Genomic DNA, 115343 nt, shown 5'->3' on the forward strand with positions numbered 1-115343 from the left:
CAGCTCGGGACTGCTCAGAGTCGGATGCTCATGATCACCCCACCGGTGCAGGCACAGCAGCACGGTCCCGTCCGCGTCCCGCAGCTGCCCGAAATGGTCGTGCGCGGGCGCCGACTGCGGTTGGCCGAACAGCGACTGGTACCAGTGGAAGCTCCGCTCCACCTCGGCGACGCCAATGATCGTCCAGGTACGTTTCATCGGTTCCTCCTGCTTTCCGGCGACCGCGCTCCGTCCATTCTTCCGCAGACTGGAGCGGCAGTGTCGAATCCGCGTGGCCGCGATCGTCGATCAGGTACCGGCCACGATCGGCCGCGGTCCCGACAGGAGGACATCATGCTCCAGAACCATCCCATCTATGCGTATCTGCCGGCGCGCGATGTCGCGCGTGCACGGCGCTTCTATGAACAGGTCCTCGGCTTCGAGCCCGGCGGAGAACTGGCGGACGGCATCACCTACCGCTTCGCGAACGGCACCGCCGCGTTCCTGTACCCCACGCAGAACGCCGGAACGTCGAAGGCAAGCCAGGCATTCTGGCAGGTGGATGACATCGAAAAGGAGGTCGCCGAACTCAGGCAACGCGGCGTGGCGTTCGAGCACTACGACATGCCCGACGACGAAGTGGACGGCGACATCTACACCGGCGGCGGTGCCCGGGCCGCATGGTTCAAGGACACCGAGGGCAACATCCTCGCCATCATCCAGGCGGTGTGAGGCCGAACGTTCCGATCAGGACCACGATGGAAGGTGTCCGTGTTTGGTTGCCATACGTAGCCCGGGCAAGGCCAAGGGCCGCACCCGGATGCATTGCCTGTCACCTCAACGCCCGGGTGCGCGGCGCTTACCCGGGCTGCGCTGGCTGGCTTGAGATTTTGATTTCGACCTTCGCGACTTAAAGCCCGCCGAGCACCGGAAAGGGCGGCGGCCGAAGAGGTGCCCATGTCTGAGTGCCGCGAAGCGGCGCGAGTTTGGGCACCGTGCCGCCGGCCTTGAGGAGCGCAGGGAACCGGGACGGCGCAGCCGTCCCGGCGGGCGTCAGGAGCCAGCGGTTTTGGTTACTTTTGCCAAGACAAAAGTAACCCGCCGAAAGGCGGAAGCCTTTGATCCTGTTCCAAAAACAAGGGACACACTCACTCACCCACACGGGAAAATGAACCTGACCCTATTTTTTTCGGCTGATCGTTGTCCAGCAAGGCAACAGCGAACACCGTTGCCGTTGATCTTGACGTTGACCTTCGCGACTTAAAGCCCGCCGAGCACCGGAAAGGGCGGTGGCCGAAGAGGTGCCCATGTTTGAGTGCCGCGAAGCGGCGCGAGTTTGGGCACCGTGCCGCCGGCCTTGAGGAGCGCAGGGAACCGGGACGGCGCAGCCGTCCCGGCGGGCGTCAGGAGCCAGCGGTTTTGGTTACTTTTGCCAAGACAAAAGTAACCCGCCGAAAGGCGGAAGCCTTTGATCCTGTTCCAAAGAACAAGGGACACGCTCACTCACCCACACGGGAAAATGAACCTGACCCCTTATGTCCGCTGTGAATCTACCCTGGACCGGCGAAGAAGCCCGCATCTCGAACTGCCGCGGGGTAGCCAGCAATAGCTGGCACTCTCTTGGATCCTCGAACCAAGTCCTGATAGACATGCTCTGCGAGCGCAGATGGGTAGTCATACCCGTCTGAAAAGGCTTCCTGCCGAAGCGATTCTGAACTCGCATGACACATATCAATGTACTTACCTATGACGACAGAAAGCACGACCTCTCTGTTTTCGACACGACGACGAAGCCCCTCATCAGCAACCACTATCTGCTGATAGCGGATTCTGGGATCACTCTTCAATGTCTCAGCAATAAATCCTCTTACGTCTCGATTACGAATCTCACCACTTACCAAAACACCAAGCGACTCACGATCAGAAACATATAATGCACAAAGATAAAACAACCAGAGAAGATGCAGAGGATCACGTTCAGAGAGGCCAGCTTGAACTTCATTCGCTAACCGAAGCGCTTGCTTCTGTGTCCTCACATCCCCTGGGATGACAGCGCTCGACACAAGCGTCCAAACATAAAGACCATCATGTTCTTGACCATCAGGAAGCCCAGTGACAACCGGCCCTTCCCTATGAGCTTCAAATATTTCGGAAGCAATGACTTGATACATATCCCCCTTCGGCTCAGGCAGTAGGTATTCATGATCGAACATCCGCCTGAGATACCGGCGACCATCAAAATCGCCGCCGTACACTCCTCGAATAGAGTTCTGGAATTGCATCAAGTTGGTCGAGACAACGAAGGCGACCCCCCGAATCCCAAAAATGTGCTTTACCTCTTCGAGCAACTTAATTGCATACGATGGCCTACATCTATCCAACTCATCCACAAAAACGAAAAGAGGAAGAACAGCACCGGCCTGACTGCAAACCAGCTCCAAAAGGCTCGCCAGATTACTCCTGAAATCAGCAAGCGATCGCTGCCTTTTCTCGTGACTAGCCAAAGCGCTTTCAAAGAATTTGTCTAACGCTTCGTTGAGCTCTTTAGAGTCGTTATCAGCGTCATCAGTCTGATCTACTGAGTCAAAGGAGTCCATCAGTTGATCGATCGCAACACCCGTAAACTTCTTCACCATTCCACGAGCAATTACACCTGTTGCAGGGAGAACAGCGCTTCTGAGATCCCTAATTGAGCGCTTCGTGAGGTCCGCAGCCGTCTCCGCCAACCTCTTCTTGGCAGGGATTCTTGACTCCCACTCCTTCAATCCCTGCAAGATCGCGGACATCAGAGCAATTGCAGGCTGATCTCCGTCATCATTCTCCCAAGCGTCGAAATAAATCACAGGGTGCCCAGCTTCTTTCAGGTCTTCTGCCCAGTTCTTGACAAAGAATGTTTTTCCAGCCCCCCAGTCCGCATCGATTGCGACAGTTGCTCCGCCGCCCTCACCTTGCTGCATGCGCTGAGACCTGGCAGTAATGACCTTCGTCAGGTAGTCCGCAAATGGCTTGCGATCAAACGCGTCGCCACTCCAAGGCTCCTTGCGCTGAGTTTGCTCACCGTCATCAGGCATGCTTTAGTCCGCTTGAGCTGGTTCTAAATGAAATGTGCTTATTCGAAACCACTCACCCACACTTGGAATAACCACAATTCAAACAAGTAGCACACCCGTCCATGATGACGAGCGCCTTGGTATTGCACTTGTGGCACATGGTCGCCGACGGCGGGAACGACACGCCGCCGTCGCCGGTGACTTCGACGTCTTCCTCGCGACGCTCGGGGCGCACGCGGGGTTCGGGGAACAGTTCGCCGCTGCGGTCGTCGGTGACGACCGGGGCCTCGACGACCGGCGGCGCGCCGGCCGGGCTTATTTCAGAGTTTTTTTTTGAGTCGAGCGCGGCGTAGGCGGCGCGTTTCTCGGCGATCAGCTTGCGCTGGGCTTCGCTCATCTCCGGATCCTTGATCATGCCGATCGACTTGAGGTGGTCCTCGACGATGCTGCCCAGCTCGGCGACCAGCGACGGCATGTAGACGCCGCCGGCCTTGAAGTAGCCGCCGCGCGGGTCGAACACGGCCTTCATCTCCTCGACCAGGAAGGTCACGTCGCCGCCCTTGCGGAACACCGCGGACATGATCCGGGTCAGCGCGACGATCCACTGGAAGTGGTCCATGTTCTTGGAGTTGATGAAGATCTCGAACGGCCGGCGCTGTTCGAATTCGCTGCCGGCATTGAGCACGATGTCGTTGATCGTCACGTACAGGGCGTGCTCGAACAGCGGCGTCTTGAGCTTGTAGGTGGAGCCGATCAGGGTCTCGGGACGCTCGATGCGCTCGTGCATCTGGATGACGTTGCTGGCCTGGGCCTCGGCGGCTTCGGCAGCCTCGCGCTTCACCGCTTCGGCCTTGGCGACCTCGGCCTGCCTGGCCTTGTCTTCCGGGGTGACGACGCTGTAGCCCTTGATTTTCTTGTCGATCTTGACGGCCATCGGCCCTTAGCTCCTGATGCGTTGTTGCGGTGATGCGCGCCGGGACGCGTGCTGCGGATGCGTCTTCGGCGGGTCTGCCGGATCCCTCCCCCGCGCACGGGGGAGGGGGTTACGGCTCGGGGCTTGCCTACTTCTTTTTCGCCGCCTTCTTGGGAGCGGCCTTCTTCACGGCTTTCTTCGCTGCCGGTTTCCTCACGGCCTTCCTGGCCGCCTTCTTCGGTGCGGCTTTCTTCACCGCCTTCTTCGGAGCCGCCTTCTTCGCGGCTTTCTTCGGTGCGGCCTTCTTCACTGCCTTCTTCGCAGCCGCCTTCTTCGGTGCGGCCTTCCTGGTCGCTTTCTTCGCAGCCACCTTCCTGGCGGCGGGCTTCTTCGCAGCCTTCTTCGCGGCCTTCTTCGCCTTCAGGGCGGCGGCTTCCTTCTTGGCGCCGGCGCTGGCCGCGGCCAGTTTCTTCTTCGCGGTGCTGACCGCCTTCTTGGCGGCCTTCTTCGCCTTGGCGACGGTCTTGCCGGCGTCCTTGGCGGTCTTCTCGGCGTTCTTGCGGGCCTTGGCGGCCGCCTTGCGCACCGACTTGACGACGTCCTCGGCCTTGTGGGCGATGCCGCCGCCGATGCTGGACGCGGTCTCCATCACGTTGTCGGCGGCCTGCGACAGCGTCGCCGTTACTCCATTGCCGTTGCTCATGTGCCCTCCTCGCGGGCGTATCCGTTTCGATCTTGTGGTTGAGTCAACAACTGTCTGGAACCTCATGGAGCGCCGGGCGATACCGCGTGCCGATGCCGGACCTGGTCGGGCGGTGCTCCAATGGCGATGCTATACCTGCCGTGCACGCAATCAAGATGGTCGCGGGCGCGGCGGGCAGGGCCTCTGGAGCCGGGTGGCGGCCGCCGTTTCCGCCACCCCGGGACGGTCCGGCCGTCCCCGCCGCGGACCCGGTGCGGACACCGGGCCGGAACCTCGACGACCGCGCCCTCGGGCGCGGTCAGAGTCAGAACTTGCCGTAGTAGCCCTCCTTGAGGGCGTCGAACAGGTTGGCGGCGGTATGCATCTCGCCGTCGTACTCGATCTGCTCGTTGCCCTTGACCTCGACCACCTGGCCGTCCTCGAGCTCGAAGCGGTAGGTGGTGTTCTCCAGGTCGGTCTCCTTGACCAGCACGCCCTGGAACGCGGCGGGGTTGAAGCGGAACGTGGTGCAGCCCTTCAGGCCCTGCTTGTGGGCGTAGGTGTAGATGTCCTTGAAGTCCTCGTACGGGTAGTCGGTCGGGACGTTCGCGGTCTTGGAGATCGAGCTGTCGACCCACTTCTGGGCGGCGGCCTGGACGTCGACGTGCGCCTTCGGGGTGATGTCGTCGGCGGCGATGAAGTAGTCCGGCAGCTTCGCGGCCGCGTCGTCGCTGAACGGCATCGCCTTCGGGTTGACCAGTTCGCGGTAGGCGAGCAGCTCGAACGAGAACACGTCGACCTTTTCCTTCGACTTCTTGCCCTCGCGGATCACGTTGCGGCTGTAGTGGTGCGCGAACGAGGGCTCGATGCCGTTGGAGGCGTTGTTGGCCAGCGACAGCGAGATGGTGCCGGTCGGGGCGATCGAGCTGTGGTGGGTGAAGCGGCAGCCGACCTCGGCCAGCTCGTCGACCAGCTGCGGGGCGGCCTCGGCGACGCGCTGCATGTAGCGGCTGTAGCGCGCGTGCAGGACCTTGCCGGGGATCTCCTGGCCGACCTTCCAGCCGTCCTTCTTCATCTCCGGGCGCTTGCGCAGCATCTCGGCGGTGACCTCGAAGCGCTCCTCCATGATCGGCGCCGGGCCCTTCTCGCGGGCCAGCTCCAGGCCCATCTCCCAGCCGGCGATGGCCATTTCCTTCGCGATGCGCTCGGTGAACTCGCAGGAGTCGGCCTCGCCGTACTTCATCCGCAGCATGGTCAGGGTGCTGCCCAGGCCCAGGAAGCCCATGCCGTGGCGGCGCTTGCGCATGATCTCGTCGCGCTGCTGCTGCAACGGCAGGCCGTTGATCTCGACCACGTTGTCGAGCATGCGGGTGAAGACGCGGACGACCTCCTTGTACTCCTCCCAGTCGAACTCGGCCTTGTCGGTGAACGGGTGGCGGACGAACTTGGTCAGGTTGACCGAGCCGAGCAGGCAGGCGCCGTACGGCGGCAGCGGCTGCTCGCCGCAGGGGTTGGTCGCGCGGATGTTCTCGCACCACCAGTTGTTGTTCATCTCGTTGACGCGGTCGATCAGGATGAAGCCCGGCTCGGCGTAGTCGTACGTCGAGACCATGATCATGTCCCACAGGTGCCGCGCGCGGATGTGGCCGTAGATCTTGCAGGCGACCAGGCCGTCGTCGCGGACGATGTAGTTGCGGTGGGTCGGCCACTCGCGCCAGACCACCTGTTCGGGGTTGGCCAGGTCGAGGTCGGTCTTCTCCTTGGTGTTCAGCGGGAACACCAGCGGCCAGTCGGCGTCGTCCTCCACCGCCTGCATGAAGCCGTCGGTGATCAGCAGCGACAGGTTGAACTGGCGCAGGCGGCCATCCTCGCGCTTGGCGCGGATGAAGTCCTTCACGTCCGGGTGGGACACGTCGAAGGTGCCCATCTGGGCGCCGCGGCGGCCGCCGGCCGAGGACACGGTGAAGCACATCTTGTCGTAGATGTCCATGAACGACATCGGGCCGGAGGTGTAGGCGCCGGCGCCAGCGACGAAGGCGCCGCGCGGGCGCAGGGTGCTGAACTCGTAACCGATGCCGCAGCCGGCCTTCAGGGTCAGGCCGGCCTCGTGGACCTTCTCCAGGATGCCGTCCATCGAGTCCTCGATGGTGCCCGACACGGTGCAGTTGATCGTGCTGGTCGCCGGCTTGTGCTCGAGCGCGCCCGCGTTGGAGGTGATGCGGCCGGCGGGGATCGCCCCTCGGCGCAGCGCCCAGACGAAGCGGTCGTACCAGTACTGCTGCTTCTCGCTGCCGGGCTCGGCGTCGGCCAGCGCCCTGGCGACGCGCTTGTAGGTCGCGTCGATGTCCTCGTCCACCGCCTCGCCGGTCTTGGTCTTCAACCGGTATTTCTTGTCCCAGATGTCCAGGGATGCCGGCTGCAGTTGGATATCCCGTGCCGCCGGTTTCACTGCCTCGAGGCGCACCGTACTCATGCTGTTCCTGTCTCCTCGTTCGGGTCCGGTGGTGATCCGGGCCTCTTCATTCGTTCTGATTGTGTTGACCGCGCACACCGTCCCTGGCGCCGTCCATGGCGCGCCCCGCGCGGGAGGCGCCCTGCGCGTCGGCGGTTGCCGACGCGCATGCCCGCGGCAGCGCTCGACGCGCCGCGGTGTATCCGTGTTGTCCTGGACCAAACTGCCGTGACTGCGCCACTGCACGTCCCCTGCGAGATTGCCTGGGCACCGGGCCGACCCAAGCCGAACACCGTGCCGTGTCACAACCCTTGGGTTCACATCGCGATCACAACCACTAGATGTTGTGTCGCTCGCAGGGGTTCCAAGCTACGCGCGGCCCCGGAGGCTGTCAACGGTTTTTTGATGTCGGTCACGCAGTTTGCGGCCGGCGCCCTGCATCGCCCGTGATCGTGGTCGCGTCGCCGCGACGATGTCCTGCCGCCCGTCCGATTCCCGTCAATGTTCCCGTCCGACCCGTCCTCCGACTCCCGCTCGCGTGGCGGTCGTGAGACCCGGACCTTGCGTCTTGCGGGCCGGTCGAACCGGTACCTCCGCATGGCACCAGGATTCGTTTCATCGACGATTTAGCGCGGATGCAGGAGACTGAACCTGAACGAGTCCACCGATGAGCGCCCACCCATCATGCAGACCGCCACCAAGACGCCGAAGCGACTGCTCGTCGCCCTGACCCTGGCTGCCGCGTTCGGCGGCTTCGCCGCGACCGCGATCCGCGACGCGATGCAGACCCCGGCGCAGGCCGCAGCGCCGGTCGCCAGCGAACCCGCCACCTCGACTGCCGCGGCGCCGGCGACCGTCGGCGCGCTGCCGGCGGTGGTCGACGGCCAGCCGCTGCCGTCGCTGGCGCCGATGCTGGCGCGGGTCACCCCGGCGGTGGTCAGCGTGCACACCAAGCAGCGGGTGCGGGTCAGCCCGTTCGGCGGCGACCCGATCTTCCGGCGGATGTTCCCGGAGCTGACCCAGGAGCGGATCAACGAATCGCTCGGCTCGGGCGTGATCGTCGACGCGCAGCGCGGCTACATCCTGACCAACCACCACGTGATCGAGGGCGCCGACGAGGTGTCGGTGACGCTGGCCGACGGTCGCACCCTGGCGGCGAACTTCGTCGGCTCCGATCCGGACACCGACGTCGCGGTGATGCAGGTGACCGCCGAGGATCTCGATGCGTTGCCGCTGGCGGCGACCGACACCCTGCGCGTAGGCGACTTCGTGGTGGCGGTCGGCAACCCGTTCGGGATCGGCCAGACGGTGACCTCGGGGATCGTGTCCGCGGTCGGCCGCTCCGGCCTGCGCGGGCTCGGCTTCCAGAACTTCATCCAGACCGACGCCTCGATCAACCCGGGCAATTCCGGCGGCGCGCTGGTCAACCTCAAGGGCGAACTGGTCGGCATCAACACCGCCAGCTTCAATCCACGCGGCAGCATGGCCGGCAACATCGGCCTGAGCTTCGCGATCCCGACCGGACTGGCGCGCAGCATCATGGACCAGCTGATCGCCAACGACGGCGTGGTGATCCGCGGCGCGTTCGGGGTCGAGACCCAGCCGGTCACCCGCCAGATCGCGCAGGGCCTGGGCCTGGACGATGCGCGCGGCGCGCTGGTCAACCGGGTTTATTCCGGTTCCGCCGCAGCGGCCGCCGGGATCCAGGTCGGCGACGTGATCGTCGCCGCCGACGGCCAGCGCATCGACGGCCCCGACGCGCTGCGCAATTTCGAGGGCCTGCAGCCGGTCGGTTCGCGGGTCGCGCTCGACATCCGCCGCGACGGCGAGCCGCTGCGGTTGCAGGTGGCGCTGCGCGAACAGCCGCGCACCCTGGCCGGCGCCGATCTGGACGCACGCCTGCAGGGCGCGGTGTTCGCCGAGCTGCCCGAGCGCCTGCGCCAGGCCGGGGCGGATGGCGTGCTGGTCGAATCGGTCGCCGCGGGCAGCCGCGCGGCGGTGAACGGGCTGCGCGCGGGCGACGTGGTGGTTGCGGCCAACAGCGGACGCTTCGACGACCTGCCGGGCTTCCGCGCCAGCTTCACGCGCGCTCCGGCACAGTTGGTACTCCGCGTCGTACGCGGCGGCCGCCCGTACAACGCCCTGATGCGCTGAGCGGCGATGCGCCGCGTGGCGCGCGATCACCCCACCGAGACCCAAGGAACCGTCATGAGCCCCACCTCGACCGATTCGATGAAGAGCCACCTCGGCGAAGCCGGCAGCCACGTCAAGCAGGCCGCGCAGGATACCCACGAGGCGGTCCGCAACGCCGCCGGTGCCGCCGGCGAGGAACTCAGGCTCGGCCGCGCCAACGTCAAGGCGGACCTGGCCGACGGCGCGCTGGCCGGCCTGGCTGCGGCCGAGGAAGCCGGCAGCGCCGCGCGCGAGCAGATGGACGCGCTGATGGACAAGAGCCGCGACCTGATCGACAGCGCCGCCGAGCTGGTCCGCGAACGCCCGCTGGCCTCGTTCGGCGTCGCCTTCGCCGCCGGCTTCATCCTTGCCAAGCTCGCCAGCGGCAACAGCAACAACAAGTAAGCCGCGGGTGAGCGACGAGAACACCCGCTCCGGCGGCGGCGACGCCGGCGGGCCCGACCCTGGTGGCAGCCAGGATCGCGACGACGGACAGGCCGCGGGCAGGGCCGGCGTGGAACAGGCGCTGCGCGACATCGGCGGTGCCGGCCGCGACAGCGTCGGCGCGGCCGCCGACGCCGGGCGCGCATTGCGTGGCCTGCTGCTGGCCGATCTCGCCCTGGCCCGCAGCGCGCTCGGCCACGCACTGATCTGGATGGGGGTCGCGGTGGCGTTCGGCGGCGCCGCCTGCCTGTTGACGATGGGCGCGCTGATCGCGCTGCTGCAGGCGCTCGGGCTGTCCTGGCTGGCCGCGCTGTCGATCACTGCCGTCGCCTGCATCGCGGTCACCGCGCTGGGCGGCTGGCTGGCGGTGCGCTACCTGCGCCATACCGGCCTGGAGGCGACCCGCCGCCAGCTGCGCCGGCTCGGCATCGGCGACGACGACGATGGCGACGAGGCGCCGCACCCATGAGCTTCCGCACGCTGCAACGCCGGGTCGAACGTCGCGAGCGCCTGCTCGACGCGCGCATCGAACGCGTCCACGGTGCCGCCGATTCGCTGAAACGGAGCTGGCGTTCGGCATGGACGCCCGGACGCATCCTGATCGCCGGCCTGGTCAGCGGATTCGTCGCCGGCCGAGCCGAGCCGATGCGCTACGCGGCGCAGAGCGGCGATCTGGTGCGGCTGGTGTCGTTGATCTCGAACGTGTTCGCCTCCTTCGCGGCCGGCAACGCCGCCGAGGCCGCCGGCGAGGCGCGTTCCGAGGCCAGGGCAGGCGCCGAGGCGGGGGCGATGAAGGCCGCATCCGCGGCCGCGGCAGCATCGCCCGACGCAGCGGCATCCACGACGGCGCCTCCGGCTCCCGAGCGGATGCGGCGGGAATGAACGCGACCGGCTCCGGGGAAGACGATCCGCCCGGATCGAGCCGGAGCGACGCGTCCCCACCGCTTCATCCGCCCCGCCCACGCTCGTCGCCGGCGATGCTGGTGCTGGCGACGCTGGGCATCGCCTTCACGCTGTGGGCGACGCGGTCGCTGATCCTGCCGATCCTGCTGGCGATGTTCTTCGCCCTGATCGGCAATCCGGTCATCCGCGGGCTGCGGAGGATCTGGATTCCGCGCTTCCTGGCCGCATTGCTGGTGCTGCTCGGCGGAATCGCCGCCACCGGCCTGCTCGCCGGGCTGCTGATGGATCCGGCGGCGGAGTGGATGCGGCAGGTGCCGCGCGAGATGCAGCAGCTGGCACCGAAGCTGCGCGAACTGTCCAAGCCGGTGCAGGACGCCGGCAAGGTCGCCGAGAACATCGCGCGGGCCGCGGGCGGCGAGGACGGCCGGCGGCGCGAGGTGGTCCGCACCGAGGTCAACGACCCCTACCGCTCGCTGACGGCCACGCCGAGGATGCTGGCCTCGGTGCTCGCGGTCGTGCTGTTGACGCTGTTCTTCATGGTCTACGGCGACAAGCTGGTGCGCAACGCGCTCGCGCTGCTGCCCGGCCATCACCAGAAGAAGGTGACGATCGAGATCCTGCAGTCGATCGAAGGCGAGGTCTCGCGCTACGTCTTCACCATCAGCGTGATCAATACGCTGATGGGCCTGGTGCTGGCCGGTTCGCTGTACCTGATCGGCGTGCCGCTGGCCGAAGCGCTGCTGTGGGGCACGATGGCGGCGATCCTGAACTTCGCGCCCTACGTCGGCCCGCTGGTCGGAATGCTGGTGATGCTGCTGATGGGCTTCGTCGCCTTCGACGACCTGTGGCAGTCGCTGCTTCCGGCCGGCCTGTACCTGCTGATCCACACCCTCGAGGGCCAGCTGATCACCCCGATCGTGCTCGGCCGGCGCATGCGGGTGTCGCCGCTGGTACTGATCCTCGCATTGATGCTGATGGGCTGGCTGTGGGGCGTCATCGGCCTGCTGCTGGCGGTCCCGCTGCTGGTATGCGTCAAGCTGGTGCTGGAACGCGTCGGCATGGACGGCTGGGCGCGGCTGCTGGAGTGACCGCACGACCCGGGGTCGGCGACAGCGGCAGTTCGGATGCCTGCCGGTAGAATGGAGGCCATGTCGGCCTGCATGTCCTTCCCCGTCAGCGCGATCACCCTCGACCTCGACGACACGCTGTGGCCATTCGCGCCAATCGGCGCCCGCATCGAGCGCGTGCTCGACGACTGGCTGCGCCGGCATTGTCCACGCACCGCCGAGCGCTTCCCGATCCCGGCGATGCGCGCGCTGCGCGAGCAGGTGTTCGCCGAGCGCACCGACCTCGCCCACGATTTCAGCCAGCTGCGCCGGCTGAGCCTGGCGCGGGCGATGGAGCTCAGCGGCGACGACCCGCTCCATGCCGACACCGCGTTCGAGGTGTTCTATGCCGAGCGCAACCGGGTCGAGTTCTACGACGACGCCGAGGCGGCGCTGGCGCGGTTGGCCGCGCGGGTGCCGGTCGCCGCCGTCAGCAACGGCAACGCCGACCTGGCGGTGATCGGCATCGGCCACCATTTCGCGTTCTCGCTCGGCGCGCGCGAGCACGGCGCGGCCAAGCCCGAGCCGAGCATCTTCCACGCCGCCTGCGAACGCCTGGGCCATGCACCCGGCCAGGTGTTGCACGTCGGCGACCATGCCGACCTCGACGTGGTCGGCGCCCACCGTGCCGGCCTGCGCAGCTGCTGGCTCAATCGACCCGGAGGCGACGGCGGGATCGCGCGCTGGCCGCACGCGGATCTGCGTCCGGATCTGGAATTCCCCACCCTCACGGCGCTGGCCGACTGGCTGGACGCGACCCAGCCGGCCCTCGCCCGCCCCGCGCCCCTTGCCGCCACGCCACCCCCGGAGTCCTGCCCCGCATGAACCTGCCCGACGGTTTCACCCTCGACGCCCACGACGCCCTGCCGCTGCAGGTGGCCACCCGCGCCGGCTTCGCCGAGTGGCAGCAGGCGCAGCCGGCAGCGGCACGCGCGTGGGCCGGTGCGCAGGGCTTCGACGGCTCGCCGGGCACGGCACTGGTGCTGCCGGACGCGGACGGCGGCATCGCCGGTGCGGTGCTCGGGGTCGAGGACATGCACGATCCGTGCGCCTACGGGCATGCCCCGTTCGCGCTGCCGGCACGCGACTGGACGCTGGCGACGCCGCTCGACGAAAGCCGCCGCGCGGCGCTTGAACTGGGTTGGGGCCTGGGCAGCTACCGCTTCACCCGCTACAAGGCGCCGCTGCGGGCGCCGGCGCGGCTGCAGGTCGCGGGCGCCGTGGGCGAAACCTTCGACGTGCTCGCCGCCTGCACCCGCGTGCGCGACCTGGTCAACACGCCGACCGAGGACATGGGCCCGGACCAGTTGGAAGCGGTCGCGCGCGAGATCGGCGAGCGCCACGGCGCGCAGGTCGAGGTGATCGCCGGCGACGCGCTGCTGGAGCAGAACTACCCGGCGATCCACGCGGTCGGCCGCGCCAGCCATCGCGCACCGCGACTGATCGCGCTGCACTGGGGCGACGAGGCCCATCCGCAGCTGGCCCTGGTCGGCAAGGGCGTGTGCTTCGACAGCGGCGGTCTCGACATCAAGCCGGCCGACGGCATGCGCAACATGAAGAAGGACATGGGCGGCGCCGCGCACGCGATCGCCCTGGCCGAGCTGGTGATGGCGCAGCGACTGCCGGTGCGGCTGAGCCTGCTGGTGCCGGCGGTCGAGAACAGTATCGGTCCGAACGCGTTCCGTCCCGGCGAGGTGATCGCGACCCGCGCCGGCATCAGCGTCGAGATCGACAACACCGACGCCGAGGGGCGGATCGTGCTGTGCGATGCGCTGGTGCGTGCCGGCGAGCTGTCGCCGGACCTGATCGTCGACTTCGCGACCCTGACCGGCGCCGCCCGCATCGCGCTGGGCCCGGACCTGCCGGCGCTGTTCGCCAACGACGACGGCGTCGCCCAGGGCTGGCTCGACGCCGGCAGCGAGCTGCGCGACCCGGTCTGGCGGATGCCGCTGTGGCGTCCGTACCTGCGCTACCTGACCAGCGGCATCGCCGACCTGGCCAACGCCGGCTCGAAGATGGCCGGCGCGGTCACCGCCGCACTGTACCTGGAGCGCTTCGTGCCGGCCGACCGGCCGTGGGCGCACCTGGACGTCTACGCATGGAACGACAACGCGCGGCCGGGTCGCCCGGCCGGCGGCGAAGCGCTGGGCCTTCGCAGCGCCTACGCGATGCTGAAGGCGCGTTACGGCGGCTGATTCCACCCACCGCCACGGCCGGGACCGCCCGTTCCGCACGGGCAGGGCGCGGATCGCGGCGGGCCTCCCCCGCCACGGCCCGGGCGACGGCAATCGCAGGTCACGCCGATGGCGGCACCTCCCGGCGCGGCCCTGGCCCGCTCAGCCCGGCGGCCGCGCCGGCAGCTCCAGCGGCGGCAAACCGAGGATCCAGTCGCGCAGGGTTGCCAGCCAGCAGTCCTCCAGCCGCGTCTGCGGATACACCAGGTGGAACGGCGCAGCCTCCAGCTCCGGTCCGAACGGGCTGCGCAGCGAACCGGCGCGCAGCTCATCGGCGACCAGCGCCAGGCTCATCAGGGCGACCCCCTGGCCGGCGAGCGCCGCGGAGATGGTGTGGGTCTCGTCGGAGAACACCGGGCCGGCCTCGGCGTCCAGGCCCGACACCCGTGCCCGCGCCTGCCACACCCGCCAGTCCACCGGCGCACTGCGCGAGCCCGGCGGCGCGAAATGCAGCAGGGTGTGGCGCGGCAACTGGTGCGGATCGTCGAGGTCCAGCCGCGGGCTGCAGACCGGCGCGAATACGTTGTCGAACAGCTTGTACGCGACCAACCCCGGCCAACGCCCATGCCCGTAGCGGATCGCGGCGTCGGCCTCGACCCCATCGAGCGCGACCGGCTCATGCGAGACGTGGATGCGCAGGTCGAGATCGGCGCAGGCCTCGCGCAGTTGCGGCAGCCGCGGCACCAGCCAGCGCGAGGCCACCGCAGGGGTCGCGCTGAGGGTCAGGCTGCGGCGTTGCGGCGTGCGCACGCGTTCGACCGCCTCCGCGATGCTGCCGAAGGCGCCGCCCAGCACTCACTGCAGTTCCGCACCCGGCGGCGTGATCAGCAACTGCCGCGGCCGGCGCACGAACAGCGCCAGACCAAGTTCGTCCTCGAGCTGGCGGACCTGGTGGCTGATCGCCGCCGGGGTCACCGACAGCTCCTCGGCGGCACGCTTGGCGCTGCCCAGGCGGGCGGCGGCCTCGAATGCGCGCAGCGAGGACAGCGAGGGCAAGCGTCGACTCATGATTGAATTTTTCTCATCTATTCAAGAAGAAAATATCGTTTGTCGCCCAATACTGCTGGACCTATCGTGTGCGCCATGGCTAAACGCCGTCAATGATCCTAACTCAAGGAGGTGACCCGATGATCCGTCTGCTGCACCTCGATGCCAGCGCCCGCCCCGGCCGCCGTGGCGTCGATCCGCATGGCTCGTACAGCCGAGCACTGAGCCATCGCTTCGTCAGCCGCTGGCGCGCCACGCGCCCGGACGACCCGGTCCGCTATCGCGACCTGGGCGCCGCGCCGCCGCGCCTGGTCGACCACGACTGGATACGCGCCGAGTTCACTCCGCACGACAGGCGCGACGCGCAGATGCACGCCCGCCTGGCCGAGAGCAATGCCCTGGTCGACGAGCTGATCGACAGCGACCTGCTGGTGATCGGCGCGCCGCTGTACAACTTCGGCATGCCGGCGCCGCTGAAGGCCTGGGTCGACAGCATCGTGCGGATCGGCCGCACCGTCGTCTTCGACCCCTCGCGCGGCGATGATCCGTACGTGCCGCTGCTGATCGACCGGCCGCGGCGCGTGGTCGTCCTTTCCTCGCGCGGCGGTCATGGCATGGACGCGGGCGGTCCGCTGGCGCATATGAACCATCTGGAGCCGCACCTGCGCACCGCGCTGGGCTTCATCGGCATCCATGACGTCCGCTGCGTCGCGGTGGAGAACGAGGAGTTCGGCGGCGAACGTCTGGCCGCCTCGGTCGCGGCGGCGAACGCCGGGGTCGACGCGCTGGTCGACACCCTGCTGTCGGAAGCCGCCACATCGCCGGTACCGGTGGCAGCCTGAGCAGCGATTCCCGGGCTGCGCCCGGGAATCCCCAAAGTTCGTTTCGCGAACCATGGACCTCGCCGTTGCGCTTTCGCATCCCCATTCGCGCTGCGCGCGAATCGCCCCCTGACTCAGGGGGGAGCGATACCCGGCCGGGCCCGGATATCTCCCAAGGTTTGCTGCGCAAACCTTGGGCCCCACCGTTGCGCCTCCACACCCCCATTCGCGCTGCGCGCGAATCGCCCCCTGACTCAGGGGGCTAGCCTCCGTGATGAAGGACTGGTCGCGGCTGACGCCGCTCCTGCGGCCGCACCCGAGTTCCGCCGCACGTCCCGCCCATCCCTGCGGTCAACCCCCTGCGCCCCCCTACAACCAGCCCTTCTGGCGGGCCAGGCGGAAGGCCTCGATGCGATTGCCGACACCGAGCTTGCCGATCGCCTCGGACAGGTAGTTGCGCACGGTTCCCGGCGACAGGTTCAGGCGTTCGGCGATGCCGCCGGCCGACAGGCCCTCGCCCGCCAGGCGCAGCACCTGGCGCTCTCGGTCGTTGAGCGGATCATGCTCGCCCCAGGCCTCGAGCGCGAGCTCGGGGTCGATCGCGCGGCCGCCTGCATGGACCTTGCGCAGGGCCTCGGCCAGTTGCTCGGCCGGCGCGTCCTTGAGCAGGTAGCCGGTGACGCCGGCATCCAGCGCACGCCGCAGGTAGCCGGCGCGGGCGAAGGTGGTCACGATCACCACCCGCGTCTTCAGTTCATGCCGGTGCACGCGCTGGGCCAGTTCGAGTCCGGTCAGGCCGGGCATCTCGATGTCGGTGACCAGCACGTCGGGCGCATGCCGCTGCAACGCCCGCCACGCGGCCTCGCCGTCGGCGACGGCGGCCACCACCTCGATGTCGGCCTCCATGCCCAGCAGCGCCGCGAGCGCGCCGCGCAGCATCGCCTGGTCTTCAGCCAGCAGCACGCGAATCGTGGAGGCCGCGGTCGTCGTCACGCCTTCATCCAAACCGTCCCGGAACTGTCCCGACGATGACATCAGCGCGCCGTCGGCTCAATGCCCGGGAGCGGTGGTGGCATCGTCCAGTGCCGCGCCGTCGCTCTTCGCGGATTCCGGTGGCGCGGCATCGATCGTCCATTCCATCGTCGGCAACGGCAGGCTCGCTTCCACGCGGGTGCCATGGCCGCGCCGCGACTCGATCCGCAACCTGCCGCCCAGTCCTTCCACCCGCTCGCGCATTCCGCCCAGGCCGTTGCCGGGCACGATGTCGCCGCCACGGCCGTCGTCCTCGACCCGCAGCACGATGTCGCCGTCGACCTCGTGCAGTTCGACCCAGGCCTGTCGTGCCCGGGCATGCCGCTGCAGGTTGGTGACCGCCTCGCGCAGCGCCAGTGCAAGCGCGGTTTCGTGTTCCGGCGGCAGCGGCGGCAGGTCTGCGTCGTACTCAAAGGCGATGCCGTCGGACTCGAGCAGCAGCCGTGCCGAGGCCAGCTCGGCTGCGATGCCGGCGGCGCGGATGCCGGTGACTGCGCGCCGCACCTGCGACAGCGCGTCGCGCGCGACCCGGCTGACCTCGCCGATCTCGTGCCGTGCCGCACGCGGATCGTGTTCGAGCAGGCGACCGGCGAGGTCCGACTTCAGCGCCACCAGGGACAGCGTGTGGCCGAGCAGGTCGTGCAGGTCGCGGCCGATCCGCTCGCGCTCGGCAAGCGCAGCGAGCCGACGCACCTCGTCGTGCGACATGCGCAGCGCGGTGTTGCTGCGCTTGGAGATGGCCTCGAAGTGGGTCACCAGGCCGATCACGAAACTCACGACCGGCAACCACGCCACCGCCATCCACGGATAGCCGAGATGGAACGCCCAGCCGATGGCAAGCACGTTCAGCACCATCAGTCGCAGCAGATATCCCCACACCGACGCACCCAGGCCGATGCGAAGCATCACGCATCCAAACGCGAAGTAACTCAGTCCCGACGGATACCACAGGGGCAACAACGCCAGGCACAGGGCGACCATGCCGTAGGCGTAGCGTGCCACCCGTCGCGGCGCGACCAACAGGGTCTTCGCGTACAGCCACAGGAACAGCGGATACGAGACCAGTGTCAGCAGCAGCCAGCGCAGGTCGTAGCCGGCCGGAGTGAACGCCGGGGTTATGAACACCCACACCGTCCACAACAGGTGGACCGCATCGGCCCAGGGTGACTTGCCTTCGCGCAGTGCACCGTCCACCTCCGAACCAGGCTCGGGCTTCAACCATGCGAGGACGGAGCGGGAGGCCATCGGCAGGTATCCAGACGGAAGAATGGAACGGAAGGCGCTCACGCTGTCGTGGCCAGGCGCCGGCGCGCCAGCAACAGGCACACCACCGTTACCCCGGTCAGCACCAGCAGATGCAGCCACAGCGGCTGGCCCGCATCGCGGCCGACCACCTTCAACGCGACCTGCCCGAGATGATACGACGGCCACAATGGCGCGACTGCGCCCAGCCACGACGGGAACGCGGCCAGCGGCACCACCAGCCCGGACAGGAACGACATCGGCAGGTAGACGATGTTGACCACCGCAGGCGACGCATCGCCGCTGCTCACGGTGCCGATCCACAGCCCGAGCGCGCAGAACGGCAGCATGCCGAGCACATTGACAACAAACAGACCCAGCCATTGCATCGGCGCCAGCGACACCCCGGCGAGGGTAGCGGCGATCGCCGCCAGCAGCAGCGAGCAGACGGAAGCGAACAGCATCGCCGAGACGATCTTGGCGCCGAGCCAGGCGCCGGCCGGCATCGGCAACGCGCGCTTGAGCGCGAGCAGACCGCGCTGGCGATCAATGGCCACGTTGACGCCGAAGCCGAACAGGCCCACGCCCATCACGCCGAATACGCCGTAGGTCGCCAGCATGTATTCGGAGATCGCCGCCCCGCTCATCGGGCCGCCATCGCCACGCGGAGCCAGCAGTACGCCGAACAGGGTGTAGAACAAAGGCGCGAACAGCAGTGTGGGCACTGCGAACGCGGGCGTGCGCAACACCCGCAGGATCTCGCAGCGTGCCTCCAGCCACCACGCGCGCAGGGCGAAATGACGAAATGTCTCGACAGCGGTGTCCATCAGGCGGTCTCCCTGGCACGAGTGAGCTCAAGGAAGGCCTCGGCCAATCCGGCACGCCGCACCTCCAGTTCGACCAGCCCGGCGTCGGCCGCCAGAAGCTGGCGCACCACCTGTTCGGCGGTGTCGGCGATGATCTCGAGTTGCCGCCCGTCGGATCGCACCTCGCGCACCTGCGGCCACGCCGCGACCGCATCGGCGGACAGCGCGGTGACGCAGCGGATCCGGCGCTGGACGACGCGGGCGCGGATTTCCGCCACGCTGCCCTCGGCGATGATGCGGCCGCCGTCGATGACCGCGACGCGATCGGCGAGCGCTTCGGCCTCCTCCAGGTAGTGGGTGGTCAGCAGGACCGCGCAGCCGTCCGCGACCAGCCCGCGGATCGCGCGCCACAACGCCTGCCGCGCCTCGATGTCGAGGCCGGTGGTCGGCTCGTCGAGGAACAGCAGCCGCGGACGCCCGCAGATCGCCAGCGCGAACTGGACGCGTCGCTGCTGGCCGCCGGAGAGCTTGCCGTAACGTCGTTCCAGCAATCCGTCGAGGCCTGCCATCGCGGCGCAGTCGGCGATGCTGAGCGGCGCCGGGTAGTAACTGCGGGTGAGCTCGAGCAGCTCGCGGACCTTCAACGTGTCCTGGATGCCGGCAGTCTGCAGCATCACGCCGACCTGCTGGCGCGCCGCCAGTTCCCGCGGCGGACGGCCGAACAGCTCGGCCCGTCCGGCGTCGGCGGCCTGCAGCCCGAGCAGCAGGCCGATCGCGGTCGACTTGCCGGCGCCATTGGGACCGAGCAGCGCCAGCAGGCGACCCTGGCCGAGTTCGAGATCCACGCCCTGCAGCGCGCGCACCGGCCCGTAGGCCTTGTGCACGGCGCGCAGACGCGCAGGTGGAGAAGGGTTCGGAACGTGCGCCGTCATCGTCGGGCTCCCGCTGCACTGGTGGGAAGGCGGAGTCGATCCCGCCGGGTGCCGCCATCCTCGCCGTGGCTGGCTCGGCACCCCAGTGCGGGCTGCCATGCATCGCGCATGACAGCTGTCACTTGGAAGCACGCCCACATCGCGCGATGCTCTCGCCCCGGCATCGCATCCCCGGATGTTGACTTCCGGCAGGTTGGCCGGGGACCGGCCAGGCGTCACACTAGGGCGGGGTCGATGCATGCATGCCGGATCCGCGCGCATATCGGTCGTGCGCGGAGTGTCCGGATCGACCGATGGTTCACGGCCGCGGGCACCCGCCTTTCGCAGTCCCGCTCCCGCCTCCCGATCACGCTTCCGCGCCCAGGGTTCAGGATGAATAGCTCCAACGATCTGCTCAAGGAACTTCGCATCGATCGCAGCGCACCACCGCCGTCATCCCGGCGCGGGCTCTGGATCACCCTCGGCGCGATCGGCGCGATCGCGCTGCTGGCCGTCGCCGGCTGGTTCGCGTTCGGACGCGACGATGCGATCGAGGTGCGTACCGCGGAAGCGGTCGCGATCGGCGGCAGCGACGGCGGCAGTGCCTCGGTGCTCGATGCGACCGGCTATGTCGTCGCCCGCCGCATCGCCACCGTGTCGGCCAAGGTCACCGGCCGCGTCCGCGAAGTGCTGATCGAGGAAGGCCAGCGGGTCGAGGAAGGCGAGGTGCTGGCCACCCTGGATCCGGTCGATGCCGAGGCCCAGCAGTCGCTCGCCCGCGCGCAGCTCGATGCGGCGCGCAGCCAGGCCAACAGCATCCAGGCCCAGCTCACCGAGGCCGAATCCAACGCGCGCCGGCTCGGCACGCTGGTCGGCCAGCAGCTGGTGTCGAAGGCACAGTACGACCAGGCAATCGCCCAGCGCGACGCCTTGCGCGCGCAGCTGGTGACCGCGCGCCGCAATGCCGCAGTCGCCGCCGACCAGCTCGACATCGCCGGGATCGGCGTCGACAACACCATCGTGCGCGCGCCGTTCGCCGGCGTGGTGATCGCCAAGGCGGCACAGCCGGGCGAGATCATCTCGCCGCTGTCGGCCGGCGGCGGCTACACCCGCACCGGCATCGGCACGATCGTCGACATGGACTCGCTCGAGGTCGAGGTCGACGTCAACGAGGCCTACATCGGCCGCGTGCAGCCGAGGATGCCGGTCGAGGCGACCCTCAACGCCTATCCCGACTGGAAGATCCCGGCCGAGGTGATCGCGATCATCCCGGCCGCCGATCGCGGCAAGGCCACGGTCAGGGTGCGCATCGCGTTCAAGAGCAAGGACCCGCGGATCGTGCCGGACATGGGCGTGCGGGTGAGTTTCCTCGAGAAGACCGAACCCGCGCGGGCCGATGCGCCGCCGCCAGGCGTGCTGGTGCCGGGTGTGGCGGTGGTCGAGCGCGACGGTGCGCAGGTGGTCTTCGTCGTCAGCGATGGCCGGGTCACGCAGAGGGGCGTCCAGGTCGGCCGCACCCTCGGCGACGACCTGGAAATCACCGACGGGCTGGCCGGCGGCGATACCGTCGTCCTCGATCCGCCACCGGCGCTCGCCGATCGCAGCGAGGTCGAGATCGCCGGCGACGGCACGTCGAATCCCTGAACCGTCGTTCGTCGTATTGATCGTTCGCCCTGGGCATTCACCGCGACGGCGGATGACCCGACTACATGAAGGCGCCGGATACGCGCCGCCCCTTTCCGAAGCGAGGCAAGTCCCATGACCGCACTTGTATCGATCCGCAAACTCACCAAGACCTACCAGCGCGGGCCCGAGAAGCTCGAGGTGCTGCACGGTCTCGACTTCGAGATCCCCAGCGGCGATTTCGTCGCGCTGATGGGACCGTCGGGCTCGGGCAAGACCACCCTGCTGAACCTGATCGGCGGCCTCGACACGCCCACCGGCGGCGAGATCGAGATCGAGGGCCAGCGCATCGACAGCATGAGCGCCGGCCAACTGTCGCACTGGCGCAGCCAGAACGTCGGATTCGTGTTCCAGTTCTACAACCTGATGCCGACCCTGACCGCGCAGAAGAACGTCGAACTGCCGCTGCTGCTGACCCGGTTGAACGCCGCCGACCGCCGCCGCCGCGCCGAGATCGCACTGCAACTGGTCGGACTGTCCGAGCGCGGCAAGCACAAGCCCAACGAGCTGTCCGGCGGCCAGCAGCAGCGCGTGGCGATCGCCCGCGCGATCGTCTCCGATCCCAAGCTGCTGATCTGTGACGAGCCGACCGGCGACCTCGACCGCCAGTCGGCCGAGGAGATCCTGGAGCTGCTGCAGACGCTCAATCGCGAACACGGCAAGACGATCGTCATGGTCACCCACGACCCCAAGGCCGCCGAGTACGCGACCCATACCCTCCACCTGGACAAGGGCACGCTGGTCGAGCAGGTGCGCCGCGTCGCCTGACCCCACGGTCATGGCATCGCGCACCGCCTGCCCTGCCGCCGCGCGCGGCACCCGCACCCGCTGGAGTACGCAGACATGAAATACCTGCACCTGATCTGGGCCGCACTGTTCCGCAGCAAGACCCGTACCGTGCTGACGCTGCTGTCGGTGATCACCGCATTCCTGCTGTTCGGCCTGCTCGACTCGGTACGCGTGGCCTTCGCCGCTGGCGGCGAGGTCGCCGGCTACGACCGCATGGTGGTCGCCTCGCGGCTGTCGATCACCCAGATGCTGCCGATGCGGCTTGAATCGCAGATCAAGGCCGTGCCGGGCGTGAACAAGGCCGTGCACGCCGCCTGGTTCGGCGGCATCTACCAGGACCAGCGCAACTTCTTCCCCAACATGTCGGTAGGGCCGGGCTTCTTCGAGATCTATCCCGAGTACGAGATCAGCCCGGCGCACCTGAAGGCCTTCGAGACCACCCGCAACGGCGCGGTGGTCGGCGAGTCGCTGGCCCAGCGGTACGGCTGGAAGGTCGGCGACATCGTCCCGCTGCAGGCGACGATCTTCCCGACCCAGGGCAGCAACAACTGGGAGTTCAAGCTGGTCGGCACCTTCAAGGTCATCGACTCCAAGCGCAAGGGCGAGGAGAACGCGCTGTATTTCCGCTGGGACTACTTCAACGAGGCCAACGACTTCGTCAAGGACCGGGTCGGCTGGTGGATGGTGCAACTGGACGATCCCAGCCAGTCCGACCGCATCGCCCAGGCGATCGACAAGCTCAGCGAGAACTCCGACCACGAGACCAAGACCCAGACCGAGCAGGCCTTCAACCAGGCCTTCCTCAAGCAGTTCGCCGATGTCGGCATGATCGTCAGCGGCATCATGGGCGCGGTGTTCTTCACCCTGCTGCTGCTGACCGGCAACACGATGGCGCAGGCGGTGCGCGAACGCATCCCGGAACTGGCGGTGCTGAAGACCATAGGCTTCACCGATCGCAGCGTGCTGATGCTGGTGCTGACCGAATCGGTGCTGCTGCTGGTGCTGGGCGGCGTGATCGGGCTGGCACTGGCGGCCATGATCATGCCGATCGTCAGCGCGGTCAGCGGCGGCGCGATCGCGCTGGGGACCATGCCCGAAATCACCTGGGCGTTCGGCATCGCGCTGATGATCGTGATCGGCCTGCTGGTCGGGGCACTGCCGGCGATGCGGGCGATGCGCCTGAACATCGTCGACGCACTGGCGGGGCGCTGACATGGCCCGCACGCATCTCCATCGAATCCACGCACGACGCCCACGGCGGAGGACGCTGCAATGAACCGCATCAAGAAATGGCTCGGCAACGCACTGGTCGTCCTCGCCCTGATCGTCGGGCTGGCGGTCTGGATCATGCTGCCCTGGCAGGGCGTGCTCGCGGTCGCGGTCGCGCTCGGCCTGTGGCTGGCGCTGACCCGCAGCGGCCACCTGGCACTGGAGGCGACCCGGATCGGCGTCACCAGCCTGCCGCAACGCTGGGGCGCATCGTCGGTGATCGTGATCGGCATCGCCGGCGTTGTCGCGGTACTGGTCGCGATGCTGGCGATGGGCTCGGGCTTCCAGAAGACCCTGCAGCAGACCGGCCGCGACGACACCGCGATCGTGCTGCGCGGCGGTTCGCAGGCGGAGACCAACTCGGTGATCGGCCGCGACCAGGTGCCGCTGATCTCGGGTCTGGACGGCATCGCCCGCGACCGCGACGGCCAGCCGCTGGTCTCGCCGGAGCTGTCGCAGGTGGTCAACATGGTCACCCGCGCCGACGGCACCGATGCCAACGCCCAGTTGCGCGGCGTTGGCGATGCCGGCTGGGCGATCCGCCCGCAGCTGAAGATCGTCGAGGGCCGCCGCTTCGAGCCCGGCAAGCGCGAACTGGTGATCGGCCAGGGCGCGAAGAACCAGTACGTGGGTCTGGAGGTCGGCAACACGATCGAGCTGGCCAACCAGGACTGGACCGTGGTCGGCGCCTTCGCCTCCGGCGACTCGCACGACTCGGAACTGTGGGCCGACGCCGAGACCCTGGCCTCGACCTACCAGCGCACCGCCTACCAGTCGGTGACCGTGCGCCTGACCGATGCCAAGACACTGACTGCGTTCAAGGCGGCGATGGCGGCCGATCCCCGGCTGAAGCTGGACGTGCTCAGCACCCGCGACTACTACAGCAAGCAATCCGAAGGCCTGACCAAGGTGATCAACGTGCTGGGCACGATCATCGGTGTGATCATGGCGATCGGCGCCGCGTTCGGCGCACTCAACACCATGTACGCCGCGGTCGCCGGCCGTGCCCGCGAAATCGCGACCATGCGTGCGATCGGCTTCCGCGGCCTGCCGGTGGTGTTCGGGGTGATGCTGGAGACGATGCTGCTGGCCCTGCTTGGCGGCCTGCTCGGCGGCTTGATCGCCTGGCTGGTGTTCAACAACTACAGCGTGTCCACGCTCAGCGGCAATTTCAGCCAAGTGATGTTCAAGTTCAACGTCTCGCCGGAGCTGTTGTGGAGCGGCCTGAAGTGGGCGCTCGGCATCGGTCTGGTCGGCGGGCTGTTCCCGTCGCTGCGGGCGGCGCGCTTGCCGGTGTCCGAGGCGCTGCGCGCGGGCTAGCCATTGACTCCCCGCAACGAAACAGGCCGCGACTTTCCGCGGCCTGCTTCGTTTGCGGAGAACGGCATGCGGCCCCTCAGCCGGCGGCGACCGCGGGCTGTCGCCGCGCCCGCAGCACACCGTCGCCCGCGAACAGCAGCAGGGCCGCCCAGATGAATGCGAAACCCAGTGCACGTTCGCCGTCGAACGGTTCGCGGAAGACCAGCACGCCGATCAGCAGCTGCAGGGTCGGCGCGATGTACTGCAGGAATCCGACCACCGACAGCGGCACCCGCCGCACCGCGTAGGCGAAACCGATCAGCGGCAGTGCGGTCAGCGCCCCGCCGGCGACCAGCAGCGCATCGATGCCCCATCCCCAGCCCGGCGTGGGGCCGAACGCGAAGAAGCCGCTCTGGCCCTGGAACTCCGCCCAGCCCAGCAGCGCCATCGCCGGCAACAGCAGGTACAGGCTCTCGACCCCGAGTCCGGCCACCGAATCGACCACCACCTGCTTGCGCAGCAGGCCGTAGACGCCGAACGACAACGCCAGCCCCAGCGCGATCCATGGCAGTTGGCCGAAACGCAGGGTCAGCCAGGCCACGCCGCAGGCGGCCAGCGCGACCGACACCCACTGCACGCGGTTCAACCGCTCGTGCAGCACCAGCACTCCGAGCACCACGTTCAGCAGCGGGTTGATGTAGTAGCCCAGGCTGGTCTCGACCACGTGGCCGGCATTGACCGCCCAGATGTACAGCCCCCAGTTGGATGCGATCAGCACGCCGCTCAACGCAAGCAGCGCCGCGGTGCGCGGCTGCGCAAGCACCGCCCGCAGCCAGCCGCGGCCGCGCTGCCACAGCAGGAATGCCGACACCAGCAATGCGCCCCACACGATCCGGTGCAGCACGATCTGCCACGACGGCACCGTCTCGAGCAGGCGCCAGAACAGCGGCATCAGGCCCCACAGCACGAACGCGCCTATTCCCGCCCACAGGCCCGCGACATGCTCGCGGTGTGCACCGGTCGCCGCACTCATGCCACGGGCTCCGCAACCGGCGCCCGCGGACGGCTGCGCGCGAGCGTGACCATCGCCACCCCGGCCAGGATGACCGCCATCGCGCCCAGCGCGTGCAACGAGAAGCGCTCGCCGGCGAGCAGTGCGCCGAACAGCACCGCGATCGGCGGATTGACGTAGGCATAGCTCGACGCCAGCGCCGGCCGCACGTGCCTCAACAGCCAGATGTAGGCGCTGAACGCGACGATCGAACCGAACACCACCAGGTAGGCGACCGCGAGCGTGCCCTTGAGCGAGGGCGCCGCAGGCATCCGCTCGCCCAGCAAGGCGCCGGCGACCAGCATCATCGCGCCACCGCACAGCATCTGCCCGGCCGCCGACATGAACGGCGACGGCAGGTCGCGGCCGCGGCTCCAGACCGATCCGAACGCCCAGGCGATCGGCGCGATCAGCAGCGCCAGCAGCCCCTGCGGCGTCGCCGTCAGCGCGCTGCCCGCGTTGAGCCAGAGCACGCCGACGAAGCCAATCGCCAGGCCGATCCATTCCTCGCGCCCCGGGCGCTCGCCGCGCAGGGTCGCGAACAGCCCCATCCACAACGGCATCGATGCGACCGCGATCGCCGCCAGCCCGGACGAGACCCATTGTTCGGCGACGGTCACCAGGCCGTTGCCCAGCCCCATCAGCAGCAGCCCCATCACCGCCAGTGAGGCCCATTGCGCCCGCGTCGGCGGACGTTCTCCGCGCAGGCGCAGCGCCGCGTACATCAGCGCACCGGCCACGACGAAACGCCCGCCGGCCATCAGCAGCGGTGGCCAGCCGCCTTCCAGTGCGAAGCGTATGCCGAGATAGGTAGAGCCCCAGACGATGTAGACCGAAGCCAGGGCCAAGGCGACGGCCACGCCACCCGGGACTATCCGGGTGGCGGTCGATGCGACGCTGCTCATGCGAGTGGATCCAGACGAGGGGGAGGAACGGGAACAGCTGGGGGAGGAGCGGTGAGTCCGGCAAGGCGACCGACAGGTGTCACCGGCCCCGGGCAGCCGCGCCCGGTACCGCCTGCGGGCGGACCGGAACGCCGCGCCGCCTGGTGCCCGGAAACGTTCGGATCACCGACAGCCTAGCCAAAACTCCCCGCACGCGGTTTGATTATTCGTGCGCGGTAACGCAAAAATCTTGCATGGCCCAGCCCCTGCTCCTCGACGACTTCGACCATCGCCTGCTCGACCTGCTGCAACGCGATGCCAGCGCGACACTCGGCGCGCTCGGAGACGCGGTCGGCCTGTCGGCAAGCGCCGTGCAGCGACGGCTGAGCCGTTATCGCAAGCACGGCCTGCTGCGCCAGGTCGCGGTGCTCGACCCATTGCAACTGCCGCATGTCGCCCTGGCCACTGTGCTGGTGACGATGGAACGCGAGACCGCCAAGCAGCACGCCGGTTTCCAGGCCCGGATGCGGGCCGCGCCCGAGGTGCAGCAGTGCTACACCCTTGCCGGCGAATGGGACTACCTGGTGATCCTGGCGACGACCGGGGTCGCCCATTGCCGCGAGGTCGCCGATCGACTGTTCCTCGACGAGGGCAACATCAAGCGCTACGAGACGCGGCTGGTATTCGACGTGGTGAAAACGGGGCTGCAGCTGCCGACCCGCACGACCTCCAGACGGCGCCGCTGAGCGCGACGGCGAGTGCCGTCCTGCGGACGCGCGCCGCCCGTCTCCTGCATGGGGCTGTCCGCACTGACCTCGCCAGCATCGGCACCGAAGGTCGGCCGGCCAGTACCGTCGTGGGCGCCGGACGATGTGACGCTCCATTCCGGGTCCGGCCTTGCATTGCTCGTATCGGGGCAGTCCTGCGCGCCCGATCCACGAGCGCAACGCCCGTGGCGCAGAGCACCTTTCGGATCGATAGGACGCACTTCATGTGTCGCGTGCGTCGTGGACGCGAGCGGGTCGACGACGGACGATCGATGAAACCGGGAGTGCCCGGAGCCGGCCCGGCGAGCCGCAGGGCTCCTCCGGACGGCGGCTCCGGAAGCGACGTCAGTCGGCCCAGTGCCCGGGCTTGTTCGCGGTCGGCAACACCTGGGCGGACAGCTGCTTGTCGCGGTCCAGCAGCCGCACCGCATCGGCGAGGATCGCGGCCGACTCGCGCAGCAGCGGATCCGGACGATCCTCGGCGAGCTTCTCGCGCTCGGCATCCTTGACGATGTCGCGTTCGCTGGCGGCCAGGCCGTCGTCGGTCACATCGGCAAGCGGATCCAGCGCCAGGCCGAGCGCCTTGCGCTCCTCCTGCCGGGCCTTGCGCTTGGCCTGCTCGCGGTCGCGCTCGGCGCGGCGCACACCTTCGTTCAGGCTGACCGAAGTCTTCTCGCTCTCGGCGCGGTACTGGGCGACATCCTCCGACCACCACTGGAATTCCCGGTCGTCGGCGATGCGCGCCTCGTGCAGCGCTTCCAGCTTCGGCAGCAGCGGCTGGAAGTTGCCGTAGCGGACATGCGGCACCGCCGAGATCTTGGTCCACGGCAACGCGTTGTCGTAGGTGCTCTCGCCGAACTCATTGGCATCCACCGACGCCGGGAACGCCAGATCGGGCACCACGCCCTTGTTCTGGGTCGAGCCGCCGCTGACGCGGAAGAACTGCGCGATCGTCAGCTTGACCTGGCCGAAGCGCGGCGACTCGTTGGCCGGCCAGCGGTCGAGATCGATCAGGTTCTGCACGGTACCCTTGCCGAACGTGGTCTCGCCGATCACCAGGCCGCGGCCGTAGTCCTGGATCGCGCCGGCGAAGATCTCCGACGCCGATGCCGAACCGCGATTGATCAGCACCGCCAGCGGGCCTTCCCACGCGATGCCGCTGTCCTCGTCGCCGTTGACGATGACGCGGCCGCCGGACTCGCGTACCTGCACGACCGGGCCACGGTCGATGAACAGGCCGGTCAGCTCGATCGCCTCGTTGAGCGAGCCGCCGCCGTTGTTGCGCAGGTCGAGCACGACGCCGTCGACGTTCTTGCCGCGCAGTTCGGTCAGCAGGCGGGCGACGTCGCGGGTCGCCGACGCATAGTCGTCGGCGTTGCGGCGGCGGCCCTCGAAATCCTGGTAGAAGCCGGGCAGCTCGATCACGCCGATCCGTTGCGCCGGGGCGCCATCGGTGGCGGGGATGGTGATGACCTTGGACTTCGCGGCCTGGTCTTCCAGCCGGACCCGGTCGCGGACCAGCACCACCCGGCTCGGCGGCGAATCCAGGCCCATCTCGACCGGGATCACGTCGAGACGGACCTTGCTGCCCTTCTTGCCGCGGATCTTGGCGACGACGTCGTCGATCCGCCAGCCGACCACGTCCTCCATCGGACCGCCGGTGCCCTGGCCGACCGCGACGATGCGGTCGCCCGGATTGAGCATGCCGGACTTGCCGGCCGGGCCGCCGGCGACGATCTCGCGGATCGCGACCACGTCGTCCTGCTTCTGCAGTACGGCGCCGATGCCTTCCAGCGACAGCGACATCGACAGGTTGAAGTTGTCGGCCGAGCGCGGGGTCAGGTAATCGGTGTGCGGGTCGATCGCGTTCGCGTAGCTGTTGAGGAAAGTCTGGAACACGTCCTCGCCCTTCAGTTCGGCGATGCCCTTGGCGAGGTTCTCGTAGCGCCGATCCAGGGTCTTGCGGATGTCCTCGGACTGCTTGCCGGCCATCTTCAGGCGCAGCCAGTCGTTACGCACCGACTGCCGCCACAGCTGGTCGAGTTCGGCGCGATCGGCCGCCCACGGCGCGTCCTCGCGGTCATATTCGTAGCGGTCGTCGCCGTTGAAGTCGAAGGCCCCATCGTCCTTGAGCAGCGCGCGGGCGAAGGCGACGCGCTCGTCGACACGCTGCCGGTAGGTCGCGAACATCGCATAGGCCGGATCGAGCTCGCCGCTCTTGAGCGCATCGTCAAGCTGCAGCTTCCAGCGGTCGAAACGGGCGATGTCGGCCGCGGTGAAGAACTGCTTGCCGCTGTCCAGCGACTCCAGGTAGCGCTCGTACATGTCGGCCGACAGGGCGTCGTCCAGCGGCTTGGGCCGGTACGCATAGCGGCTGTCGGAAAGCAGGCCGTAGACCAGTTTGGCGGCGTTGGCCTGGTCCTGGGTCGCCGAGAACGGGATCGCGGCCGGACCGGCCTTGGCCATCGCCTGCACGGCGTCGTCGGCCCATGCCGAGTGAGCCAGCGGGAGGGTCAGCAGCAGCGCGCACAGCAGTGAGGTCTTGGAGGTCATCGCGGATATCTGCGGCCGAAGCGGCCTGGTCTTGGTTCGTGTTGATGCCTGGCGATTGCGGCCTGCCGGGCATTGCCGATTCGAGCTTGCGCAGGACTCGGACATCCCCACAGTGCCGAAAGTTGCATGCCCTGTCACGTGCCGGCGTGCGGAAGGCGGCCCCGCGCCGATGTGCGGTTCAGGTTGGTGGGGCTGACGATCGCCCACCGCCGCCAGCGCAGCGCGGACCGCCGTCATCTTGCCTGCCTGCCGGTAGGAAAACGTGAAATCCCGGAGCGCACGCGCAGATGCGGCACTGCTGCCGGTCGACGGTGGCGTCGATCCGCACAGGCGCGGACAACGCCCCGGGCGCATGCATCAGGCGGCGACGCCGGCCTCCATCGCCGAGCGGTCGGCATGGTAGGAGGAGCGTACCAGTGGGCCGGAGGCGACGTGGCCGAAGCCCAGGCGATAGCCGTATTCCTCCAGCGCCTTGAACTCGTCCGGAGTCCAGTAGCGCATCACCGGATGATGATGGGCGCTGGGCTGCAGGTACTGGCCGATGGTGACCATGTCGACATCGTGCGCACGCAGATCGCGCAGGGTCGCCTGCACCTGCTCCATCGTCTCGCCCAGCCCGAGCATGATCCCGGACTTGGTGGTGACCTCCGGATGCTGTGCCTTGAACTTCCGCAGCAGCGTCAGCGACCACTGGTAGTCGGCGCCCGGCCGCACGTTGCGGTACAGGTCCGGGACGGTTTCGACGTTGTGGTTGAACACGTCCGGCGGATTCGTCGCCAGGATCTCCAGCGCGCGCTCCATGCGGCCGCGGCCGCGGAAGTCGGGCGTCAGGATCTCGACCTTGGTGGCCGGGGTCTTCCCGCGGATCGCGGCGATGCAGTCGACGAAGTGCTGGGCGCCGCCGTCGCGCAGGTCGTCGCGGTCCACGCTGGTGACCACGACGTAGCGCAGGCCCATGTCGGCGACGGTGTCGGCCAGGTGGCGCGGCTCCTGCGGATCCGGCGGCTTCGGACGGCCGTGGGCGACGTCGCAGAACGAGCATCGGCGCGTGCAGACCTCGCCGAGGATCATGAAGGTCGCGGTGCCGTGGCCGAAGCATTCGTGGATGTTCGGGCAGCTGGCTTCCTCGCAGACCGTCACCAGGCGGTTCTCGCGCAGTTTCTCCTTGAGCTTCTGCACGGCGTTGCCGGACGGGATCCGCACCCGGATCCATGACGGCTTGCGCAGCACCGGCACGTCGGCGAACTGCACCGGCGAACGCGCGATCTTGTCGCCGGCGACCTGCTTCTTGCCGACTTCGAGAGAGGCCGGAGCCGGGCTGTCGCCACTGACGACCGCGAGCGGAATGGTCTTGGATTCGGTCATGGGCTTTGGACCACGGATTACGCGGAGGAACACGGATGAGGCGTTTCGAACCCGAATGGCCTTATCCGTGCCGATCCATGTAGATCCGTGGCTCGAACTGACGTGTCACGGAAGTGAGGAAGGTACGGCCTGGATCCGCAGCCCGAACAGACGGGCCAGATGCCCGATGAGCACCGGCTTGACCGCGTCCGGGCTGGACGGGCCGCCCAAGTCTAGCATCGAGGTCACCTGCAACCCCGCGTAGCCGCAGGGATTGATGCGTCTGAACGGTTCCAGGTCCATCGCGATGTTGAAGGCCAGGCCATGGAAGGTGCAGCCATGGCGGACGCGGATGCCGAGCGCACCGATCTTGGCGTCGCCGACGTAGACGCCCGGGGCGCCGTCGCGGCGGACCGCTTCGATGTTCCAGTCTGCGAGCGTGTCGATCATCGCCTGCTCGACCCGGCAGACGTATTCCTTGACTCCGACACCGAGCCGCCGCAGGTCCAGCAGCGGATAGAGCACGATCTGGCCGGGGCCGTGATAGGTCACCTGGCCGCCGCGGTCGACGTGGATCACCGGGATGTCGCCCGGCATCAGCACGTGTTCGGGCTTGCCGGCCTGGCCGAGGGTGAACACCGGGTCGTGCTCGACCAGCCACAGCTCGTCCGGCGTGGCATCGGTGCGTGCATCGGTGAACGCCTGCATCGCCCGCCAGACCGGCTCGTAGGGGCGGCGGCCGAGATCGCGCAGCAGCGCCGGACTCGAAACGGGGGCCTCGAGGCCGGCAGTTGGCGCCCGTCCCTGAGCCCTTGCCTCTGCGGCGGTGTCGCTCACAGCGTCCACTTGACCTCGGGATGGTCGCGCAGGACCTGGTGGGCCCGCTCGTACTGCTCGCGGCTGTCGGCGCGGAAACGGATCCGCACCGACACGTACTTCCCGTTCGAGGAGTGCTTCCACTGGATCGACTCGCTCTCGACGTCGATCCCGGCCTCCATCAGCCGCTGAGGCAGCTCGCGCTCGAGCCCGGCGGTCGCCGGCCCCATCGCGCTGAGCTCGAAATGGCCCGGGAACTGGAAGCCGTGTTCGGGGTTGTCGGACTTGATTTCCATGCCCCGATTATGGGGTTGGCTCCACGGGAACCCAAGGCGGCCGGATCCGGCGGAACGGCACGGGTCGCGCGGCTGGATCCGGTCGCGGGACATCGAGGTCCAGACGCCCCCTTGCAACGCGACGGGGCCGGCGTCTGCCGGCCCCGCCGAAGGTGTTTCCGGTCCGTTCGCATCGCGGGCGGGTACCTGCAGATGCGCGGGACGGTGACCCGCGGGCGCCGTTACTCGGACTCCCACCACATCCAGAACTCGTCCCACAGGCGCTTGAAGAAACCGGCCTGTTCGACGCCTTCGATCGCAACCAGCGGGCGTTGGGCGATGACCTTGTCGTCGAGCATCACCTTCACCGTGCCGATCGCCTGGTCCTTCGCGATCGGCGCGACCAGGGTTCTGGGCACGTCCATCATCGGCTTGAGCTGTTCGTAGCGGCCGCGCGGCACGGTCACCAGCAGCGGTTCGGCGACGCCGAGCCTGACCTCGTCGGCCTGGCCCTTCCAGGTCTTCTGCGTCGCGATCGCCTGTCCGGGCGCGTACAGCTTGTGGGTCTCGTAGAAGCGGAAGCCCCAGTTCAGCAGCGCCTGGCTGTCGCTGGCGCGCTGGGCCTCCGAGCTCGAGCCCATCACCACCGAGATCAGGCGCTGGTCGCCACGCTTGGCCGAGGCCATCAGACAGTACCCTGCGGCGCTGGTGTGGCCGGTCTTGATGCCGTCGACGCTGTTGTCGCGCCACAGCAGCAGGTTGCGGTTGGACTGGGTGATCGAGCCGACGGTGTACTCCTTGATCGAGTTGTAGGAGTAGGCCTTCGGGTGATCGTCGATCAGCGCACGGCCGAGCAGGGCCAGATCGCGGGCCGTGGTGACATGGCCCTCGTCCGGCAGGCCGGTGGCGTTGGCGAAGTGGGTGTTCTTCATGCCGATGCGCTGCGCGTACTGGTTCATCAGGGTCGCGAACGCGGCCTCGGTACCGGCGACGTGCTCGGCCAGCGCGATCGCTGCGTCGTTGCCGGACTGCACCACCATGCCCTTCTCCATCTCCACCAGCGGCGCGGTCTTGTTGACCTCGAAGCCGGAGTAGCTGCCGTCGGTGGCGGCGCCGCCCTTGCGCCAGGCGTTCTCGGTCATCATCACCTGGTCGTCTTCCTTGATCTTGCCGCCCGCCATCTCGGCGGCGATCACGTAGCTGGTCATGACCTTGGTGATGCTGGCCGGCTCGACCGGCTGGTCGATGTTGTGGCCAGCCAGCACGTTGCCGCTTGCGGCATCCATCAGGATCCACGCGGTGCCCGTGACTTCCGGCGCCGACGGCACCGGCAGCGCATCGCTGGCCGGCGCCTGGGCGGCGGCCGGGGTCGGCTGGGTCGGACCGGGCTGCGGCGCTTCAGGCGCCTGGGCGAAGGCGAGACCGACCGCGACGGTGGTGATCGCGGCCAGGGCGGTCGCTTTGACTACGGCGGGGATTTTCATGGCGTGCAACTTCATCGGTTCAACAACTCCGGGGGCCGGCGACCGGCCGGATGCGGATGGTGGGGATTCGCTGAGGCATGTTCGTGACCGCGGCTCAATCGCGGACAGGCTGCGGCTGTCCGAAACCCAGGCTGACCAGCCGGGCCGCCAGCTCGGGCGCCGCCGACTCGGCCAGCGGCCCGACCCGCAGGCGCCAGACCGGACGACCGTTGGCATTCGCGTCGAACAGGCGGGCCTGCCCGATACCGGCGTCGCGCAGCATCGCCAGCGCGCGATCGGCGTTGGCGCGGGCGGCGAAGCTGGCGACCTGCAGGGTGATCCCGGCGTCGCCGGTGGCATCGCCGTCGACGGTGGCGGCAACGGCCGCGACCGTCCCTTGCGGCGACGCTGCCTGCATGGCCGGCGTCGAGCCCGGCGGAAGCGTCGGTGTGGCCGGACGGCCGGTGGCGATGCGGACCCGGCGCGACTTCATCCAGGCCTCGAACTCGTCGGCACTCATCGAACGGCCGTCCTGGCGCATGTCGAAGCGGTGCTCGCCCACCGGACCCACGGCGGTTCCGGTAGCGGCTGCCGCCGGGGCGACGGGCACGGCGTCGGCGGGAATGCTGGCGACCAGCCGGTCCATCGCGCTGGGTTCGACGGGCGCCGGCGCGGATGGCCGTTCGGCGAGCACCGGTGCTGCGTCCTCGTCCGGCATCAGCGCGCGCACCTCGACCCGGCCGGTGCCTTTCTGCACGATGTCCAGCTTGACCGCGGCGGCGTAGCTGAGGTCGATGACGCGCCCCTCGTGGAACGGTCCACGGTCGTTCACCCGCACCACCACCGACCTGCCGTTGTCGAGGTTGGTCACCCGCGCGAAGCTCGGCAGCGGAAGGGTCTTGTGGGCGGCGGTGAACGCGTACATGTCGTACACCTCCATGTTGGAGGTGCGGCGGCCGTGGAACTTCTGCCCGTAATAGGACGCCTTGCCCTCCTCGACGTAGCCGCGCGCGTCGTCCAGCACGCGGTAGCGCTTGCCGAGCACGGTGTAGGTCGGCCGGTTGCCGACCGCCGAGCGCGGTTCGGCGACGACTTCGGGTTCCGGAATCGCGTCGACGTCGGGAACGTGGTCGGGCGTGCTGTCGGGCACGCCCGGGCGGTACAGGCCGCCGGCGGTGTAGTGGCCGCGGGTGTTCGGATCTTCCTGGGCGGGCGCGTACGGCGAGACCTTGCGCCCTTGCGCGTTGGAGCGCGCGGGCGCCGCGGTGCTTTCCCCGGCGTGCCTGGCGGGCTTCTTCGGCGCACCGGCGCAGGCGGCCAGGCCGAGCACGAGCACGGCCGCGAGCGGAAGCGCCCGTGCGAGACCGGTGCGCGAGCGGCCGGCCGCCGCCGTGGATGCACCGCATCCAGGGGTCGACCCGCCCGGCATCGGCATGCACGCCTTCACGTTTCCCGGTCCCTTGCGCCGGCATCCCCGGCACGGATCGTCCGAAAGCCGTGGACGGGCTCAGTGCTCATGCGTCATCGCGGCTCGCAGGGGGCTGGCGCTCCGTCGCGGCCAATGGGTTCTCACGTCCGGCGATCGCCTCGGAGAGCTGGTACACCGCCATCGCGTAGTGCTTGGAGATGTTGTAACGGGTGATCGCGTAGAAGTTGCGGAAACCGAGCCAGTATTCCTTGCCGCCGACGCCGTCCAGGTTCAGCGGCACCGCGTGCTCGCCGGCAGCGACGGGAGTCGCCGGACGGTAGCCGCGCGCGGCCAGGTCGGCCTGGCTGTAGACCGGCTCCAGGCCCTCTGGTTCGAAGTCCGGCATGCCGGGATCGCGCACGGCGCGCACCGTCACCGGACCGCCGCGCACCCAACCACCCTTCTGTACGAAGTAGTTCGCGATCGAGGCGAACACGTCGTCGGTGCTGTTGAACAGATCGCGCCGGCCGTCGCCGTCGCCGTCGACCGCGTACTCGCGGTAGCTCGACGGCATGAACTGGCCCCAGCCCATCGCGCCGGCATAGCTGCCGGTGAGCGTGGTGATGTCCAGGCCGGTCTCCTTGCCGAGCGCGAACAACTGGGCGAGTTCGCCGCGGAAGAATGCCTCGCGCCGGTTCTCGCGGTCGGCCTTGGCCGGATCGCCGCTGCGTGGGTAGAAGAACGCCAGGGTGTACAGCGCATCGATGACCGGATAGCTGCCGGTGTTGCGGCCGTAGCTGGTTTCCACGCCGACGATCGAGACGATGATCTCGGCCGGGACGCCATAGCGGGCCTCGACCTTCGCCAGTTCGGCTCGATGCTCGGCGAGGAAGGCCTGGCCGCCGTCGATGCGGGCCTGGCTGATGAAGATCGGCCGGTACTCGCTCCATGGCTTGGCCTCGGCCGGACGCGACATCGCCCGGATGATGCTGTCGCGCTTCTCGGCGCGGGCCAGCACCGAGGCGATCGTCGCGGTGTCGACGCCGTACCTGTCGGCGGTGTCGCGGATGAACGCGGCACGCGCCTGCGCCAGCGGCATCGGCTTGACGGGTTCCGGCAGGGCGGGCGTACCCGGGGCAGGCGCGATCGGCGCCGGCGACAACGGTGCGGGCGAATCGGGCGCGCCGTCCACCGGGGACGGAGGACTTGCCGGGGCGGAGGCTGCGGCGGTCGCCGGTGTGTCGGCAGCGTCGGTGGCGGAGGCCGCCTGCGTCGCGCATGCGGCGAGGGAGAGGGCCAGCGCACCGGCCAGGAGGCTACGGGCTTGGCCGGCTTTCGGTATGCCGGCCCTGGGAAGGCCGGATTTCAGGAGGCGCGCAGTCATCGCGGCGAGGTTAGCACGTGCGCTTTTGGGCCTGAACCGCGGGCCCGGCCTCGCCGAGCACCCGGTCAGGTCGCGTTGTCGTTCGGGTCCGCGCGCCGGGCATGCGCGCGCCGGTACAGATCCGCTCCGCGAACCGCATTTCACCGCGCGTGCACCGGCCGGTACACCCGCACCGCCATCACCACGCCGAGCCCTGCCAGCAGCGACACCGCCGAGGTGCCACCGTAGCTGAGCAACGGCATCGGCACGCCCACCACCGGCAGCAGGCCGGCGATCATGCCGCCGTTGACGATCACGTAGACGCAGAATGCCAGCCCCAGCGCGCCTGCCAGCAGCCGCGAGTAGCCGTCGCGCGCGCCGGCGGCGATCCACAGGCAGCGGCCGATCACGAACAGGTAGAGCGCCAGCACCACCGCCACCCCGATCCAGCCGAACTCCTCGCTGAGCACGGCGAAGATGAAGTCGGTGGTGTGCTCGGGGATGTAGTTCAGATGCGACTGGCTGCCCTGCCCCCAGCCCTTGCCGGACAGCCCGCCGGCGCCGATCGCGATCTTCGACTGGATGATGTTCCAGCCGGCGCCCAGCGGGTCCGACTCCGGGTTCAGGAAGGTCAGGATGCGGTCCTTCTGGTACGGCTTGAGCAGCCAGAACCAGGCTGCCGGCGCGACCGCCGCGACACCGGCGAACGCCATCCCGAACCACCACCACGGCAGCCCGGACAGGTACAGCGCGAACGCGCCGCTGGTCGCGACCAGCATCGCGGTGCCGAAGTCCGGCTGCAGCAGGATCAGCCCGGTCGGCACGCCGATGATCGCGGCGGCGATCAGCACGGTACCCAGCCGCGGCGGCAGCGGCCGGCTGTTCAGATACCAGGCGACCATCATCGGAAGGCTCAGCTTGAGCAGCTCGGCCGGCTGGAAATAGAACACGCCGAGGTTGATCCAGTGCGAGCCGTGACGGCCGGTGCCGATGAACAGCACCGCCAGCAGCGGAATCAGCGACAACCCGAACACCAGCGGCGTCCAGTTGCGCAGTTGCGCCGGCGATACCCGCGACAGCGCCCACAGCGCACCGAGGCCGACCACGAAACGGCCGCCCTGGGCGACCACCAGCGACGTCGACTGCCCGCCGGCGCTGTACAGCACCGCCAGGCCGATGCCCATCAGCGCCAGCAGCGCACCCAGCAGCGGCCAATCGAGGGTGCGGGTGAAGCGCGCAGCCAGATCGAGCAGCCAGCGCAGGATCAGGCTCATTGCCGGACCTCCCCGGCCATGTCCTGGCCCGGCGCGGCTGTCGCATCAGCGTCGCCGGCCGCTCCAGGCGCGGCGGTTGCCGAGGCGCCGTCCTCCGCGGGCCGCCGCGGTGGGGCCGCCGCGGCCGGGGCGGCAGCCGGTTCGGGCGCCTCCGGCATCACCCCGAGCAGCCAGGCGTCGAAGATCTTGCGCGCGATCGGCGCCGCGGTGCTGCCGCCGTAGCCGCCGCCCTCCACAGCTACCGCCACCGCGATGGTCGGATCCTCGGTCGGGGCGAAACCGACGAACAGCGACCGGTGGCGCAGGTGCAGCGGCAGACTGCGTGGATTGACCGCGGCATTGTCGCGCCGGCTGGCGACCTGCGCGGTACCGGTCTTGCCCGCCATCGTGTATTCGGCGTCGCTGGCGATCCGCCAGCCGGTGCCTCCGGGCTGCATCGCCCCCATCATGCCCTCGCGGACCGCCTGCAGGTGGCTCGGGGCGGGACTGATCGGCAGGCCCGGCGGCTGCGGCAGCGGTCGCCATGGCGCATCGAAGCCGAGCCGCTCCTCCTTTGCCAGATGGGGCCGTCGCAACGAACCGTCGGCGATGCCGGCGATGCTGCGGACCAATTGCAGCGGGGTCACCTTCCAATCACCCTGGCCGATGCTGATGTTGACCGTGTCACCGGGGTACCAGCGCTCGCGCCGGGTGCTCATCTTGTATTCGGGCGAAGGCAGGATGCCGCCGATCTCGCCGACCAGATCCACCCCGGTCGGCTGGCCGAAGCCGTAGCGGCGCATGTACTCGTCGAATCGCTCGATGCCCATGTCCAGCGCCAACTGGTAGTAGTAGGTGTTGACCGACTGCGCGATGGACTTGCGCAGATCGGTCCAGCCATGGCCTCCCCGGTTGGCATCGCCCCAGCCCCGGCTCACGCCGGGCAGATAGAACATGCCGGTGGACAGCACCTTGTCCTCGGGCCGGCGCAGGCCGCTGTCCAGGCCGGCTAGCGCGATCAACGGCTTGAGCGTGGAACCCGGCGCCACGCCGCCCAGCACCAGACGGTTGAACAGTGGCCGCGACGGGTTCCCGGTCAGCGCCCGGTAGTCGGCATGGGAGATCCCGTTGACGAACAGGTTGGTGTCGTAGCCTGGCAGGCTGACCATCGCCAGCACCTCACCGGTGCGCGGGTCGACCGCAATCGCCGAGCCCTCGTATTCGCCGAACGCGTTCACCATCGCCTGCTGCAGGTCGAGATCGACGCTCAGGCGCAGATCGGCGCCGGGCACCGCCTGCACCCGCCCGACGACCCCCATCGAGCGGCCATCGACGTTGGTCTCGACCTTCTCGTAGCCGATCCGGCCGCGCAGCGCTTCCTCGTAGGCGCGCTCGATGCCGGTCTTGCCGATGTGGGTCAGCGCCGCGTTGGCCTCGCCGAGCGTCTTGAGATCGTCCTCGTCGACCCGGCCGACATAGCCGATCACGTGCGAGAACAGCTCGCCGTGCGGATAGCGGCGGTTGAGATAGGACACCAGCTCGACGCCGGGATAGCGCCAGCGATCGACCGCGAAGCGCGCGGCCTCCTCCTCGCTGACCCGAAGCTTGAGCGTGATCGGACGGAAACCGCGGGTGGCGCGGCGGGTCTTCTCGAAGTGGGCGATGTCCTCCTCGCTCAGAGAGAAGATCTCCGCCAGCCCCGGCATCCAGCGTTCCGGGTCGCCGGCCTCCTCCGGGGTCACGTCGACACGGAACGCGGGCACGTTGTCGGCGAGGATCCGGCCGTTGCGGTCGTAGATGATCCCGCGCGCCGGCACCACCGGCCGCAGCTTGATCCGGTTGGCTTCCGAGCGGGTGACGTATTCGTCGTACTGCAGCACCTGCAGGTTGAAGTACCACGCCGACAGCACCCCGAGCGCCGCGACCACACCCGCGAATGCAAGCAGCGCACGGCGGCGGAACTGCTCCGCCTCGGCATGGCTGTTCTTGATGATCCGGCGGCGCGGGCCCATGCGCTAGCGCCTCTGCCAGTTGCCCTGGCGCGCGGTACTGAGCAGTGCGAAGACCACCGGCCACAGCAGCATGCCCAGCAGCGGCGCCAGCCAGATCGCGGGCGGAGCCGGCGGCAGCTTGAGCGCGGCATGCAGCACCCAGACCAGCACCCGGTCGTTGAGCAGCAGCCCGCCTATCGCCAGCGCCTGCTGCGACATCGGGAAGAACCGCAGGCGGGCGCGGAAACGCTGCAGGATGTAGGCCATCACCACCAGCCGCAGCGCCTGTTCGCCGAGCAGACCGCCGAAACTGAGGTCGGCGAGCAGGCCGACGATGAAGGCGAAGCCCAGGCCGCGCCGCTCCGGATCCTCGATCACCCAGTAGGCCACCACCAGCGCGAGCCAGTACGGCCGCAGCGGCTGCACCGCCGGCGGCAACGGCAACAGGCCGAGCAGCAGCGCCAGCACGATGCTGAGCGGCATCACCCAGTGGCGACGGGGACGGCTCATGGCACGCGCTCCGGAACCCGGGACCCGGGACGATCGGCTCCCGGCGGCTGTGTGGCACGCGGCGCCTCGGACGACGCGGCTGGCGCTTGCGCGGATCCGGTCGCGGCAGAAGAGCCGGGCGCCCGGTCGACATCGTCACGGCCCACGGCCTCGCCTTCGGGCTCCGGGTCCCGGGTGCCGGGGCTCCGGCTTTCACGCAGCAGCAGCACGTTGCGGCCACGGTCGAGCCGGGCCGCCGGTCGCAGCTCGCCGAGCAGGAACGCGCGGCTGTCGTCGGGTTGCAGCGCGGTGACCGTGCCGACCAGGAAGCCGGCCGGGAAGCGCCCGCCCAGCCCCGAGCTCACCACGGTGTCGCCGACCTTGATGTCGCTGGACATCGGAATGTTCGGCAGCTCCAGGCGATCGCGCTGGCCGGTGCCGTATGCGACCAGGCGGATGCCATTGCGCGCGACGGTCACCGGGATCGCGTGCGATGCATCGGTCAACAACAGCACGGTGGCATGCATCGGTGTGGTCTCGGTGACCTGGCCCATCAGGCCGCCGGCATCGATCACGCTCTGGCCGACGGTGACGCCATCGCCGCTGCCGGCGTCGATGACCAGGCGCTGGCGGGAGGGATCGAGATCGATGTCGAGGATCGCGGCGAGCTGCACGTCGAGGCTGCCCTGCTCGGCCGCGCCCATCAGTTCGCGCAGGCGGGCGTTCTCGGCCGATACCGCCTGCAGCCGCGCCAACCGCGCGCTGTTGACCAGCGCCTCGTTGCGCAGGCGGGCGTTCTCGGCGGTCAGCTGGCTCAGGGTGCCGGCGTCGGCCTGGACCCTGTCGACGATCTGCCCCGGCCAGCCGGCGACCATCCATAACGGCTGCACCAGCACGGTCGCCCGTTCGCGTGCGCGGTCGAGCCAGCCCCCGCGGTGATCGAGCACGATCAGCACCATCGCCAGAGCGAGGTATGCCAGCAACCAGAGAGTCCCGGCGACTTCGCCGGGACGGTTGGGCGTGGTGGGGCCGGCGTAAGGAGGCACTTCAGCCTGGTCGAAAGTGGAGGACGGCGGGAAAGGAAGGAGTGTAACGGGCGCCGCGAAATGATTCCGGGGCCGGTCGAAAGCGCCCGGCCGTGACCAGAGCCAGGATCTGGTCGGAAGATGGGCCAACGCGGCAAACGGACCTTGCCATTTGCGGCGCCGGGCGGAAACCACGCTTTTCGCCCGGCGCCCAGGACGCAGCGCCGTGGATGGCCTGCGTCCGGGAACGACGACGCTACTCCGGCGCGAAGAACTCGTTGCCGTGCATGTCGACCAGCTCCAGCGCGCGACCGCCGCCGCGGGCGACGCAGGTCAGCGGATCGTCGGCGACCTGCACGTGCAGGCCGGTTTCGTCGCTGATCAGCTTGTCGAGGTCGCGCAGCAGCGCGCCGCCGCCGGTCAGCACGATGCCACGCTCGGCGACGTCGGCGCACAGCTCCGGCGGGGTCTGCTCCAGCGCCAGCTTGATCGCGGCGACGATCCCGGCCAGCGGCTCGCGCAGCGCCTCCAGCACTTCGTTGGCATTGAGGGTGACCATCTTCGGCACGCCCTCGGCGAGGTTGCGGCCGGACACCTCCATCGTGCGGGCATCGTCCTGCGGGCAGGCGCAGCCGATCTCCAGCTTGATCCGCTCGGCGGTCGCCTCGCCGATCAGCGTGCCGTAGGTACGGCGCACGTAATTGATGATCGACTCGTCGAAGCGGTCGCCGCCGATCCGCGCCGACGCGGAATAGACGATGCCGTTGAGCGAGATCACCGCCACTTCCGAGGTACCGCCGCCGATGTCGACGACCATCGAGCCGCGCGCCTCGGTGACCGGCATGCCGGCGCCGATCGCGGCCGCCATCGGCTCCTCGATCAGGTAGACCTCGCGCGCGCCGGCCTCCTCGGCCGACTCCTTGATCGCGCGGCGCTCGACGTTGGTCGAGCCGCACGGCACGCAGACCAGCACGCGCGGGCTCGGCCGCAGGAAACGCGACTTGTGCACCTTCTTGATGAAGGTCTTGAGCATCTCTTCGGTGTAGGTGAAGTCGGCGATCACGCCGTCCTTCATCGGCCGGATCGTGGTGATGTTGCCGGGCGTGCGGCCGAGCATCTGCTTGGCGTCGCTGCCGACCGCGGCGACGCTGCGGCTGCCACCGACCATGCGGTCCTGGCGCACCGCCACCACCGAGGGCTCGTTCAGCACGATGCCTTGGCCGCGGACATAGATCAGGGTGTTGGCCGTGCCCAGGTCGATGGACAGGTCGTTGGAGAACATGCCGCGAAACTTCTTGAACATCGGGGAACGGGCCGTCTTTGAGGAGCGCAGGGGTGGCCGGCTAGCCTACCTGCCGCACCCTCGCCCGGCAAGGACAAAACCGCGTCAAATCACGGTCTGGCGGGGAATTCCGGCCGCCGCCGCGGACCGGGGCGGACGCCCTCGTCCCGTTCAGGCTGGCCGCCCGCCCGCCCAGCCGCTAACCTTGCCGGGTTTGTGCCGCCGCCAGACCGGCGGCCGACCCGCCTGCCGGCCGCGCCCCTGCGCATCGGCGGACCGGCTCCGATCCGACCCAATCCGAACCCGGCGGCCGTGCCGCCCCCTGCCCGGTATTTCCGATGTCCGCTCTGATCTGTGGCTCGCTGGCCTACGACACCATCATGGTCTTCCCCGACCAGTTCAAGAACCACATCCTGCCGGACAAGGTGCATATCCTGAACGTGTCGTTCCTGGTGCCGCGCATGCGCCGCGAGTTCGGCGGCTGCGCCGGCAACATCGCCTACAACCTCAAGCTGCTGGGCGGCGACCCGATCCCGATGGCGACCGTCGGCCAGGACTTCGGTCCCTACCGCGAGTGGTTCGAGGAGCACGAGATCCGCCTCGACCAGATCAAGGTGATCGACGAGCTGTTCACCCCGCAGGCGTTCATCACCACCGATCACGACAACAACCAGATCACCGCGTTCCATCCCGGCGCGATGATGCGCAGCTACGAGAACCACGTGAAGGACGTGGCCGGAGTCACCTTCGGCATCGTCAGCCCCGACGGCCGCGAGGGCATGCTGCAGAACGCGAAGGAGTTCGCCGAGGGCGGCATTCCCTTCATCTTCGATCCGGGCCAGGCGATGCCGCTGTTCAACGGCGAGGAGCTGCGCGGTTTCATCGAGCAGGCCGACTACGTCACCGTCAACGACTACGAGTCCAACCTGCTGCAGGAACGCACCGGCTGGTGCGAGAACGAGATCGTCAAGCGGGTCAAGGCCTACATCACCACCCAGGGCCCGAAAGGCGCGACCATCCATACCCCCGAGCAGACCTACAACGTGCCGCCCGCGCACGAGCGGCGGATCACCGACCCGACCGGCTGCGGCGACGCGTTCCGCGCGGGCCTGATCTTCGGCATCGAGAAGGGCTACGACTGGATGACGATCGGCCGTATCGGCAATCTGATGGGCGCGCTCAAGGTCGAGCACCCCGGCACCCAGAACCAGCGCTTCGACTACGACGAATTCGCCGAACAGTTCCGCCAGCAGTTCGGTTACGCGCTCCAGGACTGAACGCCGGCGGCGCCAGCCTTCGCAGGAGCGGGATCAGCCGCGAACGGCCGTCACCGGAAAGCCATGTCGCGGCTCACGCCGCTCCCACGGCTGCGGCGGGTGTATCGGCGGGGGGACCGAAGACCGGACAGGTCACCTCCCCGCCGGCAGCCGCTCATCCTCGGCCGCGCCAGGCCGCCGTCACATCACGTAGGCCAGCCACAGCATCTCCGGTTCGGCCAGCTTCTCGAACGCCTTGTACGGCATCGTCACCGCCTCGATGTGGGTCCCGGCGTTGAAGGTGATCTCCTTCTGCCGCGCCAGCCGCGAATCGACGTAGACGGGCATGCCATAGAGGTGCCCGAACGGCGGCATCGCGCCGAGCTCGCAGTCGGGGAAGGCATCGCGGAATTCGGTCTCCTCGGCCAGTTCGACCACCGCCTCGCCCAGCGCGCGCGACAGGCGGGTCAGGTCGACGCGGTAGGCGGCTGGCATCACCAGCATCGCCAGTCGTCCGTCGACCTTGATCATCACGGTCTTGGCGAACAGCTCGCGGCTGACGTGGGTGGCCTCGGCGGTCTCGTGCGCGGTGACGGTGCGCTCGTGGATGTGGGTGGTATACGGCATCTGCCGCGTGTCGAGCAGGTTGTGCAGTCGGGGGGCGAGCATTGCGGCCTCCGCGAAGGCGCGGAACGCTTTCCGTGCGGTGGCGCCACTGGGGGTTCGGGCGCGACGGTCCGGTGCCGCGCCGCTGGGGGATCGGAACCCCGCGCGGGGTTCCGTGCCATCAGCTTACCCATGCGGCGCTAGCGCGGCGTCAACGTCGGCTACCAGCTGTAGCGGAACCCGACCCGTACGCCCCAGTCGCGCTCGATGCCGGTCCCGGTGGAACTCGATGCCTCGAAGAACAGGCCGCTGCGTGCGCCGAGGGTCAGGTCGGCCCCCGCCGCGAACTCGCCGCCGGTGCCGGTACGGTCGACCGCCTCGGGAACGATGCCGCCACCGTCGCGGGAGGCGGCGATGTGCGGATCGTCGCCGAAGTCGTGGAGCGCGGCCGCGCGCAGATAGACTTCTCCGCCCAGGGTCGGGCCCTGCAAGGTCCGGCCGATGGCCACCCCCACCCTGGCAGACGCCACGTCGTGGTCGTCGTGATCGATCCGCACGCCATTGCTGGTCGTATGCCGGCTGGCGTCGACGGTGCCCACCGACACGCCGATCTGCGGTTCGACGTACCAGGACCGCGCGAAGCGGAACGGATAGCCGCCTTCGGCATGCAGCCTGTGTGCGCGGGTGTCGAAACGGCCGTGGATCTCGCTGTCCGTGGAGTCCCGCGCGGTGTAGCGGTTCTCCAGCGACGACGTTTCCAGGCCGGCGAGGACATGGGCGCCGCTGTCGGCCACCCAGGCGGCGTACAGGCCCAGCGTGGTCGCGGTCAGCTCGCCCTGGCCTCGTGCGTGGTCCGCGTCCGAACGCAGGCGACCCAGGCTGAGGCCCGCGTATCCGGCGCCGCTGTCGAACGCGAAGCGACGGTCGGCTCCGACAGTCAGGCCGGCGTAGTCCTGGTGGTGGCGGCGACCGTACGCGGCGTCCGCTGTCAGCCTGCCGGCGTCGCCACGCGCCCAGACGCCGCCGGCATGCGCCGCATCATGGTCGCGCACCAGCCCCTGCATGTGGCGCCGCGCGCCGGACTCGCCATGCGTCCACAGGCCGATGGCGCCGTCCACCGCCTCGGCCGCGGTGAGGACGGTTTCCGAAGGCTGGATGCCGACGTCGGTTCCACCGTCCGCGTCGCCGCCGTCTCCACCGCTGGCGCCGCTGCCCTGGATCTCGATTCCGGTCAGCACCAGGGTGTCGCCGCCCTCGCCCAGCGCGACGCGGGGCGTGTAGGTGAACTGCACGAGCGAGTTCTCGAACGTGCCGCTCCACTGGCCGTCCAGCCCGGCCACGGCTGCGAACGCGGCCTCGCCGCCGCCAGCCGCGCGGGCGTCGACGATCTCGATCGGTACCAGCGCCGGGATCATGGTGCCGTCGCGCAGGGCCGCGTCGTCGACCCAGGAGGTGTCGTCGAGCACCGGGTCGTAGACGATGCCGACCCGCTGCGTGCCGGCCGCGGAGAAGTCCGCGATGCCGCCGCCAAACACGATGCGGTCGGCAGAGGCGGCACCTTCGATGCCGGTGATGTCGCTGAGCAGCTCGAAGCGCGCGCCGTCGCCGAGCGCGACCGTGCCATCGCCGGAGCTGCTGTCGACAATCAACGTGCGATAGCCGTGGGCAGGCACCGCGCCCGGCTCGAACTCGCCCCAGTGCGCGGCCGTGTCGATGGCACCGCCGTCGCCGAGGGCGAGCGTGCCCGAGCCGAGGTCGTTCTCCAGCGTGCCGGTGCCCTGCGGCTGCCACGCAGCACCGTTCGCGAAGGCGAGATCGGCGCGACCGACGCTGTAGCCGGCATCGCTCTGCACGCCGCCGACCAGACCGCGCAGCCAGGAATCGGCGGTGTCGAAATTGAGGTCGACCGAGCCGGTGTTGCCGTTGACCGGATCGGTCGCGGTCGCGATGTCGCCATCGAGCTGCACGCGCTGGCCGCCGGCCTGGTTGACGGTGACGCTGGCGTCCTGGATGTCGAGCGGCACGCTCCAGATCGAATACGCGGCGCCGGTGTTGCTGGGGTTCGTCGACACGGTCAGGCCCCCGGCGACGTCGACGGTGCCGAAGTTGCGGATGCCGTAGACGTCGCAGGCACTGCAGCTGGAGGTGGAGGCGACGGTGAACGACACCGGCGCGGTGGGCGAGGTGAACTCGATGAAGCCGGTGCTGACCAGCCCATAGGTCTCCGCCTCCGAGGCGACATCGACCGAGACCGCACCGTCGAACGTCATCACCGCACCGGGCGAGCGGTCGTTGCTGAGGCCTGAGGGATTGCCGAACGGCACGTAGCCGTTTTCCGGCCCTTCGCTGCGTACGTGCACGTCCACGTCGCCGTGCCAGCGCATCCACGCCGAGCGGTGGGTGTTGGCGATGCCGTGGGTTGAGCGCGGGCCCGCCACGTCGACGGTGGCGTCGCCGAAGACCTCCATGTCGCCCTGGTTGCGCACGCCGAACGCGGTCGAACCGGCGGCGACCGTGGTCAGCGACAGGTCGCCGTTGACCGTCAGCCGGGTGTTGACGTTGTCGTTGTAGATGGCATGGGCGTTGTCGCTGGGCCAGATCGACAGCGCCGAGATGCTGGTGTCGCCGTTGAAGGTGATGGTGCCGCCGTCGGAGTTGTAGACCGCATCGAGCGTGCCGCGGCTCTCGGCGAGGATCGTGGTCGGGCCGTTGAACACGACGTTGCTGCGTCCCGATACCCAGACCGCGCGCGCAAAGCCCTGCGTGCGGGCGTGCAGGTCGGTGGCGCCATTGAATACCGTGGTGCCGCCGCCGCGGGCGAGCAGCGCGTACGCGCCGTTGCCGAGGCCGCCGCCATGATCGGCATCGCGGGCGTTGGAGGAAATCCGGGCGTTGCCGTTGACGGTGACCGTGTTGCCATCGTTGAGGATGCCGACCGCCTGCCCGCGGATGCTGCTGTCGGGCCGGTTCGCCGACAACTCCAGCCAGCCGCCGCCGGCCACGTCGAGGACCACCGGCGGGTTGCCGCTGCCGATGGACATTGCGAACACGTCGGTGTCGATGCCTTCCAGCGCCACGCTGTCGCCGTCGGCGAAGCGGTAGTGCAGCGTACCGTCCTGCTCGACGATGTCGTAGCCGGGGTCGTAGCCGCCGCTGCCGCCGGCGCGGTCGTGATCGGCGATGCCGGTGATCGTGTCGCCGTAGTCGACCGCCTGCGCCGGACCGGAGCGCACGAACGCCCCGGTCACCAGTGCGGCGAACACCGAGAGCGACAGCGTCTTCAGCTTGCGCTGCGATTCCAGGCGCTGTGCCTCGATGCGTGCGTTCTCGACGATCGATTGCTGCCAGAGCGGCGGCAGGGACGACAGCGACGGATGGAACTGGCTGATTCGTGCACGGTTGCTTCGTGCACGGGGGCGCGGCACGCGCCTCCGCGTTGGATCGGACACTGGAACCCCCTGAATGCACGGCCGCCCCTCTCCGCGCGCGGACGCGCGGCGATTGGCAAAGGTCTCTCCCTGGAGCCTGCCGACGACGGGGCGCGACGGCCGGTTCCGCGTCAGCAGGCGCCGCTCACGCTAGCACGGCATCTGCGCGCCACCGGCTATGGGACACGCGTGGCGATACGTTACTGTGACCGGAATCACCCGGTCGCAGCCGCGATGGACCGGCCAGCCGGCGTGCGCGGCTCGCGCGTCAGTTCCACTCCGGCAGATTCTCGGGCGCCAGGCCGCCGACCTCGAATACCGCGGTGCGGGTGCCGCCGGCGTTGGCCGGGCCCGCCTTCACAGGAAACTCGATCGCGATCGTCTTCGCTTCCTTCGCGGTGCGCCAGAGCATCATTTCGTCCTCGATGAACATCGCGATCGCCTCGTCGGTGCGCGGCCGGCTCGCGTCGACACGGCGCGGCTCGCCGTCATCAACCCTCATTGCGACCTTGCAGCCGCCATAGCAGTCGAAGTCGCCGGCCTGCAGCACCAGATAGCTGCTGCGGCCCCATTCGGGGTTGTCGCGGAAGATCAGCTGGACCGGCCTGGCGCCGCTGCCGTCGGTATCGACCGGTTCGCGCGCATGTATCGAGGCCGACAGCTGCCGGCCGTCCTTGAACGGCTGGGCCTGATAGGTCCACAGCGCGGCCAGGCGCTGGTTCTCGCGCTGCTCCAGCGCCCGCGCCTTCGCCTCCTCGTACTGCGGCGCGATGCGCTCGGCCGCGGCGCTGTCGGGGTATTCGGCGTTGAGGATGTCGCCATGCGCGCGGGCCAGGCTCCAGTTGCCCGCGGCCACCGCCTCGTCGAATTCCGCGGCCATCGCCTCGGCGGCCTGCTCGCGCGCCTGCGCCTGGGCGGCGCGCTCGGCTTCGGGGTCGATCCGGGGCTGGCAGGCCGTCATCGTCGCGACGGCGACCAGGCAGGCGGCGATGCGCGGCCAGCATGCAGGCACGGCGCGGCGCGCCGGAAGTTCCGTGGTCAGCGGGCATGAGGTCATCGTGGTCGTCCCCGTTCGATCAGTTCGTTCACCGCCGCGGCAACGCGATCGGAGCGCTCCATCAGCGACATGTGGCCGCAGCCGTCGAGCAGCACCGCCTGCGCCTGCGGCATCTCGCGCGCATAGATCTCCATCGCGCTGGCGTCGATGACCGCATCCTGGCGGCACCACAGCAGCAGCGTGGGCTGGTCGATCTGCGCAGCCGATGCACCCGGCAGGAAGGCCTCGTCGCTGCGGCCGATACGGTCCAGCACAGACTGCTCGAAGCCGGCGCTGGCGCGACGCTCGCCGATGTAGATGCGGTCGACCGGCCATGGCAGCCACGGCCGCGCGCCGTCGTCCTCGAAAAGCAGGCCGAGATAGTGCTCGAGGCTGGGTTCGTCGCCGACCGCGAACGGATTCTCGCCGGCGAGCACGCGCTCGCCGAAGCCGTTGGCCTCGAAATACACGCCGGCCGCGGCGAGCAGGCCGACGCGATCGACCTGGCCGGGGTGTCCGGCCGCGGTCACCGCGGCGATGCCGCCGCCCATCGAATGCCCGAGCAGCACCCGCTCGCCGGCCCCGGCCGGGGCGAGCGCCTGGATGAAGCGCGCGACCCGCTGTGCCTGCGCGCGGTAGCCGTAGTCGACACCGGCGCCGTGCACGCTTCCGCTTTTTTCCCCACTTTCTCCCCAACCGGGAAGATCCGGCACCAGCAGGCGATAGCGGCCGCGCAACCGGCGCGCGAGCGGATACCAGTTCTCCTTGCTGCCGGTGAAACCGTGCAGCATCACCACCGTCGCGGCGCCGGCCGGGGCGTCGTCGCTGTAGGCGTAGACCCAGCGGGTGCCGTCGATCTCGATACTGGCCCGGTCGAGCCCGGCCGCGAGCCGCTGGCCCTGGTAGGCGAAGCGGATCAGGCGGGCTGGCTCGTCCCACAGCGCGACGCCCATCGCCAGCGTCACGGCGCCCGAGACGAACAGGACCGTGGCGAGCAGGCGTCGACGCCGCGGAGCCACCGGGCTATTTCGCGCCGTCGGCGTCCGGTGTCCTGGCCTTGGCGATGACCGCCTCGACCGAACCGGTGGTGATCGGGTGATAGCCCGGACGCGCGCTGGCGAACACCGTCTCGGCGAGCTGCAGGCCCTCGGGCGTCTTCACCAGTGCCTCGTACGTCGGCATGATCAGCTTGCGGCGGCCGATCCTCTCCAGGAACGCGGCGATCGCGTCATTGGCCTCTGCATAGCCGCTGCGCACCGCCAGCGGATACCAGCGCTGGGCGATTTCGCCGTTCGGGGTGCCGGTGAACTGGTAGGCGGCGTCGAGTGCGGCGAGCTGTTCGGTGTCCAGCTTCTCCGGCATGCCCTCGATGAAGTGCACCCACTCCTGGGTGACCCAGCCGTCGGTCAGCGCCTTGTCCGGAAGCGTGCCATCGGCGAGCCAGGCCTTGCGCGCGGCGTCGACCGCGTCGAAACGGGCCGATTCGGTCTTCGGCGCGCTGTCCGGGACGCCCGGCTCGTAGACCCACTGCTCGACCTCGGCCATCGTCACCTTGCCGGGATACTTGTCGATCAGGTTCGGCTGCAGGTACTCGAGGAACTTCGTGGTCGGGATGCTCTGGAACGCGAAGTGGTCGAAGTAATCGCGCAGGAATGCGTCGAAGTCCTCGCGACCGAAGCGCTGCTCGAGGAACTGCAGGAACCATGCACCCTTGGTGTAGACGGTCGCGCTGCTGGCGCCGTCGGGATCGGACAGCGCGCCCGGACGCAGCGCCAGCACCTGCAGCTTGGGATCGAGCTCCCTGTACTCGGCAGCCAGCTCGTTGCGCGCGATCACGTTCTCCATGTCGGCCTGCGCCTTGCCGTACAACTCCTCGACGATGCGGTTCTCGACGTAGCTGGTGAAGCCCTCGTTGAGCCAGCCGTCCTTGGGCGTGGAGAAGGTGACCAGATTGCCGGACCAGCTGTGCGCGAGCTCATGGGCGATCAGCGAGACCAGCGACTTGTCGCCGACGATCACCGTCGGGGTGATGAAGCTCAGGCGCGGGTTCTCCATTCCGCCGTAGGGGAACGACGGCGGCAGCACCAGCATGTCGTAGCGCTCCCAGCGGTACGGGCCGTACAGCTTCTCGGTGACCTGGATCATCTTCTCGGTGTCGGCGAACTCGGCCACCGACTTGTCGACCGCGGCCGGCTCGGCCCAGACGCCGCTGCGCCCGCTGATCGGCTTGAACACCAGGTCGCCGGCGGCGATCGCCAGCAGGTAGGACGGAATCGGCTGCGGCATGGTGAAGCTGTAGTCGCCATCGCGCGCGGCCGCAGGATCGTTGTCGGCGCTCATCAGCACCATTGCGTCCTTCGGCGCGGTCACGTGCGCGGTGTAGGTGAAGCGCACCCGCGGGGTGTCCTGCAGCGGCACCCAGGAACGGGCGTGGATCTGCTGCGACTGGCTGAACATGAAGGGCGTCCTGCCGCCCTCGGTCATCGCCGGGGTCAGCCACTGCAGGCCCGAGGCCTCCGGCGAGGTCGTGTAGGTGACGCGGATGCGCGGGTTGCGCTCCGGCGCGGCGATGGTCAGCTTGCTGCCGAGCACGTCGTCAGCGTCGTCGACGACGAAGGTCAGGTCGTCCCACTTGCCGTCCGCACGTTCGCCGACGACCTTCTCGATGGTCAGGTCGCGGGTATCCAGGGTCAGCCGGCCGGCTTCCGGATCGAGCCAGTCCAGGGTGTAGGTCGCGCTGCCGGAAAGCTGGCGCTGGTCGAAATCGACCGCCAGTTCCAGCGCAAGGTCCTTGATCCGGACCATGTCCGGTTCGGCATAGGAATACTCGTCCACCTCGGCCATCGCCTTCGCATCCGCGGTCGTGTCGGGGGCCGCGGTCGCGGTGGCGGCCGGATCGGCTGCCGGCGGCGCGGCCTGTTCGGAGGAACAACCGGCAGCGGCGAGCGCGGCAGCCAGGCACAGGGTCAGCAGGGAGGAGCGCATACGCGTATTCATGGGTACGGGTGAACGCCCGAGTTTAGCGCCTCATCCGGCCCCGGACATGGCCCGGTCGGGCGTGTCGTCGCTGTGCATGGCCTCCCGTCCGGGGACCGCCGCCACGAGCAGCAGCAGCGCGCCGGCCAGCAGGCCCAGGTCCTTGAGCAGGAACTGGCCGGTTCCGGCGACGTACGGGAAGCCGTGGCCCGGCGCCCAGCCCGGAGTGGTGAACAGGAAGCTGTTGGTCACCAGGTAGGTCAGCACCGCCGCCAGCAGGCCCCAGACCGCCCAGCGCGGCCTCCACGGCCACAGCGCGACCAGCGCCGCGGTCGCCAGCTCGATCACGCCGATCAGGCTGGACGCACCGCGCACGTCGAGGAAGCCGTACAGCCAGGCGAACAGCGGGCTGTTGCGCATCAGCCCTTCCACGCCCTCCGCCTCGTAAGCGGTGAACTTCAGCAGGCCGATCCAGACCAGCACCAGCAGCTGTCCGGCCCACAGCAGCCACAGCGCGGCCCGCGCCGCGCCTTCGCGCCCGCGCCAATGCGCCCACAACGCGAGCCCGAGCGCACCCAGGCCCAGGTGCTTGAGCAGCCCCTGGCCGGCGCCGAGGAAGGGAAAGCCGCCGTACGGCGCATCGTTCACCCACATCGCAGAGCTGGCCAGCGTCGCCATCTGAAGCCACCAGAACACGGCGACGACGAGCGCGAACCCCGCGCGTACCCGGGTCGGCCAAAACGGCAGCAAACCCAGGCCGAGCAGGATCTGCACCGCGCCCATGCCGCTGGCGATCGCGGTCGCGTCGTCGGCCGACAGCCCGCCGCGCTTGGCCAGCGTCTCGGCCGAGAACGGCATGAATCCCATCGCGCCGAACCACAGCAACAGCGCGATGCTGAGCCAGGCCGCGAACGGCCAGGCCATCCGCTCGACGGCGGCGAGAACGAATGCAGGCGGTGTTGGAGGTGCGGGCATCGGGACGGCTCCAGGCGGTCGCCGGCTGATTACGTCCCGGGCGGCGACTGGGTTACACGTGCAACGGCCCGGTCGACACGTAGCCCGGGTAAGCGCCGCGCCCCCCGGAAGCTTCCACCCTCCGCAACGAACGGTCCAACTTGCCCGGCGAACGCCCCCGGATACGGCGCTCCGCCCTGACCGGGCTGACGGTCGGTCAGACCCTGTAGCCGGTATGGATCGCGCAGATCCCGGCCGAAAGGTTGCGGTAGCCGCAGCGGGCAAAACCGGCCGCCTCCATCATCGCCTTCAGCTCTTCCTGAGGCGGATGCTTGCGGATGCTCTCGGCGAGGTACTGGTAGCTGTCGCGGTCGTTGGCGAACAGGCGGCCGAGGGTCGGCATCACCTTGAACGAGTGGAAGTCGTAGAGCGGCTTGAACCAGTCGGTCTTGACCTCGGAGAACTCCAGCACCCGTGCCTGCCCGCCGACCTTCAGCACGCGGTGCATCTCGCGCAGCGCGGCGTCCTTGTCGGTCACGTTGCGCAGCCCGAACGCGATCGTCACCAGGTCGAAGCTGGCATCCGGGAACGGCAGCTTCTCGGCGTTCAACTGCACATACTCGAAGCCCGCGACCCGGCCCAGGTCGGTCATCCGGTCGCGGCCGACCCGCAGCATTTCGCCGTTGATGTCGCCCAGCACGATGCCGCCGGTCTCGCCTACACGGTCGCGCAGCAGCAGGGCGATGTCGCCGGTGCCGCCGGCCAGGTCGAGCACGCGGTCGCCGCGGCGGACCTGGGCGGTGGCGACGAAGTAGCGCTTCCAGACCCGGTGGATGCCGAAGCTCATCAGGTCGTTCATCAGGTCGTACTTGCCGGCGACCGAGGAGAACACCTCTCCGACCAGCTTCTGCTTCTCGCCGACCGGCACGTCGCGGAAGCCGAAATGGGTGGTGCCGGAGGTGCCGGGCTTGGAAGGCTGCTCGCTCATGCGTGGATTGTCGCCGATCCGGCGGCAAAAATCCGTCGCGATCGTCCCCTCCCGTTCGCAGGAGCACCCGCAGGAGCGGCGTGAGCCGCGATTCCCGGGCTGCGCCCGGGAATCCCCGAAGTTTGCCGCGCAAACCAATGCGCCCCACCGTTGCGCCTCCACAGCCCCATTCGCGCCGATGGCGCGAATCGCCCCCTGACTCAGGGGGCTGCACGCCGCTGCTACGGCCGTCCTACGGAATCCGCGCAACTGGCATCATGACGCGATGAATGCCCCCGACCTGCACTGGATCGCCACGCGCTTCGACGCACTCACGACATCGCGGCTCTACAAGCTGCTGCGCCTGCGCAGCGAGGTGTTCGTGGTCGAACAGGCCTGCGTCTACCTCGACATCGACGGCAAGGACCGCCATCCGGATGCATGGCACCTGCTCGGCGAGGCGCCGGACGGCACCCTGGCCGCCTACCTGCGGCTGCTGCCAGCCGGGCTCGGCCACGGCGTCGACCGCTTTGCCGAGCCCAGCATCGGCCGCGTGGTCACCGCGCCGGCCTGGCGTGGACGCCGGCTCGGCGACCCGCTGATGCGCGAGGGGGTCGCCCTGGCAGGGCGGGTGTGGCCGGGTGCGCCGGTCCGGCTCGGCGCCCAGGCACACCTGCAGCATTTCTATGCGCGCCATGGCTTCGAAGTGGCGTCGGAGGAGTACCTGGAAGACGGCATCCCGCACGTGGAGATGCTGCGCCCCGGCACCGCGTGATCCGCCGGTCCAGGACCGGGCCGAAGGACATCCCATGGAGAAGACGATGATCGAGACACCCGACTACCACGCCCTGCTCGACACCGCGATCGCCGAAGCCCGGGCCGGGCTCGCCGAGGGCGGCATCCCGATCGGCGCCGCGCTGTACCGCAACGACGGCACCCTGCTCGGCTGCGGCCACAACCGCCGCGTGCAGGAGGGCGACCCGTCGGTGCACGGCGAAACCGACGCCTTCCGCAAGGCCGGCCGCCAGCGCCGCTACCGCGACACCATCATGGTCACCACCCTCGCCCCGTGCTGGTACTGCAGCGGCCTGGTGCGGCAGTTCAACATCGGCACCGTGGTGGTCGGCGAATCGGTCAACTTCAGCGGCGGCATCGACTGGCTGCGCGAGAACGGCGTCAACGTCGTCGACCTCGCCGACGAGCGCTGCATCTCGATGCTCGGCGACTGGATCGCCGCCAACCCCGAGGTCTGGAACGAGGACATCGGCGAGGACTGAGCGAGCACATGAGCCACTGGCTCATGTGCTGACGAACGCCCCGCCATCGCTGGCCGGCCAGGGATGGCAGCGTCTCTCTGTCAGGACACGGGCGCTTTCATTCATGCGCTCGCGGCGGGCCGGCGACGGCCCGCTCAGGGCTCAACATTCGCCGGGTCGAGCGGTACTCGCGCAGGCGGCGGCGGCGCAGGTGGCGACACCAGGCGAAGGTCGCCAGCCACCATCCGACCGCGTAGACAAGCAGGTGGGTCGAGGCGGTACGCCAGCCGCCATCGCCGAACAGCCAGGCCCCCGCCAGGGCGACCAGCGCGTACACCAGCAGCACGACGGCGGCCCGGCGCGCCAGCCACAGATCGCGCAGATCGGTGCGCAGTTGCGCCAGCCGCAGTCGCGCATAGACCTGCGGCGGCTCGCTGGCATCGCTGCGGTGCCGGCCGGGCGCGCGCAGGACGACGCTCCAGACCACCGGCAGGAACACCATGAAGAACGGCATCAACAGCCAGTGGTTGGGCCCGGCGGTGCGCGACATCAACGCATGGCCGAACACCGCCACCGCGGCGCAGGTCAGCACCACTTCCAGCCCGCGCAGCAGGCGATGGCGTCGACGGTGGCGGCGGACCTGATCGCTCAGCCGGCGCGACGGCGGCTGAGCGATCTCGCCCCGCCATGCGCCTTTCAGTTCGTCATCGAAGTTCATCTGCGTCCTCCTGCCGGGACAGGGTCTTGAGTCGTTCACGCGCGCGATGGACGCGGACACCCACGTTGTCGCTGCTGATGCCGAGCATGTCGGCGATCTCCTGATAGTCGAAGCCTTCCAACTGCAGCATCAACGGCTGCCTGAGATTGACCGGCAGCGTCGCCAGCGCCTCGAACAGCCACTGGGTCCGGGCCCGCTCGGCCTCGCCCGCCGATTGCGACAGCGAGTCGTGGGCTTCGGCATCGAAGGCCACCAGCGCCGGCGTGCGCACCGATGAGCGCACGTGGCTGGCGCCGAGGTTGTGCGCGATCCGCAGCACGAACGGCAGCAGGCGATCGGGATCGCGCAGCTTCGGCAGCGCTTCCCATACCGCCAGCAACACTTCCTGCATCAGCTCCTCGCGCAACGCCGGATTGCGCTCATAGCCGCACACCGCGCGCCACAGCTGCGGATGGAAGACTTCGACACTGGGCCACAGGGAATGCATGCAGGCGGGACGCGATCCGGTACTCATCGCCGTCAGTCGACGGCCGCAGGCAGTTTCTTACACCCGGCGAAAAAGAATCATCGAGCGTAAGAAATCGGCCGACCCGGGCCACTGAGGGGACATCGATATCCCCAACGGAGCCCATGCCGACCATGCGTATCCCCTTCCTGTCCTGGCCGCGACCGGCCATCGCGGCCCTCGCCCTCACTGCGATCCTGGTCCTTGCGGCAATCACCGGCGCCGCCCGGGCCGCCACCACGCTTGCGCTGGACAATGTCCGCATCGTCGATGTCGAGCGCGCACGCAGCACGCCGCCGCGATGCCTGCGCATCGAGAACGGACGCATCGTCCGCATCGCCCGGCCGGAAAGCCGCGCCTGCCGGCGCGACGCGCGGACCGTCGACATGCAGGGGCGCCATCTGATGCCGGGCCTGATCGACATGCACGCCCACCTGAGCCTGGGTCCGCTGCAGATGCGGCGCGAGCGCGGCCAGCTGACCATGGTCGCCGACCCCGACGATGCCATCGCCGCCCACAATGCGCGTCGGCTGGTCGCGTTCGGGGTCACCACCATCCGCAATCCCGGCGGCGACCTGGCTGCGGCGGCACGCTATCGCGAGGCACTCGATGCCGGCCGGCTGACCGGCCCGGAGAGCTTCGACGCCGGCCCGGTGATCAACAACACCGCGATCCGCGGACTGGCCGCCGCCGCGTCCGATCCCGACGAGGTCCGGCAGGTGGTCGCCGACCAGGTCGAAGCCGGCGCCGACTGGATCAAGCTCTACACCGGACTGGATCGCGAACAGCTGCGCGCCGGCATCGAGGCCGCGCACACGCACGGTCGTCCGGCCGTCGCGCACCTGGATGCGATCGCCTGGCCGGACGCGCTGGAGATGGGCCTGGACGCCATCGTCCACCTGATGCCGACCAGCCCCGACCTGCTCGATCCGCAGGCGCGGCGCGCGTGGCAGGCCGATGCCCGCGCCGGCACCTTCGCGTTCTTCGAGTGGTGGGAGCACTTCGACCCCGATGGCGCCGAAGCCGACCGCGTGGTGGCTGCGTTCGAGCGTCACCGTCCGGTGTTCGACGCCACCCTCGTCGCCTTCCACGCCGCCTTCGTGCAGGACCTGGACAACGACTACAAGGACGACGCCCGCCGGCATGCGCACCCGGCGCTGCAGGCGAGCTGGAACGACTGGTTCACCTTCGCGATCGGCTGGAAACCGGAGGACTTCGTCCGCGCCCGCGCGATCTGGCCGAAGGTCCAGCGCATGGCGGTGCGCCTGTACGCCACCGATGCGTACCTGACCCTGGGCACCGACATGAGCAATCCGTGGATCGCGCCGGGCATCAGCTTGCATCGCGAGATGCAGTTGCTGGCCGAGGCCGGAGTGCCGGCAGCGACGATCCTGCGCGCTGCCACCGTCAATGCCGCCGCCGCCCTGGGCGCGAAACGGCGCCTGGGCCGGATCGTGCCCGGCCATGAGGCCGACCTGCTGGTGCTGGACGCCGATCCGCTCCAGGACATCCGCAACACCCGTGCCATCCACGCCGTCGTGCTCGACGGCCAACTGCTCGACACCGCCGCGCTCGATGCGCTCAAAGGAGAATGACATGCCCCATCCCCACCGATCTTCTTCCCGCCCGCTCCGTCGCACCGCCGCGGGACTGGCCCTGGCCTTGTCGCTGGCATTGCCACCGGTTGCCGCTGCGGAACCCGGCGACTGGGAGTCGCCCGAATCCATCGTGCACGCGCTTTACGAGGTGATCTCCGCCGAGGCCGGCGCGCAGCGCGACTGGGACCGCTACCGCGCCCTGTTCCTGGACGGCGCCCGCATGTCGATCGCGGTGAAGTCCGATGCGATGACCGGCATCATGAGCACCGACACCGAGGCCCTGGTCGCCCAGACCGAAAGCGCCTACGCCAACACCGGCTTCCACGAGATTCCGCTGGTGACCCGGGTCGAACGGCATGGCCTGATGGCCTCGGTGACCAGCAGCTTCGAGATCCGCCTGCGCCTGGACGACGACGCCCCGCTGATGCGCGGGATCAACCACTTCCAGTTGCTCAACGACGGTGAGCGCTGGTGGATCGTGTCCAATGTCGGCGTGATGGAGACCGGCGCATCGCCGCTGCCGCCGGAGCTGCTGCCTGCGGCCGGCCGGGGGGCGGCCCGATGAACGCCGCACCGGAACCGCTGTCGCCCTCTCCCGCATCGCCCAGCCGTCGCCGCACCCGCTGGCTCTACCTGGGCGCCGCGGTCTGCGTCACCGCCTGGCTGGCGCTGGGCATCGGCATCGCGGTCGACGTGGGTCGGACCGCGTTGATCGTACTGACGACCGCGGCCGCGCTGACCACCGAGGGCATGATCTGGCTGACCGCCCTGGTCCTCGGGGTCAACGTCTACAGCGCGCGCCGCCAGCTGTGGCAGAAGCTGCGGCAGAGCCTGCGCTGATCTGCGATTGCCGGCCGGCGGCGGAAACGCAGAAGGCCCGCAGCGCTGCGGGCCTTCTGCATGGCGCGATGCCGGCGTCGGACTCAGTAATCGACGCTGGCGTCGGCCGAGCACTCGCTGGTGCCGGCGTTGCAGACCTGATAAGTGAAGCTGCCGGAGCTGTTGCGGCGCACCTTGACCGCGTCGGTGTAGCTGCCGCCGTTGTCGATCGCCGAGGCGATCCGGCTACCGTCGCGGTAGACGTCCACGGTGACGTCGCCGCCGCTCCATTGCAGGCCGATCTGCAGCTTGCCCTTGCTGGTGCCGTAGTTGTACGCGCTCAGCGAGGACGGCGGATCGACCGGATCCGGGTCCGGACCACCACCGAGCAGCGCCTCGGTCGCGGCGAAGGTCTGCACCAGGCCATGACCGTAGTCGTTGTCGCGACCGGCCGGGCCCAGGTCGAGCGCGGTCGAGGTCATCGCGGCGCGGACCTGCTGGTTGCTCGCCGACGGGTTGGCGCTCCAGACGATCGCGGCCGAACCGGCCACGTGCGGGGTCGCCATCGACGTGCCGTCCAGATAGGCGTAGCCGCTGGTGTCGGCCTCGGACACCGAGCTGACCGCCGCGGTCTGGCCGAGCGAGCCGCCGACCAGCGCCTGGCCGTCCTCCTGGCTCATGCTCAGCGCCGGCACCGTCGAGGTCATCGTGCCCAGGGTGCCGGAGAAGCCGCCCGGCGCGTTGTTGTAGACCACCGCGGCGACGCCGCCGCCCGCCTGCACCGCAGTGACCTTGTCGGCGAAGCTGATGTCGCCACGCTCGCACAGCACCACCTTGCCCGACCAGCTGCCGGCACTCGTGCACAGGCCGCCGTCGACCATCGCCCCGCTGGCGGTGGACTGCACGCTGCCCTCCATCGCCGAGACGATGTAGCCGGTGCCGCCTACGGTCATCGAGCCGCTGCGGTACGGATAGGTGCTGAGCACGGCAACGCCGGGCGCGGCGATCTCGACCTGGTTGGTGCTCTGCGAGAAGTCCGCATGCACGTTGTTGATGTCGACCGCGGCCACCGACATCACGCTGTCGTACGAAGCCGGATAGCTGTGGCGGGTGTTGCCGTCGTTGCCGGCCGCTGCGACGCTGAGGATGCCCTGGCTGTCGAGATTGGCGAAGGCGGTCTCCTCGGTGCTGCTGGCGAAGTCGCCGCCCAGGCTCATGTTGATCACCTTCGCCCCCGCACTGGCGCAGCGGTTGGCGGCGTCGACCAGGGTGGAGGCATAGCTCCATCCGCAGGACTGTCCGTCGAACACCTTGACGATGTGCAGCGACACCGCGCCCGGGCTGACCCCGACCACGCCAACGCCGTTGTCGACCGCCGCGACCGTCCCTGCGACGTGGGTGCCGTGGCCGCAACTGTCGTTGTCCCAGCCGCTGGGATACCCGGTCATCGCGATGCCGGCGAAATCCTCGTGGTCGGCATTGATGCCCGAGTCGATCACGCAGACCTTGATGCCATTGCCATCGGCGCCGGCCGCCCAGGTCTGCGGCGCCTGCACGCTGTTGATGCCGTACGGCGTGGTCTGCGCGGCCGGGTAGCGCGGCACGTCCCGCTCGACGTACTCGATGTTCGGATTGTTGCGCAGTCCCGCCAGTGCCTGCTGCGGCACGCTGACGGCGATGACGCGCTGCGGCGCGAGTTCCAGATGGATCCGGCCGCCGGCCGCCCTCAATGCGGATTGCACCTGCGCCGAAGCGCCGGGCCTGAACTTCACCATGACCCGGTTCGGGTCGGGATCGGCAGCGGAAGCGCTACCGGAAGCAACGAGCATGATGGCCGCGGCCAAGGCCACGGCAAGCGAGTTCTGCGTCACTGGACACCCCCGAGATGATTGTCGGTTTCGCGCCTCGCCCCCTGTCCGAGCACGAGATCCGACGGTAGCAGCGCAGCGGCCTGAACGCGATTGTGCATCGCGTCAGAAGCGGCGCAGACCACGGCGGCAGACCCGGGCGCGCCGGACATCCGCCGCAATCGCCGGCGACGCAATCGCCACGCCTCCGCAGACCCGACAACGCGCCCCGTCGTCGACCACGGTCATCGCGTGACGTCGGCTCGCCCATACCGGACCTCTGGCACCGCCCCCGGACATCGGCTCCCGGTAGAGTACGCGGCCCTCGTCCGTCGTTGCCGCTGATCCCCGCCCTTCCGGTCGATGCTTCGGCGACAACGCGGATGCGCTCCGTGCCAATCCTCGCCCCACAGGAGACCCCAGGTCGTGCGCCGAATCCTGACCACCCTACTGTTCTCGACCGCACTGCTTCACGCAGCCGATGCCACGGCCGAATGCCCCACTGGCCCCTATGGCCCGGGCGCTGCCGCGGCCGTCGACGGCGACGTCGTTGTCGTCTATTCCGTGCCCGGCCTCGCGCCGCCGGGCCAGCGCTACCTGTTCGTTGACGGCCGTCGCGGCAGCACGGTGGCCGACGACGGTGTGGTGCGCTGCACGGCCGATGGCCTGATCGTGCGCGACGCGGAGGGCACCTCGACACTGTGGCCGCGCATCGCCCTGCGGGAAACCGACACCGCCTTCACGAGCCTCGGCTCGCGACTGGCCGGCCGCCTGATCGAACCCGAATCGGCGGATCCGGAAATGCCGCTGGTGGTGATGGTGCATGGCTCGGAGCGCACGTCGGCCACCCGCAGCTCGTACGCCTACATGATGGCGGCGCAGGGCATCCGCGTTTTCGCCTACGACAAGCGCGGCACCGGCGAGTCGGAAGGCGAGTACACGCAGAATTTCGAGCTACTGGCCGACGATGCCGCCGCGGCGCTTGGCCACGCGCGCGAAATGACCCGTGGACGCGTCGGCCGCGCCGGCTACTTCGGCGGCAGCCAGGGCGGCTGGGTCGCGCCGCTGGCGGCGACGCGCTCGGACGCGGACTTCGTCGCGATCGGCTTCGGCCTGGTGGTCTCGCCGATCGACGAGGACCGCGAGCAGATGATCTCCGAGGCACGCGCCGCCGGCTTCGACGCGCGGGCGATCGAACAGATCGAACGGCTGTCGCAGGCCACCGCGCGGCTGCTGACCTCGCACTTCAACGACGGCTTCGAGGAGCTGGAGGCGCTGCGGCACGAACTGGCCGACGCGCCCTGGGCGGCGACCATCCAGGGCGAGCACAGCGGAGCGATGTTGCGTACTTCCGATGCCGACCTGCGCCGGGTCGGTCGCGCACGCTTCGACAACCTCGAGCTGATCTGGGACTACGACGCCCAGGCCGTACTCGAGCGGCTCGATGCGCCGCTGCTGTGGGTGCTCGCCGAGCAGGACCGCGAGGCGCCGATCGAGAAGACCCGCGGCGCACTGCAGTCACTGACCGCCGCTGGCAAACCCGTCGACGTCTACCTGTTTCCCGACACCGACCACGGCATGTTCGAGTTCCGCACCCTGCCCGACGGCCAGCGCCAGGGCACCCGCATCACCGACGGCTACCTGCGCCTGCTCGGCGACTGGATCAAGGACGACGTCGACGGAACCTACGGCCGCGGTACGCGGTTGTTCGGCGACGGGAACTGAGACCGTCGCGGCACGGACAGGGAAGAGGTTCCAGGCATCGGCCGGCGAACATCGCGTTCGCTGCCGGCGCCTGGTGACTGGACCTGTCTCCGGACATTAGGCCTCCGGCCACACCAGCGAACGATGCAGCTGGGCGCCGGCCCAGGCGCCGTCGGCGACGGCGAGGGCGATCGTGTGCGGCATCCTCGCAGCGTCGCCGCAAGCGTAGACGCCGCGAAGACGGGTCTGCTTCGCGTCGTCGGTCTGGATCTGGGTGCCGGTCGGGGTTTCCACCAGCGCGCACCCCATCCGCTCGGCCACCGGCGTCGCCGGCCCGTTGCGTGGCGCGGTGAACAGGCCGGCGAACGGCAGTCGGCGGCCATCGGCGAGGACCACGTCCGCGTGCCCGTCGATGCGGGCGATCGGCGTGGATTCGATCGCGACCCCGCGCCCGGCAAGTTCCTGCGCGTTCACGTCGTCCAGCTCCAGCGCGCCGTTGAGCAGGAAGGTTACCGTGCCCCACTCCGGCAGCAGCTGCGCCTGGTGGATCGACATCGGGCCGGTGGCGACCACGCCGATCCGGCCGCGCCCGAGCTCGTAGCCATGACAGTACGGACAGGCGAACACACTGATGCCCCAGCGCTCGGCCAGGCCTTCGACCGGCGGCAGGGTGTCGGACACGCCGGTCGCGAACAGCAGGCGGCGGCCGCGATGGCGATGACCGCCGCGGGTCTCGACATGGAAGTCGTCGTGTTCGCCGCCAGCCTCGACCGCCTCGTCGTCATGCCAGGTCAGGGTCGGATACGCCTCGAGCTGGAGACGCGCGGTCGCCGCGATCGCCGTCGGGTCGACCCCATCCTGGCCGAGGAAGCCGTGTGCGTGGGCCGCCGCGCGATTGCGTCGCCGCCCGCCGTCGATCACCAGCACGCGACGGTGCGCCCGCACCAGCTGCAGCGCTGCGGCCATGCCGGCGTAGCTGCCGCCGACGACGATGACATCGTGTCCGGTTTGCGTATCGCTCATCTGCTTGTCTCCATGAGGAAAGATCGGGATGCCGCCGTCCCCGAACCGTTCGGACGTCGCAACGCCGAAACTGGTCCGGCATTGCTCCGGCCGCCCGCGCGCTGGCGCGGCTGCGCCACCGTCCGCCGGCGCGAAACTCCGGGCCGCCGGAGGTGGCTCAGCGGGCGGTGCGCCGGCGCGCGAAATCCGCGGCCAGGTCGGCCAGCGAGACCGATTCGAACCGTTCCATCAGCAGGGCCTCGGCTTCGTCGAAGGCGCCGTCCAGCGCCGCGTTGACCGCCTGCTCGACCAGGCACTGCGGCTGCTCCTGGCGGTTGCCGATCGCGAACAGCGCCGGCTCGCCCAGCGCCTCGTGCAGCTGGCGCAGGTTCACCCTCGACAGGTCGGCGACGATCCGCCAGCCACCGGCATGGCCGCGCTCGGCAGCGACCAAGCCGGCGTCGCGCAGCAGGCCCATCGTGCGCCGGACCACGACCGGATGCGTGCCCAGGCACTGCGCCAGCGCATCGGAGGTCATCGGCCCGCCATGCTCGGCCATGTGCAGCAGCGCGTGCAGAACGGCGGAAAGGCGGCTGTCCCTTTTCATGTAACAAATGATGTTACATTAAGTCGCGACCGTCAACCGAGCCCATCGCGTGCCCCCTTTTTCAGACCCCGATGCCGTCGCCCGCTATGCCGAAGGCCCGCCCCGCCAGGTCCCAGGCTTCCACGCCCTGCAGACGATGGCGACCCTGCTGCTGGCCGAGCGCGTGCCCGCCGACGGCCGCGTGCTGGTGCTCGGCGCCGGCGGCGGTCTGGAGTTGAAGGCCTTCGCCCGGGCCCAGCCGGGCTGGCGCCTGCTCGGCGTCGATCCGTCCGCGGCGATGCTGAAACTCGCCGCCGACACCCTTGGCCCGCTGGTCGCACATGTGGAACTGCTCGAAGGCCTGATCGACGACGCTCCGGATATCGCCTTCGACGGCGCCAGCTGCCTGCTGACCCTGCACTTCCTGCCGCCCGACCAGCGGCTGCACACCCTGCGGCAACTGCACCGGCGCCTGAAACCCGGCGCCCCGCTGGTGGTCGCGCACCACAGCATTGCGTCGGACGTCGACGGCAGCGCAGGTGGCGACGCGTATAGCGACCCCACCGTCGACGGCAGCCGCCAACGCTGGCTGCGCCGATACGCCGCCTTCGCCACCGCTTCCGGCATTCCCGCCGTCGACGCCCGGCGCGCGATCGACGCCATCGCCACCCGCCTGCCCCTGCTCACCCCGCAACAGGACCAGGCCCTGATCGAAGAGGCCGGTTTCGAACAGGTCGAGCTGTTCTATGCGGGATTCACGTTCCGGGGCTGGGTGGGGTTGGCGGGCTAGCAGGACGGCGCAGGTGGATATCGACGGCAGCCCCCGGCGCGCGCCCCGCCTCTCCATACGGACCGGGAACACGGGCGACGCATCCACTTGATATACGCACATTTCATGCACATAATGTGCCCACATCCTGTCGAAACGGTGAGCGCAATGGCGGCTGTCATGCAGCAGGACATTACCGAGCTCTTTCGCGAACCCGGGCAGACCTACCTCTCGCCCGCGAGGTTCGCCACGACCCTGGAGCTGGACCTGTCGGTCCTGGCCAACGCGCTGGGCGTGCACCGCAACACGATGCGCCTGCATCCGGAAAGCCCGCGCACGCAGGAACGCATGCGCGACTACAACCGCGTATTCCTGGCCCTGCTCGGCCTCAAGCCCAATGTGCGCGATGCCGCCTTCCACATGAAGAACACGCCGGTACGCGTGCTGGGCCAGCGCACCCTCTTCGATGCGGTCAAGGATGGCGACACCGACAAGGCCCTGCGCTACCTGCAGTCGATCTCCGGAGGCCAGAACGGATGAGGCGCATCCGGCTGGATGCCGGCACCCCGCTGTTCCGTGCCCACAACCCGCTCTGGTCCTTCCAGCCCCTCAGCGGTGCCGGCGCCGCGCGGGCCGGCGGTCGCTTCAATCGGGTCGGCACGCCGGCGCTTTACCTCAGCTTCGAGGAAGCCACCTGCGCCGCCGAATACCGCCAGGACAACGACCTGACCGAGCCCTACCTGCTCGTGGCCTACCTGGCCCGCCTTCCCGAACTGGTCGACCTTCGGCAACTGGACGACGACGGATGGGACCCGCTCTGGAACGACTGGGGCTGCGACTGGCGGCAGCTGTTCGTCGATGGAACCGAGCCGCCGAGCTGGGCGCTCGGAGACATCATTCTGGATGCGGGCGAGCTGGGCCTGATATTCCCGAGCCTCGCCAATCCAGGAGGCCTCAATGTGGTTCTGTTCACCGATCGGCTCCAACCCGAATGGCTGGAACCCCATGACCCGAACGGGCTGCTGCCGCGCGATCAGTCCAGTTGGCCTCACCGATAGGCGGGCAGAGGGACAGGGCGATCCGACGCGTTCCGGTGAGCTCGACTTCCGCGCCGAATCGCCCTGATACCCGCAGCGTCCGGCAAGCCCCCGGTCAGGACTCCGGGTCGTACATGATCTCGCGCACTTCCTGTGCACAGCGGCAGGCCGCGGCGATCCTGGCGGCCCAGGCATGGGCCTCTTCGCGCGAGGCGACCTCGATGATCGAGAACCCACCGATCACGGCCCTGGTCTCCTGCAGCGGCCCAGTGGTGATGCTTCCATCGGTCGCGACAATGGTCGATTGCTGGCGTTCCACACCGCAGCCGAAAATCCAGACCCCGGCGGCCTTTGCCTCCCGCACCACCCGATGCGAGGCCTCGCCCACCGCCGGCCAGTCCGCCTCGGGGATATGGTCCATCGCACCGGCATCGAAGGAGATCAGATACCGTCGAGTCGCAGATCGGATATGGGTCGTCATGAAGCCTCCCAGACAGATCGGATCAGGTTGCCGGCCATCATGGCCATCCTTGGCGCCGCCCGGCATGCGAACCGACAGGACTTCCAGCTCGACGCTCCGCATCACGCGTGGCGCAACGTCGGTTGTGGTCCTGCGCCCTACGCCTCCTCACGCTCCGTCCCCTCGCGATCGCGCGCATGACGCTTCGCCAACGGAAACTCCGGCAGCCACGACTCGCGACGGATCGTCCACAGTTCGTAGGTCGGTGTGAACCGGTCGGGCGCATCCAGCGTGCCCAGGTGAACTTCGATCTCGTCGCCGCTGCGCGAGAACACCGGAGAGCCGCAGTGCGGGCAGAAGTGGCGGCCCCGGTAGTCGCGGGTCTCGCCTTCGACCATCACCGCGTCCTGGGGGAACACCGCCGAGGCGTGGAACAGCGCGCCGTGGTGCTTGCGGCAGTCCATGCAATGGCACAGGCCGACCCGGTACGGGCGTCCCGAGGCCACGAAGCGGACCCGGCCGCACAGGCAACCGCCGTTGAACCGCTCATGTGCGTCTCCTCCAGGCCAGCCGACAGCATAGGTCCGGTGCCGGGCGCTGTCATCGCCAGACGGAGCGGGAGCCCTTCCGCGCCGCAACCGATGCCCGGTGTCACCCGTTCGTGACGCCTCCTTCACCTCGCTGTCGGCGACGCCAACGAAGGCCACGGCACCTGTCCTGTCCACCTGCAGCACGCCGTTGGCAATGAATGGCCCCAGCCACCGCCTTCAACCGTCGTCGGACACATGTGTCCGTTCCGTTAACCGGGGCCACTGACAACGCCGGTCATGTTCGAGCCAGGGAGAAGGCAGCTGTTCACACCATTCAAGGAGAGAAATCATGGCCACCAAGGCAGCGCGAACGCGCAAACAGGACAGCCCCGCCGCTCCGATACGGGTTTCGGTACACGACAGCAACGGCTTGCCCTGGCGGAAGAAGGCCGAAGTCGAGCTGGCCGCCGGCAAGACCCGGATCGCGCTCAAGCGGGTCAAGGACACCGCCGCCTACGAGGGCCGTGTCGCGCCCGGCGACTACCGGCTGCTGGTCAAGGCGACCGGCATGGTCGCGCCCGAGCGCAGCGTCACCGTTGCGCCGACCGGCAAGACCGCAAGCGTCTACCTGGGCAAGCGCGGCTGGCCGTTCTACCGCTACGGCGAGAACCTGGTACCGTTCGAGCCGCGCGAGGACCTGGTCGCGGTCGGCTTCGATTCGCGGGCGCCGGACCCCCAACGCGGCCGTGAACTTTTCAACGAGATCGTCAAGAAGCTGGGGCTCAAGCCGGTCGACCTGAAGGCCGAGGACGAGAGCCATCCGTCGATGGCCGCCGGCGGCGCGATCTGGCTGTTCCAGCTCGGCGCGCGCGGCGATCGCGCCAAGGCCGAGGCCGGCATCCGCCGCATGCTCGGCGAGGACGCGCGCATCGGCATGCCGGTCGACCTCACCCAGCGCCAGGTCAAGGTGCTGGACCGGCGCTTCGTCGTCCGCTTCCGCGACCACCTGCGCCCGAAGGACATCGAGGCGCTGGTGGAGAAGGCCAAGGCGCGCATCCTGCGAGGCTTTCTGCAGGCCGGCAACGCACGGCTGATCGAGTTCGCCGGTGGGACCTACCAGGAGCACCTCAAGACCATCGAGGCGTGGTACGCGCGGGACCTGCTGGTCTACGGCGAACCGGACCTGATCGCGGAGATCGTCGACGATGTCTTCCCGGCCGATCCGCCGGACGACCCGACCTATGCCAACCAGGCCAACCTCACCCTGCAGAACGTCGACGACGCCTGGCAGTTCCTCAACGGCATCTCGGCCAACCTCACCCTCGGCAGTCCGGCGGTGTACGTCGCCACGCTCGATCGCGGCATCGACACCGACCATCCCGACATCGGTGGCAACCTGACCGATGGCACGGCGCAGCTCGCGCAGTGCTACGACTTCGAAGGCCTGCGGCCGTGCACCACGCCCGGCTATGCGCCCGACACCTCGCACGGCATGGGTGTCTATGGCATTGTCGCGGCGCGAACCGACAACGCCAACGACATCGCCGGCATCGCACCGAACACGCACCAGATCGGACTGGAGCGCCCGCTCGCCCTGGGCGGCGCCAACTATGCCGATGCCCTGCTGTGGGCGGCCGGCTTCACCACCGGCAACACCTCGACCGGCTGGCCGGCCGAACCGATCAACCCGGCGGCGGACATCATCAGCTGCTCGCACGGCGTCAATGGTCTGGCCTTGTCGGGCCTGATGGACGACACCCTGACCTTCCTGTCGGTCTACGGCCGCGGAGGCAAGGGCACGCTGATGATCTACTCGGCCGGCAACAACGCCGTTCCGCAGCAGATCACCGGCTACCGGGTTTGGGCCGCACATCCGCGCACCCTGGCGATCAGCAATTCCAACCAGCCCGACGGCATGGGCGTGGAGCGGCTCAACAACACCTCCAACTTCGGCCCCGAGATCGACATCTGCGCCCAGGGCAACGGCGCGCCGTCGCTCAACCACACCGGCGGCGAGCAGACCTTCGGCGGCACCTCGGCGGCCGCGCCGACCGTCGCCGCGGCCGCCGCGCTGATGCTTTCGGTCGAGCCCGACCTGACCTGGGTCGATCTGCGCGATCTGCTGCGCAACACCGCGGTGGTGATCGACGGCGCCAACACCGACCCGGTCGGACAGTGGTCCGGCGGCTTCAGCTGGTGGTACGGCTTCGGGCGTCTGGACGTCAACGCCGCGGTGCAGGGCGCCGATGCCTTCGACCCGGGCACCGTCAACCTGGTAGTCCGCGACAACCTCGCCGACGACGGCAGCCTGGTGCCGACCGGCGGCACGTTCTGGCGCAGCCCGGACCTGTGGGTGCGTCAGGACAACCCGGCGACCGACCCGATCGGCGACCCCGCCTATGGCGCCAACCCGCCCAACCAGCCGGCCGCCGCCGGCGCCGACAACTGGGTGCGCGTGCGCGTGCGCAACGCCGGCAGCGCGCCGTCGGCCAACGCCTTCGTCCGTGTCTACCTGACCCACTTCGCCGGCACCGAGTTCGTATACCCGGCAGACTACATCCCCACGATCAACTCCGGCGATCCCATTCCCAGCCCGCTGGTGCAGGGCACCTACATCCTCGGCGAACAAATGATCGCCTCTCTCGGGGCCGGTGCCGACACCATCCTCGACTTCCCGTGGCCGGCCGCGCTGGTACCGCCGGAATTCGTCGGCGGCACCCGCTGGCATCCGTGCCTGCTGGCCGAGATCTCGCCGCACACCGGGCCAACGCCGTCCGGGAACCTGGTCATCGACAACACCAACCTGGCCCAGCGCAACGTGTCGGTGGACTACTCCGACGACGACGGTGCCGAGCACGAGATGACCGGTGTGATCGGTGCGGAGTCCAACGACGACCGCGTCCGCCGCATCGTCGTGCCGCGCGGCAACCTGTCGAAGAAGGCCCGGATCTGGGTGCGCTTCCTCGATCCCAAGGTCGAACGGGCGGTGACCCGGATGCTGGCGGACAGCAGGAACCCGTCTGCCCCGCCGCAGGACGGCCACGGATCGTGCTGCTGCACCCCCGCGGACCAGCGACCGACGGCGTCGGATGTGCGGGTGGAGACGGTCAACGGCCGCAAGCGCTTCGTGCTGAACTCCGGATCGGCACTGAGCCTGGACGTGCCTATGGTCGGCGGCTCACTCACCCCGGTGGTGCTGGGCGCGCAGTTGCCGAAGGGATCGCTGTCCAGCCCCCGCGAGCTGCCGTTGATCGAGTACGACACCGGCGGCCGGGTACTGGGCGCATTCTCGCTGGAACTGCGCAAGCGCTAGTACCGCGTTGGACAAGCGCCTCCTCCCTGGCCACGGCCGGGGAGAGAGGCGCGGTCCAGGCTTCCATCCTCGCGCCCCGCTGCAGTCGCCACACGCGGCCGCAGCGGGTCGGCGCCACCCGACAAGGAGCGTGTCATGGGCTACTTCGCCTGCAGGATCGCGGCCACCGCCGCCAACAGAGCGCTGCTGGAGGCGCTCGACCACCAGGGCCGGATCTGCTTCGACCACCACCACGAGGCCGACGGCTGGCTGATGTTGGCGCTAACCTCCAGCGAGCTGGAAGTCGTAAAGCAGTACGACCTCGACCCGGAGGTCACCGAAGACCTGGAACAGACCGCCGCGGTGCGCCGCGAGGAGCGCGCCAGCACGCACGACGACGACAGCGACGACGCGCCGGCCACCGGATTCGTCGACAGCTACCTCGACGCCGGCGCCGTTGCCGCGCGGGTCGCCGCCCTGGCAGCAGAGTTTCCGGCATTGTGCCAGCTCACCACCCTGCCCGAGACCACCGAGGGCTACGATGGCTCGGTCGCCGCGCTCGCCGGCCCATCCGCCGTGCAGTTGCTGCGGCTCAGCGACGATCCGTCGGACCGCGGGCGGCCGGCGCTGCTGCTGATCTGCGGCACCCATGCGCGGGAATGGATCAATCCGCTGATCGCGATCGAGTTCGCCGAACAGCTGCTGCGGAACCACGATCCCGCCAGCGCCGATCCTCAGGTGCTGGAGATCACCCGCATCCTGCAGCAGGGCGAGATGCTGATCGTGCCGGTGATGAACCCGGACGGCCTCAACTTCTCCTTCCACGACGACGCCGGCTGGCGCAAGAACCGTCGCGCGAACCCCGGCGCACCCGGCTGCCCCGGTGTCGACAACAATCGCAATTACGAGGTGTTCTTCGGCGAGGCGGGCTCCTCGCCCTCGGCATGCTCCAACGCCCACCACGGCCCGTTTGCGTTCTCCGAACCGGAGAACCGCAACCTGAAATTCATCGCCGAGAACTTTCCCAACATCCTGGTCGCGGTCGACTCACATTCCCAGGGCGAGAAGATCTTCCGCCCGATCGCCAGCGGCGGCAGCTTCACCGGCAGCCTGCCGGTCTCGCCCGAGGACGAGCTCGTCTACCAGCAGCTCGAAGCCGCCGCCAACGCGGCGATCCAGGCCGTCAGCGGCAAGACCTACGCGACCGGAAGCACCAGCAACCACGCCGGCACTTCGGACGAGTATTTCTTCCTCGCCCATCGCGCCTTCGCCTTCGACTTCGAATGCGCGCTGGCGTTCCAACCGCCGATAGACTCGGCATTGGTGTCAGTCCAGGAGGTGGTGGCCGCGCTGCGGGCGCTCGCGATCAAGGCCATAGATCTCGATGTCGCGGCCACGACGCCGGCGCGCATCGTCCAGGCCATCGACCGCACAGGCAGCATGGCCGCATCCGGCTACGACGACGATGCCCGCGCCAACGCCAAGCGCTTGATCGATCTGATGTCGATCGGCGACAGCGTCGGCGTGGTCAGCTTCGCCGACCCATCACCGGACGCGGACGCCACGCCGCTCGCCGACCGCGCCCGCGTCGACCTCGCCCTGACGCCGCTGTCCACCGCCAGCCTGATCCAGGCACACGACGAGATCGACGCGCTCACCTTCGCCGGCTGGACCTCGCTCGGCGCGGGGCTGCAGGCCGCGGCCGGCCAGCTGGCCAGCGGCTCGACCGCCCGCGACGCGATCGTGCTGCTGTCGGACGGCTACGAGAACCGCGCGCCCTGGACCGGCGACGTGCTCGACACCCTGCCCGCCGGATTGCCAGTCCACACCGTCGCCCTGGGTGGCCAGTCGGACATCCCGCTGCTGCTGCACGTCGCAAGCGAAACCGGGGGCAGCTTCCACCTCAGCCCGACCTCGCTGGAGCTGTACGAGGTCTACAACCAGATCCGCGCGGACGCGTCCGACGACGATCTGGTCTTCAATGGCATGGTGTCGGCGCAGCAGGAGGACGATGGCGGCGACGATGCAAGCCGGGCCCATGCGCACCACTCGCATACCGACCTTTACCATTTGGGCTTTCCTGATCTGAACCAGGCCGGCGCTGGCTTCTGGGTGGAGCCGGGGGTCAGCCGCCTGTTGCTCAGCCTCGCCAGTCCGTCGGAGCGGCGCCCCGGCAAGTTCGCGCTGATCGATCCGTTCGGCCGGCGCCTGCGCCGCGGCGACTGGGGATACGAAGCCGCATCGCGCCCCGGTCACCTGACCCTGCGGGTGCTGCGGCCGGCGCCAGGACGTTGGCTGGTGGATCTCGAAGGCTCGGGGCGATGCGTGCTGGGCGCCTTCGTGCGTTCACCGCTGCAGGTGAGCTGCGTGCCGCGGCTGGCGTGGGAGCGCAAGCGCTGCCTGGCGATGCTGGATGTGTCGGTGGAGTCGCGCTTCGCCGGCAGCGTGGAGTTGGATGGCGCCGCCGTGCTGACGCCAGCCGCACCATGGCTCCCGGCCACGGATCCCGCATCGCTGGAGTGGCTCGACGCCGCCGGCGCACAGCTGCGCTCACATTGCCGGACGGGTGGTGGCGAGCACCCGCCCTGCGGGAGCGGCGGCAGGATGGCGGGATACCTTGAGCAGTCGCCGGTCTGCGTGAACCCCGGCAAGTTCCCGGATGGGACGCCTTCCCGCACCATCTACAGGCTGCGTTTCACGCAACCGCTGGCGGCGGGAAGCTATATCGCCAGGCTCCGCCTCAGCGGCCGCTTCGCCGGCCATGGCCGTTTCGAGCGGGTGCTGCGCACCAGCGTGGTGATACCGCCATACTGATGCCGTGCGGCGCCCTGACGCACGCGCGTCCGGAGCCGGGAGGATCATCAAGCGGAAGCCCGCCTCGCGGCGGGCTTCCGTGATCGCGTGCCTTGTGCCCCGTCCGCCTCAGAGGATGTAGCGGCTCAGGTCCGGGTCCTGGACCAGTTCGCCCAGGTGCTGGTCGACGTAGGCGCGGTCGATGGTGACCGATTGGCCGTCGCGGTCGGGGGCCTCGTAGCTGAGCACGTCGAGCAGGCGTTCGAGCACGGTGTGCAGGCGACGGGCGCCGATGTTCTCCTGGCGCTCGTTGACGGTCGCGGCGATGTCGGCGAGGCGCTCGACCGCGTCGTCGGTGAAGCGCAGTTCGACGCCCTCGGTCTTCATCAGCTCGACGTACTGCAGGGTCAGCGCGGCCCTGGGCTCGGTCAGGATGCGGACGAAGTCGTCCTTGCTCAGCGCGCCCAGCTCGACCCGGATCGGGAAGCGCCCCTGCAGCTCGGGAATCAGGTCGCTGGGCTTGGCGAGGTGGAACGCGCCGGAGGCGATGAACAGGATGTGGTCGGTCTTGACCGGGCCGTACTTGGTGCTGACGGTCGAGCCTTCGACCAGCGGCAACAGGTCGCGCTGCACGCCCTCGCGGCTGACGTCGCCGCCGCTCAAGCCGGCTTCGCTGCGCTTGGCGACCTTGTCGATCTCGTCGATGAAGACTATGCCGTGCTGTTCGCAGGCCTCGATCGCGGCCTCGCGCACCTCGTCCTCGTTGACCAGTCTGGCGGCCTCGTCCTCGATCAGCAACTTGCGCGCGGCCTTGATCGGGAGGGTCTTCCTGTGGGTCTTGGTGCCGGCCATCTGCGAGAACATCTGCCGCAGCTGCTGGCCCATCTCCTCCATGCCCGGCGGCGCCATGATGTCGACGCCGACATTGACCGCGGCGTCGATCTCGATCTCGCGCTCGTCGAGTTCGCCGGCACGCAGCTGCCTGCGCAGCTTGCTGCGGGTCGCGTCGTCGGGAGCGTTGGCCTGCGTGGACGGCTCGTCCTTCGCGGCATCGGCGATGTTGAAGCCGAACGAGGTCGCGGTGCCGGTGCGGCGCGGCAGCAGCGCGTCGAGGATGCGGTCCTCGGCACGCTCCTCCGCCTGGGTGCGGACGCGGTGCTTGGCCTGCTCGCGGTACAGCTTGACCGCGGTGTCGGCGAGGTCGCGGACGATCTGCTCAACATCCTTGCCGACGTAACCGACCTCGGTGAAGCGGGTCGCCTCGACCTTGACGAACGGCGCGTTGGCGAGCGTCGCCAGGCGGCGCGCAATCTCGGTCTTGCCGACGCCGGTCGGGCCGATCATCAGGATGTTCTTGGGCATCACCTCGTTGCGCAACGCGTCGTCGAGCTGGGCGCGGCGCCAGCGGTTGCGCAGGGCGATCGCGACCGCGCGCTTGGCCTGGTGCTGGCCGACGATGTGGCGGTCCAGCTCCTGCACGATCTCCCGGGGGGTCATGGTGGCGTTGTTGTTGTCGGTCATATGAACGCTTGAACGCTGTCCTGGAAGCGGCGTGAGCCGCGATGTGACGAAAGGGGAGCGAGGTCGCGCCTCGCGGGCTGCCTACAGCTCTTCCACCACCACGTTTCGGTTGGTGTAGATGCAGACGTCGCCGGCGATATTGATCGCCTCGGTGGCGATCGTGCGGGCGTCAAGCTGGGTGTGTGCGATCAGCGCGCGCGCGGCGGACAGCGCGTACATGCCGCCGGAGCCGATCGCGATGATGCCGTCCTCCGGCTCGATCACGTCGCCGGTGCCGCTGATCACCAGCGAGGTTTCCCTGTCGGCGACGGCGAGCAGCGCCTCGAGCTTGCCCAGGCGGCGCTCGGTGCGCCAGTCCTTGGCCATCTCGACCGCGGCGCGGGTCAGCTGGCCATGTTTCTCCAGCTTGGCTTCGAACAGCTCGAACAGGGTAAACGCGTCGGCGGCGGCGCCGGCGAAGCCGGCCAGCACCTGGCCGTCGCGGCCGAGCCGGCGGACCTTGCGCGCGTTCGCCTTCATCACCGTGTTGCCGAGGGTGACCTGGCCGTCGCCGGCCACCGCGACGCGGCCGTCGCGGCGCACCGAGACGATCGTGGTGGCATGGAAGACGTGGGGGTTCTGGCTGGGATCCATGAGGCCTCCGGAAGCGATGACTCATGGGTGGGGGCGGCGCCTGCGGGTTCAAGTTGGCCCGCGCCATCGGCGTCTGCGCAGGACACGCCGGTTCAGCTCGTCGCGATCCCCAATTCGACATCGCCCGGCACCGCACGCCCGAGCCGCTCGCCGAGATAGTCGATCACCGCGCGCACCCGCGGCGCACGGTCGGCGCCCGCGATCCAGACCATCTGTACGGTCGGCTGCGGCACCCGCCACTGCGGCAGCACTTCGACCAGCGCGCCGGCGTCGAGATCGGCGCCGACCACGAAATCGGCCAGCAGGACGATGCCGGCCCCACCCAGGGCGGCATCGCGCAGGGCGTCGGCATTGTTGGTGGCCAGCACCGGCTGCACCCGCACCGGGCGCTTGAGACGGCCGCGCTGCAGCGTCCACAACGCGCCCGACTGCAGCGGCGCGAAGCTCAGGCAGCGATGGTTGGCCAGATCTTCCGGCCGCTGCAGCGGCGGCGCTTGCCTGAGGTAGCGCGGCGATGCGCACAGGAAGCGGCGGATCGGCGCCAGCCCGCGTGCGACCAAGCGCGAGTCGGCCAGCCGCCCGATCCGCACCGCGACGTCGACCCGCTCCGCGACCAGGTCCGCATACCCGTCATCGAACACCACATCGAGCTGGATCCGCGGATGGCGTTCGAGCAGCCCGGCCAGCAGCGGCGCGACCCGGCGCCGCCCGTAGGTCGCCGGCAGGTGCAACCGCACCCGCCCGGCCGGCTCGGCGTGCTGGGACGCGAGCCCGGCGTTGAGACCGCCCAATGCGCTCTCGACCGCGCGGTAGTCGGCCAGCAGGACCTCGCCCAGCGGCGTCAGCGACACCCGCCGGGTCGAGCGCAGGAAGACCGGACCGCCGACGCTGCGCTCGAGGCTGGCGATGCGCCGGCTCAGCACCGACGGCGTGCAGCCGACCTCGGCCGCCGCGCGCGCGAAGCTCAGGTGACGGGCGACCGCGGCGAAGCCGACCAGCTCGCGCAGCCGGCCCGGCGTCAGCATCGGGAATTCGTTCATGTCTCGAATGAAACTAGTTCATGACGATCCGATTATCACCCTTGATGTTGTCCCGGACACTGGCTCCTCCTCTCCCCCGACGAAGACGAGGCTCCCGATGACCGGAATCACCCGACGCGAACTGCTCGGCGCCAGCCTGGCCGCCACCGCCACCGCCACCGCCACTGCCACTGCCCTCGCCACCGGCCTCGCACCGGCGCGTGCGGCCGACCCGCAACGCAGCGGTCGCGGGCGTCTGGCCGGCAAGGTCGCGATCATCACCGGCGCGACATCCGGGATCGGCCGGGCGACCGCATTCGCGTTCGCGCGCGAGGGCGCCAGGGTCGGCTTCTGTGGCCGTCGCGAGGTGCTCGGCCGCGAAGTCGAAGCGGAGATCCGTGCCGACGGCGGCGAAGCGCTGTTCGTGCGCGCCGATGTCACCGTGCCGGACCAGGTGCGCGAGTTCGTCGACGCCGTCGTCCGGCGCTACGGCGGCCTGCATGTGGCGTTCAACAACGCCGGCATCACCGGCCGCTTCCGGCCGCTGCACGAGCTGGGCCTGGAGGAGTGGGATGCGATCAACGCGACCAACACCCGCGGCGTATTCGTATCGATGAAGCAGCAGATCCCGCACATGCTGCGCAGCGGTGGCGGCAGCATCATCCTGACCTCGTCGCTGCACGAGCGCAGCACCCGTCCCGGCGCCGGCGCCTACGCGACCAGCAAGCGCGCGCTGATGGGGCTGGCCCAGGCCACGGCACTCGACTACGGCGCCGGCGGGATCCGCGTCAACGTGATAGCGCCGGGGATCATCGACACCCCGCTGTTCCGCGGCGCCACCGGCGCATCGCCGGAGATGGCCGAGCAGTCGCGGCAGAAGATCGACGCGTTCAAGCGGATCGGCACGCCGGAGGAGATCGCCGATGTCGCGCTGTGGCTGGCCAGCGACGAGAGCCGCTACATGACCGGCTCCTCGGTGCTCGCCGACGGTGGCGTGCTGGCCGGGCTGTAGGGCGCCATAGCATGCCCCTGACTCATTTCGTCTCCTCCGGCGGCTCCCTCATTGGGAAGAGTCAGGGTGACGGAGCATTGCTGTTGCCCTCGTCCTTGATGGACACCGGCTACGGCACTCGCCGCCTGCCTCTTCTCCCAACCCCTTCCTCCCGGCTGTGGATCGGGGAAGAGCGCGGCGTTCAGTGCCTCCGGGGTTGATCCAGCCGCGGCCATAGGACCGCAGCGGCGCTCAACGCTTGCGCTTCGCGCGCGGGTGGGCGTCGTCGTAGACGCGGGCCAGGTGCTGGTAGTCGAGATGGGTGTAGATCTGGGTGGTCGCGATGTCGGCATGGCCGAGCAGTTCCTGCACGCCGCGCAGGTCGCCGGAAGACTCCAGGATGTGGCTGGCGAACGAGTGCCGCAGCAGGTGCGGGTGCACCCGCTTGAACAGGCCCTGCTGCTGCGCGAGCTTGCGCAGCCGCAGCTGCACGGCGCGCGGGGTGATCGGCCCGTCGCGGCCGGGAAATACCGGCGCGTCGTTGCCGGCGCCGGTCGAACGGCGCCACTCTGCCAGTGCCGCCCGCGCATGCGAACCCAGCGGCACGCTGCGCTGCTTGTTGCCCTTGCCGGTCACGTGGACGAGCGCGTCGGCCAGGTCGAGGTCGCGCCAATGCAGGCCGCACAGCTCCGACAGGCGCAGGCCCGAGGAGTAGAACAGCTCCAGCAGGGCGCGGTCGCGCAGGCCCAGCGGCGCGTCGGTCGGCACTTCGACCAGAGCCTTGGCCTCGTCGGGGTCGAGCACCTGCGGCAGCTTGCGCGGCGCCTTCGGCGCACGGATCGCCGCAGCAGGACTGGCGGCGATCCGGCCCTGTTTCAGCAACCAGGCATAGAAGCTGCGGCAGGCCGACAGGCGCCTCTGCAGGCTCTTGGGCGAGAGGCCGCGGCGGTGTTCGGCGGCGACGAAGCCGCGCAGCTGTTCGGTCTGGAGATCCACGACCTGCAGCGACTGCGCGGCGCTCCAGCCCTGCAGGGCATCGAGGTCGCGGCGGTAGGCGTCCAGCGTATGCGCCGACATCTGCCGCTCCACCTGCAGATGGGCAAGGAATTCGTCGATCGTGCTCGTTGCCATGCGACGCCAGCGTAGCGCGGAAGCCCTTCTTCCGCACATCCCCCGTAGGAGCGGCGTAAGCCGCGATTGGGCGACAGGAACCGGACCCTCTCGGCAATGTGGCCGGCGACCGTGTGCATCCGGCCGCAGCTTACGCAGCTCCTACAGGCGCTCCTGGGCGACCCTGCGCACGCCGGTGATCTACCGGCGCTCGAAACGCTGCAGGGCGGCGGCCAGCGCTTCGCCCATCATCCGCAGGAACAGGGTGCCCATGCCGGGATAGAAACGGTTCGGGTCGCGGCTGCCGACCGCGACCAGGCCGATGCCGGGCAGCGGCAGCAATGCGCTGGACTGCACCTCCTCCACGCGCGCGCCATACAGCAGCGCGTTCTTCTCCGGCTGCAGGCGTCCGCAGATCGGCTCGCCGTCGACGAGGCAGTCGCGGAACGGCGCCAGCGCGCCGTCGTCGGCCGCGACCACCTGCAGCCAGTCGGCGGCTTCGAGGCCGGCCACCGGCCTGAGCATCACCAGTCGCACGATATCGCCGTTGAATTCCTCGGCCAGGGTCGCCGCCATCGCCTGCAGGGTGCCGCTGGCGCTGTCCTGGCGCATCAGCGCCAGTGCCAGCTGGTGGGTGCGCACCGCCAGGCGCTCGTTCTCCTGCGCGTTCGCGAACAGCTCCCGCAGCCGCCGCGACAGCTCGCGATTCTTGTCGCGCAGCACTTCCAGCTGGTAGCTCGCCAGCGACGCGGCCGAGCCCTCGTCGCGCGGCACCACCAGGCTCAAGGCAAGATCGGGGAACTGCTGCAGGAAGCGCGGGTGCCGACGCAGCCAGGCCGCGACCTCGTGTGCGCCGAGTTTCTCCTGGATGTCACTCATCGGACCATTCTCCTTCGAACACGAACGCGGTCGGGCCGCTCATCATCACCGGCGCATCGTCGTCCGGCCATTCGATCAGCAACTCCCCCCCCGGGAGCGCGATCGTGACGCTGCGGTCGATGCGTCCGCGCTTCATCAGTATGGCCGCCGCCGCGCAGGCGCCGCTGCCGCAGGCCAGGGTCTCGCCGACGCCGCGCTCGTATACGCGCAGGCGCACGCGGTCGCGCGAGGCGACCTGGGCGAAGCCGACGTTGACCGATTCCGGAAACACCCCGTCGCGCTGCAGCGCCGGTCCGATCGTGGCGACCGGGGCGGCGGCGATGTCGTCGGCCTCGATCAGCGCGTGCGGATTGCCCATCGACACCGCACCGAACGGCGGCAGCGACGGGTTGGCGGCGATGTATTGCTCCTGGGGCCGGGCGAACCTGTGCATCGGGATCCGTGTCGGATCGAATTCGGGCACGCCCATCGCGATGCGGAAGCGGCCGTCGCCAATCCGCTCGACCATATGACGGCCGGTCGGGCTGTCGAGCTGGAACCGTTCGCCGCCGGCGGCGCCGTCGCGCACCAGCCATGCAGCGATGCAGCGCGCACCGTTGCCGCACTGCTGCGAGCGCGAGCCATCGGCATTCCAGATGCCATAGGCGGCGACCGCGCCATCCGACAGCGGATCCTCGATGGTCAGTATCTGGTCGCAACCGACGCCGACATGCCGATCGGCCAGGGCGCGGCAGCGCTCCGGGGACGGCGGCGGCCGGCCGCCGCGCAGGTCGAGCACGACGAAGTCGTTGCCGGCGCCATGCATCTTGGTGAAGTGCAGGCGCGGGGCGGATGCCGCGTGCGGCCGCGCGCTCATCCGGCAGCCGGTTCCTCGTCGCCGTCGCCCTCGGCCTCCGGCATGACGTCGTCGGCCGGCGGTGTTCCGGCATCGGTCGGCGCGGCGTCGGCAGGAGTCGTGTCCGCCGGCGTCCCGACCGGCATCTCGACCGGCGCCTGGACCAGCGGCCCCTTGTTGCCGCAGGCGGCGAGCGCCAGCGACAACAGGATCAACGGAAGTGCGATGCGTGCATTCATGCCGGCAGTGTAGCCCGCGTCCCGCGGACTGCGAAGCTCAGCGGACGGACGGCGGTTCAGGCCGTCGCCGGTCGTTCTGCCGCCGCCCGGCCTGTCGCGGCGGCGCCAGCGGCGGCTCCGGCCGCCACCACAGCCAGGTCGCGACCACGGCCATGATCCCGGTGCCGGTCGCGGCCATCCACAGCTTCGGTGCGGTCAGGAACATGATCACAGCGCAGACGGACATCATCACCGTCGCCAACCATTTGGCACGGCGGCTGACCGCACCGTGCGCCTGCCAGTCGCGGATCATCGGTCCGAACTGCCGGTGCGCGAGCAGCCAGCGATGCAGGCGCTCGGAACCGCGCGCGGCGGCGAACGCCGACAGCAGCACGAACGGCACCGTCGGCAGCCCCGGCACCACGATGCCGATCAGACCCAGGCCAAGCGCGGCATAGGCCAGCAGCCACCAGGCCCAGCGGAAGCGTGGTGGCCGCGGCGCCTGCGTCATCGTCAGTCGCCGCTGCCCGGAGCGAACACTTCGCGCAACGCCATCAGCGCCGCGGGATGGTAGATGGTGTGGTGTTGCTCTGCCGGCATGGGCGCATGATGCACCCGCAGGCCCGGCGCGTCAGCCAGCGCCCGGGCCAGCGCGGCGGCGGGAACGGCGATTCCGGCTTCGTCGCTGCTGGCGAGGAACAGCCGCTCCGGCTTGCCACCGGTCGGCGCAAGCTTCTGCAATCGTGCCGGCGCCACCTCGACCAGCCGGCCGCCGTTCCACCACAGGCTCGGGTCGATCGCGATCCAGCCATCGAACAGCTGCGGCGCCTCGACGAGACTTTCGACCACGAACAGCCCGGCCAGGGATTCGCCGATGATCGCGGTTTCGCCGGTCACTGGATAACGACGTTCGATCTCCGGCATCAATTCGTCGGCGATGAAGGTGCGGAATGCCGCCGAGCCGCCGACCCGCGGCGCGATCTCGCGATCCTTCCCGACCTCGGTCGGCCCGGTCAGGTCGCGTCGGCGCTCGGTGTTCTCGATGCCGACCAGCATCACCGGCCGCATCGTGCCGTTCATCGCGCCGACCTGGACAAGCCCTGCGATGTGCAGGAAGTCCTCGCCGAGCCCGCCATCGGGCATGTACAGCACCGGCAGCGGCGTCTCGCGATCGCCGCCGGGGCGGTAGACGTTGATCCGGCGCGGCTCGCCGAGGACCTCGCTGTCGAGGACGAAACTGTCGCCGATCGCCAGCGGCTGCGCCGGGGCGGGCCCGGCCGCGTGCGCGGGCGGCGCGGCGACCAGCGCGACGGGCAGCAAAACCAGCCCGAGCAGCGCCGCCAGCGCCGTTGCCCGCAGCCGCATCAGCGCGCCTCCTGCGCGTCCACGCCGAGCTGGTGGAGCATGAATGCGTACATCTCGGCGCGCTCGCGGAAGCGGCGGAAGCGACCCGACTTGCCGCCGTGGCCGGCCTCCATGTTGGTGCGGAACACGACGATGTGGTCGGAGGTGTCCAGATCCCGCAGCCGCGCCACGTACTTGGCCGGCTCCCAGTACTGCACCTGCGAGTCCCACAACCCGGTGCCGACGAACATCGCCGGATAGGCCTGGGCCTTCAGGTTGTCATACGGCGAGTACGACAGCATGTAGTCGTAATACGCCTTCTGCTCCGGGTTGCCCCACTCGTCGTACTCGTTGGTGGTCAGCGGGATGCTCGGATCCAGCATCGTCGTCACCACGTCGACGAACGGCACCTGCGACAGGATCACCCGATAGCTGTCCGGTGCCATGTTGGCGATCGCGCCCATCAGCAGCCCACCGGCGCTGCCGCCGTATGCGGCGACGCGATCCGGCGCGGCGTATTTCTGCTCGACGAGGAACTTCGTCACGTCGATGAAGTCGGTGAAGGTGTTCTTCTTGTGGAACAGCTTGCCGTCGTCGTACCAGGCGCGTCCCATCTCCTGGCCGCCGCGGATGTGCGCGATCGCGTAGACCATGCCGCGGTCGAGCAGGCTGACCACGGTGCTGTTGAAGCCGGGATCGGTCGAGGAGCCGTAGCTGCCGTAGGCGTACTGCAGCAGGGCCGCACTGCCATCGCGCTCGAAGCCCTTCCGGTAGACCAGCGATACCGGTACCCGGGTGCCGTCGCGGACGGTCGCCCACAGCCGCTCGGTCACGTATCGGGCCGGGTCGTAGCCGATCACCGGCTCGCGCTTGAGCATGCGGCGCTCGCCGGTCTTCACGTTGAGCTCGTAGACGGTGTCCGGGGTTGTCATCGAGGTGTAGCCATAGCGCAGCAGCTCGGTGTCCGGCTCGGCATTGGTCGACAGGCCCATCGAGTACGCCGGCTCGTCGGCCTTCACGTATTCCTCCTCGCCCGGCTGGCCCGGCGTGCCGCGCACGATGCGCAGGCGCTCCAGGCCCTCGGAGCGCTCGCCGATCGCGGTGAAACCGTCGAACAGCTCGAGGCCATCGATGAACACGTCGTCGCGATGCGCGATCCAGTCCTTCCAGTCCTTGCGCGAGGTGCTACCGGTCGGCGCGGTGACGACCTTGAAGTTCTTCGCGCCGTCGGCATTGGTCACGATCACCCAGCGGCCGTCATGGTGGTCGGCGTCGTACTCGACATCGCGCTCGCGCGGCGCCAGCACCGTGAACTCGCCCGGATCGGCCGCCGGCGAGCAGCGCAGCTCGCTCGACACCGTGCTCTCCACGCCGATGCAGATGAACTTCTCGTCGCGGGTCTTGCCGATGTGCATGTAGAAACTGTCGTCGTGCTCCTCGTAGACCAGCACGTCGTTGGCGACCGGAGTACCGAGCACATGCTTCTTGACCCGCACGGTCAGCAGGGTCTCGGGATCGTTCTCGACATAGAACAGGGTGCGGTTGTCGTCGGCCCAGACCAGATTCGGCGACACGCCCTTGATCTGGTCCGGATACAGCTCGCCGGTCTCCAGGTCCTTGAAGCGCACGGTGTACTGGCGGCGGCCGTTCAGGTCCTCGGCATAGGCGAGCACCTTGTCGTCGCGGGTCACTTCCCAGTCGCCGACGTTGTAGTAGTCCTTGCCAGCGGCCAGCGCGTTGACGTCGAGCAGGACCTCTTCGCCGGCGAAGTCGTCGGCGTCGTTGGCCTTCTGGATCGACAGCGCATCGACGCCGGCGGCATCACGGCGGCGGCCGTAGACCGGATAGTCCTGGCCGGTCGCGAAGCGGGTGTAGTACCACCAGCCGTGCTTGCGGTACGGCACCGAGCTGTCGTCCTGCTTGATGCGGCCGACGATCTCATCAAAGAGCGTGTCCTCCAGCGGCTTCAGCGGCGCCATCACCGCGTCGGCATAGGCGTTCTCGGCCTCCAGATAGGCCAGCACCGCCTTGTCCCCGCGCTCGTCGTCGCGCAGCCAGTAGTACTCGTCCTGGCGCTCGGCGCCGTGCGGCGCCTTGACCACGTGCGGACGCTTCTCGGCATCCGGCGGGGCCGGCAGGTCGGCGGCGGAAGCAACGGTCGGAACGGCAGTGGAAAGGCTCATCAGCAGGGCGGCCAGCGACAGGGTGGGTCATGGATGGGGGCCGGGGACGGGTTTCGCAACAGAGGGCGAAGGCGACCCTGAATCGACCAGTCTTTCGTAGACACCTTGGGGCAGTCCACCACAGTGCTCGACGCCCATCTGTTCGAGGATCTGGACCAGGTCCGAGAGATCACCGATACCTGGCTGCAACGCTACAACGACGAACGCCCGCACGAGTCCCTGGGACACCTGCCACCCAGCCTCTATCGCGCCCTGCGCGAGCGGGAAACCTCCTAATCCACTGCCCTCTTGACGGGGAAGGCTACGAGACGGCTATTGGGGGCAGGTCAGAAAGACCAGAATGCCCACGACAGTTTCGGCTCTACCTTGAGCCCTGCTGGCCGGCCTTTGCAAACTAGCCTAGGATCTTGTTACCCATTACATTCAGGCTGATAATGAAGATAAGTTTCATGTGCTGGGAGCTCGATATCCCTCGCCAAAGCTAGATTAAAATCCTTCCAGTTCGATACAACAGGAAGATCAAGAAAGGAATCTCCATACCAAAGAGCAATCTCGACACAACTGGTGCGAAGCCTACCTAGAAGGGAAAACAGCTCCGTAGAACCAACGCCAAGCCCATCAGCAATGCCGCGCTGAGCTGATAAATATAGATCATCAAAAGGACACCCGTTAGGCGTCAGTTCATATATCTGAGCGCTCTCACCGAATATTGATCGCGAGGCATCAGCAATCAGACCTTTGTCAGGACATGGCTTCAGATGTCGGAAAACGTCCTCTCCGGCATCCACACAGACTTTCACGAGAGCAAACTGTGTCATCTCCCCCCCTTGTCATCGCGGCTATGTCGCTGCCGCATTTCACCAGACCTAACTGCTGCATCAGCACGATCAATATCGTCAGAAGTAGTCGGGCGAGCGTCTGACCGAGTCGTTCGCGTCACTCCAGTCTTCGGATTCGTATGCGATTCAGAGGTGTGCGTGTGACTACGCACATCTCCGGCCTTGGCATCCCTATGGCTACTATGGATCTGCATGAAATCACCCCCTTCGCTCGTTGGCTTAGAGGTACTTACCAAGTTCACGTCTGCCGATGTATCAAGCGCCGTCCCGTTTGGAGTGACCGTAAATCTGGCGCCGTCTGCGCCATTGTCAGCAGCTCTGGCGGCATCAACGCCATGACTTGCCCCCCTTACCGCAGTTCCTAACCCAGTTGCAAATGGAACGGCGGCTCCAACAATATCCGCGCCCAATGCTGCTGCATTCGTCCAACTCGGTTCCGTTGCTAGCTTGTAGCCGCTGTAAGCGATAAACCCGATGTCAGCGATGGTATCGAGGACACGACCATCAGGATCCGTGTATTTGTAAGGATTGCCGGCGGCGTACCAGTAGCGGTTGAAGTATCGTGTATCGCCGTTGCTGTACGGCGTCACCGGGTCGGCTGACAGGAACCGGCCGATGTCGTCGTCATAGTAGCGCTGCTGGGCGTAGACCAGGCCCGTCGCGGCGTCGAACACGTGGCCGGTGTAGCCGGGGCCGTCCTGCGGGGTCGGGGTCAGCTGCTTGCCGTAGGGTTCGTACTCGCGACGTTCCAGTACGGTGCGGTTGGCGTCGGTGATCACCACCGGGCTGCCCAGCGCGTCGGTGTGCTGGTACTTGGTCGTGTAGGTGTTGGTCGGCGTATAACGCTCACGGGTCGCGATCAGACTGCCGGCCAGATAGATGTACTCGCTGATCACGCTCTTGCGCTGGTCGACGGTCATCGCCAGTTCGCCCGATTGCGTGTACTGGCTGTACTTGTTGTGGCTGGTGTAGTCCCAGACCCGGCGGCCCAGCCCGTCATAGGCGTATTGGCTGGTCACCGCACCCACCGTGGCGCTGCGCAGGCGATTGCCGTAGTCGGAATCGAACGTGGCGCCGCTCTTGTTGGCCAGGTTGCCCTGCACGTCGTAGCCCAGCCCGACCACCGTGGTGCCGCCGCAGCTGCCGGTCTTGACGTTGGTCAACCGCCAGTTCGCGTCGTAGCAGTAGTGGTGGTCGCGCACCGCCGGGCCGCCGCCGAGCTTGACCCGGGTCAGGTTGTCCAGCACGTCGTAGGCATAGGTCGCGGTGCCGAACATCGGCGAGGTCGTACTGGTCAGCCGGTCCAGGCCGTCGTAGACCATGTCGCGGTTGCCGCGCTGGTTGCGACCGGTGGCGCCGTCGGTGATCGCGGCGACGTTGCCATTGGCGTCGAAGTCGTAGCTGTCGGCCAGGAATTTGGTGCTGCCGTAGGCGTCGGTGCTGGTGTCCGGCAGGCCCCGCGCGTTCTGGGTCAGCGTGTGGACGATGCCGTTGCCGTAGGTGAACTGCTTGATCGCCCCGTTCGGGTAGTAGCTGACGTTGCTGGCGAAGGTGCCGGCCTTGGTCGGCTGGCCTAGCGCATTGGGCGCGTAGTCGACGGTGATGCCGTGCCAGGACTGGGCCGAGCGGTGGCCATTGGCGTTGTATTCATGCGTGACCGACCAGTCGATGGTGTTCCACTGCATCCGCTCCTGCACGGGCAGGCGGCGCTTGTTGTACGCGTAGGTGGTGGTGACGATCTGGTCGCTGCCGCCGTCGTTGTTGACGGTGACCGTCTCCGGCAGCCCGTCGGGCGTATAGGTATGGGTGGTGTTGCCGCGGCCGTCCGGGAACGTCAGTGCGGTGATCCGGTTGCGGGCGTCGTAGCTGCGGTTGACCAGGCGACCGGACGCCGTCGCCTGGGCTTTTGCGTCGGGACAGGAAGTGCCGACTCCGATGCTCAGCCCTGCCGCGGACCGGACCAGATTGTCCGCGCCGTCATACCACACCACCTGCGAGCCCGTTTCGGGCTCGGTCACCATGCACAGGCGCTCTGCCCCGCCATAGAGGTAGTGGCGGTCCAGCGCGGTGGTACCGCCTGTCGGGCTGGCGCTGTTGCTGCGCCGGATCCGGGTCGGCTTGCCGAAGTCGTCGCGGCTGATGTGAGTGAACGCCCCTTCCGGATGCCAGAGCGTCACCGGCGTGTCGTAGCCAGGCTGGTCGAAAGCCTGGAACCACGAGTGGCTGATCTTGCCCCGCGGATTGGTCACCTTGACGTAGTCGCCGCTGGTATTGTTGCCGTACACGGTGGTGGTGACCAGCAGGCCCAGCTCCGAGTCCTGCTCGACCCGGATCGCCCGCCCCAGCGCGTCGTAACCGGTATGGGTGCCGGCCGTCGAGTTGTACACCAGGCTCGGGTACGAGGCGAACGACGTGCGCCCGTCGTGGTCGTAGGCGAAGGTGTTGAAGCGCTTGGTCGCTTCGTAGTTGCCGACCTCGTACTCCTGCACGATCAGCGGCCGCCACAGCGCATCGTAGAAGGTGAGCTTGCGGGCATTGCCGGTGCTGACGGTCTGCCGCCAGTGGCCGGCCGGGATGCCGCCCTCGGCGACGTCCACCTGCTCGAACACCTGCGTGGTCGGCGCCCACGCCGACGTGTCGCAGACCCCGGCCGCGCTCTCGGATGGATGGGTCACCTGGCTCAGCCGGCCCATCGCATCGTAGGCGTAGCAGGTCTTGTAGCCGTTCTCGTCGGTCACCGACGCGAGGGTGCCGTCGTCGTTGACCACCGCGCTCTGGCTGACGCCATCGGCGTAGCCGATGCTCTGCGGAATCCCGCGCTTCCAGTTCGACAGCGTGGTGACGTTGCTGCGGCCGTCGGCGACGGTCCTGAGCGTACCGTCGGCGTTGTAGAGCAGGGTCTGCTTGAGCAGGGTGAAGCTGTACCGCTTGTGGGGCAGGTTGTTTCCGTCGTACTGGGTCTGCGAGACGATCCGGCCGCTCTCGACGTCGGTCACCGACGCGACCTGGCCCAGCACCCAGGCGCCGGTATCGTCGTGGTAGGTGATGACCTCGGTCCTGTCGTAGTCCGCCGACAGGGCGATGCCCGGCGTCATCGCGCCCATCGCCATCAGTGCGGAGAAGATCGCCGGCCGCAGCCCCTCCTTGCGCGCGCTCATTCGCCGTCTCCTTCGCTCGGCTGCGGCTGTTCGTCCTGCGACGACACCGGCTCGGCGACCAATGGGTCGCCCCCTCCACCACCCACTACGCTGACCTTCCTGGCAGTCGAGAACGCACTGCAACCATTCGCGTTGCAGGCTCTTACACGGTAACTGTATTCGCCTTCGAACCTGTGATTCTGGATACGGCTGGTCGCCGTGCCGGTATAGATCGTCGCCCAGCCCGCGGCGGAGCCATCACCTGACTGCAGTTCGTAGTGGGTCACGGAGCCCACGTCAGTCCAGCTGACGGTGAAGTCCTGGTTGGTGTTGGCACTTTGCGGAGCAGACAACACCGGAACGCCAGGAACCGGGGCCGACACGACCGTGGTCTTCATCTCCGAGTAGCCGCCACATCCCCCTGCGTTGCAGGCGCGGCCAAGATAATCATAGGTGCCGCTTCCGAGTCCGGAGACGTTCTTGCTCAAGCCGCTGCCATTGTAGATCTCGGCCCAGCCGCCACCGTCCTTGCGCTGCTCCAGTCGATAGCTGGTCGCCGCGCTGACGGCCGGCCAGCTCACCGTGAATGCACCATCGCTGTCCGTGGCCGGGGCCGACAGTACAGGCACCCCGGACGGTGGCACGGTCACGACCGTCGTCCTGGTTGCGGAGTAGCCACTGCAACCGCCGGCATTGCAGGCCAGGCCACGATAGTCGTATGTCCCGTTGCCCAGGCCCGAGAGCGTCTTGCTCAGACCCGATCCGCTGTAGACCTGCACCCAGCCGCCGCCGTCCTTGCTCTGCTCCAGGCGGTACTCGGTCGCCGAGTTCACCTCAGCCCAGCTCACGTTGAAACTCCCCCCACTGCTGGCGGGGACGTTCAAGGATGGCGCGCTGCTCGGCGGATCCACATGGGAGCCGCCGGTTGCGAAGCTGTATTTGCGCACGCGCAGCGGCCGCGCGAACGAATCGAACTGCTCGACCTCGTTGATGTAGCGCGAGCCCTCGCGGACGATCTCGCGGCGCTTCTGCGGGCGGATGTATTCGCTGGTGAAGGCATTGCCGCGCGCCTGCGGGCTGTCGCCGATCGGAGTCGGATACGGTTGCCCGGACTGGGCCAGCACGTACTCGATCCGCTCGGTGTGCAACGGTGTGGAGCCGGTGCCCTTCTGGATCCTCAGCAGCTTGCCTTCGTTGTAGCGGTAGCTGTTGCCGAAGGCATAGCGGGTCCAGCTCCCGTCCGGCGCAGTGACCGTGGTCAGGGCGGTACCGGCGCAACTGTCGTCGGTGCACTGGGGGGCCTCGCAGCCGTTCGAGTCCTGGCAGACGGGATGCCCGCCTCCGCTCGGCGGCAGGAACCACGTCACCGTGCTGCTGTAGTCGTAGGTCCATGCATTCGTGGCCAGCCCCGGACCGCTGATCTGCTTGCGGGTCAGCGAATAGGAATCCCAGTTGATCGGGTAATAGGCGACATCGTCGTTCGGATCGTTGTATGGCGTCGAATAGTTGCCGCACAGGGCCGGCACATTGGACCGGCCATGGCGCTTCGGAAACACGGTGAAGGTGCCCGTCGCGCCCGAAGGATGCGAAATGGTGCCGACGACGGATGTCTTGTTGAGGATGTCGCCAGGATTGAAGCAGTTGCGGACGAAATCGCCGGGGTCGGTGTTCTTGTTGTAGTCGATGCCGGCTTCACTGAAAGCCGCGAAATCGATCGACCAGCGGCTACCGTCGGGCAGCACCACGCCAGTGAGCGTGCTCTTTCCGGTTCCCACGGAGGCGTACTCGTACTGCCAGGTCCGGGTGCCGTCGTTGACGGTGCCGATCTTGCCGTTGGCGTTGTACCCCAGGGTGATGCCGCGGCCGTCGCTGGAGGCGATCGCGGTCAGCCGGGCCGGTGCGTTGTAGGCATTGGTGTAGGTGTAGGTGACCCAGTTGCCGAAACGGTCCTCCACCCGGGTCGCGTACAGCACGTTCCTGCGCCGCGGCAGGTAGATCGGCACCCCGTTGCTGTTCTTGTCTTTCAGTTTCGCTTCCACGTACTGGGCCATGCGGTTGAACCAGTACCGGGTACCGTCGGCGGTGATCGCCAGGAAGCCCTCTCCGCTGCCGTTCTGGATCGCGGACAGGCAGCTGAACCAGGTCTGGCCATCGGTGGTCCAGCGCCACGGACCGCCGGTTGCCGGCCGGGTCGTCGACGCACTGCCGATCAGCATCTCGCCACCGCCGGGCAGGCTGGCCTGGTTGCCCTGCCAGTACTCATGGGGCTGGAAATACTTGTCGCTGACCTTCACCGCCGGCGGCTGCGTCGCCCCGCTGCAGCGCTGGTCGTGCCAGGTGGTCGCGAAGACGCCGCTGATCCGCGGCACGTCCAGGTCCCAGTCCGCGAACGGCAGGTCGTAACCGTCGATATCGCGGTTGGCGCCATGATTTTCGACGCTGTAGCGGCGCCCGACCGCGACGGCCAATCCGTTGTTGCCGGGCACGCCGACGTCGGTGGCCGAGAACGACAACGCGCCGGTATTGAGATCGACATTGTCCCCGAACAGGTCCGGCCCCAACGAGGTGATCGCCGAACGCTTGTCGATCAGCTTGTCGTACTCCTCCCAGGGCGCCTTGCCTTCGTCCTGAGCGCAAACCGTCCCCCCGGCCGCCAACAGCGCCGCGGCCACCACCCACTGCATCGTTCTCATCAACTTTTCCTTCCGTTGCAGCCGTGACCGGCCGCGCTCCCCAGAACCCCGGAACATCGCTCCAGGTTCATTTCACGTTAAAAATGTGACGCAATTCATACCATCGGCCGCCGGCCCGGACAACCGGTAACTTCCCCTACACCACAGACGTCACGATGCCGCCGTCGCCGAATCGCTGCACACCGGATGCGTCGTACAACCGCTCCGAGAGCCATACCCGGCCTGGTGGATGATCATGTCTCGTCCGCCTCTCAGGCGTTGAGACCGTCAGGCATTCAACCCTCTCTCCACATCAAACTGCCGAAGGCGGACAGGCTTCGAAGGCCCGCGACTTCGACCACGGGCACGGCTGGCGATATGCAGGGAATCCGCCGGTCGAGATGACCCCAAAACGACAACGGCGGGGCTTTCGCCCCGCCGATTGCAGCTGCTCGGAGGCGGATCGTCGGGACCGAAAAGGTCCCGCTTCGGCTCCGAAACCTACTCGGCCAATTCCTCCCACAGGAAGGTGTAGGCGAGAGCCGACATGTGGGCGGCCTGGGCGTTGTTTGCCGCGCCGCCGTGGCCCCCCTCGATGTTCTCGTAGTAGCGCACGTCCTTGCCGGCATCGAGCATCTGCGCGGCCATCTTGCGGGCATGGCCCGGATGGACGCGGTCGTCGCGGGTCGAGGTCATGAAGATCGCCGGCGGGTACTGCCGGGCCGGATCGAACAGGTGGTACGGCGAGAAGGTCTTGATGAAGGCCCATTCCTCGGGCTTGTCCGGGTCGCCGTACTCGGCCATCCACGACGCGCCGGCCAGCAGCTTGTGGTAGCGCTGCATGTCCAGCAGCGGCACCTGCACGACGATCGCGCCGAACAGCTCCGGATAGCGGGTCAGCATGTTGCCAGTCAGCAGGCCGCCGTTGCTGCCGCCCTGCGCGCCGAGGTGCTCAGGCGAGGTGATGCCGCGCGCGACCAGGTCCTTCGCGACCGCGGCGAAGTCTTCATAGGCCTTGTGGCGGTTGGCCTTGAGTGCGGCCTGGTGCCAGCGTGGACCGTACTCGCCGCCGCCGCGGATGTTGGCGACCGCGTAGACGCCACCTTTCTCCAGCCAGCCCTTGCCGACGCCGGCCGAATAGCCCGGGGTCAGCGAGATCTCGAAGCCGCCATAGCCGTACAGCAGGGTCGGCGCCTTGCCGTCGTAGGCCAGACCCTCCGGGCGGACCAGGAAGTACGGCACGCGGGTACCGTCCTCGCTGGTCGCGAAGTGCTGCTCGATCACCTTGCCTGACGCGTCGAAGAACGCCGGCATCGACTTCAGCGCCTCGGGCTGCTCGCCGATGTCGGCCAGGTACAGGGTGGTCGGGGTCAGGTAGTCGGCGACCGTCATCCACACCGCGTCGCTGTCGACCGGATCGACCGCACCGACGTCGATCGTGCCGAAGTCGGGGGCGCCGGTGAATTCGCTGCGCTTCCACTCGCCATCCGCCGGATCCAGCACGCTCAGCCGGCTCTTGACGTCGTCGAGCACGTTCAGGACCAGGTGGTCGCGGGTCCAGGTGTAGCTGGCCAGCGAAGTGCTCTCGCTGGGGGTGAACAACGCGGTGAACTCGCGCTTGCCGGCCATGAAGTCGTCGAAGTCTGCGACGATCAGGCTGCCGGCCGGGTACTCGTGGCCGCCGACGCCGTACGGCTCGCGCAGCTCCAGCAGCAGCCATTCCTTGTGCACGTTCTTGTTGACCGAGTTCGGCACGTCGATCTTCGCCAGCGTGCCGTCGGCGTTCCGCAGGTACAGCTCGTCGTTGTAGAACGCGAGCGTGCGGCTGACGAAGTCGCGCTCGAAGCCCGGGGTGTCGTCGTGGACGGCGGCGATGTACATGTCGTCGGACCGGCCTTCGTATACCACCTCCGCCGCCGACAGCGGGGTGCCGCGCTTCCACTGCTTGACGATGCGCGGGTAACCGGACTCGGTCATGCTGCCCTCGCCGAAGTCGGTGTAGACGTAGACGGTGTCGCGATCGATCCAGCCCAACCCGCCCTTCGCCTCGGGGCGGAAGAAGCCTCCTTCGACGAAGGTCCGGGTCGTCAGGTCGAACTCGCGGGTGACGTCCGCATCGGCGCCGCCGCGCGACAGCGCGATCAGGCAGCGGTCGTATGCCTCGCCCGGAGACGTGGGGCGCAGGCATTGCGCGCCGTGCCAGACCCAGTTCTCACCCTCGGCCTCGTTCAGCGCGTCCAGGTCGAGCACGGTTTCCCACTGCGGCTTGTCCTTGCGGTATTCGGCCAGGGTGGTGCGGCGCCACAGGCCGCGTTCGTGCTGCTTGTCCTTCCAGAAGTTGTAGTAGTAGTCGCCGATCTTCTGCACGCCGGGAATCTTGGCGTCGGAATCGAGAATGGTGCGGATGTCCGATTCCAGCGTCTTGAATCCGGGCGTCGCGGCCAGCTCGGCCTCGGTCTTGGCATTCTCGGCGCGGACCCAGTCCAGCGGCTTCTCGCCGGTCACGTCCTCGAGCCACTGGTAACGATCGGTCACGACGGCCTCCTCGGCATGGGCGACGCCCGCGGCAGCCGCAAGCCCGGCGGTGACGAAGCCGACAGCGGCGAGACGGGCGGTGGCGAAGCTGGTGGAGACCAGAACGGCTCGGCAGGCCCGGCTCAGGGTCGACAACGTGCGCCGGGGCATGGACAGCTGGGGCATGGGCGTTCCCGTTGAATGATGTTGATACGGACCGGAAACGCTAACACAGCTCTTCCTCCGCATGCCCTCCGTCCCGCCCTGTACCCGGACGCGGGGCGGGACGGGGCGGCTCGCCCGAGCGGGCCATTTCAGGCGACCGCGCGCACCCGGCCGACCGGCGCCCGCGGCCGTGCCCGGCGGCGGGCCTGCGGCAACCGGCGACGCACTGGTGGAGTCTCGCGGGACGATGGGCCGCCCCTCGTCCGCCCCGGCAGCGGGAACCGGTATGCGGCCCACCACGCGACCAGCGGCATGCCGAGCAGCCACAGCGGCAACCAGCCGAGCTGCGGGTGCATGCCCCGCGTCTCCGGCACCAGGATCAGCAGCAGCGCGCCGATCGCGACGGCGCCGCGCAGCACTTCGTCGAGCAGCGGATGCGGATGCGGATACGGTCGCGGCTCGGCACGGCCGGAGAAGGACGTGGCGTGGGAACGGCGGGCATGGACGGTGTTCATGACGGGCTCCTGTTCTGTGGAACCACTGTCGCCGCTCTCCATCTCTGTGGCTGAGACAGGGCGAAGAGGCGTTCGGATCGCGGTTCGTGCCGCTCCTGCGGCAGGCCTCCATCGCGGGCCTGGGCCACTGCCACGAGTGGCTTCGGTGTGCATCCGGGCGCTGAAGGACGGCTTCGTCCGTCGGAGCTGCGTGAGCTGCGATCCGGGCCTTGCCGGCAAACCTTCATCGCGGCTTGCGCCGCTCCTGCCGGGATCCTCGAGGTAAGGCGGTTTCGACGGCGGGAATCAGTAACCGGCGGCGTCGAGCGCCTTTCCGGCCTCGCTGCGGCCCAGCTCGATCAGCTCGGCCGCACGCCAGAACTCGTAGAACTGGCAGGCGTCGCGCGGGATCCGGATCACCAGCTCGGGCGGGTCCAGCGCCAGTTGCACGCGCGCGATCTGGGCCTGCATGGTGTCGAGCGATCGCGCCATCAGCTCGCCGAACCCCATGCGGCCGGGGACATCGATTAGCGCCGCCGCATCACCGCCGTCGTGCCGATCGGCGGCAGCGCCTGCATTCCGGTGCAGCCAGCGATCGAAGCGCCGACGCCAGGCCCCTCCGGAGGGCACATCCGTGGGGGACTCGTGCAGCTCCTCGCCCTCCTGCCGCGCCGGCGCCCCTGGCGGACGTTCCGGCCAGCTGTGCATGTCGACCGCGATCAGTCTCTGCGCGTCGGACAGGCGGCTGGCGGCGATCGGCAGCGGCGCCAGCAGCCCGCCGTCGACCAGTTCACGGCCGTGAAGCCGGTGCGGGGTGAACACCCCCGGGATCGCGATCGACGCGCGCACCGCATCCCACAGGTCGCCCTCGCGCAGCCATACCTCGCGCTGGCGCACCAGGTCGACCGCGACCGCGGTGTAGTCGATCGGCAGATCCTCGATCCGCGGGCTGCCGGTCAGCTCGCGCAGCGTCGCGATCAGGCGGTCGCCCTCGAACAGCGCCGGACGCCCGAGCGCCGGGTCGAGCAGGCGCAGCATCTGCGCGCGGTTCAGGCCCAGCAGCCAGTCGCGGTAGATCTCCAGCTGGCCGGCGGCGTACAGCCCGCCGACCAGCGCGCCTGCGGAGGAACCGGCGACCGAAACGATCTTCAGCCCACGCGCGAGCAACGCTTCGATCACGCCGATCTGTGCCAGCCCGCGGGCTCCGCCGGCGCCCAGCACCAGGGCGACGTGCTCGTGACTGCGGATGCGGGGCGGATCGGCGGCCATCATGGGTCCGGAACTTCCGGCGGCCTCAGTCGTACTGGCTCAATGCCAGCGAAAGCAGTGCGCGCGCCTGCTCGCGCAGCACCGGCGGCTCGACGATCTCGGCGTCGCTGCCGTAGTGCAGAACATCCATCAGCAGTTCGCGGCCGTTGCTGTAGGGCAGCTTCAGCTCGTAGCGGCCATCGGGCAGGAACCGTCCCTGCTGCTGCGAATGCCAGTGTTCGTCGGCGACCCAGCGCGCGGCCTTCGCGTTGAACACGATCGTCGCCCAGCCCTTCGGGGTGCCGGAGAAGATGCCATAGCTGGACGCGAGCTGGCGGTCGAGCTCCTCCTCGGGCACGTCGACCGCAGCCACCTCGCCCAGCTTCGCCGACATGATCCGGTCGACCGCGAAACTGCGCAGCGCGTCGCGTGCATGGTCCCAGGCGTCGAGATACCAGTTGTCGCGGTAGTGGGTCAGCCGCTGCGGCGACACTTCGCGGCGGGTGGTTTCGTCGGTCGAGCGCGCGCGGTACTCGAACGTCAGCCGCTTGCGGTCCAGCACCGCGGTGGCGACGGTACGGAACGCATGCTCGTCGAGCTTGCGGGTGCGATGCGGCACCACCCGCACCCGTTCCATCGGCACCCGGCGGCCGCCCGCGTGCTCGTCGAGCAGCTTCTCGATGCGCTGCTGCAGCGGCGCCAGCGCGTTCGACAGCACCCCGCCACCACTGCGCATCAGCAGCTGCTGGGCAGCCAGCAGCGAGTGCAGTTCCTGCGAGCTCAACCACAGCCCGGGCAGCTCGAAGCGGTCCTTCTCGCCGGCGTCGTAGCTGAAGCCCGCCTCGCCGTTGCCGACCACCGGCGCCATCAGGAAATCGCGCAGGTAGGCCAGATCGCGATAGGCGGTAGCGCGCGAGCATTCCAGTTCCTCCATCAGCCGCTGCACGGTGACCGGATAGCGGGCGCTGGAGAGGATGCGGTGGAGGGCGTGGATGCGTTCGATGCGTTCCATGGCGGAGATGTGGGGGTGGCCCGGAATCCGGAAGGAGAAGTGGCAGGGTACGACGGCTTTGTGCGTTAAGCATGGCATCGCCCGGCCATCGGGCGCCATCCGTGCAAGGAGCCGCCATGTCCAACCCCCATTCCATGCTGTCGAAGCTGCTGATCGCCGCTGCGATGCTGGGCCCCGCGACGGCCCTCGCCGACCCCAGGGACGAGCTGCACGCGGCCTACGGGAAGTTCCTCGACGCGGACCGTTTCCGCGCCACCGTCAGCGATGCGTCCGATGGCAGCCAGTTGACCGAGATGGAGTTCGTCGCCCCCGACCGCTACCGGATCCGGCTGCCCGGTGGACCCAGCCAATTGGTGATCGGCAACACCCTGTACATGGAGATGGACGGCCGCACGATGAAGCTGCCGATGCCGGCCGGCGACCTGACCCGCCAGTACCGCGACCGCGACGCGCTGAAGGAACAGGACCTGGCGGTAGAGGCGCTGGGCGGCGACAGCGTCGACGGCGAACCGGCGCAGGTCTATCGCTACACCACCACCCGCCACGGCAAGGCCGACGTCAGGACCTGGATCTCCGAACACAGCGGCCTGCCGCTGCAGATCGAGACCACCGGCGGTTCCGGCGACAGGCAGCGCACCGTGCGCATCCGCTACCGCGACTTCGACGACCCGTCGATCCGGATCGACGCGCCGCGCTGATCGCGGTGCATCCGCCGGGCCAGGCCCGCGGGTGCCGTCGCCCACACCGCCCGCCTCGCCAAGCCGTGGCCGGCGGCGCACAATATGCGCCATGCCCGGTTCCAGCCCGCTCGGCCCCGCCGAGCCCGCCATCGACCTGTCGCCGACGCCCGGCGACGAGGTCAAGACCACGACCTGCTACATGTGCGCCTGCCGCTGCGGCATCAAGGTGTGGCTGCAGGACGGACAGATCCGCTACATCCAGGGCAACCCGGACCACCCGGTCAACCGGGGCGTGCTGTGCGCGAAGGGCTCGGCCGGGATCATGCAGCACTACTCGCCGGCACGGCTGGACAAGCCGCTGCTGCGGGTCGGCGAACGCGGCAGCGGCGAGTTCCGCGAGATCGAGTGGGACGAGGCACTGGAGATCGCGACCGCGTGGCTGGCGCCGATCCGCGAGCGCAATCCCGACGAGCTGGCCTTCTTCACCGGCCGCGACCAGAGCCAGGCGCTGACCGGCTGGTGGGCGCAGCAGTTCGGCACGGTCAACTATGCCGCGCATGGCGGCTTCTGCTCGGTCAACATGGCCGCCGGAGGGTTGTACACGCTCGGCGGCAGCTTCTGGGAGTTCGGCGAACCGGACTGGGAGCACACGAGATACCTGATGCTGTGGGGCGTGGCCGAGGATCACGATTCCAATCCGATCAAGCTCGGCCTGGGCAAGGTCAAGGCCAATGGCGCCAAGATCGTCGCTGTGAACCCGGTGCGCAGCGGCTATGGGGCGATCGCCGACGAATGGATCGGGATCCGCCCCGGCACCGACGGGCTGTTCGCGTTTGCGCTGATCCACGAACTGCTGAAGGCCGACCGCATCGATCTCGACTATCTCGTGCGCCATGCGAATGCGCACTGGCTGGTGATCGCCAATCCTGGCGGAGCCGACGACGGCCTGTTCGCGCGCGATGGCGAAGGCCGGCCGCTGTGCTGGGATCGCGGCGGCGACTGCGCCGTCGCCGCCGGCGCGACCGGCATCTCGCCCGCGGTGGTCGGCGAGTACGTCCTGGCCGACGACCGACGCGCGCACCCGGTGTTCCACCTGCTCGCCGAGCGCTACCTCGACCCGCAGTATTCGCCCGACGCCGTCGCCGGACGCTGCGGAGTGCCGGCGGCGACGATCCGCCGGATCGCGCGCGAACTGGCCGACGCCGCCTTCGAGCAGGAGATCCGCATCCCCGTCGCATGGACGGACGCCTGGGGCCGTGAGCACGCCGAGATGGTCGGGCGTCCGGTGTCGATGCACGCGATGCGCGGGATCAGCGCGCACAGCAACGGCTTCCATACCTGCCGCGCACTGCACCTGCTGCAGATGCTGCTGGGCGCGGTCGACACCCCGGGCTCGTTCCGCTACCAGCCGCCGTTCCCGAAGCCGATCGCGCCTCCGAACCGCCCGGGCAGGAGCCGCGGTCCGGACGGCGTGCTCGATGCGGCGCCGCTGGGCTTCGTGCACGGCCCCGAGGACCTGGTGACCGACGCCGACGGCCAGCCGCGCCGCATCGACCATGCGTATTCCTGGGCCTATCCGCTGTCCGCGCACGGGATGATGCACACGGTGATCCGCAACGCCTGGGCCGGCGACCCGTACCGGATCGACACCCTGCTGATGTTCATGGCCAACATGGGCTGGAACTCGGCGATGAACACCGCCGAGACGATCGGCTGGCTGACCGACAGGAACGACGACGGCGAGTACCGCATCCCGCGGATCATCTACAGCGATGCCTACGCGTCGGAGATGGTCGCCTACGCCGACCTGGTGCTGCCGGATACCACCTATCTGGAACGCTTCGATGCGATCAGCCTGCTCGACCGGCCGATCTCCGACGCCGACGGTGCCAGCGACGCGATCCGGCATCCGGTGCTGGACCCGGCGAAACAGCGTGCGGGGCGTGACGTGCGCGGCTTCCAGTCGGTGCTGATCGAGCTCGGCGCGCGGCTCGGCCTGCCCGGGCTGGTGCACGAGGACGGCTCGCCGCGCTACCGCGACTACGCCGACTACATCACCCACCACGAGCGCGCGCCCGGCGTCGGGCTGCTCGCCGGCTGGCGCGGCGACCACGGCGAACTGGACGCCAAGGGTCCGCCGAACCCGGAGCAACTGCAGCGCTACATCGACAACGGCGGCTTCTGGCGCAGCGAGATCCCGGAGCACGCGCGTTATTACAAGATGGCCAACCGCGGCTACCTCGACTGGGCCCGGCACATGGGCTTCCTCGGCCACGACGAACCGATCGTGCTGCAGCTGTATTCGGAAACGATGCAGAAGTTCCGGCTCGCCGCGCAGGGACATGGCGCGGCACGACCGCCGGAGGCACACCGCGAACGCGTCGCCACCTATTTCGATCCGCTGCCGATCTGGTACGAGCCGTTCGAGGGTGCGCAGGCCGCCGACGCCAACATCCGGTTCCCGCTCAGTGCGGTCACCCAGCGGCCGATGTTCATGTACCACGCCTGGGGCTCGCAGAATGCCTGGCTGCGCCAGATCACGACACGCAACTACCTGTACCTGCATCCGGATACCGGCGCCAGGCATGGCATCGACGATGAGGACTGGATCACCGTCACCTCGCATCACGGCGAAATCACCGTGCAGGCGAAGTTCGCCGGCAACGTGCAGCCGGACACGGTCTGGACCTGGAATGCGATCGGCAAGCGCCGCGGCGCCTGGCGGCTGGACAAGGACGCGCCGGAGGGCCGCAAGGGCTTCCTGCTGAACCACCTGATCTCCGACATCACTCCCAACGGCGACTACGCCAACGCCGACCCGGTCACCGGCCAGGCGGCCTGGTTCGACCTGCGGGTGCGGATCGCACCGGCGGCCCCGCAGAGCGAAACCGCGCCGCAGTTCGAACCGCTCCGGATGGGCCGGGCCGACGAGGCGCCGCTGCGCTATGGCGCCGGCTTCCGCGCGCGCCGGGCCGGGCACGAAGAGGAATCCGCATGAGCCCTCCCTCGTCCTCCCGCCGCGTTGCCGGCGTGCTCTGCATCCTGCTGGGTTTCGCGCTGGTCGTGCTGCTCGGCCTGGGTGTACTCGGTCCAGGCGCCGGCGACGCCCCGCCTGAATCGCTGACCGCCGCCTTCGTCGGCCTGGTGCCGTTCCTGCTGATCGCGCTGGGCGCGTTCGTGGTCGGACTGGTGCTGCTGCGTGGCAGAACTTCGGGAGGAAACCGCAAATGACCGGCCTGCCGCCGCCATCGAAGAAGAAGCTCGGCCTGGTCATCGACCTGGATACCTGCGTCGGCTGCCATGCCTGCGCGGTCAGTTGCAAGGAATGGAATGCCGGCGGCTTCGCCGCACCACTGACCGACGAGCAGCCCTATGGCAAGGAACCCTCCGGCGTCTGGTTCAACCGCGTGCACAGCTACGAGGTCGCCGCCACCGGCACGCAACCGGCGATGACCCTGCATTTCCCGCGCTCTTGCCTGCATTGCGAACAGCCGGCGTGCGTGAGCGTGTGCCCGACCGGCGCCAGCTACAAGCGCGCCGAGGACGGCATCGTGCTGGTCGACGAGGACAAGTGCATCGGCTGCAAGCTGTGCTCATGGGCCTGCCCCTACGGAGCGCGCGAGTACAGCGAGGTCGAGGGCGTGATGAAGAAATGCACGCTGTGCATCGACCGCATCTACAACGAGAACCTCGACGAGCGCGAGCGCCAGCCCGCGTGCGTGCAGGCCTGCCCGACCCGCGCCCGTCATTTCGGCGATCTCGCCGATCCGGAGTCGAAGGTCTCCAGGCTGGTGGCGGAACGCGGCGGCGTCGACCTGATGCCCGAGCTGGGCTACAAGCCGACCAACAAGTACCTGCCGCCGCGTCCGCGCCGCGCCGGTCAGGACGACCTCCAGGAGCAGGAGCCGCTCGATACCGCCGCGCTGTCGCCGGTGCTGCGCTGGCTCGACCGGGTGCTGAGCCGCTGAGACCGCGCGTGAACCGCTTCGACCCTCCGGTCGGCCGCCACGCGGCCGCTTCGTCGCATGGATGCCGTGTGCCAACGAGGACTGCATGAACCCCGCTCTTTCGGTCATCTTCTTCACCACCCTGTCCGGCGCCGGCTACGGGCTGCTGGCCTGGGCCGGCACGGCCCTGATGCTGGGGCGGGCGCCGGCGGGCGTTGCGCTGGCGGTTGCGATCGTGTCGGGGCTGGCGTTGGCCAGCATCGGCCTGCTCAGCTCGACCTTTCATCTCGGCAAGCCGCTGCGTGCATGGCGGGCATTCTCGCAATGGCGCAGCTCATGGCTTTCGCGCGAAGGCGTGGCGGCCGTGCTCACCTACCTGCCGGCATTCGCGATCATCGCGCTGACGTCGTGGCCGGGCGGGCCGGCGGAACGTACGACGCCGTGGCTGGGGCTGGCGCTGGCGGCGCTGGCGGCGCTGACCGTGGTCTGCACCGCGATGATCTACGCGTCGCTCAAGCCGATCCCGGCGTGGCGTCACCCGCTGGTGGTGCCGGTCTACCTGCTGTTCGCCGCGCAGTCGGGGCTGGCGCTCGCACTGGCGATGCGGGGCGGGGCCCCGACGGCGCTTGCCGTCGCGGTCGCCGGCCTCGGCCTGCTGCTGGCCGCGGCGAAGTGGCGCTACTGGCGCGACATCGATCGCGGCGCCCTGCCGGCCGATCCGGGCAATGCAGTGGGCCTGCCCGGCCGCACGGTCGGCGTGTTCGAGCGACCGCATACCGAGGCCAACTACATCACCCGCGAGATGGGCTTCGCGCTCGCGCGCCGGCATGCCGCGCGGCTGCGACGCATCGCGCTGCTCCTGTTCGCAGGCCTGCCGCTGCTGCTGGCGGCGACCGCACTGGCCTGGCCGGCCGCACAGGCGCCTGCCGCCGCGATGGCCGCGCTCGCGGTGCTGTCCGGCGCCTTCGTCGAACGCTGGCTGTTCTTCGCCGAAGCCCGCCATGCGGTGATGGCCTACTACTGACAACGCGCGTTAACCGCAATTGGCGTCCAATCGGCGGTTTTGCCCGCCAGTTGCGTAGAATGGCGCTCCCGATGGCCGGCTCCCCGCCGGCCATTGCTTTTGTCCATTCCAGGCCTGCCCCTGCCTTGATCCGGAGCCTCATGCACAAGCACCTGTTGACCCTCGGCCTGCTGGTCGCACTCTCCTTGCCCGCCCTGGCCGAAGAGCCGACCGCGGTCGACGCGGCTCCGGTCTGGAGCGGCACCGGCGAACTCGGGCTGGCCGTGAGCAAAGGCAATACCGACAGCGAGACCCTGGTCGGCAAGCTGGCGATGGGCTTCGAGGACGCCACCTGGCGCCACGCGCTGGGCGCTTCGTTCCTGTACGGCCGCAGTGACGACGTCGAGAACGCCTACCGCTACGAGTTCTTCGCCGACAGCGGCTACAACATCAACGACCGCAGCTACCTGTTCGGCTCGATCCGCAACGAGCGCGATCATTTCGCATCCAACGAGTACCAGTGGACCGCGGCGCTGGGCTATGGCTACGAAGCGATCGAATCGGACACCACCCGCCTGGTGTTCGAGATCGGTCCCGGCTACCGCTGGGCCAAGCTGCAGGGCGTACGCGTGCACAACAACGAGACCATCGTCCGCGGCACGATGGACTTCTCGCACCGGCTCACCGAAACCACCTCGCTCCACGATGCGATGCTGGTCGAGGCCGGCAGCGACAACACCTTCATCCGCAACGACATCGGCCTGAAGGTGAAGATGACCGAGGCGCTGGCGCTGAAGGCCGGACTGGAAACCCGCCACAACACCGATGTGCTGCCGGGAACGAAGAAGACCGACACCTTGACCACGGTCAACGTCGCCTACGACTTCTGAGCGGCGCCCGATCCCATGCGATCGGCCGGGCGCCGGCATGCGGAATACTTCCGCAAACCTGAATTGGCATAATCAGGGTCTCCCGCTTCCTGCGACAACTGCGCTCCGATGTCCGCCGTGCTGGGGCTGGCCCTGTTCAGCCCATTCCTGACATTGCCGACACCCGCCCTGGGCGAGCCTGTGATGATCGAGCAGGCGATCGTCCAGGCGCGCCGGCGTGGCAGTTGCCTGTCGCTGCGCTGCAACGATGCCGAGTGGCGGCTGGCCAGTGCGATCGAACTGCACGGCCGCGCCACCGACTGGCGCAGCACCGCGCCGAGCCTGCCTGGCCAGAGGCATTGGGTCCGGTTGTCGGCGCCGGCACGGGCGCGCGAGCACCGCGACAACTATTCCAACCGCTGGCGCATCGGCACGCTCTACGGCATCCAGGTTCTGCGCGACGGGCCGGTGCAGCTGGGCGTCGAGTTCGGCGCAGGCTACCGGCTCGCACCGCGTTCCGACGACGGCATCGGCCAGGCCGGCCCGGTGTTCCGCGGCTCGATCGACTTCGGCCGCCAGTTCGGCGAGCGCGCCCGCCTGTCGCAGCACGTGCTGTTCGAAACCGGCAACGGCCAGTCCTTCGTCAAGCAGTCGCTGGGCCTGGACATCGACCTGTGGCCTGCGTGGACGCTTGAAACCGACTACGTGATCCGCCACCGCACCTACGGCGCCAGCGGCAGCGAGACCGCCGAGAGCTGGCTCGGGATCCGCCGCCGGTTCTAGCCGGCCGGACAGCCGGCGCGACGATCCCGGATGGCAGCAAAGGCCGCATATACGGAGTAGAAGCCCGCCACGGTATGTGCCGGCGCAACCCGACCAACCTTCCGTACATGGCCCCTCGGAGGCACATGGAGATGGTGGTCAGAGATGGGCGTCGATCAGTTGGTGCGCGCCTTGCGCGAGCAGGCGGTCGGCGACTTCGGCACCCAGCGCTTCCGCCGCATCGATGTCGCCGGCTGCCTCGACCTGTGCCGACGCGCGCACCGCACGCCCGCTGGCGGCGTCGCCGACGAGGCCGTCGAGTCGTAGCGCCCCACTTTCCAGGGCCGCCAGCGCCGCCACCGGCACGTGGCAACTGCCGTGCAGCGCGCGGTTCATCGCCCGCTCGGCTTCGACGCAGGTGCGGGTCGGCGCGTGATCGAGCACCGCGCACAGCGCCTGCACGCGTTCGTCGCCACCGCGGCATTCGATCGCGATCGCGCCCTGGGCCGGCGCCGGCAACCATGCCGGTGCCTGCAGGCGCACGCCGATCCGCGACGCCAGCCCGAGCCGCTGCAGGCCCGCGCAGGCCAGCACGATCGCGTCGTACTCGCCCGCGTCCAGCTTGGCCAGGCGCGTATTCACGTTGCCGCGCAGATCGCGCAACTGCAGGTCAGGGCGCAGCGCACGCAGTTGCGCCTGCCGACGCAGCGAGGAAGTGCCCACCACCGCGCCATGCGGCAACGCGTCGATGCCCGCGAACCGTGGGCTGATGAAGGCGTCGGCCGGATCGGCGCGTTCCAGCACCGCCGCCAGCTCGAAGCCCGGCTCCAGCTCCATCGGCACGTCCTTCAGCGAATGCACCGCGCAGTCGGCCTCGCCGCGCTGCATCGCCACCTCCAGCTCCTTCAGGAACAGGCCCTTGCCGCCGATCGCGGCCAGCGAACGGTCCAGGACCTGGTCGCCGCGCGTGCTCATCGGCACCAGCTCGACCTGCAGGTCCGGGTGGGCGCTGCGCAGGCGGGCGGCGACGTGTTCGCTCTGCCAGAGGGCGAGCGGGCTCTTGCGGGTGGCGATACGCAGGGTCTTCATCCGCGGATTATCGCCCAGGCGACGACAACCACGGAAAAGGCGGGCCCCGACCCACCCCGGCCGAATGCAGACCGGAGGCCCGCTGTGGCCTCCGGTCGTCGTGGGCTACCGCGACCGCACCGCGATCAGTAGCCCTTCTCGAAGTTCAGCATGAGGCCATTGTCGCGGTCGCCACCGTTGCCGAACAGGCCGCGATACTCGGCCCGCAGCGACATGTCACGCGGCAGGTAGAACATCGCGCCGAGCCCGATCATCACCCGGCTGCGGTCGAAGCCGACCAGAGTGGCGTGGTACAGCGGCGCTGTCAGCAGGTCCGCATACTGCATGGTCGCGCTGCTGTCGCCGTCGAAATCGTACTGGTACTCCAGCCGCGCCTGCGGTGCGAACGCGCCCCAGCTCGTGATCCGGCGCGACTCGAAGCGGAAGCCGAGATTGCCGGTGGTCGAGTCCACGTCCATCTCGCCATGGGCAAGACTGTAGACCGGGTCGCCGCGCTCGACGTAGGCGTCCAGGTTCGCGCTCGACACGTCGATCCGGGCATATGGGGTCAGCTGCCAGTTGTCGCGCTGGTACTGGGCACCGGCGGACAGCGATCCGAACCACTGCGTGCCGTCGCGGGAACCGTGCACGAAGCCGCCGGTCGGGGTCACGTAGCGGCGCAGGTCGTAGGACAGGCGCTGGTAGCCCAGCAGGCCATCGAGGAAGAAGCGGTCGCCAGGATGATAGCTGGCGTACAGCACGAGCGCATACGCATCGCCCTCGACCCGGCTGCCGTTGTCGCCGACATCGCTGTCGTCGCGACCCAGACCGATGCCGCCGCCGAACGCAAAGGCGGGGCTGACGCGATAGTCCACGCCGGCGCTGATGCCGTCGGTCTCGAAGTCGACGCCGGCGCCACCGCCACGTCCATCCTGGTTGCCGGAACGGATGACGCCCCCGACCCAGGCCCCGAACGGCGACGACGCCGAACCGTCGGCGGCCGTGGGTTGCGCGCCGTCTTCCTGATGCCCGGCTCCCACCGCAGCGGTCGATGCGACCAGGTCGTCGCAGGGGTCACCCGGCTTGCGTCCGATCCGGTCGGCGCAGTGCTGGCTCATCGCGAAGCTCAGGCGGTTGCTCAGCTGCGCGCCCTGGCGGTTGTCGTGCAGGTTCTCCAGCCGCTGCTGGAAATTGCCCATCTGCGCGGACGCGAACCGGCGCGCCGAGTCGGCCTGCGCCTCGAGCAGCCCGCGCACCTCCGGATCACGGGTCGGATCCGGGCGGTCGACGATCTCCACCGCGTATGTCCGTGCGCCGGTGAAGCCCAGCGCATCGGTCGCGGTCACGGTGAACTCGAAGGATCCGGCCGAAGGCGTACCGCCGAGGGTGCCGTCGCCGGCAAGGGTGAGTCCCCCGGGCAGCGTGCCATCGGTGACCGCGAACTCGTACGGTGCCGAACCGCCGGCCGCACTGAGCGCCTGCGTGTACGGCAGTCCGCTCACGCCGGTGGGCAGGGTCGCCGGATCGATGGTGATGGTCGGCGCGGTCACCGTCAGCGTGTAGGCGTTGGTCGCGGTGCCCGGCATGCCGGCGGTGCTGTCGGTCGCGGTCACCGCGAATTCGAAGCTGCCGGCGACCGTCGGCGTGCCGGCAAGCGCCCCGGTCGTGGGGTCGAGCACGAGCCCTGCCGGCAACGCACCCGAGGAAACCGCGTAGCTGTACGGAGCGATGCCGCCGTCGGCGACGAAGCTCTGGCTGTAGGCAACGCCTGCGCTGGCATCCGCCAGTGTGGCCGGAGTCAACACAAGTACCGGCGCCGCGACGGTCAGGGTGTAGTCGCGGGTCACCGTCGCCGCCGTACCGGTGGTGCTGTCGGTGACGGTCACGCTGATGTCGAACGCACCGGCCTGGGTCGGCGTACCGCTGAGGGTGAGCGTCGCGGCATCGAACGCGATGCCCGCCGGCAACGTGCCAGCCAGCGTCGTCGAGTATGGCGCGATACCGCCGCCGACGGTCAGCACCTGTTCGTAGCCCGATCCAGCGGTGCCTTCGACCAGCACCGTGGGCGTCAGGTCCAGCGTCGGCACCGCGACCTCGATCGTGTAGGCACGGCTGCCGCTCTGGCCATTGGCGTCGGTCGCGGTCACGGTGAAACCGAAGCTGCCCGAGCTCGTCGCGGCACCCGACATCGCACCATCGGTGGCAAGCACCAGGCCATCGGGCAATGTCCCCGCCGTGACCGCGAAAGTGTACGGAGCCACGCCGCCGCTGGCGGTGATCGCCTGGGCGTAGGCCTGGCCCGCGGTGGTGTCGGGCAACGTCGCCGGGTCGATCGTTACCGCCGGCGCCGGCACTTCCAGGGTGTAGCTCTGGGCGATCGAGAACGGCGCACCGGTCCCGGTCAGGGTGGTGTCGGTCGCGGTGATCGTGACCGGATAGCTGCCCGACGCGGTCGGCGTGCCCGACAGGGTGCCGTCGCTGAACACGACCCCGGCCGGCAGCGCGCCGGACACCGCATAGCTGTACGGCCCCGGGCTGCCGCTGACGACGAAGGCCTGCGAATAGGCCGCACCGTAGGTCAGCGTCAGCGTGCCTGCCGAAGGCGCCATCGCCAGCGTCGGCGCGTTGACCACCAGGCTGTAGCCCTGGCTGCCTGTCTGGCCATGCGCATCGGTCGCCTGGATGGTGATCGCGAACGTACCGACCTCGGTCGGCGTGCCGGCCAGCGCGCCGCTGCCGGAAAGCGTCAAACCGGCCGGCAATGCACCCCCGACGAGGGCGAACTCGTAGGGTGCGACACCGCCGCCTGCGCCCAGGCTCTGCGCGTAGGGGCTGCCGGGATCGGCCGCCGGCAACGTGGCCGGGCTCAACGTCACCGTCGGCACGCCGACGTCGAGCACATAGTTTTCCGAGACGGTGAACGGCGAACCGGTTCCGCTGGCGCCGGTGTCGGTCGCAGTGATGGCGAAGCTGAAGGTACCGGTCGCCGTCGGCACACCCGACAGTGTGTCGCCGGACAGGCTCACGCCAGGCGGCAGGCTGCCGCTGACGGCGTAACTGTACGGGCCGACGCCGCCGCTGGCGGCAAAACTCTGGACATAGGCCGCGCCGTAGCCCACGTTGAAGGTGGTACCGGTCGGCGACAGGCTCAGCACCGGCGCCGCCACGTCCAGCGCGAACACCTCGCCGACCGAATACGGTCCGTTGCCGGTGCTGCTGTCGGTCGCCGACACGTTGAGGCTGAAGCTGCCGGCCTGCGTCGGGGTACCGGAGACCGTCACCGTATTCACGGTCGTGCCGGTGATCGACAGTCCGGCAGGCAGGTTGGCGACCTGGTAGCCGCTCCACGGCGTCGTCCCGCCGTTGAAGGTGAAGGTCTGGCTGTAGGCCGCGCCCACCGTCGCGTTCAGACTGCCGCCGGCAGTGATCGAGATCACCGGATCGCCGACCGTGATCGTCACCGTCGCCGGTGCCGAGGTGCCGCCGCCGTTGCTTGCGGTGTAGGTGAAGCTGTCCGGGCCGGCATAGCCGGGATCGGGCTGGTAGGTGATCGTGGTGCCGCTGGCCACCGCGGTGCCGTGGCCCGGCGCGGTCGCCACCGCGACCGAACTCGGCGCGCCGCCGGTGATGTCCAGCGCGACATTGCCGGCCGGGGCGCCGTAGGCCACCGTTGCCGAAACCGGGTTGGCGACCGGAGGCTGGTCGGTCACCACGATCGAGTAGCTCTGGGTGGCGGTGTATGGACCGGTTCCGGTGCTGCTGTCGGTCGCGGTGATGCTGAAGTTGAACGTGCCCAGCGCGCCCGCGGTGCCGGTGATCGCACCGGTCGCCGGATCCAGGGCGAGCCCGCCCGGCAGCGCGCCGGCGGTGACCGCATAGCCGTAGGGTCCGTTGCCGCCCGACGCCGGCGTGATCGCCTCGCTGTACGCGGCACCCAGCATGCCACCGGCCAGAGCGGTCGCCGGCAGCGAGATCGTGGCCGGGTCGATCACCAGGGTGTAGGCCTGGCTGCCGCTGAACGGCCCCGGGAACGGGCTGGTATCGGTCGCGGTGACGGTGAAACCGAAGTTGCCGCCCGCGGTCGGGGTGCCGCCGAGCACGCCGCCCGGCGACAGCGTCACGCCTGCCGGCAATGCACCTGCGGTCACGCTGAAGACGTACGGTCCGCTACCGCCGCTGGCGGTCAGTGCCTGGCTGTAGGCGACACCCGCGGTTCCGTTGGGCACGGTGCCGGGGCCCACCGTCACCGGCACGTCGTCGTTGCTGATCGTGCCGACGCCCTGGCCGTCGGCGACGGTCGCGTTGTTCGCGCCGCTCAGGTCGACGAAGAAGGTCTCGTCGGCCTCGGGGACGGTTTCGCCGGTCACGGGCACGGCGATCGTGGCGGTGGTCTGGCCAGGCGTGAAGGTCAACGTACCGTTGGTGCCGGTGTAGTCGCCCGGCTGGACCGCGGTGCCATCGGCGGTCGCGTAGTCGACGCTGACGGTCTGGCCGCTGGCGGCGCTCAGGCTCACCGTGAACGTGGCGAGCGTGGTGCCGCCGTTGCCCTCGACCACGGTCACGTCGTCGATCGACAGGCTCGGCTGCGCATCGTCGTTGGCGATCGTGCCGACGCCCTGGCCATCGACGACGATCGCGCCCACCACATTGGTGACGTTGACGAAGAAGGTTTCAGTGGGCTCGTTGAGCAGATCGCCGTTGACATCGACGTTGAACACATAGGTGCTGCTACCGGCCGGAATGGTCTGGCCGGCCAGGCTGTTGGCGATGTAGTCGCTGCCCGCCGTGGCGGTGCCATCGGCGGTGGCGATGTCGAAGCTCACCCCGCCCGGGCCCGCGGGCGAGCTCAGGCTGATGGTGAAGGGCACGCTGAAAGTGCCGGAGTCGCCTTCGGGGAAGGCGACGTCGTCGATCGTCAACCCCGGCAGATCGTCGTTGAGGATCGTGCCGGTGGCGCTGTCCGGTGTGCCGATGGTGTAGCCGGCACCCGCGGCAAGCGTCAGGGTGACGGTCTCGTCCGCCTCGATGGTGGCATCGGAGACCGGATCGACGATGACCGTCGCGCTGGTGTTGCCGGCCGGAATGATCACCGGCGAGGCGATCGGCGCATAGTCGCTGCCGTTGGTCGCGGTGCCACCTACCAGGTAACCGACCGAGAGCGCGATGGTCGAAGGCTGGTCGAGGCTGACGGTGTAGGTCAGGTTGCCCGCGTCGTCCTCGGCGACCGAAGCCGGGCTGACCGCGATCGAAGCGACCGGCGCGTCGTCGTTGAGGATCGTGCCGGTGGCGCTGGATGGGGTGCCGACCGTGTAGCCGCTGCCGGCGGCGACGGTCAGGACGACGGTCTCGTCGGCTTCCACGGTGCCGTCGGCGCTCGGATCGATGGTGACCGTCGCGGTCGTCGCGCCGGCGGGGATCGTGACCGTCGCGACGGCGCCGGTGTAGTCGACGCCGGACGTCGCGGTGCCGCCGGTGGTGAGGTTGACCACCGTCGGCGAGCTCAGGTTGAGGCTGCGGGTAACCGTGTAGACCAGGGTCGCCGCGCCGTCCTCGCTTACCGCGGCCGGAGAGACCGCGATGCTCACGCTGGGCGCCGAACTGACCGTCAGCGTGTAGTTCTCCAGCTCGAAATAGGCGCCGGGACCGGTGCTGCTGTCGGTCACGCGCAGAACGACCGGATAGGCGCCCGGTGCCGCGGCCGTGGTACCGCTGATCACGCCGGCACTGGAGATGCTGATGCCGGCCGGGAACGTGCCAGACTCCAGCATGAAGTCATGCGGCGCCACGCCGCCGCTGGCGACCAGGGTCTGCGAGAACGCGATGCCCTGGATGGCCGTGCCGCTGGTCGGGTCGATGGACAGCGCCGGGTTCTGCACCGTGCCGGTGTAGCCCTTGTCGACGAAGTCGCCCAGCGAATCCTGCGAGCGCACGCTGAACGTGTAACCGCCCCGCTGCGTCGGGGTGCCGCTGATCATCCCGTTGGCCGCCAGGCTCAAACCGGCCGGCAACGCACCGCTCTGCAGGCTGTAGGCGTACGGCGCGGTACCACCGGCCGAGGTCAGCAGTTGCGAGAACGAAGTGCCGGCGGTCAATGTCGGCAGCGTGGACGGCGACACCACGATCGCCGAGGTCGGTGGCGAGATGGTGATGTCGACCCGGACCGTACCCAGGTCGTTGTCCTCAAGCCAGAACGTGTCGCTGGTGGCCGAGTTGCCGTTGTGGGCGTAGTCGACGAACTGGGTGCCGCCGCTGTTGGGGCCGATGGTGACGGTGCCGTGCTGGGCGAAGGGCGCGATCGGCCCGCTCATGCCGCCGTCGAACGGACCGTCGCAACTGCTCACGTCGACGGAAACCGAACCCCCGTTCGCAACCGTCGCCGTCAGCGGGGTCGGGCAATACGTCGACGTCTGCGCCGATGCCGACGCGGACCAGAGCCCGGCCAAGCAGAGCAGTCCGGCTGTCGCGATTCGTGACCAGATGCCGTTGCCACGGCCGCGTACGCCAACCCGGATCGAGTCGTGCATGTCCCTTGCCCCCTAGATGGATGCTGCATCTGCCGTGACACCGTGGGCGCACGCGCCCGGGTCTGCCAACGCAATTCCCGTCGCCGGCCGGCCATGCCCCGGCCACCCCGCCCCCTGTCGCCGCCCATTGAAACAGGGGTCAGGGTCAAATTGGAAGTGCCGCCCCCATCACAGCTCTTGTGGGGATGCGCCCGGCCGGTCAGAGTAGGCGCCGCGGCGCACGAGGCGCCGCGCATCGAATCCAGGGGAGATGGCGATGAGCGAGTTCTTCATCGGTCAGATCATGATGGCCGGCTTCAACTTCGCACCAAAGTATTTTGCGCAATGCAATGGACAACTGCTGCCGATCAGCCAGAACCAGGCGCTGTTCTCGCTGCTCGGCACCCAGTTCGGCGGCAACGGCACCACCAACTTCGCGCTGCCCGACATGCGCAGCCGCACTCCGGTGGGCTATGCCGACTCGGTGGACCCGTCCTGGCAGCCGCCGCCGGTGCAGATGGGCGAAGCGGCCGGTTCGGAGAACGTCACCCTGCTGGCGAACAACCTGCCAGCGCACACCCACACGGTGAACGCATCCACCAGCGACGGCGACAACCGGATCCCGTCGAACCGCATGTTCGCGACCAGCATCAATGCGAGCGGCCCCGCACTGCCGCTCTATGGTCCGTCCAGCGGCCCCCTGGTGACGCTCAACCCGCAGTCGGTCGCGACCGCCGGCGGCAATCAGCCGCATCCGAACCTCCAGCCGTACAACACGATCAACTTCTGCATCGCGCTGAGCGGAATCTTTCCCTCGCGCAACTGATCGACAACCGACGGATTCCGACCCGCGTGCCCACGGCGCGCGCGTCCACAGCACAGGAGCGCTTCCATGTCACAACCCTTCATCGGCGAGATCCGGATGTTCGGCTTCGGTCGCACACCCTCGGGCTGGCAGGCCTGCGACGGCAGCCTGCTGCCGATCTCGCAAAACGACGCGCTGTTCAACCTGATCGGCACGACCTACGGCGGCGACGGCCAGAGCACGTTCGCGGTTCCGGACCTGCGCGGCCGGCTGCCGATCCACCAGGGCCAGGGCACGGGCCTGAGCTATTACCCGATGGGCCAGGCCGCAGGCACGGAAACGGTCACGCTGATATCGACGCAGATGCCGATGCATACCCATCCGATGGCGGCGACCACGGCCGCGGCGACCGCGACCACGCCCGGCTCCTCCCTGCTGCCCGGCACCGTCAGCGGCGATACGTTCTACGTGAACACGATCACCGGCAACACCGCGGCGCCGATGTCGCCGCAGATGACAGGGCCCAACGGCGGCAACCAGCCCCACGAGAACTGCATGCCGACACTGACGACGCAGTACTGCATCGCCCTGTACGGCATCTACCCGAGCCAGACCTGATCCCGGCCGATCCCATCCCGCAGCGCCATGCAGGCGCGGCCGCGTGATCCGGCGCGGCATCCTTCGGAGACAGCACATGAGCGATCCATTCATTGGCGAGATCCAGATGTATGGCTTCAACTTCAACCCGCGTGGCTGGGCGTTCTGCAACGGCGCCACCCTGCCGATATCGCAGAACACCGCGCTGTTCTCGCTGCTGGGCACGACCTACGGCGGCAACGGCCAGACCACGTTCCAGCTGCCGAATTTCGCCGGCCGCGCCGGCTGCGAGCAGGGCCCGGGTCCCGGCTTGAGTCCGCGTACGCTGGGCGAGTCCTTCGGGACCAGTGCGGTCACCCTCACCACGAGCCAGATCCCGATGCACAACCACGGGGCCAACGCGTTCTCGCAGACGGCGGCGGGCAGCGGCTCGCATTCTCCCGTCGACAACGGCGGGCTGTCGTTCCTTGCGTCCAGCACCGCGTCCAAGACCTACATCGGCCCGCCATCCAACACCCAGATGGCGCCGAACATGATCGGCGCCAATGCCGGCGGCAATGTGCCCCACGAGAACCGGCAGCCCTACCTGGGCGTGAACTTCTGCATCGCGCTGGTGGGCGTGTACCCGTCGCTCTCCTGACCGTGACGACGGCATCGCAGCCAGCGGGATTGCCGTCCTTTCCGCACCGCACGATCCAACCCGCGCCCCTGACCGGGCGCGGGCTCCGGCTGCGGCACGCGACCGATCCCGACCTGCCCTGGCTGCGCCGCCTGTACGCGGCCACGCGCGCACAGGAGATGGCGCAGCTGCCATGGCCCGAGGCGGTCAGGCAAACGTTCCTGGATCAGCAATTCGATCTGCAGCACCGGCACTACGTCACCCACTACGGCGACGGCGACTTCCTGATCGTGGAGGATGCGGACGGCCCGGTCGGCCGCTATTACCTGCATCGCTCCACACCCGAACACCTGATCGTCGACATCAGCCTGTTGCCCGAGCGGCGCAACCGAGGCATCGGCGCGGCGCTGATCGCCGCCTCGCAGGCGCACGCATGTGCCGAAGGCTGCGGCATGCATCTGCACGTGGCCGTGCACAACCCGGCCGCGCGGCGGCTCTACGAGCGCCTGGGTTTCGTCGTCATCACCACCGAAGGGGCCCACCACCGGATGCGATGGTCGCCACCGGCCATCGACTTCTGAATCGCGCCGCCGAAAGCTCCGCCGCGCCGGATCAGTTGAACACCGCCTGATAGAGGAAGCCGTCGCGCTCCTGCGCAACCGGCACCAGGAAGATGCCCACCTCGCCGACACGTGGATGGCGCATCTGATAGGTCTGCTGCGGGAACAGGAACGCCGATCCGTTGCGGAACAGCAGCGAGAACGGCGCTCGCGGGGTGTTCCCCGGCGCGTTCTGCAACGGCCGCGCCTCGACCAGCACGAACGGCACGTCCATGTCGTTCAGAGACGCCGAGAACGTCTCGTTCACGCAGCCCGCGAAGTGTTGCAACGTCAGCAGTTCCATTCCCTCTCCATTTCCGATGATGGCCGCGGCGCCCCCGCCCGGCGCGGAGATCCGCGTGCCGCTGACAGCATGTCCGCGGGTCGCGGCGCGCGGCATACGACCCGACATAACCCGGATACCCCCCGGACGCATGATGTCTGACGCCCCCGGGACGACCCTGGCACGACCCCGTCTAGAGATGCTTCAACGTCTCGCGCACGCCGGCCACGCAGCGGCGGCTGACTTCCAGCGGCTGCTTGCCGTGGCGCAGCACCGCCTGCACGTGGCCGTCCGGGCAGCGCCGCAGTTCGACGATCTCGTAGCGCGCGACCAGGCAGTTGCGATGGATGCGCACGAAGCGTTCGCCGAACTCCTCCTCCAGCGACTTCAGCGACTCCTCGATCAGGTCCTCGCCGTGGACGTGGTGGACGACGACGTACTTCTCCTCCGCCTGCAGGTAGTGCACGTCCTCGATCGGAATCAGCCGCAGGCTGCCGCGCAGGCGCGCGCACAGATGGGTACGGCGCTGGCCGTCGAGGCGGGCCCGACCCTGCAGGCGGCCGGCGGCGAAGGTCCGCACCCGCTCCAGCGCCGCGGCCAGGCGCTCGGCCCGGACCGGCTTGACCAGATAGTCGATCGCTTCGGCCTCGAACGCCGACAGCGCGTGCGCGTCGTAGGCGGTGCAGAACACCACGGCCGGACGCGGCTCGAACGCGGCCAGGTGATGCGCGGTCTCCAGTCCGTCGAGGCCGGGCATCGCGATGTCGAGCAGGATCAGATCGGGCTGGTGCTCGGCGCAGGCATGCAGCGCATCGTGGCCGTCGCCGGCTTCGGCCACCACCTCGATCCCGTCCTGATCGGCCAACAGGCTGCGCAGGCGCTCGCGCGCCAGCGGCTCGTCGTCGGCAATGACCACCTTCATCGGCCCCACGTTCTCTCCCGCCTCGCCCCCCTTGCGATGCCCCGCATCATGCCCGTTTTCAGGCCCGTTCGGCTGCATGCCCCCACTCCAGGGTTGGTCCGATAGTACTGCCCGCTCCGGCCGAGGTCATCCTCCCGGGGAAAACGGACCCGGCTGCGACTGCTGTCCGGGAGAAACGCGGACGGGCCCTGCGAACGGCCCCGCCCGGGCGACGGTCAGCGCGGACCGGCCTGCGCGAACAACCGCGACATCCAGTCGCCGAGATCGCGGATCTGCTCGGCGCATACCTGGTGCGCCATCGGATACGCATGCCAGTCGACGCTGAAGCCCAACCCGCGCAATGCCCGGGCGCTGGCGTCGCCGCCCGCATACGGCACCACCGGGTCGAACTGGCCGTGGGCCATGAACAGCGGCTGCGACGGCGCCTGCGCGGTGACCTCGCCGACCAGCCGCTCGGCCATCGGCAGGTACGTCGACAGCGCGATCAGCCCGGCCAGCGGCACCTCGCGCCGCAGTCCCGTCGCCAGCGCGATCGCACCGCCCTGCGAGAAGCCGGCCAGCAGCAGCCGCGAAGGCGGCGTCCCACGCTCGCGCTCGCGCGCGATCAGCGCCTCGACCTGGGCGACCGACGCGTCGACGCCGGCCTCGTCGGCACGCTGGGCCAGGTTCATGTCGCGGATGTCGTACCAGGCGCGCATCGGCACGCCATTGTTGATCGTGACCGGGCGTATCGGCGCGTGCGGGAACACGAAGCGCAGCGCCGGCCAGTCCTTGCGGACCAGTTCGGGCACGATCGGTGCGAAATCATGGCCATCGGCGCCGAGGCCGTGCAGCCACAGCACGCTCCACTGGGGCGACGGGCCGGTCTCGTGTTCGACGTTATCGAGCAGGGTTACGGTATCCATGCGGCATTGTCGCCGCCATCCGCGGCGCCTGCCACCCGTGCCCTCAACCGCCGCGCGGCAATGCGAAGTTGAGCGTGCGGGTGGTGGTCA

General features: G+C 68.8%; 99 protein-coding genes and 1 pseudogene (2 of these 100 only partly in view). 39 read left to right on the plus strand and 61 right to left on the minus strand.

Annotated elements, in window-relative coordinates; translation table 11 throughout:
• Window positions 1-198, minus strand: the 5' portion of a protein-coding gene (locus L3V18_RS06520; protein WP_237053878.1) for a VOC family protein. It extends 192 nt beyond the left edge of the window; only the first 198 of its 390 coding nucleotides appear in the window; the start codon lies at window positions 196-198; its stop codon lies off the left edge, out of view.
• Window positions 199-333: 135 nt separating this feature from the next.
• Here L3V18_RS06520 and L3V18_RS06525 point away from each other — a divergent pair, with 135 nt between their 5' ends.
• Window positions 334-711 (plus strand): VOC family protein, encoded by a 378-nt coding sequence (locus tag L3V18_RS06525; RefSeq protein WP_237053879.1) that lies wholly within the window; start codon window positions 334-336, stop codon window positions 709-711.
• Window positions 712-1529: 818 nt separating this feature from the next.
• On the opposite strand, the gene L3V18_RS06530 is transcribed toward L3V18_RS06525, so the two are convergent.
• The 4 genes from L3V18_RS06530 to L3V18_RS06545 form a co-directional block, all read right to left on the minus strand.
• Window positions 1530-3050: a KAP family P-loop NTPase fold protein gene (locus tag L3V18_RS06530; RefSeq protein ID WP_237053880.1), complete on the minus strand. Its 1521-nt coding sequence runs from the start codon at window positions 3048-3050 to the stop codon at window positions 1530-1532.
• A 52-nt stretch (window positions 3051-3102) separates the two neighbouring features.
• Window positions 3103-3963, minus strand: a complete 861-nt coding sequence (locus L3V18_RS06535; RefSeq protein ID WP_237053881.1) for a TSCPD domain-containing protein — start codon at window positions 3961-3963, stop codon at window positions 3103-3105.
• Window positions 3964-4090: 127 nt separating this feature from the next.
• On the minus strand, window positions 4091-4645 hold the full coding sequence (locus L3V18_RS06540) for a hypothetical protein (RefSeq protein WP_237053882.1): 555 nt from the start codon (window positions 4643-4645) through the stop codon (window positions 4091-4093).
• 304 nt (window positions 4646-4949) lie between these two features.
• Window positions 4950-7097, minus strand: a complete 2148-nt coding sequence (locus L3V18_RS06545; RefSeq protein WP_237053883.1) for an adenosylcobalamin-dependent ribonucleoside-diphosphate reductase — start codon at window positions 7095-7097, stop codon at window positions 4950-4952.
• A 663-nt stretch (window positions 7098-7760) separates the two neighbouring features.
• On the opposite strand from L3V18_RS06545, the gene L3V18_RS06550 reads away from it, so the two are divergent.
• From L3V18_RS06550 to L3V18_RS06580, 7 genes are all read left to right on the plus strand, one after another.
• Complete coding sequence (locus L3V18_RS06550) at window positions 7761-9230, plus strand: trypsin-like peptidase domain-containing protein (protein WP_237053884.1); 1470 nt, start codon at window positions 7761-7763, stop codon at window positions 9228-9230.
• A 54-nt stretch (window positions 9231-9284) separates the two neighbouring features.
• Window positions 9285-9653 carry a hypothetical protein gene (locus L3V18_RS06555; RefSeq protein WP_237053885.1) on the plus strand — a complete coding sequence of 123 codons (369 nt, stop codon included), beginning with the start codon at window positions 9285-9287 and terminating at the stop codon, window positions 9651-9653.
• Between the two features lie 7 nt (window positions 9654-9660).
• On the plus strand, window positions 9661-10161 hold the full coding sequence (locus L3V18_RS06560; RefSeq protein WP_237053886.1) for a phage holin family protein: 501 nt from the start codon (window positions 9661-9663) through the stop codon (window positions 10159-10161).
• On the plus strand, window positions 10158-10574 hold the full coding sequence (locus L3V18_RS06565; RefSeq protein WP_237053887.1) for a hypothetical protein: 417 nt from the start codon (window positions 10158-10160) through the stop codon (window positions 10572-10574). The genes L3V18_RS06560 and L3V18_RS06565 overlap by 4 nt, the downstream gene beginning before the upstream one ends.
• Window positions 10571-11683, plus strand: a complete 1113-nt coding sequence (locus L3V18_RS06570) for an AI-2E family transporter (protein WP_237053888.1) — start codon at window positions 10571-10573, stop codon at window positions 11681-11683. Before L3V18_RS06565 ends, L3V18_RS06570 begins: the two co-directional genes overlap by 4 nt.
• A 72-nt stretch (window positions 11684-11755) precedes the next feature.
• Window positions 11756-12526, plus strand: coding sequence for an HAD family hydrolase (locus tag L3V18_RS06575; RefSeq protein ID WP_237053889.1), 771 nt, complete (start codon window positions 11756-11758; stop codon window positions 12524-12526).
• A complete protein-coding gene (locus tag L3V18_RS06580; RefSeq protein ID WP_237053890.1) occupies window positions 12523-13896 on the plus strand; it encodes a leucyl aminopeptidase family protein in 1374 nt (457 codons plus the stop codon). Before L3V18_RS06575 ends, L3V18_RS06580 begins: the two co-directional genes overlap by 4 nt.
• A 141-nt stretch (window positions 13897-14037) precedes the next feature.
• On the opposite strand, the gene L3V18_RS06585 is transcribed toward L3V18_RS06580, so the two are convergent.
• Both L3V18_RS06585 and L3V18_RS06590 read right to left on the minus strand, forming a co-directional pair.
• Window positions 14038-14730 carry a LysR substrate-binding domain-containing protein gene (locus tag L3V18_RS06585; protein WP_237053891.1) on the minus strand — a complete coding sequence of 231 codons (693 nt, stop codon included), beginning with the start codon at window positions 14728-14730 and terminating at the stop codon, window positions 14038-14040.
• Window positions 14731-14943 (minus strand): LysR family transcriptional regulator, encoded by a 213-nt coding sequence (locus L3V18_RS06590; protein ID WP_237053892.1) that lies wholly within the window; start codon window positions 14941-14943, stop codon window positions 14731-14733.
• A gap of 119 nt (window positions 14944-15062) precedes the next feature.
• On the opposite strand from L3V18_RS06590, the gene L3V18_RS06595 reads away from it, so the two are divergent.
• Window positions 15063-15764 (plus strand): FMN-dependent NADH-azoreductase, encoded by a 702-nt coding sequence (locus L3V18_RS06595; protein ID WP_237053893.1) that lies wholly within the window; start codon window positions 15063-15065, stop codon window positions 15762-15764.
• Window positions 15765-16112: 348 nt separating this feature from the next.
• Here L3V18_RS06595 and L3V18_RS06600 read toward each other — a convergent pair whose 3' ends face one another.
• From L3V18_RS06600 to L3V18_RS06615, 4 genes are all read right to left on the minus strand, one after another.
• Window positions 16113-16712 (minus strand): response regulator transcription factor, encoded by a 600-nt coding sequence (locus L3V18_RS06600; RefSeq protein ID WP_343226323.1) that lies wholly within the window; start codon window positions 16710-16712, stop codon window positions 16113-16115.
• Between the two features lie 81 nt (window positions 16713-16793).
• Window positions 16794-18020, minus strand: a complete 1227-nt coding sequence (locus L3V18_RS06605) for a sensor histidine kinase (protein ID WP_237053894.1) — start codon at window positions 18018-18020, stop codon at window positions 16794-16796.
• A gap of 38 nt (window positions 18021-18058) precedes the next feature.
• Window positions 18059-18844 (minus strand): ABC transporter permease, encoded by a 786-nt coding sequence (locus L3V18_RS06610; RefSeq protein WP_237053895.1) that lies wholly within the window; start codon window positions 18842-18844, stop codon window positions 18059-18061.
• Entirely contained in the window at window positions 18844-19755 is a 912-nt protein-coding gene (locus L3V18_RS06615) for an ABC transporter ATP-binding protein (RefSeq protein WP_237053896.1), read from the minus strand. The genes L3V18_RS06610 and L3V18_RS06615 overlap by 1 nt, the downstream gene beginning before the upstream one ends.
• A 372-nt stretch (window positions 19756-20127) precedes the next feature.
• Here L3V18_RS06615 and L3V18_RS06620 point away from each other — a divergent pair, with 372 nt between their 5' ends.
• The 4 genes from L3V18_RS06620 to L3V18_RS06635 all read left to right on the plus strand — a co-directional run bounded on the left by L3V18_RS06620 (window position 20128) and on the right by L3V18_RS06635 (window position 24795).
• Window positions 20128-21378 (plus strand): efflux RND transporter periplasmic adaptor subunit, encoded by a 1251-nt coding sequence (locus L3V18_RS06620; RefSeq protein WP_237053897.1) that lies wholly within the window; start codon window positions 20128-20130, stop codon window positions 21376-21378.
• A gap of 114 nt (window positions 21379-21492) precedes the next feature.
• A complete protein-coding gene (locus L3V18_RS06625; protein ID WP_237053898.1) occupies window positions 21493-22185 on the plus strand; it encodes an ABC transporter ATP-binding protein in 693 nt (230 codons plus the stop codon).
• A 75-nt stretch (window positions 22186-22260) separates the two neighbouring features.
• Complete coding sequence (locus L3V18_RS06630) at window positions 22261-23418, plus strand: ABC transporter permease (RefSeq protein WP_237053899.1); 1158 nt, start codon at window positions 22261-22263, stop codon at window positions 23416-23418.
• A gap of 60 nt (window positions 23419-23478) precedes the next feature.
• Window positions 23479-24795, plus strand: a complete 1317-nt coding sequence (locus L3V18_RS06635; protein ID WP_237053900.1) for an ABC transporter permease — start codon at window positions 23479-23481, stop codon at window positions 24793-24795.
• A 76-nt stretch (window positions 24796-24871) separates the two neighbouring features.
• Here L3V18_RS06635 and rarD read toward each other — a convergent pair whose 3' ends face one another.
• Together rarD and yedA are read right to left on the minus strand one after the other, a co-directional pair.
• Window positions 24872-25807 carry an EamA family transporter RarD gene (gene rarD, locus L3V18_RS06640; protein WP_237053901.1) on the minus strand — a complete coding sequence of 312 codons (936 nt, stop codon included), beginning with the start codon at window positions 25805-25807 and terminating at the stop codon, window positions 24872-24874.
• Window positions 25804-26730 carry a drug/metabolite exporter YedA gene (gene yedA / locus L3V18_RS06645; protein WP_237053902.1) on the minus strand — a complete coding sequence of 309 codons (927 nt, stop codon included), beginning with the start codon at window positions 26728-26730 and terminating at the stop codon, window positions 25804-25806. Before yedA ends, rarD begins: the two co-directional genes overlap by 4 nt.
• A 233-nt stretch (window positions 26731-26963) precedes the next feature.
• Here yedA and L3V18_RS06650 point away from each other — a divergent pair, with 233 nt between their 5' ends.
• Entirely contained in the window at window positions 26964-27455 is a 492-nt protein-coding gene (locus tag L3V18_RS06650) for an Lrp/AsnC family transcriptional regulator (protein ID WP_237053903.1), read from the plus strand.
• A gap of 366 nt (window positions 27456-27821) precedes the next feature.
• Here the strand turns inward: L3V18_RS06650 and L3V18_RS06655 are convergent, their stop codons facing one another.
• The 12 genes from L3V18_RS06655 to L3V18_RS06710 form a co-directional block, all read right to left on the minus strand.
• A complete protein-coding gene (locus L3V18_RS06655; RefSeq protein WP_237053904.1) occupies window positions 27822-30029 on the minus strand; it encodes a carboxy terminal-processing peptidase in 2208 nt (735 codons plus the stop codon).
• A gap of 357 nt (window positions 30030-30386) precedes the next feature.
• A complete protein-coding gene (lipA, locus tag L3V18_RS06660; RefSeq protein WP_237053905.1) occupies window positions 30387-31394 on the minus strand; it encodes a lipoyl synthase in 1008 nt (335 codons plus the stop codon).
• Window positions 31395-31499: 105 nt separating this feature from the next.
• Window positions 31500-32219, minus strand: coding sequence for a lipoyl(octanoyl) transferase LipB (lipB, locus tag L3V18_RS06665; RefSeq protein ID WP_237053906.1), 720 nt, complete (start codon window positions 32217-32219; stop codon window positions 31500-31502).
• Entirely contained in the window at window positions 32207-32485 is a 279-nt protein-coding gene (locus L3V18_RS06670) for a DUF493 family protein (protein WP_237053907.1), read from the minus strand. The genes lipB and L3V18_RS06670 overlap by 13 nt, the downstream gene beginning before the upstream one ends.
• A gap of 221 nt (window positions 32486-32706) precedes the next feature.
• Complete coding sequence (locus tag L3V18_RS06675) at window positions 32707-33948, minus strand: D-alanyl-D-alanine carboxypeptidase family protein (RefSeq protein ID WP_237053908.1); 1242 nt, start codon at window positions 33946-33948, stop codon at window positions 32707-32709.
• A 94-nt stretch (window positions 33949-34042) separates the two neighbouring features.
• Window positions 34043-35362 (minus strand): septal ring lytic transglycosylase RlpA family protein, encoded by a 1320-nt coding sequence (locus L3V18_RS06680; RefSeq protein WP_237053909.1) that lies wholly within the window; start codon window positions 35360-35362, stop codon window positions 34043-34045.
• A gap of 79 nt (window positions 35363-35441) precedes the next feature.
• Window positions 35442-36719 carry a lytic murein transglycosylase B gene (gene mltB, locus L3V18_RS06685; protein WP_425493475.1) on the minus strand — a complete coding sequence of 426 codons (1278 nt, stop codon included), beginning with the start codon at window positions 36717-36719 and terminating at the stop codon, window positions 35442-35444.
• A 140-nt stretch (window positions 36720-36859) separates the two neighbouring features.
• Window positions 36860-37972 (minus strand): rod shape-determining protein RodA, encoded by a 1113-nt coding sequence (gene rodA, locus L3V18_RS06690; RefSeq protein WP_237053910.1) that lies wholly within the window; start codon window positions 37970-37972, stop codon window positions 36860-36862.
• On the minus strand, window positions 37969-39963 hold the full coding sequence (gene mrdA, locus L3V18_RS06695) for a penicillin-binding protein 2 (RefSeq protein ID WP_425493476.1): 1995 nt from the start codon (window positions 39961-39963) through the stop codon (window positions 37969-37971). Before mrdA ends, rodA begins: the two co-directional genes overlap by 4 nt.
• 3 nt (window positions 39964-39966) lie before the next feature.
• Window positions 39967-40452 carry a rod shape-determining protein MreD gene (mreD, locus tag L3V18_RS06700; protein WP_237053911.1) on the minus strand — a complete coding sequence of 162 codons (486 nt, stop codon included), beginning with the start codon at window positions 40450-40452 and terminating at the stop codon, window positions 39967-39969.
• Window positions 40449-41477, minus strand: coding sequence for a rod shape-determining protein MreC (gene mreC, locus L3V18_RS06705; RefSeq protein WP_237053912.1), 1029 nt, complete (start codon window positions 41475-41477; stop codon window positions 40449-40451). The genes mreD and mreC overlap by 4 nt, the downstream gene beginning before the upstream one ends.
• 235 nt (window positions 41478-41712) lie before the next feature.
• Window positions 41713-42759 (minus strand): rod shape-determining protein, encoded by a 1047-nt coding sequence (locus tag L3V18_RS06710; protein ID WP_237053913.1) that lies wholly within the window; start codon window positions 42757-42759, stop codon window positions 41713-41715.
• A 317-nt stretch (window positions 42760-43076) separates the two neighbouring features.
• Between L3V18_RS06710 and L3V18_RS06715 the strand changes: the two genes are divergently transcribed.
• Window positions 43077-44015 (plus strand): carbohydrate kinase family protein, encoded by a 939-nt coding sequence (locus tag L3V18_RS06715; protein WP_237053914.1) that lies wholly within the window; start codon window positions 43077-43079, stop codon window positions 44013-44015.
• A gap of 180 nt (window positions 44016-44195) precedes the next feature.
• On the opposite strand, the gene L3V18_RS06720 is transcribed toward L3V18_RS06715, so the two are convergent.
• The 7 genes from L3V18_RS06720 to ubiE form a co-directional block, all read right to left on the minus strand.
• On the minus strand, window positions 44196-44663 hold the full coding sequence (locus tag L3V18_RS06720) for an aminoacyl-tRNA deacylase (protein ID WP_237053915.1): 468 nt from the start codon (window positions 44661-44663) through the stop codon (window positions 44196-44198).
• Window positions 44664-44821: 158 nt separating this feature from the next.
• Window positions 44822-48025 carry an autotransporter outer membrane beta-barrel domain-containing protein gene (locus L3V18_RS19325; protein ID WP_237053916.1) on the minus strand — a complete coding sequence of 1068 codons (3204 nt, stop codon included), beginning with the start codon at window positions 48023-48025 and terminating at the stop codon, window positions 44822-44824.
• 271 nt (window positions 48026-48296) lie between these two features.
• Window positions 48297-48989: a hypothetical protein gene (locus L3V18_RS06730; protein ID WP_425493488.1), complete on the minus strand. Its 693-nt coding sequence runs from the start codon at window positions 48987-48989 to the stop codon at window positions 48297-48299.
• Between the two features lie 92 nt (window positions 48990-49081).
• Entirely contained in the window at window positions 49082-50083 is a 1002-nt protein-coding gene (locus L3V18_RS06735) for an alpha/beta fold hydrolase (RefSeq protein WP_237053918.1), read from the minus strand.
• A 4-nt stretch (window positions 50084-50087) separates the two neighbouring features.
• Complete coding sequence (locus L3V18_RS06740) at window positions 50088-52049, minus strand: M1 family metallopeptidase (protein ID WP_237053919.1); 1962 nt, start codon at window positions 52047-52049, stop codon at window positions 50088-50090.
• 42 nt (window positions 52050-52091) lie between these two features.
• Window positions 52092-53015 (minus strand): YkgB family protein, encoded by a 924-nt coding sequence (locus tag L3V18_RS06745; RefSeq protein WP_237053920.1) that lies wholly within the window; start codon window positions 53013-53015, stop codon window positions 52092-52094.
• Window positions 53016-53211: 196 nt separating this feature from the next.
• Window positions 53212-53982 (minus strand): bifunctional demethylmenaquinone methyltransferase/2-methoxy-6-polyprenyl-1,4-benzoquinol methylase UbiE, encoded by a 771-nt coding sequence (ubiE, locus tag L3V18_RS06750; protein WP_237053921.1) that lies wholly within the window; start codon window positions 53980-53982, stop codon window positions 53212-53214.
• A gap of 265 nt (window positions 53983-54247) precedes the next feature.
• Between ubiE and L3V18_RS06755 the strand changes: the two genes are divergently transcribed.
• Both L3V18_RS06755 and L3V18_RS06760 read left to right on the plus strand, forming a co-directional pair.
• Window positions 54248-54736 (plus strand): GNAT family N-acetyltransferase, encoded by a 489-nt coding sequence (locus L3V18_RS06755; RefSeq protein ID WP_237053922.1) that lies wholly within the window; start codon window positions 54248-54250, stop codon window positions 54734-54736.
• 46 nt (window positions 54737-54782) lie between these two features.
• Window positions 54783-55238, plus strand: coding sequence for a nucleoside deaminase (locus L3V18_RS06760; protein WP_237054223.1), 456 nt, complete (start codon window positions 54783-54785; stop codon window positions 55236-55238).
• Between the two features lie 97 nt (window positions 55239-55335).
• On the opposite strand, the gene L3V18_RS06765 is transcribed toward L3V18_RS06760, so the two are convergent.
• Window positions 55336-55935: a hypothetical protein gene (locus tag L3V18_RS06765; protein ID WP_237053923.1), complete on the minus strand. Its 600-nt coding sequence runs from the start codon at window positions 55933-55935 to the stop codon at window positions 55336-55338.
• A complete protein-coding gene (locus L3V18_RS06770) occupies window positions 55922-56449 on the minus strand; it encodes an RNA polymerase sigma factor (protein WP_237053924.1) in 528 nt (175 codons plus the stop codon). Before L3V18_RS06770 ends, L3V18_RS06765 begins: the two co-directional genes overlap by 14 nt.
• Window positions 56450-56574: 125 nt before the next feature.
• Here L3V18_RS06770 and L3V18_RS06775 point away from each other — a divergent pair, with 125 nt between their 5' ends.
• From L3V18_RS06775 to L3V18_RS06785, 3 genes are read left to right on the plus strand one after another with little or no spacing between them, the layout of a single operon-like run.
• Complete coding sequence (locus L3V18_RS06775) at window positions 56575-58035, plus strand: amidohydrolase family protein (RefSeq protein WP_237053925.1); 1461 nt, start codon at window positions 56575-56577, stop codon at window positions 58033-58035.
• A 1-nt stretch (window position 58036) separates the two neighbouring features.
• Window positions 58037-58603, plus strand: coding sequence for a hypothetical protein (locus tag L3V18_RS06780; RefSeq protein WP_237053926.1), 567 nt, complete (start codon window positions 58037-58039; stop codon window positions 58601-58603).
• Window positions 58600-58878, plus strand: a complete 279-nt coding sequence (locus tag L3V18_RS06785) for a hypothetical protein (protein ID WP_237053927.1) — start codon at window positions 58600-58602, stop codon at window positions 58876-58878. The genes L3V18_RS06780 and L3V18_RS06785 overlap by 4 nt, the downstream gene beginning before the upstream one ends.
• 83 nt (window positions 58879-58961) lie before the next feature.
• Here the strand turns inward: L3V18_RS06785 and L3V18_RS19295 are convergent, their stop codons facing one another.
• Window positions 58962-60686: a S8 family serine peptidase gene (locus tag L3V18_RS19295; RefSeq protein WP_305068973.1), complete on the minus strand. Its 1725-nt coding sequence runs from the start codon at window positions 60684-60686 to the stop codon at window positions 58962-58964.
• Between the two features lie 444 nt (window positions 60687-61130).
• Here L3V18_RS19295 and L3V18_RS06800 point away from each other — a divergent pair, with 444 nt between their 5' ends.
• Window positions 61131-62429, plus strand: coding sequence for an alpha/beta hydrolase family protein (locus tag L3V18_RS06800; protein ID WP_237053928.1), 1299 nt, complete (start codon window positions 61131-61133; stop codon window positions 62427-62429).
• A gap of 96 nt (window positions 62430-62525) precedes the next feature.
• Here the strand turns inward: L3V18_RS06800 and L3V18_RS06805 are convergent, their stop codons facing one another.
• Window positions 62526-63431, minus strand: coding sequence for an NAD(P)/FAD-dependent oxidoreductase (locus L3V18_RS06805; RefSeq protein WP_237053929.1), 906 nt, complete (start codon window positions 63429-63431; stop codon window positions 62526-62528).
• A 157-nt stretch (window positions 63432-63588) separates the two neighbouring features.
• The gene (locus tag L3V18_RS06810; protein WP_237053930.1) at window positions 63589-64017 is read right to left on the minus strand and encodes an Rrf2 family transcriptional regulator; all 429 of its coding nucleotides are present in this window, start codon (window positions 64015-64017) and stop codon (window positions 63589-63591) included.
• A 49-nt stretch (window positions 64018-64066) separates the two neighbouring features.
• Here L3V18_RS06810 and L3V18_RS06815 point away from each other — a divergent pair, with 49 nt between their 5' ends.
• From L3V18_RS06815 to L3V18_RS06825, 3 genes are all read left to right on the plus strand, one after another.
• On the plus strand, window positions 64067-64786 hold the full coding sequence (locus L3V18_RS06815) for a class I SAM-dependent methyltransferase (RefSeq protein ID WP_237053931.1): 720 nt from the start codon (window positions 64067-64069) through the stop codon (window positions 64784-64786).
• Between the two features lie 159 nt (window positions 64787-64945).
• Window positions 64946-65305 (plus strand): DNA-binding protein, encoded by a 360-nt coding sequence (locus L3V18_RS06820; protein ID WP_237053932.1) that lies wholly within the window; start codon window positions 64946-64948, stop codon window positions 65303-65305.
• Complete coding sequence (locus L3V18_RS06825) at window positions 65302-65823, plus strand: RES family NAD+ phosphorylase (protein ID WP_237053933.1); 522 nt, start codon at window positions 65302-65304, stop codon at window positions 65821-65823. Before L3V18_RS06820 ends, L3V18_RS06825 begins: the two co-directional genes overlap by 4 nt.
• Before the next feature lie 94 nt (window positions 65824-65917).
• Here the strand turns inward: L3V18_RS06825 and L3V18_RS06830 are convergent, their stop codons facing one another.
• Both L3V18_RS06830 and L3V18_RS19530 read right to left on the minus strand, forming a co-directional pair.
• Window positions 65918-66283, minus strand: coding sequence for a YciI family protein (locus L3V18_RS06830; RefSeq protein ID WP_237053934.1), 366 nt, complete (start codon window positions 66281-66283; stop codon window positions 65918-65920).
• A 137-nt stretch (window positions 66284-66420) separates the two neighbouring features.
• Entirely contained in the window at window positions 66421-66996 is a 576-nt protein-coding gene (locus L3V18_RS19530) for a GFA family protein (protein ID WP_484502716.1), read from the minus strand.
• Between the two features lie 145 nt (window positions 66997-67141).
• On the opposite strand from L3V18_RS19530, the gene L3V18_RS19300 reads away from it, so the two are divergent.
• Complete coding sequence (locus L3V18_RS19300) at window positions 67142-70105, plus strand: S8 family serine peptidase (protein WP_305068974.1); 2964 nt, start codon at window positions 67142-67144, stop codon at window positions 70103-70105.
• 135 nt (window positions 70106-70240) lie between these two features.
• Window positions 70241-72898: a M14 family zinc carboxypeptidase gene (locus L3V18_RS06845; RefSeq protein ID WP_237053936.1), complete on the plus strand. Its 2658-nt coding sequence runs from the start codon at window positions 70241-70243 to the stop codon at window positions 72896-72898.
• Between the two features lie 108 nt (window positions 72899-73006).
• On the opposite strand, the gene hslU is transcribed toward L3V18_RS06845, so the two are convergent.
• The 3 genes from hslU to L3V18_RS06860 form a co-directional block, all read right to left on the minus strand.
• Complete coding sequence (hslU, locus tag L3V18_RS06850) at window positions 73007-74398, minus strand: ATP-dependent protease ATPase subunit HslU (protein ID WP_237053937.1); 1392 nt, start codon at window positions 74396-74398, stop codon at window positions 73007-73009.
• Window positions 74399-74479: 81 nt separating this feature from the next.
• Entirely contained in the window at window positions 74480-75031 is a 552-nt protein-coding gene (hslV, locus tag L3V18_RS06855) for an ATP-dependent protease subunit HslV (RefSeq protein ID WP_237053938.1), read from the minus strand.
• A gap of 92 nt (window positions 75032-75123) precedes the next feature.
• Window positions 75124-76071 (minus strand): LysR family transcriptional regulator, encoded by a 948-nt coding sequence (locus L3V18_RS06860; RefSeq protein ID WP_237053939.1) that lies wholly within the window; start codon window positions 76069-76071, stop codon window positions 75124-75126.
• Between the two features lie 97 nt (window positions 76072-76168).
• Between L3V18_RS06860 and L3V18_RS06865 the strand changes: the two genes are divergently transcribed.
• Window positions 76169-77062 (plus strand): SDR family NAD(P)-dependent oxidoreductase, encoded by an 894-nt coding sequence (locus L3V18_RS06865; RefSeq protein ID WP_237053940.1) that lies wholly within the window; start codon window positions 76169-76171, stop codon window positions 77060-77062.
• A 231-nt stretch (window positions 77063-77293) separates the two neighbouring features.
• Here the strand turns inward: L3V18_RS06865 and xerC are convergent, their stop codons facing one another.
• The 7 genes from xerC to L3V18_RS06900 form a co-directional block, all read right to left on the minus strand.
• The gene (xerC, locus tag L3V18_RS06870; RefSeq protein ID WP_237053941.1) at window positions 77294-78172 is read right to left on the minus strand and encodes a tyrosine recombinase XerC; all 879 of its coding nucleotides are present in this window, start codon (window positions 78170-78172) and stop codon (window positions 77294-77296) included.
• Between the two features lie 180 nt (window positions 78173-78352).
• Window positions 78353-79030 carry a DUF484 family protein gene (locus tag L3V18_RS06875; protein ID WP_237053942.1) on the minus strand — a complete coding sequence of 226 codons (678 nt, stop codon included), beginning with the start codon at window positions 79028-79030 and terminating at the stop codon, window positions 78353-78355.
• A complete protein-coding gene (dapF, locus tag L3V18_RS06880) occupies window positions 79023-79886 on the minus strand; it encodes a diaminopimelate epimerase (protein WP_237053943.1) in 864 nt (287 codons plus the stop codon). Before dapF ends, L3V18_RS06875 begins: the two co-directional genes overlap by 8 nt.
• The gene (lptM, locus tag L3V18_RS06885; protein WP_237053944.1) at window positions 79883-80104 is read right to left on the minus strand and encodes an LPS translocon maturation chaperone LptM; all 222 of its coding nucleotides are present in this window, start codon (window positions 80102-80104) and stop codon (window positions 79883-79885) included. The genes dapF and lptM overlap by 4 nt, the downstream gene beginning before the upstream one ends.
• A 37-nt stretch (window positions 80105-80141) precedes the next feature.
• Entirely contained in the window at window positions 80142-80594 is a 453-nt protein-coding gene (locus L3V18_RS06890; protein ID WP_237053945.1) for a YbaN family protein, read from the minus strand.
• Between the two features lie 2 nt (window positions 80595-80596).
• Window positions 80597-81448 (minus strand): alpha/beta hydrolase, encoded by an 852-nt coding sequence (locus tag L3V18_RS06895; protein WP_237053946.1) that lies wholly within the window; start codon window positions 81446-81448, stop codon window positions 80597-80599.
• Window positions 81448-83610 carry a S9 family peptidase gene (locus L3V18_RS06900; RefSeq protein ID WP_237053947.1) on the minus strand — a complete coding sequence of 721 codons (2163 nt, stop codon included), beginning with the start codon at window positions 83608-83610 and terminating at the stop codon, window positions 81448-81450. The genes L3V18_RS06895 and L3V18_RS06900 overlap by 1 nt, the downstream gene beginning before the upstream one ends.
• Before the next feature lie 126 nt (window positions 83611-83736).
• Here L3V18_RS06900 and L3V18_RS06905 point away from each other — a divergent pair.
• Window positions 83737-83886: pseudogene (locus tag L3V18_RS06905) on the plus strand (integrase core domain-containing protein); the annotation flags it as partial.
• Window positions 83887-84424: 538 nt separating this feature from the next.
• Here the strand turns inward: L3V18_RS06905 and L3V18_RS06910 are convergent.
• The 6 genes from L3V18_RS06910 to L3V18_RS06935 form a co-directional block, all read right to left on the minus strand.
• The gene (locus L3V18_RS06910; protein ID WP_237053948.1) at window positions 84425-87607 is read right to left on the minus strand and encodes an RHS repeat-associated core domain-containing protein; all 3183 of its coding nucleotides are present in this window, start codon (window positions 87605-87607) and stop codon (window positions 84425-84427) included.
• Window positions 87604-90279 carry a fibronectin type III domain-containing protein gene (locus L3V18_RS06915; protein WP_237053949.1) on the minus strand — a complete coding sequence of 892 codons (2676 nt, stop codon included), beginning with the start codon at window positions 90277-90279 and terminating at the stop codon, window positions 87604-87606. Before L3V18_RS06915 ends, L3V18_RS06910 begins: the two co-directional genes overlap by 4 nt.
• A 480-nt stretch (window positions 90280-90759) precedes the next feature.
• Window positions 90760-92958: a prolyl oligopeptidase family serine peptidase gene (locus L3V18_RS06920; RefSeq protein WP_425493477.1), complete on the minus strand. Its 2199-nt coding sequence runs from the start codon at window positions 92956-92958 to the stop codon at window positions 90760-90762.
• Window positions 92959-93086: 128 nt separating this feature from the next.
• Window positions 93087-93452, minus strand: coding sequence for a hypothetical protein (locus tag L3V18_RS06925; RefSeq protein ID WP_237053950.1), 366 nt, complete (start codon window positions 93450-93452; stop codon window positions 93087-93089).
• Window positions 93453-93737: 285 nt separating this feature from the next.
• On the minus strand, window positions 93738-94703 hold the full coding sequence (locus L3V18_RS06930; RefSeq protein ID WP_237053951.1) for a patatin-like phospholipase family protein: 966 nt from the start codon (window positions 94701-94703) through the stop codon (window positions 93738-93740).
• A 22-nt stretch (window positions 94704-94725) separates the two neighbouring features.
• Window positions 94726-95691 carry a helix-turn-helix transcriptional regulator gene (locus L3V18_RS06935; protein ID WP_237053952.1) on the minus strand — a complete coding sequence of 322 codons (966 nt, stop codon included), beginning with the start codon at window positions 95689-95691 and terminating at the stop codon, window positions 94726-94728.
• Window positions 95692-95807: 116 nt separating this feature from the next.
• Between L3V18_RS06935 and L3V18_RS06940 the strand changes: the two genes are divergently transcribed.
• From L3V18_RS06940 to L3V18_RS06970, 7 genes are all read left to right on the plus strand, one after another.
• On the plus strand, window positions 95808-96389 hold the full coding sequence (locus L3V18_RS06940; protein ID WP_237053953.1) for a LolA family protein: 582 nt from the start codon (window positions 95808-95810) through the stop codon (window positions 96387-96389).
• A gap of 91 nt (window positions 96390-96480) precedes the next feature.
• On the plus strand, window positions 96481-99369 hold the full coding sequence (locus tag L3V18_RS06945; RefSeq protein WP_237053954.1) for a molybdopterin oxidoreductase family protein: 2889 nt from the start codon (window positions 96481-96483) through the stop codon (window positions 99367-99369).
• Window positions 99366-99602, plus strand: coding sequence for a hypothetical protein (locus L3V18_RS06950; protein WP_237053955.1), 237 nt, complete (start codon window positions 99366-99368; stop codon window positions 99600-99602). The genes L3V18_RS06945 and L3V18_RS06950 overlap by 4 nt, the downstream gene beginning before the upstream one ends.
• Window positions 99599-100339, plus strand: coding sequence for a 4Fe-4S dicluster domain-containing protein (locus tag L3V18_RS06955; protein WP_305068977.1), 741 nt, complete (start codon window positions 99599-99601; stop codon window positions 100337-100339). The genes L3V18_RS06950 and L3V18_RS06955 overlap by 4 nt, the downstream gene beginning before the upstream one ends.
• Before the next feature lie 85 nt (window positions 100340-100424).
• Complete coding sequence (locus tag L3V18_RS06960; RefSeq protein ID WP_237053956.1) at window positions 100425-101342, plus strand: dimethyl sulfoxide reductase anchor subunit family protein; 918 nt, start codon at window positions 100425-100427, stop codon at window positions 101340-101342.
• Window positions 101343-101482: 140 nt separating this feature from the next.
• Window positions 101483-102211, plus strand: coding sequence for a DUF481 domain-containing protein (locus L3V18_RS06965; RefSeq protein WP_237053957.1), 729 nt, complete (start codon window positions 101483-101485; stop codon window positions 102209-102211).
• A 108-nt stretch (window positions 102212-102319) separates the two neighbouring features.
• A complete protein-coding gene (locus tag L3V18_RS06970) occupies window positions 102320-102973 on the plus strand; it encodes a DUF481 domain-containing protein (protein WP_237053958.1) in 654 nt (217 codons plus the stop codon).
• A 138-nt stretch (window positions 102974-103111) separates the two neighbouring features.
• Here the strand turns inward: L3V18_RS06970 and hemC are convergent, their stop codons facing one another.
• Together hemC and L3V18_RS06980 are read right to left on the minus strand one after the other, a co-directional pair.
• Complete coding sequence (hemC, locus tag L3V18_RS06975; RefSeq protein ID WP_237053959.1) at window positions 103112-104041, minus strand: hydroxymethylbilane synthase; 930 nt, start codon at window positions 104039-104041, stop codon at window positions 103112-103114.
• A 125-nt stretch (window positions 104042-104166) separates the two neighbouring features.
• Window positions 104167-110499 carry a putative Ig domain-containing protein gene (locus L3V18_RS06980; RefSeq protein ID WP_425493489.1) on the minus strand — a complete coding sequence of 2111 codons (6333 nt, stop codon included), beginning with the start codon at window positions 110497-110499 and terminating at the stop codon, window positions 104167-104169.
• 301 nt (window positions 110500-110800) lie between these two features.
• On the opposite strand from L3V18_RS06980, the gene L3V18_RS06985 reads away from it, so the two are divergent.
• From L3V18_RS06985 to L3V18_RS07000, 4 genes are all read left to right on the plus strand, one after another.
• Window positions 110801-111349 carry a phage tail protein gene (locus L3V18_RS06985; RefSeq protein ID WP_237053961.1) on the plus strand — a complete coding sequence of 183 codons (549 nt, stop codon included), beginning with the start codon at window positions 110801-110803 and terminating at the stop codon, window positions 111347-111349.
• A 66-nt stretch (window positions 111350-111415) separates the two neighbouring features.
• A complete protein-coding gene (locus L3V18_RS06990) occupies window positions 111416-111946 on the plus strand; it encodes a phage tail protein (protein WP_237053962.1) in 531 nt (176 codons plus the stop codon).
• A gap of 76 nt (window positions 111947-112022) precedes the next feature.
• Window positions 112023-112565: a phage tail protein gene (locus tag L3V18_RS06995; protein WP_237053963.1), complete on the plus strand. Its 543-nt coding sequence runs from the start codon at window positions 112023-112025 to the stop codon at window positions 112563-112565.
• 29 nt (window positions 112566-112594) lie between these two features.
• Window positions 112595-113125, plus strand: a complete 531-nt coding sequence (locus L3V18_RS07000; protein ID WP_237053964.1) for a GNAT family N-acetyltransferase — start codon at window positions 112595-112597, stop codon at window positions 113123-113125.
• 31 nt (window positions 113126-113156) lie between these two features.
• On the opposite strand, the gene L3V18_RS07005 is transcribed toward L3V18_RS07000, so the two are convergent.
• The 4 genes from L3V18_RS07005 to L3V18_RS07020 all read right to left on the minus strand — a co-directional run.
• Window positions 113157-113447, minus strand: a complete 291-nt coding sequence (locus L3V18_RS07005; RefSeq protein ID WP_237053965.1) for a DUF6916 family protein — start codon at window positions 113445-113447, stop codon at window positions 113157-113159.
• Between the two features lie 172 nt (window positions 113448-113619).
• Window positions 113620-114348 (minus strand): LytR/AlgR family response regulator transcription factor, encoded by a 729-nt coding sequence (locus L3V18_RS07010; RefSeq protein ID WP_237053966.1) that lies wholly within the window; start codon window positions 114346-114348, stop codon window positions 113620-113622.
• Between the two features lie 215 nt (window positions 114349-114563).
• On the minus strand, window positions 114564-115253 hold the full coding sequence (locus L3V18_RS07015) for an alpha/beta hydrolase (protein ID WP_237053967.1): 690 nt from the start codon (window positions 115251-115253) through the stop codon (window positions 114564-114566).
• 43 nt (window positions 115254-115296) lie between these two features.
• On the minus strand, window positions 115297-115343 hold the end of the coding sequence (locus L3V18_RS07020; protein WP_237053968.1) for an energy transducer TonB. The gene runs 961 nt beyond the window's last position; the window shows 47 of its 1008 coding nt (coding positions 962-1008); the start codon falls outside the window, past its right edge; its stop codon occupies window positions 115297-115299.

The organism is Marilutibacter chinensis (assembly GCF_021725675.1).
In the GTDB taxonomy this organism is placed as follows: domain Bacteria; phylum Pseudomonadota; class Gammaproteobacteria; order Xanthomonadales; family Xanthomonadaceae; genus Marilutibacter; species Marilutibacter chinensis.

Coding starts and splice junctions, on each gene's coding strand:
- L3V18_RS06525 (WP_237053879.1), top strand. CDS start 334: ATGCTCCAGAACCATCCCATCTATGCGTATCTGCCGGCGCGCGATGTC.
- L3V18_RS06530 (WP_237053880.1), bottom strand. CDS start 3,050: ATGCCTGATGACGGTGAGCAAACTCAGCGCAAGGAGCCTTGGAGTGGC.
- L3V18_RS06535 (WP_237053881.1), bottom strand. CDS start 3,963: ATGGCCGTCAAGATCGACAAGAAAATCAAGGGCTACAGCGTCGTCACC.
- L3V18_RS06540 (WP_237053882.1), bottom strand. CDS start 4,645: ATGAGCAACGGCAATGGAGTAACGGCGACGCTGTCGCAGGCCGCCGAC.
- L3V18_RS06545 (WP_237053883.1), bottom strand. CDS start 7,097: ATGAGTACGGTGCGCCTCGAGGCAGTGAAACCGGCGGCACGGGATATC.
- L3V18_RS06550 (WP_237053884.1), top strand. CDS start 7,761: ATGCAGACCGCCACCAAGACGCCGAAGCGACTGCTCGTCGCCCTGACC.
- L3V18_RS06555 (WP_237053885.1), top strand. CDS start 9,285: ATGAGCCCCACCTCGACCGATTCGATGAAGAGCCACCTCGGCGAAGCC.
- L3V18_RS06565 (WP_237053887.1), top strand. CDS start 10,158: ATGAGCTTCCGCACGCTGCAACGCCGGGTCGAACGTCGCGAGCGCCTG.
- L3V18_RS06570 (WP_237053888.1), top strand. CDS start 10,571: ATGAACGCGACCGGCTCCGGGGAAGACGATCCGCCCGGATCGAGCCGG.
- L3V18_RS06575 (WP_237053889.1), top strand. CDS start 11,756: ATGTCCTTCCCCGTCAGCGCGATCACCCTCGACCTCGACGACACGCTG.
- L3V18_RS06580 (WP_237053890.1), top strand. CDS start 12,523: ATGAACCTGCCCGACGGTTTCACCCTCGACGCCCACGACGCCCTGCCG.
- L3V18_RS06590 (WP_237053892.1), bottom strand. CDS start 14,943: ATGAGTCGACGCTTGCCCTCGCTGTCCTCGCTGCGCGCATTCGAGGCC.
- L3V18_RS06595 (WP_237053893.1), top strand. CDS start 15,063: ATGATCCGTCTGCTGCACCTCGATGCCAGCGCCCGCCCCGGCCGCCGT.
- L3V18_RS06605 (WP_237053894.1), bottom strand. CDS start 18,020: ATGGCCTCCCGCTCCGTCCTCGCATGGTTGAAGCCCGAGCCTGGTTCG.
- L3V18_RS06610 (WP_237053895.1), bottom strand. CDS start 18,844: ATGGACACCGCTGTCGAGACATTTCGTCATTTCGCCCTGCGCGCGTGG.
- L3V18_RS06615 (WP_237053896.1), bottom strand. CDS start 19,755: ATGACGGCGCACGTTCCGAACCCTTCTCCACCTGCGCGTCTGCGCGCC.
- L3V18_RS06620 (WP_237053897.1), top strand. CDS start 20,128: ATGAATAGCTCCAACGATCTGCTCAAGGAACTTCGCATCGATCGCAGC.
- L3V18_RS06625 (WP_237053898.1), top strand. CDS start 21,493: ATGACCGCACTTGTATCGATCCGCAAACTCACCAAGACCTACCAGCGC.
- L3V18_RS06630 (WP_237053899.1), top strand. CDS start 22,261: ATGAAATACCTGCACCTGATCTGGGCCGCACTGTTCCGCAGCAAGACC.
- L3V18_RS06635 (WP_237053900.1), top strand. CDS start 23,479: ATGAACCGCATCAAGAAATGGCTCGGCAACGCACTGGTCGTCCTCGCC.
- rarD (WP_237053901.1), bottom strand. CDS start 25,807: ATGAGTGCGGCGACCGGTGCACACCGCGAGCATGTCGCGGGCCTGTGG.
- yedA (WP_237053902.1), bottom strand. CDS start 26,730: ATGAGCAGCGTCGCATCGACCGCCACCCGGATAGTCCCGGGTGGCGTG.
- L3V18_RS06650 (WP_237053903.1), top strand. CDS start 26,964: ATGGCCCAGCCCCTGCTCCTCGACGACTTCGACCATCGCCTGCTCGAC.
- L3V18_RS06655 (WP_237053904.1), bottom strand. CDS start 30,029: ATGACCTCCAAGACCTCACTGCTGTGCGCGCTGCTGCTGACCCTCCCG.
- lipA (WP_237053905.1), bottom strand. CDS start 31,394: ATGACCGAATCCAAGACCATTCCGCTCGCGGTCGTCAGTGGCGACAGC.
- L3V18_RS06670 (WP_237053907.1), bottom strand. CDS start 32,485: ATGGAAATCAAGTCCGACAACCCCGAACACGGCTTCCAGTTCCCGGGC.
- L3V18_RS06675 (WP_237053908.1), bottom strand. CDS start 33,948: ATGAAAATCCCCGCCGTAGTCAAAGCGACCGCCCTGGCCGCGATCACC.
- L3V18_RS06680 (WP_237053909.1), bottom strand. CDS start 35,362: ATGCCGATGCCGGGCGGGTCGACCCCTGGATGCGGTGCATCCACGGCG.
- mltB (WP_425493475.1), bottom strand. CDS start 36,719: ATGACTGCGCGCCTCCTGAAATCCGGCCTTCCCAGGGCCGGCATACCG.
- rodA (WP_237053910.1), bottom strand. CDS start 37,972: ATGAGCCTGATCCTGCGCTGGCTGCTCGATCTGGCTGCGCGCTTCACC.
- mrdA (WP_425493476.1), bottom strand. CDS start 39,963: ATGGGCCCGCGCCGCCGGATCATCAAGAACAGCCATGCCGAGGCGGAG.
- mreD (WP_237053911.1), bottom strand. CDS start 40,452: ATGAGCCGTCCCCGTCGCCACTGGGTGATGCCGCTCAGCATCGTGCTG.
- L3V18_RS06710 (WP_237053913.1), bottom strand. CDS start 42,759: ATGTTCAAGAAGTTTCGCGGCATGTTCTCCAACGACCTGTCCATCGAC.
- L3V18_RS06715 (WP_237053914.1), top strand. CDS start 43,077: ATGTCCGCTCTGATCTGTGGCTCGCTGGCCTACGACACCATCATGGTC.
- L3V18_RS06720 (WP_237053915.1), bottom strand. CDS start 44,663: ATGCTCGCCCCCCGACTGCACAACCTGCTCGACACGCGGCAGATGCCG.
- L3V18_RS06730 (WP_425493488.1), bottom strand. CDS start 48,989: ATGACGGCCTGCCAGCCCCGGATCGACCCCGAAGCCGAGCGCGCCGCC.
- L3V18_RS06740 (WP_237053919.1), bottom strand. CDS start 52,049: ATGCGCTCCTCCCTGCTGACCCTGTGCCTGGCTGCCGCGCTCGCCGCT.
- L3V18_RS06745 (WP_237053920.1), bottom strand. CDS start 53,015: ATGCCCGCACCTCCAACACCGCCTGCATTCGTTCTCGCCGCCGTCGAG.
- ubiE (WP_237053921.1), bottom strand. CDS start 53,982: ATGAGCGAGCAGCCTTCCAAGCCCGGCACCTCCGGCACCACCCATTTC.
- L3V18_RS06755 (WP_237053922.1), top strand. CDS start 54,248: ATGAATGCCCCCGACCTGCACTGGATCGCCACGCGCTTCGACGCACTC.
- L3V18_RS06760 (WP_237054223.1), top strand. CDS start 54,783: ATGATCGAGACACCCGACTACCACGCCCTGCTCGACACCGCGATCGCC.
- L3V18_RS06765 (WP_237053923.1), bottom strand. CDS start 55,935: ATGAACTTCGATGACGAACTGAAAGGCGCATGGCGGGGCGAGATCGCT.
- L3V18_RS06770 (WP_237053924.1), bottom strand. CDS start 56,449: ATGAGTACCGGATCGCGTCCCGCCTGCATGCATTCCCTGTGGCCCAGT.
- L3V18_RS06775 (WP_237053925.1), top strand. CDS start 56,575: ATGCGTATCCCCTTCCTGTCCTGGCCGCGACCGGCCATCGCGGCCCTC.
- L3V18_RS06780 (WP_237053926.1), top strand. CDS start 58,037: ATGCCCCATCCCCACCGATCTTCTTCCCGCCCGCTCCGTCGCACCGCC.
- L3V18_RS06785 (WP_237053927.1), top strand. CDS start 58,600: ATGAACGCCGCACCGGAACCGCTGTCGCCCTCTCCCGCATCGCCCAGC.
- L3V18_RS19295 (WP_305068973.1), bottom strand. CDS start 60,686: ATGCTCGTTGCTTCCGGTAGCGCTTCCGCTGCCGATCCCGACCCGAAC.
- L3V18_RS06805 (WP_237053929.1), bottom strand. CDS start 63,431: ATGAGCGATACGCAAACCGGACACGATGTCATCGTCGTCGGCGGCAGC.
- L3V18_RS06810 (WP_237053930.1), bottom strand. CDS start 64,017: ATGAAAAGGGACAGCCGCCTTTCCGCCGTTCTGCACGCGCTGCTGCAC.
- L3V18_RS06820 (WP_237053932.1), top strand. CDS start 64,946: ATGCAGCAGGACATTACCGAGCTCTTTCGCGAACCCGGGCAGACCTAC.
- L3V18_RS06825 (WP_237053933.1), top strand. CDS start 65,302: ATGAGGCGCATCCGGCTGGATGCCGGCACCCCGCTGTTCCGTGCCCAC.
- L3V18_RS06830 (WP_237053934.1), bottom strand. CDS start 66,283: ATGACGACCCATATCCGATCTGCGACTCGACGGTATCTGATCTCCTTC.
- L3V18_RS19300 (WP_305068974.1), top strand. CDS start 67,142: ATGGCCACCAAGGCAGCGCGAACGCGCAAACAGGACAGCCCCGCCGCT.
- L3V18_RS06845 (WP_237053936.1), top strand. CDS start 70,241: ATGGGCTACTTCGCCTGCAGGATCGCGGCCACCGCCGCCAACAGAGCG.
- hslU (WP_237053937.1), bottom strand. CDS start 74,398: ATGACCGACAACAACAACGCCACCATGACCCCCCGGGAGATCGTGCAG.
- hslV (WP_237053938.1), bottom strand. CDS start 75,031: ATGGATCCCAGCCAGAACCCCCACGTCTTCCATGCCACCACGATCGTC.
- L3V18_RS06860 (WP_237053939.1), bottom strand. CDS start 76,071: ATGAACGAATTCCCGATGCTGACGCCGGGCCGGCTGCGCGAGCTGGTC.
- L3V18_RS06865 (WP_237053940.1), top strand. CDS start 76,169: ATGACCGGAATCACCCGACGCGAACTGCTCGGCGCCAGCCTGGCCGCC.
- xerC (WP_237053941.1), bottom strand. CDS start 78,172: ATGGCAACGAGCACGATCGACGAATTCCTTGCCCATCTGCAGGTGGAG.
- L3V18_RS06875 (WP_237053942.1), bottom strand. CDS start 79,030: ATGAGTGACATCCAGGAGAAACTCGGCGCACACGAGGTCGCGGCCTGG.
- dapF (WP_237053943.1), bottom strand. CDS start 79,886: ATGAGCGCGCGGCCGCACGCGGCATCCGCCCCGCGCCTGCACTTCACC.
- lptM (WP_237053944.1), bottom strand. CDS start 80,104: ATGAATGCACGCATCGCACTTCCGTTGATCCTGTTGTCGCTGGCGCTC.
- L3V18_RS06890 (WP_237053945.1), bottom strand. CDS start 80,594: ATGACGCAGGCGCCGCGGCCACCACGCTTCCGCTGGGCCTGGTGGCTG.
- L3V18_RS06895 (WP_237053946.1), bottom strand. CDS start 81,448: ATGCGGCTGCGGGCAACGGCGCTGGCGGCGCTGCTCGGGCTGGTTTTG.
- L3V18_RS06900 (WP_237053947.1), bottom strand. CDS start 83,610: ATGAGCCTTTCCACTGCCGTTCCGACCGTTGCTTCCGCCGCCGACCTG.
- L3V18_RS06910 (WP_237053948.1), bottom strand. CDS start 87,607: ATGAGCGCGCGCAAGGAGGGGCTGCGGCCGGCGATCTTCTCCGCACTG.
- L3V18_RS06915 (WP_237053949.1), bottom strand. CDS start 90,279: ATGAGAACGATGCAGTGGGTGGTGGCCGCGGCGCTGTTGGCGGCCGGG.
- L3V18_RS06920 (WP_425493477.1), bottom strand. CDS start 92,958: ATGCCCCAGCTGTCCATGCCCCGGCGCACGTTGTCGACCCTGAGCCGG.
- L3V18_RS06925 (WP_237053950.1), bottom strand. CDS start 93,452: ATGAACACCGTCCATGCCCGCCGTTCCCACGCCACGTCCTTCTCCGGC.
- L3V18_RS06930 (WP_237053951.1), bottom strand. CDS start 94,703: ATGATGGCCGCCGATCCGCCCCGCATCCGCAGTCACGAGCACGTCGCC.
- L3V18_RS06935 (WP_237053952.1), bottom strand. CDS start 95,691: ATGGAACGCATCGAACGCATCCACGCCCTCCACCGCATCCTCTCCAGC.
- L3V18_RS06940 (WP_237053953.1), top strand. CDS start 95,808: ATGTCCAACCCCCATTCCATGCTGTCGAAGCTGCTGATCGCCGCTGCG.
- L3V18_RS06945 (WP_237053954.1), top strand. CDS start 96,481: ATGCCCGGTTCCAGCCCGCTCGGCCCCGCCGAGCCCGCCATCGACCTG.
- L3V18_RS06950 (WP_237053955.1), top strand. CDS start 99,366: ATGAGCCCTCCCTCGTCCTCCCGCCGCGTTGCCGGCGTGCTCTGCATC.
- L3V18_RS06955 (WP_305068977.1), top strand. CDS start 99,599: ATGACCGGCCTGCCGCCGCCATCGAAGAAGAAGCTCGGCCTGGTCATC.
- L3V18_RS06960 (WP_237053956.1), top strand. CDS start 100,425: ATGAACCCCGCTCTTTCGGTCATCTTCTTCACCACCCTGTCCGGCGCC.
- L3V18_RS06965 (WP_237053957.1), top strand. CDS start 101,483: ATGCACAAGCACCTGTTGACCCTCGGCCTGCTGGTCGCACTCTCCTTG.
- L3V18_RS06970 (WP_237053958.1), top strand. CDS start 102,320: ATGTCCGCCGTGCTGGGGCTGGCCCTGTTCAGCCCATTCCTGACATTG.
- hemC (WP_237053959.1), bottom strand. CDS start 104,041: ATGAAGACCCTGCGTATCGCCACCCGCAAGAGCCCGCTCGCCCTCTGG.
- L3V18_RS06985 (WP_237053961.1), top strand. CDS start 110,801: ATGAGCGAGTTCTTCATCGGTCAGATCATGATGGCCGGCTTCAACTTC.
- L3V18_RS06990 (WP_237053962.1), top strand. CDS start 111,416: ATGTCACAACCCTTCATCGGCGAGATCCGGATGTTCGGCTTCGGTCGC.
- L3V18_RS06995 (WP_237053963.1), top strand. CDS start 112,023: ATGAGCGATCCATTCATTGGCGAGATCCAGATGTATGGCTTCAACTTC.
- L3V18_RS07005 (WP_237053965.1), bottom strand. CDS start 113,447: ATGGAACTGCTGACGTTGCAACACTTCGCGGGCTGCGTGAACGAGACG.
- L3V18_RS07010 (WP_237053966.1), bottom strand. CDS start 114,348: ATGAAGGTGGTCATTGCCGACGACGAGCCGCTGGCGCGCGAGCGCCTG.
- L3V18_RS07015 (WP_237053967.1), bottom strand. CDS start 115,253: ATGGATACCGTAACCCTGCTCGATAACGTCGAACACGAGACCGGCCCG.